The 82847-nt window shown below is 40.6% G+C and carries 76 protein-coding genes, 3 tRNA genes and 1 pseudogene; 43 read left to right on the plus strand and 37 right to left on the minus strand.

From position 1 onward, the window contains the following. Position 1 precedes the first annotated feature (1 nt). A tRNA-Cys gene (locus tag EHQ62_RS03920) sits at positions 2–72 on the minus strand. A 133-nt stretch (positions 73–205) separates the two neighbouring features. Between EHQ62_RS03920 and EHQ62_RS03925 the strand changes: the two genes are divergently transcribed. Continuing rightward, a complete protein-coding gene (locus EHQ62_RS03925) occupies positions 206–631 on the plus strand; it encodes an LIMLP_04285 family protein (RefSeq protein WP_135640926.1) in 426 nt (141 codons plus the stop codon). A 56-nt stretch (positions 632–687) separates the two neighbouring features. On the opposite strand, the gene guaA is transcribed toward EHQ62_RS03925, so the two are convergent. Continuing rightward, the gene (guaA, locus tag EHQ62_RS03930) at positions 688–2487 is read right to left on the minus strand and encodes a glutamine-hydrolyzing GMP synthase (protein WP_135640927.1); all 1800 of its coding nucleotides are present in this window, start codon (positions 2485–2487) and stop codon (positions 688–690) included. A 42-nt stretch (positions 2488–2529) separates the two neighbouring features. Between guaA and queF the strand changes: the two genes are divergently transcribed. Genes queF through EHQ62_RS03945 form a run of 3 tightly spaced genes read left to right on the plus strand, consistent with a single transcriptional unit; the run spans position 2530 to position 3404 of the window. Next, positions 2530–2931 carry a preQ(1) synthase gene (queF, locus tag EHQ62_RS03935; protein ID WP_015676005.1) on the plus strand — a complete coding sequence of 134 codons (402 nt, stop codon included), beginning with the start codon at positions 2530–2532 and terminating at the stop codon, positions 2929–2931. Continuing rightward, positions 2932–3189: a SemiSWEET transporter gene (locus EHQ62_RS03940; protein ID WP_135640928.1), complete on the plus strand. Its 258-nt coding sequence runs from the start codon at positions 2932–2934 to the stop codon at positions 3187–3189. Beyond that, positions 3186–3404 (plus strand): ferredoxin, encoded by a 219-nt coding sequence (locus EHQ62_RS03945; RefSeq protein WP_135640929.1) that lies wholly within the window; start codon positions 3186–3188, stop codon positions 3402–3404. The genes EHQ62_RS03940 and EHQ62_RS03945 overlap by 4 nt, the downstream gene beginning before the upstream one ends. A gap of 2 nt (positions 3405–3406) precedes the next feature. On the opposite strand, the gene EHQ62_RS03950 is transcribed toward EHQ62_RS03945, so the two are convergent. Beyond that, a complete protein-coding gene (locus tag EHQ62_RS03950) occupies positions 3407–4297 on the minus strand; it encodes a LysR family transcriptional regulator (RefSeq protein WP_135640930.1) in 891 nt (296 codons plus the stop codon). A 136-nt stretch (positions 4298–4433) separates the two neighbouring features. On the opposite strand from EHQ62_RS03950, the gene EHQ62_RS03955 reads away from it, so the two are divergent. Next, complete coding sequence (locus EHQ62_RS03955) at positions 4434–5102, plus strand: type 1 glutamine amidotransferase domain-containing protein (protein ID WP_015676011.1); 669 nt, start codon at positions 4434–4436, stop codon at positions 5100–5102. 37 nt (positions 5103–5139) lie between these two features. Here the strand turns inward: EHQ62_RS03955 and EHQ62_RS03960 are convergent, their stop codons facing one another. From EHQ62_RS03960 to EHQ62_RS03990, 7 genes are all read right to left on the minus strand, one after another. Next, positions 5140–6408, minus strand: coding sequence for an alkaline phosphatase family protein (locus tag EHQ62_RS03960; RefSeq protein WP_244241621.1), 1269 nt, complete (start codon positions 6406–6408; stop codon positions 5140–5142). 109 nt (positions 6409–6517) lie between these two features. Continuing rightward, positions 6518–7543: a flagellar motor switch protein FliM gene (gene fliM, locus EHQ62_RS03965; RefSeq protein ID WP_002974265.1), complete on the minus strand. Its 1026-nt coding sequence runs from the start codon at positions 7541–7543 to the stop codon at positions 6518–6520. Continuing rightward, positions 7540–8526, minus strand: a complete 987-nt coding sequence (locus EHQ62_RS03970) for a hypothetical protein (RefSeq protein WP_135640931.1) — start codon at positions 8524–8526, stop codon at positions 7540–7542. The genes fliM and EHQ62_RS03970 overlap by 4 nt, the downstream gene beginning before the upstream one ends. A gap of 77 nt (positions 8527–8603) precedes the next feature. Beyond that, complete coding sequence (locus EHQ62_RS03975) at positions 8604–9203, minus strand: hypothetical protein (protein ID WP_135640932.1); 600 nt, start codon at positions 9201–9203, stop codon at positions 8604–8606. Further along, a complete protein-coding gene (locus EHQ62_RS03980; RefSeq protein WP_135640933.1) occupies positions 9203–10081 on the minus strand; it encodes a peptidylprolyl isomerase in 879 nt (292 codons plus the stop codon). Before EHQ62_RS03980 ends, EHQ62_RS03975 begins: the two co-directional genes overlap by 1 nt. A gap of 2 nt (positions 10082–10083) precedes the next feature. After that, a complete protein-coding gene (gene argH, locus EHQ62_RS03985) occupies positions 10084–11514 on the minus strand; it encodes an argininosuccinate lyase (protein ID WP_135640934.1) in 1431 nt (476 codons plus the stop codon). Then, positions 11511–11939, minus strand: coding sequence for a heme-binding domain-containing protein (locus EHQ62_RS03990; RefSeq protein WP_135640935.1), 429 nt, complete (start codon positions 11937–11939; stop codon positions 11511–11513). The genes argH and EHQ62_RS03990 overlap by 4 nt, the downstream gene beginning before the upstream one ends. A gap of 93 nt (positions 11940–12032) precedes the next feature. Here EHQ62_RS03990 and EHQ62_RS03995 point away from each other — a divergent pair, with 93 nt between their 5' ends. The 3 genes from EHQ62_RS03995 (at position 12033) to EHQ62_RS04005 (ending at position 14423) form a co-directional block, all read left to right on the plus strand. Continuing rightward, positions 12033–12488, plus strand: coding sequence for an NfeD family protein (locus EHQ62_RS03995; protein WP_135640936.1), 456 nt, complete (start codon positions 12033–12035; stop codon positions 12486–12488). 92 nt (positions 12489–12580) lie between these two features. After that, on the plus strand, positions 12581–13501 hold the full coding sequence (locus EHQ62_RS04000; protein WP_039927886.1) for an SPFH domain-containing protein: 921 nt from the start codon (positions 12581–12583) through the stop codon (positions 13499–13501). A gap of 1 nt (position 13502) precedes the next feature. Continuing rightward, a complete protein-coding gene (locus EHQ62_RS04005) occupies positions 13503–14423 on the plus strand; it encodes an SPFH domain-containing protein (protein ID WP_015675774.1) in 921 nt (306 codons plus the stop codon). A 17-nt stretch (positions 14424–14440) separates the two neighbouring features. On the opposite strand, the gene EHQ62_RS04010 is transcribed toward EHQ62_RS04005, so the two are convergent. The 3 genes from EHQ62_RS04010 to fliN all read right to left on the minus strand — a co-directional run bounded on the left by EHQ62_RS04010 (position 14441) and on the right by fliN (position 16108). Next, positions 14441–14908, minus strand: coding sequence for an RNHCP domain-containing protein (locus EHQ62_RS04010; RefSeq protein ID WP_208720615.1), 468 nt, complete (start codon positions 14906–14908; stop codon positions 14441–14443). Between the two features lie 190 nt (positions 14909–15098). Further along, complete coding sequence (locus EHQ62_RS04015) at positions 15099–15554, minus strand: GNAT family N-acetyltransferase (RefSeq protein ID WP_135640995.1); 456 nt, start codon at positions 15552–15554, stop codon at positions 15099–15101. A gap of 35 nt (positions 15555–15589) precedes the next feature. Continuing rightward, a complete protein-coding gene (fliN, locus tag EHQ62_RS04020; protein ID WP_135640938.1) occupies positions 15590–16108 on the minus strand; it encodes a flagellar motor switch protein FliN in 519 nt (172 codons plus the stop codon). 50 nt (positions 16109–16158) lie between these two features. On the opposite strand from fliN, the gene EHQ62_RS04025 reads away from it, so the two are divergent. The 4 genes from EHQ62_RS04025 (at position 16159) to EHQ62_RS04040 (ending at position 19646) form a co-directional block, all read left to right on the plus strand. Then, the gene (locus tag EHQ62_RS04025; protein WP_135640939.1) at positions 16159–17445 is read left to right on the plus strand and encodes an AAA family ATPase; all 1287 of its coding nucleotides are present in this window, start codon (positions 16159–16161) and stop codon (positions 17443–17445) included. Positions 17446–17567: 122 nt separating this feature from the next. Continuing rightward, the gene (fcpB, locus tag EHQ62_RS04030) at positions 17568–18401 is read left to right on the plus strand and encodes a flagellar-coiling protein FcpB (RefSeq protein WP_135636408.1); all 834 of its coding nucleotides are present in this window, start codon (positions 17568–17570) and stop codon (positions 18399–18401) included. An 87-nt stretch (positions 18402–18488) separates the two neighbouring features. Continuing rightward, positions 18489–18926 carry a hypothetical protein gene (locus EHQ62_RS04035; protein ID WP_244241623.1) on the plus strand — a complete coding sequence of 146 codons (438 nt, stop codon included), beginning with the start codon at positions 18489–18491 and terminating at the stop codon, positions 18924–18926. Positions 18927–18929: 3 nt separating this feature from the next. After that, entirely contained in the window at positions 18930–19646 is a 717-nt protein-coding gene (locus EHQ62_RS04040) for an RsmE family RNA methyltransferase (protein WP_135640940.1), read from the plus strand. Here EHQ62_RS04040 and EHQ62_RS04045 read toward each other — a convergent pair. After that, positions 19636–21183 (minus strand): hypothetical protein, encoded by a 1548-nt coding sequence (locus EHQ62_RS04045; protein WP_425269522.1) that lies wholly within the window; start codon positions 21181–21183, stop codon positions 19636–19638. The genes EHQ62_RS04040 and EHQ62_RS04045 overlap by 11 nt on opposite strands. A 205-nt stretch (positions 21184–21388) precedes the next feature. Between EHQ62_RS04045 and EHQ62_RS04050 the strand changes: the two genes are divergently transcribed. Genes EHQ62_RS04050 through metW form a run of 3 tightly spaced genes read left to right on the plus strand, consistent with a single transcriptional unit; the run spans position 21389 to position 24452 of the window. Then, a complete protein-coding gene (locus EHQ62_RS04050; protein WP_135640941.1) occupies positions 21389–22693 on the plus strand; it encodes an O-acetylhomoserine aminocarboxypropyltransferase/cysteine synthase family protein in 1305 nt (434 codons plus the stop codon). A gap of 8 nt (positions 22694–22701) precedes the next feature. After that, positions 22702–23838, plus strand: a complete 1137-nt coding sequence (gene metX, locus EHQ62_RS04055) for a homoserine O-acetyltransferase MetX (protein WP_135640942.1) — start codon at positions 22702–22704, stop codon at positions 23836–23838. Further along, the gene (gene metW / locus EHQ62_RS04060) at positions 23835–24452 is read left to right on the plus strand and encodes a methionine biosynthesis protein MetW (protein WP_135640943.1); all 618 of its coding nucleotides are present in this window, start codon (positions 23835–23837) and stop codon (positions 24450–24452) included. Before metX ends, metW begins: the two co-directional genes overlap by 4 nt. Before the next feature lie 81 nt (positions 24453–24533). Here the strand turns inward: metW and EHQ62_RS04065 are convergent, their stop codons facing one another. The 3 genes from EHQ62_RS04065 to EHQ62_RS04075 form a co-directional block, all read right to left on the minus strand. After that, a complete protein-coding gene (locus EHQ62_RS04065) occupies positions 24534–25499 on the minus strand; it encodes an Lcl domain-containing protein (RefSeq protein WP_244241625.1) in 966 nt (321 codons plus the stop codon). Positions 25500–25937: 438 nt separating this feature from the next. Further along, positions 25938–27170, minus strand: coding sequence for a threonine ammonia-lyase (gene ilvA / locus EHQ62_RS04070; protein ID WP_135640945.1), 1233 nt, complete (start codon positions 27168–27170; stop codon positions 25938–25940). 231 nt (positions 27171–27401) lie between these two features. Further along, positions 27402–28250: a flagellin N-terminal helical domain-containing protein gene (locus EHQ62_RS04075; RefSeq protein ID WP_002974229.1), complete on the minus strand. Its 849-nt coding sequence runs from the start codon at positions 28248–28250 to the stop codon at positions 27402–27404. A gap of 240 nt (positions 28251–28490) precedes the next feature. Here EHQ62_RS04075 and ispH point away from each other — a divergent pair, with 240 nt between their 5' ends. From ispH to EHQ62_RS04125, 11 genes and pseudogenes are all read left to right on the plus strand, one after another. After that, a complete protein-coding gene (gene ispH / locus EHQ62_RS04080; RefSeq protein ID WP_135640946.1) occupies positions 28491–29438 on the plus strand; it encodes a 4-hydroxy-3-methylbut-2-enyl diphosphate reductase in 948 nt (315 codons plus the stop codon). A gap of 1 nt (position 29439) precedes the next feature. Beyond that, positions 29440–31062, plus strand: a complete 1623-nt coding sequence (locus EHQ62_RS04085) for a sensor histidine kinase (RefSeq protein ID WP_135640947.1) — start codon at positions 29440–29442, stop codon at positions 31060–31062. 48 nt (positions 31063–31110) lie between these two features. After that, positions 31111–32391 (plus strand): ATP-binding response regulator, encoded by a 1281-nt coding sequence (locus EHQ62_RS04090; RefSeq protein ID WP_135640948.1) that lies wholly within the window; start codon positions 31111–31113, stop codon positions 32389–32391. Between the two features lie 12 nt (positions 32392–32403). Beyond that, positions 32404–32769 carry a response regulator gene (locus tag EHQ62_RS04095; protein WP_135640949.1) on the plus strand — a complete coding sequence of 122 codons (366 nt, stop codon included), beginning with the start codon at positions 32404–32406 and terminating at the stop codon, positions 32767–32769. Positions 32770–32772: 3 nt separating this feature from the next. Next, positions 32773–33144 (plus strand): STAS domain-containing protein, encoded by a 372-nt coding sequence (locus EHQ62_RS04100; protein WP_135640950.1) that lies wholly within the window; start codon positions 32773–32775, stop codon positions 33142–33144. Further along, positions 33144–35336, plus strand: coding sequence for a chemotaxis protein CheA (locus EHQ62_RS04105; RefSeq protein ID WP_135640951.1), 2193 nt, complete (start codon positions 33144–33146; stop codon positions 35334–35336). Before EHQ62_RS04100 ends, EHQ62_RS04105 begins: the two co-directional genes overlap by 1 nt. Positions 35337–36144: 808 nt before the next feature. Then, positions 36145–36681, plus strand: a pseudogene (locus tag EHQ62_RS18835) (PAS domain-containing protein); the annotation flags it as partial. A gap of 39 nt (positions 36682–36720) precedes the next feature. Next, positions 36721–38064 carry a methyl-accepting chemotaxis protein gene (locus EHQ62_RS18840; RefSeq protein WP_476737798.1) on the plus strand — a complete coding sequence of 448 codons (1344 nt, stop codon included), beginning with the start codon at positions 36721–36723 and terminating at the stop codon, positions 38062–38064. An 11-nt stretch (positions 38065–38075) separates the two neighbouring features. Beyond that, the gene (locus EHQ62_RS04115) at positions 38076–38555 is read left to right on the plus strand and encodes a chemotaxis protein CheW (RefSeq protein ID WP_135640953.1); all 480 of its coding nucleotides are present in this window, start codon (positions 38076–38078) and stop codon (positions 38553–38555) included. A 1-nt stretch (position 38556) separates the two neighbouring features. Then, positions 38557–39045 carry a chemotaxis protein CheD gene (locus EHQ62_RS04120; protein ID WP_135640954.1) on the plus strand — a complete coding sequence of 163 codons (489 nt, stop codon included), beginning with the start codon at positions 38557–38559 and terminating at the stop codon, positions 39043–39045. Positions 39046–39048: 3 nt separating this feature from the next. Further along, the gene (locus tag EHQ62_RS04125; RefSeq protein ID WP_135640955.1) at positions 39049–40101 is read left to right on the plus strand and encodes a protein-glutamate methylesterase/protein-glutamine glutaminase; all 1053 of its coding nucleotides are present in this window, start codon (positions 39049–39051) and stop codon (positions 40099–40101) included. 1 nt (position 40102) lies between these two features. Here the strand turns inward: EHQ62_RS04125 and EHQ62_RS04130 are convergent, their stop codons facing one another. From EHQ62_RS04130 to EHQ62_RS04150, 5 genes are read right to left on the minus strand one after another with little or no spacing between them, the layout of a single operon-like run. Then, the gene (locus EHQ62_RS04130; protein WP_135640956.1) at positions 40103–42856 is read right to left on the minus strand and encodes an ATP-binding protein; all 2754 of its coding nucleotides are present in this window, start codon (positions 42854–42856) and stop codon (positions 40103–40105) included. Between the two features lie 5 nt (positions 42857–42861). Then, on the minus strand, positions 42862–44508 hold the full coding sequence (locus EHQ62_RS04135; RefSeq protein WP_135640957.1) for an acyl-CoA carboxylase subunit beta: 1647 nt from the start codon (positions 44506–44508) through the stop codon (positions 42862–42864). A 47-nt stretch (positions 44509–44555) separates the two neighbouring features. Further along, positions 44556–44897, minus strand: coding sequence for an STAS domain-containing protein (locus tag EHQ62_RS04140; RefSeq protein WP_135640958.1), 342 nt, complete (start codon positions 44895–44897; stop codon positions 44556–44558). Continuing rightward, complete coding sequence (locus EHQ62_RS04145) at positions 44894–47641, minus strand: SpoIIE family protein phosphatase (protein WP_135640959.1); 2748 nt, start codon at positions 47639–47641, stop codon at positions 44894–44896. Before EHQ62_RS04145 ends, EHQ62_RS04140 begins: the two co-directional genes overlap by 4 nt. A 4-nt stretch (positions 47642–47645) precedes the next feature. Then, positions 47646–47957 (minus strand): hypothetical protein, encoded by a 312-nt coding sequence (locus EHQ62_RS04150; protein WP_015675835.1) that lies wholly within the window; start codon positions 47955–47957, stop codon positions 47646–47648. Positions 47958–48032: 75 nt separating this feature from the next. Here EHQ62_RS04150 and EHQ62_RS04155 point away from each other — a divergent pair. The 3 genes from EHQ62_RS04155 to EHQ62_RS04165 all read left to right on the plus strand — a co-directional run bounded on the left by EHQ62_RS04155 (position 48033) and on the right by EHQ62_RS04165 (position 52061). After that, positions 48033–48105: transfer RNA gene (locus EHQ62_RS04155), tRNA-Ala, on the plus strand. A 114-nt stretch (positions 48106–48219) separates the two neighbouring features. Next, positions 48220–48759, plus strand: a complete 540-nt coding sequence (def, locus tag EHQ62_RS04160; protein ID WP_135640960.1) for a peptide deformylase — start codon at positions 48220–48222, stop codon at positions 48757–48759. 47 nt (positions 48760–48806) lie between these two features. Beyond that, the gene (locus tag EHQ62_RS04165) at positions 48807–52061 is read left to right on the plus strand and encodes an efflux RND transporter permease subunit (RefSeq protein WP_135640961.1); all 3255 of its coding nucleotides are present in this window, start codon (positions 48807–48809) and stop codon (positions 52059–52061) included. A gap of 64 nt (positions 52062–52125) precedes the next feature. Here EHQ62_RS04165 and EHQ62_RS04170 read toward each other — a convergent pair whose 3' ends face one another. Further along, positions 52126–53316: a polysaccharide deacetylase family protein gene (locus EHQ62_RS04170; RefSeq protein ID WP_135640962.1), complete on the minus strand. Its 1191-nt coding sequence runs from the start codon at positions 53314–53316 to the stop codon at positions 52126–52128. Between the two features lie 71 nt (positions 53317–53387). Further along, positions 53388–54614, minus strand: coding sequence for a tyrosine--tRNA ligase (tyrS, locus tag EHQ62_RS04175; protein ID WP_135640963.1), 1227 nt, complete (start codon positions 54612–54614; stop codon positions 53388–53390). 97 nt (positions 54615–54711) lie between these two features. Between tyrS and EHQ62_RS04180 the strand changes: the two genes are divergently transcribed. Both EHQ62_RS04180 and EHQ62_RS04185 read left to right on the plus strand, forming a co-directional pair. Beyond that, positions 54712–56319, plus strand: coding sequence for a glycerol-3-phosphate dehydrogenase/oxidase (locus tag EHQ62_RS04180; RefSeq protein WP_135640964.1), 1608 nt, complete (start codon positions 54712–54714; stop codon positions 56317–56319). 166 nt (positions 56320–56485) lie between these two features. Beyond that, on the plus strand, positions 56486–56941 hold the full coding sequence (locus tag EHQ62_RS04185) for a hypothetical protein (protein WP_135640965.1): 456 nt from the start codon (positions 56486–56488) through the stop codon (positions 56939–56941). Between the two features lie 73 nt (positions 56942–57014). On the opposite strand, the gene EHQ62_RS04190 is transcribed toward EHQ62_RS04185, so the two are convergent. The 6 genes from EHQ62_RS04190 to EHQ62_RS04215 form a co-directional block, all read right to left on the minus strand. Next, positions 57015–57992: an NADase-type glycan-binding domain-containing protein gene (locus tag EHQ62_RS04190; protein WP_425269520.1), complete on the minus strand. Its 978-nt coding sequence runs from the start codon at positions 57990–57992 to the stop codon at positions 57015–57017. Positions 57993–58220: 228 nt separating this feature from the next. After that, positions 58221–59993, minus strand: coding sequence for an RNA polymerase sigma factor RpoD (rpoD, locus tag EHQ62_RS04195; RefSeq protein ID WP_012388553.1), 1773 nt, complete (start codon positions 59991–59993; stop codon positions 58221–58223). Between the two features lie 16 nt (positions 59994–60009). Beyond that, positions 60010–61821, minus strand: a complete 1812-nt coding sequence (dnaG, locus tag EHQ62_RS04200) for a DNA primase (RefSeq protein ID WP_135640967.1) — start codon at positions 61819–61821, stop codon at positions 60010–60012. Between the two features lie 12 nt (positions 61822–61833). Beyond that, on the minus strand, positions 61834–62289 hold the full coding sequence (locus EHQ62_RS04205) for a GatB/YqeY domain-containing protein (RefSeq protein ID WP_135640968.1): 456 nt from the start codon (positions 62287–62289) through the stop codon (positions 61834–61836). Between the two features lie 19 nt (positions 62290–62308). Next, positions 62309–62527: a 30S ribosomal protein S21 gene (gene rpsU / locus EHQ62_RS04210; protein ID WP_012388550.1), complete on the minus strand. Its 219-nt coding sequence runs from the start codon at positions 62525–62527 to the stop codon at positions 62309–62311. 88 nt (positions 62528–62615) lie between these two features. Continuing rightward, positions 62616–63440 (minus strand): hypothetical protein, encoded by an 825-nt coding sequence (locus EHQ62_RS04215; protein WP_167482834.1) that lies wholly within the window; start codon positions 63438–63440, stop codon positions 62616–62618. Positions 63441–63549: 109 nt separating this feature from the next. Here EHQ62_RS04215 and fbp point away from each other — a divergent pair, with 109 nt between their 5' ends. Together fbp and EHQ62_RS04225 are read left to right on the plus strand one after the other, a co-directional pair. Then, a complete protein-coding gene (fbp, locus tag EHQ62_RS04220; RefSeq protein WP_135640969.1) occupies positions 63550–64581 on the plus strand; it encodes a class 1 fructose-bisphosphatase in 1032 nt (343 codons plus the stop codon). 103 nt (positions 64582–64684) lie between these two features. Continuing rightward, positions 64685–64933, plus strand: a complete 249-nt coding sequence (locus EHQ62_RS04225; protein ID WP_135636466.1) for a hypothetical protein — start codon at positions 64685–64687, stop codon at positions 64931–64933. A 61-nt stretch (positions 64934–64994) separates the two neighbouring features. Here the strand turns inward: EHQ62_RS04225 and EHQ62_RS04230 are convergent, their stop codons facing one another. Beyond that, the gene (locus tag EHQ62_RS04230) at positions 64995–66278 is read right to left on the minus strand and encodes a hypothetical protein (protein WP_135640970.1); all 1284 of its coding nucleotides are present in this window, start codon (positions 66276–66278) and stop codon (positions 64995–64997) included. Positions 66279–66382: 104 nt separating this feature from the next. On the opposite strand from EHQ62_RS04230, the gene pdhA reads away from it, so the two are divergent. Genes pdhA through EHQ62_RS04245 form a run of 3 tightly spaced genes read left to right on the plus strand, consistent with a single transcriptional unit; the run spans position 66383 to position 69755 of the window. Next, positions 66383–67369 carry a pyruvate dehydrogenase (acetyl-transferring) E1 component subunit alpha gene (pdhA, locus tag EHQ62_RS04235; protein ID WP_135640971.1) on the plus strand — a complete coding sequence of 329 codons (987 nt, stop codon included), beginning with the start codon at positions 66383–66385 and terminating at the stop codon, positions 67367–67369. Beyond that, positions 67370–68344, plus strand: coding sequence for a pyruvate dehydrogenase complex E1 component subunit beta (locus EHQ62_RS04240; protein ID WP_135640972.1), 975 nt, complete (start codon positions 67370–67372; stop codon positions 68342–68344). A 10-nt stretch (positions 68345–68354) separates the two neighbouring features. Further along, entirely contained in the window at positions 68355–69755 is a 1401-nt protein-coding gene (locus EHQ62_RS04245; protein WP_135640973.1) for a pyruvate dehydrogenase complex dihydrolipoamide acetyltransferase, read from the plus strand. Positions 69756–69767: 12 nt separating this feature from the next. Here the strand turns inward: EHQ62_RS04245 and EHQ62_RS04250 are convergent, their stop codons facing one another. Further along, on the minus strand, positions 69768–69977 hold the full coding sequence (locus EHQ62_RS04250; RefSeq protein ID WP_015675889.1) for a hypothetical protein: 210 nt from the start codon (positions 69975–69977) through the stop codon (positions 69768–69770). 130 nt (positions 69978–70107) lie between these two features. On the opposite strand from EHQ62_RS04250, the gene fliG reads away from it, so the two are divergent. After that, a complete protein-coding gene (gene fliG, locus EHQ62_RS04255; protein WP_135640974.1) occupies positions 70108–71127 on the plus strand; it encodes a flagellar motor switch protein FliG in 1020 nt (339 codons plus the stop codon). A gap of 33 nt (positions 71128–71160) precedes the next feature. On the opposite strand, the gene EHQ62_RS04260 is transcribed toward fliG, so the two are convergent. Continuing rightward, positions 71161–71237, minus strand: a tRNA-Asp gene (locus EHQ62_RS04260). Between the two features lie 103 nt (positions 71238–71340). Here EHQ62_RS04260 and EHQ62_RS04265 point away from each other — a divergent pair. Continuing rightward, positions 71341–72015, plus strand: coding sequence for a CDP-alcohol phosphatidyltransferase family protein (locus EHQ62_RS04265; protein ID WP_135640975.1), 675 nt, complete (start codon positions 71341–71343; stop codon positions 72013–72015). A gap of 122 nt (positions 72016–72137) precedes the next feature. On the opposite strand, the gene EHQ62_RS04270 is transcribed toward EHQ62_RS04265, so the two are convergent. Both EHQ62_RS04270 and EHQ62_RS18530 read right to left on the minus strand, forming a co-directional pair. Then, a complete protein-coding gene (locus EHQ62_RS04270; protein ID WP_135640976.1) occupies positions 72138–72428 on the minus strand; it encodes a hypothetical protein in 291 nt (96 codons plus the stop codon). Between the two features lie 379 nt (positions 72429–72807). Beyond that, positions 72808–72984: a hypothetical protein gene (locus EHQ62_RS18530; RefSeq protein ID WP_167482835.1), complete on the minus strand. Its 177-nt coding sequence runs from the start codon at positions 72982–72984 to the stop codon at positions 72808–72810. A gap of 75 nt (positions 72985–73059) precedes the next feature. On the opposite strand from EHQ62_RS18530, the gene EHQ62_RS04275 reads away from it, so the two are divergent. Beyond that, positions 73060–73716 (plus strand): class II aldolase/adducin family protein, encoded by a 657-nt coding sequence (locus tag EHQ62_RS04275; RefSeq protein ID WP_135640977.1) that lies wholly within the window; start codon positions 73060–73062, stop codon positions 73714–73716. Positions 73717–73753: 37 nt separating this feature from the next. After that, a complete protein-coding gene (locus EHQ62_RS04280; RefSeq protein ID WP_135640978.1) occupies positions 73754–74497 on the plus strand; it encodes an aldose epimerase in 744 nt (247 codons plus the stop codon). An 80-nt stretch (positions 74498–74577) separates the two neighbouring features. On the opposite strand, the gene EHQ62_RS04285 is transcribed toward EHQ62_RS04280, so the two are convergent. Continuing rightward, a complete protein-coding gene (locus EHQ62_RS04285) occupies positions 74578–75579 on the minus strand; it encodes a response regulator (protein ID WP_135640979.1) in 1002 nt (333 codons plus the stop codon). Further along, on the minus strand, positions 75576–79028 hold the full coding sequence (locus EHQ62_RS04290) for a PAS domain S-box protein (protein WP_135640980.1): 3453 nt from the start codon (positions 79026–79028) through the stop codon (positions 75576–75578). Before EHQ62_RS04290 ends, EHQ62_RS04285 begins: the two co-directional genes overlap by 4 nt. A gap of 429 nt (positions 79029–79457) precedes the next feature. Between EHQ62_RS04290 and EHQ62_RS04295 the strand changes: the two genes are divergently transcribed. The 3 genes from EHQ62_RS04295 to EHQ62_RS04305 form a co-directional block, all read left to right on the plus strand. Further along, positions 79458–80210, plus strand: a complete 753-nt coding sequence (locus tag EHQ62_RS04295; RefSeq protein WP_135640999.1) for an SDR family NAD(P)-dependent oxidoreductase — start codon at positions 79458–79460, stop codon at positions 80208–80210. Between the two features lie 251 nt (positions 80211–80461). Further along, positions 80462–81256, plus strand: a complete 795-nt coding sequence (locus EHQ62_RS04300; protein WP_167482836.1) for an ankyrin repeat domain-containing protein — start codon at positions 80462–80464, stop codon at positions 81254–81256. A 510-nt stretch (positions 81257–81766) separates the two neighbouring features. Next, positions 81767–82847: transposase (locus tag EHQ62_RS04305; RefSeq protein WP_167482837.1), on the plus strand; the 1081-nt coding region annotated here is incomplete at its 3' end.

The raw sequence follows: 82847 nt of genomic DNA on the forward strand, positions 1-82847 counted from the left end.
TAGGCGTCGGCCGGATTCGAACCGGCGGTCAAGCTTTTGCAGAGCCATGCCTTACCACTTGGCCACGACGCCAATCGTGACTTTGGATAGGCTAAAATAGGAAGGCTTGGTGTCAAATGGAAACTGAATTCACTTTTCATCGGAATGTAACATTTCTTCCAAAAATGAAATTGCTTGCTTCATTTTTCCAAAGTGCAGTGCAAATATGAAGCTCCAAAGATTTGTTTTTGTAACCATTTTTTCATTTTCCCTCCATTCTTTATCTGCTGATACCGTAAAAGTCAAAGCCACAAAGGAAGTATTGGAAAACGTAAAAACTTCCTCTCCAACCGCCAATTACGTTTTGGTTGAATCAAGTGATGGCACAAAACAAGCGTTTAAGAAGAATGCTGTAGAAGTAACCCCATTACCTGTCCAATGGGAAACTCCAAAAGAAGAAGAAAAACCAGGTTTCTTTTCTGGATTGTTTACTTCGAAAGAGAAAACGGAAGGAACAAACACTGCTGATGCGAGTGCCCAAACAGAAAAAGAACCAACAAAATCAGAAGAAGAAAACAAAAGTTTTTTTGCGAAACGCCTTCCTGAAATCACAATGGGTGGAATGGCATTGTTGTGGATCCTACTCCCTTAATTGGAAGTAGGATTTTATTCTTTCCAATGATCGCCTTTGCAATAGGAAACCTTTTCCTATTCCCATTCAATGGTGCCAGGGGGTTTGTGGGTAAGGTCATACATCACAAGAGAAATTTGAGGGAGTTCCAAGAGTTCGTTTGTAATCCTTGCTAAAATTCTTCGGTCCATCTGGTAGAAGTTAGCGGTCATCGCTTCGGTGGATTCCACGGGTCTTAAGACAACTCCATACGTATTTTCTCGTAATCCCACTGGCACAAGCACCACCGGCATTTGCCAAATCTCGTTATGGATCGATTCATCATAGAGGATTTGGTTCACAATCGAATCCGCTTCTCGTAAGATGTCTGCATGGGCTTTGTCTAACGTGAGTTTTGTGTAAAAGAATTCCTTTTCAAAATGAGTGATGCCAGGTGCGAGTACGACCCGGTTGATTTCTTTACGAGTATTGGTAATCTCAACCGACAGACCATCTAATTCCTTCCAATCAGAAGTAAAATCACTTAGGACAGCACAATGTGCATAACTCCTTTGGTCCCCTTGTACCCCGACTGACAAGATGGGTAAAATTTGGATTTCTGCTTTTGGTAATTTTTCCTTCCACAGACTAAAATCAATTTTTGGAGGGGTGGTTTTTGGACTTGCGATCATACGCACAACAAGCCCAGGCCCAGGGAAAGGATGGCGTTCAATCCACCTTTCGGGTAAACCCAGTTTCCTACCTAAGTCACGGACTTCATCCTTGTATAAATCAGCAATCGGTTCTACAATTTTTCCTTCACGGATGAGAGCCTCAATTTGAGGCACTCTGTTGTGATGGGTTTTGATTTTGTGGGAATGTTTTGTTCCACCCGACTCAATGGTATCAGGGTAAATGGTCCCTTGTCCAAGTAACCAGTGTTCGGCGTCAAGGCCAAGAGATGTGGTAGCTTTCCCTTGTGCTTCCAAAAACAAATCCCCGACTATCCTTCTTTTTTTCTCTGGCTCAAATTCATTTTGTAGGTGTTTGTAAAAAACTTCACTTTCATCCCAAATGGTAAGATCAAATCCAACATGGTGTAAATTGTCCATCAGGTCTTTTACTTCATTTTTACGCATAAACCCAGTATCAACGAGTAAACCCTTCACTCGGTCTTTCCCAAGGGCCTTCGCAAGGAGTAAGTAAGCAACCGATGAGTCCACGCCACCTGATACAAGTAAAAATACATTTTTCCCTTCCGGGACTTTTTTTTGTAAGGTTTGGATTTGTTCCTCTAGGAATTGGGAGATACTCCAAGAACTAGATGCCCCACATAACTCCACAAAGTTTCGGAGTAATATTTCGCCTTCTTCGGAATGTGTTACCTCAGGATGGAATTGGATTCCAAAAAGTTTTTTGGAAGGATGGGATACGAACGCATAACGACAGTGATCCGACTGTGCAACCACTTGGAAGTCATTTGGCAAACGAACCACTTCATCTCCATGGCTCATCCATACCTTAGTTTTCAGGGAAAGTGATTTTGAAAGTGGTGACTTGGGATTTTGGATTTCCAGGATGGCAGGCCCATATTCTTTTGTATTAGCAGATACCACTTCCCCACCCAAAGTTTTCATCATGAGTTGGTGCCCGTAACAAATCCCAAGGATCGGAACAGAGATTTCAAAAAATCCATTTGGTAAAAGCGGGGCTCCCGATTCATAGACGCTACTTGGTCCACCCGATAGGATGATTCCTGCATAGGATTCATAAAGAGAGAGTGGTTCTTCGTTGGAAAGGATTTCTGTATAGGCTCCTAACCGACGAATCCGGGAAGCAATGAGGTGAGCGTATTGGCCGCCGAAATCAATGACTGCGATTTTTTTATCACTTTTCATGGGATGGTTCCAAAATATTTTTGTTAATGTCGGGGTAAACAAATGTCGGAAAAAAAATCAGAATCTTCTTACGAGGACAAACAAGACCATATCCCGTCCTGGTCGACACCTCCCATTGAATGGTTTGCGAATGTCTATTCTGGCAAAGAGTACAATATCGAGTTCACTATCCCTGAATTCACAGCCGTTTGCCCAAAAACGGGCCTACCAGACTTTGGAACCATTTACATTGAATACATCCCGAGAGACAAATGTGTCGAATTGAAGTCCCTCAAGGAATACATGATGGCTTACCGCAACGTTGGGATTTTCCACGAAAACGTAGTCAATAAGATCCTAGAGGATTTTGTAAAAGCAGTGGATCCCATCTATGCCAAAGTGATTGGTGATTACAATGTGCGTGGTGGTGTAAAAACTGTTGTGAAACGAGAGTACAAAGCCTAAATGGAAAACTTAATTGGGTATGTGGCAGCTTTTTTAACCACTGTTTCTTTTTTACCCCAAGTCCTGCGTGTTGTGCTAACAAAACAGACAAGAGACATCAGCCGGAATATGTACCTTCTGTTCTTTCTGGGTGTGGTCTTGTGGTTCGTTTATGGGATCTTAAAATCAGATTTTCCGATCATCCTCGCCAATGTAGTCACTTTATTTTTTGTCACCATCATCTTATATTATAAACTCACAGAAGGAAAACAGACATGAGAAAGGCTTATGTAGATAAAGACAATTGTACTTCTTGCAACCAATGCGCTGATAATTTACCAAAATACTTTATGATGGATGAAGATGATTTGTCCCAAACCCATCTTGATGGCTCCTCCATCAATGACGCAATGATCCCAGAAGAAGATACAAAAAAGGTACAAAAGGAAATGGATGAATGCCCTGGCGAATGCATCCATTGGAAAAAACACTGATCCTAGGATGAACTGTTCATCCATTTGCTAAATGTTTGCAATTTTTCTTCTAAAAAATCGACATCTTCTATTCGGCTAACAAGGTAGATTTGGTTCTCAAAACCATGGCAGTGTTTTTCATTCGCATTCCATATTGATTTTTTTCCAAGCAAATACGTTGGTAATACAGAAACACCTCTGCCAAATTCCAAGGCGGTTCTGATATCGTGAAGGTTCGGTAAAACAGAATATTCTTTTAACTTTGGTCGAGAATCAAAGTTCACTTTCCATAACCTGCGAACAATAGCAAAATCCTCACTGTAGACAAACCAATGTTGGTTTTCCATCCATGTTTGGATCACTTCGATTTTGGGTTTTGTTTGCCCGCGAAATGGAAAATCTCCCTGCAAACTTACGGATTTCGATGTAACAAAAACAAATTTTTCCTTATATAATTCTTCCAATAGAATACCAGGAACATTTAACTTTTGGTTACTGATCACAATATCAATTTCCTTTTTTTCCAATGCATCCAAAAGATCAGGAGGATGACCATACTGAACTTGAAATCCTTCTCCGGATTTGGAGAGATTAGGCAAAATAGTTTCTAAAAAGAACTCCCTTGCAGAACCTACTTTGAGCTTTCGGATCAACTCTTTTGGTTTTAATTGCCCTTCTATTTTTTGTAATTCTTCCATCGGTCCAGCCAATTGGACATACAATCGTTTGGCGGCTTCGGTTGGGACCAAATCTCGTGAAGTTCGACGAAACAATACCTCCTTTCTATGCCTCTCCAAAGACTGTAGGTGCAAACTGAGCGCCGGTTGGGACAAACCAAGGATTTTTCCTGCCTTGGTTAAATTCCTCTCCCGATAGATACAATAAAAACTTTGGTACAACTCAATCGGATTCATTTTGGTATTAATATTTTAATGTCTTTGTATTAACACCATCATTATTCTAATGGCGTGGAATCCTTGTCTAAAAAACCGATGGGAAAACAATTTTCCTATCGCAAGATGATGAATCTGCAGTCAAAACGAGGATCGAATGAAAAAAGTATTAATTGTATTAACAAGCCATGGAGAAAAAGGGAATGCTGGTTCCACTGGTTACCATTTGGGTGAAGTAGCCCACCCATGGAAGGTCTTACATGATGCAGGTGTGGAAATGGACTTGGTCAGTCCCAAAGGTGGAGAACCCCCTGTTGATGGATTTGATTTGGAAGACAGTGCCAATAAAGAATTTTGGAACCACCCTGTGTACAAGGAAAAACGAATCCACACCAAGACTCCAAAACAAATCCAAGCGAGTGAATACTCTGCGATTTACTTTGCCGGTGGACATGGTACGATGTGGGACTTTCCCAACAATGAAGAACTCCAAAACCTTACCCGAACCATTTATGAATCTGGTGGGATTGTGGGAGCCGTTTGCCATGGACCTTCGGCACTCATCAACGTCACTTTGTCCAATGGTGCCAAACTCATTGCCGGAAAACGAGTGAATGGATTTTCGAATGAAGAAGAAAAGATTGTCAAACTAGAAGGTGTGGTTCCTTTTCTTTTGGAAGACAAATTGATTGCGGCTGGTGGAAAGTATTTCAAATCAGCACCTTGGAACTCTCACGTGGAAGTAGACGAACGGATTGTAACAGGACAAAATCCGCAGTCAGCAAAGGCTGTGGGCGAAGCAATTCTTAGTCTTTTAAAAAAATAAGAGACTCTCGGATAAGCCGAATTCTATCCAAGGCAAATCAGGGTTTCGTAGGTAAACGAGACCCTGTTTCTTTTTTCCCTTTTAGACTTAAGATTGAGTTTACGATACCAAATACATCTTTTACCGATTCAAACTTATGTTTGTTTCCCGTCGGGTCATACACAAATCCAATTGTTTTCATCTCAGAGTTTTCATTCCAATACCCATGGCCATGGATTTTCGTTGGAGATTTGGAAAACACCTCTCCTTTTCTGGTCCCACTAAAAAACATTGGTTGTTTTGTTCGAAAAAGACCTAGGGTAGTAGGATGGATTTGAGACGAAAGCGCATTGTCATTGTTTGCTGGTAGCCACTCTGCTCCAGGACATTGGGTTTCAATTTCCGATACAATGGATTGGATGCTTTCATTGCCAATGCGAACATTGGCAGCTGGTAAAAGAATCGTTGTACCACCTGCAGATTTAAATGTCAACTGGTAGGTTCCTGTCACCTCATTGATGAATCCTTTGTTTTTTAATACCACATTGGGGGAACAAACAACTTCTGCGGAAGCAAATCCGTGATCCGAAACAATGAGGATAGCGGGACCATTCGGGGAAAATGCCCCAACGGAAGTTAGAAACTGAGAAATGGCAAGGTCTAGTTCTAAAAGTCGACTGAGGGCTTTTTCCGATCCAGGTCCATACCCGTGGTGATTGGAATCCAAATCGGTTGTGTAAACAAACATAAGATCCGGTTTTTTCTTTTGGAATAACCAAGTGGCAGTTTTTAATTTCACTTCGTCCTTTGTCACATCGTTTAACGGAGTTCCCACCGCTAGTTCCGCTTCTTTGTGTAATCCTTTCGAAGATAACACTCGGAGCAGTTTGTCGTCTTCTGGGATTTTTTTTCGCCAGTATTGGGGAAGGTTCCAATCGATATCTGCCCCCACAGTGACAGGCCAAAATACGTTAGCAGTGGTTTTGTGATTTTTTTTTGCCAAATCCCAAAGTGTAGGCACACTGATATCTTCTGCATACCACATCCATCCCCCATCATTTTTTTCAAATGGGTCAGATAAAGTATTGTTATAAATTCCATGTTCTGCCGGATCCAATCCAGTTACCATCGAAGTATGTGCGGGATACGTGACAGATGGATTCACTGTTTTGATCTCAGACACTCCATACGTTTGAAAGAGATTGGCTAATTTTGGAAAGTAAACATGGTATTTCGGATCAGATATGTAATGAGCAGGGAACCCATCTACTGACAAAACAATCATCTGCCGAACTTTGGACTTCTGGCTGTGAGATTTTTTTTTCACAGGGATTTTCGATTTACCTTCAATCGAATGAAACGCAAATACCAGTAAAAAAAAACTTAAAACGAAAACTGGAAGTTTCCATTCGCATAAACCTTGTTTAGCGAAAAAATTAATATTCTTGTTCTGATCGAGTGGAGCCAAGGAGTTCATCCGGAATGTCCTCAATGCTATCTCCAATTTGGATGGCAAGGCGGTTACCCACACGACCTGGTGTGGCCTTAAACTTACTACGATCCCCTACTTTTACCATTAGATCGGTTTTAATCGGAGTGTTCTCCAATTTGATCACATCCCCAACATGTAAATTCATAAGATCATTTAACGAGATGTCCACACTTCCCACTTCCGAGATAAGAGGGATTTTCACTTGGTCGAGACGTTCTTGGATGACTGCTCTGTTTTCATCCACTTCACCTTTTCGAATCGAGGAATACCAATACTGGGCAGAAAGTTTATTGATGATAGGTTCAATGGTGATGTAAGGGATACAAAGGTTTGTCATCCCTTCTACTTCCCCTACTTTTGTCTCGAGGGTGATGAGTACCACCATGTCATTGGGAGGCACTACTTGCGCAAACTGAGGGTTTGTTTCGATGTTACCAAGCCTAGGGCGTAAGTCAATGACTGTGGACCAAGACTCTCGTAAGTTTCCTAGGATCCTAACAATGATCCCTTCCATTACCGACAACTCGATATCGGAAAGTTCCCTGTTCACCTTGGAAGATTCACCCTTACCACCAAACAAACGATCGATGATGGTAAAAGAAATAGACGGGTCAATTTCTAAAATCGCAGAACCACGGAGAGGGTCCATATTGATCACTGCAAGTGTCGTGGGATTCGGAATGGAGCGAATGAATTCTTCATAGGTCAACTGGTCAACCGAAGCCACATGCACCACAACGAGGGCTCGGAGCTGTGCCGAAAGTCCTGTGGTCGCCAAACGAGCAAATGTCTCGTGCATCATTTGGAGTGTACGAATTTGGTCTTTTGAAAATTTATCAGGGCGTTTGAAATCGTAAATTTTGACTTTCTTTTGTTCCCCAACGGACGAGTATTCATCCTCCGAGACTTCTCCAGAAGAGATGGCATTTAACAGGGCATCAATTTCGTCTTGGGAAAGGATTTCCGTCATTTTTTTACCTTTACGAGTAAGTTTTTAATTTGCCAAAATCCAACACGGCTTCCTTCTTCTTGTCGCAAGGTGTATATATATTCGTACCTTGTTTTGAACCGACCCATCATCCTTTCTACATAAACTTGGACCCTGGCATCCCTTTTGGATGGGTAGTCCACACTCATCACCTTAAAGTATTTTAATGCACCAGATGGCGACTCCGTCAAATACTCTTTAAAATCCTCGATGATGGTTTCTCTCTCACCTACATTCGCCTCGGCATAGGCACTGCTATAACGATCATAAGCTAAGATATATTCTGAAAAATCGATCCATTTAAAATGGTATTCCCATCTTTTTTTCATCTCCGCGCCAAGGAATAAAAAGATGATCTCTTCTGGCGAGAGACCTCCATTTTCCGTAATTTGACGCGAAACAGAATCCTTTCGGATTTGTTTGGAATTTTGATATAAAAACCCAACTGTATTTTGGGATCTTAAAAAAGCCGATTTGTCTTCCGTATAATTGGGATAAAAGTAACCAGTGATGTAAAATTTTTGGTCTGGCAAAAACTGGTAGTATTCATCTAAATAAATCGTTTTTGAAAATGATTCGTTCCGGTGTAAGCTTATTTCCTTATTTTCATCACCGACTAAATTCACAACGGTGGTGCGGCGTTTTAAAATGGGATCGGGAAAATCAGGGTCTTCCATCGGTGTGAGGATCCGATCATTTTCGTCTTTGACTATGATTTGAAAGGAATAACGAAAGTCAAAGGAAGGGAAAATCCGAACTACCTCTTTTCCCGTATTGGTCACAGTAAAGGTAAGAGGGATCCTTTCCCCAGCTTCGTAACTGCGTTTGGTCAAATTCAGGATAATTTTGGATTGGAGGGCAACAAAATTATCAACCCGTTCCCCCCTAGCATCTCTGTCGGGAAAAGCAAAAAGGGTCTCAGATACTAAGATTCCCAGTAGAATGAAGGTTTGGAGGGGGCGCATTCACTATTCAATTTCGGCAAAGAGACAAATTTCCGAAAGAAAATTTAGCCGAATTTGGGACTGAGTTTTTTTACCAATTATCCCGCGCCTAGTTTCGCCTCGGCAAGGATGTAGTCTGCGATTCGGATGAGGCGTGTCATCACGGAACTAAGTTTTTTGTATTGGTAATAATTTTCCCTTTGTTTGTCCAGGTGGGGTTCCACAAGGGCTACCGTTTTGGATGCTAATTTTAAGTTTTTGATTTCGTTCTCAGTGACCCCGTAGAGGTTTGCTTCCGAAACAAATCGGTTGAGCTCCTTCACCAAACTTTCATCTGTCAGGTCTTGGATTTCAAAAACCTTTTCGATTTTCAAAATGAAATCAGTGAGAGTCCTTTTGATTTTTGCCTCTTCTTCCGTTGGTCTTTTTTTGGACGTGATTTGGTTCAGAGTTTCATACCGATCGAGGGCAGTCTCATACAAATGGTTCATTTTGGACTTTTGTCCTAAAATGAAACTGATAAAACTCAAAAGCCCTACAAAGGTGTCAGGGTAACGATTGATCCCACCGATTTCATCCAAGGCATTGGCAAAGGCTTCTTCATTATGCGGAACTGTCTCAATAAACTTTAACACAGGTTCTACGGAAGAACCTGATGTATATTTTTGAATGACCTCTATGCCTTCTAAGTAATTCATTATCGTTTATCGATGACAAGAACCTTACGGATCGTTGTCTGCAAATTACCCTTTTCAATGATTCGGTCAAGTACATCATAACCTGTGATCAAAAAACCAAACACCGTGTGAAGTCCGTCGAGGTGTGGGGTATCCACTTGGTTGATGAAAAATTGGGAACCATTTGTATTGGGTCCAGCATTTGCCATAGCGAGTGCACCACGTGTCGCCTTTTTACTCGGTAAAACTTCGTTGAAACGGTAACCAACTCTGTAGAGCACTTCGAGGACAGGAAGTTCCATCGCTTCTTGGTAGGCTTTCTCTACTTCCGTTCTTTTTTCTTCAAATTCTTGTCGGGATTTGATATTAAACTCAGATAACACCGCCCTCTGCAATTGCGCTTGGTATTCAGGAGCATCTTTTATTTTCCGTTTGTCCAAACCAAGTGCCTTCCCATTAATTTCGTCTTCAAATTGAAATCCTGGTCCACCCGTTCCGTCCCCTCTAGGGCAACCTCCTTGGGCCATAAAATTTTCGATCACCCTATGGAATTTTAATCCATCGTAAAACGGCCGTCTTTCGGACCCTTTTTCCGATCGGAAATCCTTTTCGCCTTGGGCAAGATCGATAAAGTTTTGAACTGTTTTGGGTGCGGCTTGGTCATACAGTTCGATCACAAGGTCCCCTTGTGTGGTTTGGATGATTGCATAAATTGCTGGTTTTTCTGGGAGTTTAACAGACGTTTGGTCTGCTCGTTTTACCAATACTTTGGATGGAGCATAGGTCGTTGGTTCGTAGGTGATTTTTTTAAAGGTTTGGTCACTACAAAAAGCAGTTTGACTAAAGAGAATCAGACTGATGGCAAAGTGTTTGATTGGTTGGTAGATGACTCGTTTCATATTTATTTTTTACCTTTGGATTCTAGAGATTTTAATTTTTTGGTCAATTCGTTTAACTTGGCTTTCGCTTTTTTGATTTGTTCTTTTTGGCGGGAATGTGCGGTTCCCCCATACACATCTTTTTTATCACAAGAAGTTTCGAGTGAAATCGCAGCTTCATACCCTGGATCAGTCAAAACAGCATGGATTTGCCCACGTTCCCCACTGGGGATGGTAAATAAATCATAACCTTTCAGGGTACAATGTTTCACAAGTTCACCCACAATTTCATGGGCGGATCGGAATGGAATTCCTTTGGCACTCACAAGCCAATCGGCAAGGTCTGTGGCAGTGGAAAACCCATTTCGCAAACTCCTCGTTGCATTTTCTGGAAAAATTTGAATTCCTTCCACCATATCTCTGATCCCTTCTGTACAAATTTTAATTTGTTTCACGGTATCAAAGAGAGGGATTTTATCTTCTTGGAAGTCTCTGTTATAAGAAAGTGGAGTGCCTTTCAACATCACAAGCAGGTGGGTGAGATTTCCCATCACACGCCCTGCTTTACCCCGTATGAGTTCTGCCACATCTGGATTTTTTTTCTGAGGCATGATCGACGAACCAGTTGTTAGGTGGTCAGGCAATTTAAAATAACTAAATTCTTGTGACGTATACAAAATGATTTCTTCACAAAACCTGGAAACATGTACCATAAACTGTGAAGAAGCAAATAAAAACTTAAAGATATGATCCCTTTGGCTTACCGCATCCATGGAATTTTCAGAAAGCCGGCCTAAACCTAAATCCTTTCTTAAAAATTCACGATCAGTTTGGTAATTGACACCGGCCAGGGCACCAGAACCTAATACAAGTTCATCGGCCCTTTCGTAAGCCGAATAAAAATCTTCAAAATCTCGGACATTGGCCCAAAAATGAGATAAAAAATAATGGGAAGCGCGAATGGGTTGGGCAATCTGTAAATGAGTGTAACCTGGGATGATGGTTTTTGTATGGGATTCCGCTTTTTTTAACCAAACTGTTAATAAATCAAATACTAAGACCAATATGGATTGGATTTCTGCTTTGATGTAAAGCCTTACGTCTTGCGACACTTGGTCGTTACGACTTCTACCTGTATGGAGTTTTTTTCCTAAATCTCCGAGAAGCTCCGTTAGGCGAGACTCAATCGACATATGGATGTCTTCGTTTTCGATTTTAAATTCAAATTTCCCAGAATCGATTTCCTTTTTGATTTGAATGAGTCCTGTTTCAATTTTTCGTTGTTCCGATTCCGTGAGAATACCGATGCGTTTTAACATGCGGGAGTGCGAAATTGATCCTTCGATATCATGCGCATACAATTCCTTATCAAAACTGATTGATTCCCCGATCCGAATCATAAGAGAAGATGGTGCCGCATCAAAACGCCCACCCCATAATTTTTTTTCCTTCATTCTGATTCCTCACTGAACTGATTTGCCCAGTTTTGTAAAATTTCTTTGTCTGCATCAGACAATTGGGAGTTGGGATGCAAAAGTTGGTAATCTTTGGGGGGCATCTCGCCCTCATCCACTTGTTCCCATATTTCATAAATTTTTTTCTTTTGTTTCCTTTCTGCCAAATTTCCAAACTCGGAAAAATTCAACTCCTCTCTCCCTTCGGTTACATGTTTTGTGACCAAATAAGAAACGGGAAAGATATAGGAATAAAAAGGCCATACCGTCTCATTGGAATGGCAATCATAACAACTGCGCTTTAAGATGATTTTGACTTCATTGGGGAGAGTGATCTCCGCCGTGACAGGTGGGTTTTCGCGTGGTACTGGGAATAATTGGAAGAATAGAAAAACGGAGAAAAGAAGGTAAAAAATTCGTTTCACACAAGACAGGTTCTTTTTCCTATGCCTTGATTCAAAGTATTATTTTTCTTGCCTTTCCATGGTTGGAACGGTCTACTTTCCTAGAGGTTCCCATTGGATATCATTTTCGCTAACACACCTTACCTTTGGATTTTGATTGGAATTGTCCTATTATTTTCAGAATTTTTATTGCCTGGGACCTTTGTGATGTTTTTGGGGATTGGTGCCATCTTTACGGGCATCCTTTCAAGACTGGTTCCTATGGAATTTTATACGGAAGTCATTGTTTGGGTGGTCGCAAGTTTTGTTTCGATTCTCCTCGGTGGGTCTCTCATCAAAAAATTTTTTAAATCAGAATCGAGTGTGGATCCATTCATCAAAGATGATTTTTTAAATCAAATCGTACCCGTGGAAATTGATGTTTTGGTTGGTCGCCATGGTGGAAAAATAAAATTCCAAGGCACTTTATGGGATGCCATTTCAAAGGATTCCAAAATTCCCAAAGGGGAATACGTTCGGATTTTATCTCGTGAAAATTTGACTTTCACAGTTGAAAAAGTAGAATCGTAAGCCTTTCATTCATTTTTTTTCAGACAAAATAAAAAAACCCTTTTCTCTTTTGAAAGTCCATGTACGGTCTTTAAGTCACAAAGGAGGAAACAATGGGCGCAACCGTCATCGTTGTTTTTTTGGTCGTCGTATATATCATCAAAAAGACAATCATCATCGTACCAGAGCAAAGTGTTTATATCAAAGAAAGATTAGGTGTTTTGAATGGAGTTTTGAAATCGGGGTTTTATTTTATGATCCCGTTTGTGGACCAAATCCGTTATAGACAAAACCTAAAAGAGCAAACGATCGATATTGATCCACAGGTTTGCATCACAAAAGACAACGTTTCCGTGGAAGTGGATGGTGTTTTGTATTTAAAGGTCATCGATGGTGAAAAAGCATCTTACGGGATTGATAACTTTATGTTAGCCACAACCCAACTTGCCCAAACCACACTCCGTTCTGAGATTGGAAAACTTATTTTTGATAACTTATTATCAGAACGTGATGAGATCAATGGCAGAGTGGTTTCCAATATTGATCGCGCGACTGACCCTTGGGGAATTAAAGTCACTCGTTATGAAATTCGTAACATCACCCCACCAAAACAAATTTTAATTGAAATGGAAAACCAAATGAAATCAGAACGGGAGCGCCGTGCTGAAATTACCATTTCCCAAGGGGAAAAGGAATCACGCGTGAACCATTCGGTAGGAGAAAGACAAGAATCCATCAATATCTCCGAAGGGGAAAAAATCCGATTGGTGAATGAAGCCGACGGTCGAGCCCAAGAAATCACACTGATCTCCAATGCGACTGCCAAAGGCCTCCAACTCATCTCGGAAGCCATCAGCAAAAAAGGTGGAAAAGAAGCAGTGAGCCTACAAATCACCCAAGAGTATTTGGATGCACTGGGTCAAATTTTAAAAACATCCAAAACAACTGTTGTTCCCGAAACCTTAGCCAATATCGGTGGGGTCTTTGAAGGGCTTTCTAAAATCACAACGAAAATCCCTCAGGTAGGAGAATAATATGGAATTTGTATACTTAGGTTTTTGGTCCCTTGTCGCCATCTATTTGATTTATAAAATCTTCAGGTGCATTCGAATCATTCCCGCACAAGATGTACTCATTGTGGAAAGGCTTGGAAAGTATTCTCGGTCACTGCGTGCCGGTTTTCACATCCTAATCCCGTTCATAGACCGAGATGCGTACTACCACACCCTAAAGGAACAATCCATCGATGTCCAACCTCAAATCTGTATCACACATGATAACGTACAGGTGAAGGTGGATGGGGTGATTTATTTAAAAATCATCGATCCAGTTCGTGCATCTTATGGAATTGAAGACTTTCAATTTGCAGCCATCCAACTAGCCCAAACGACGATGCGATCCGTGATTGGAACGATGGAACTAGACAAAACCATTGGAGAAAAGGATTTAATCAACTCAACGATCGTTGCGGCCATTGACCAAGCATCCGAACCTTGGGGCATCAAAGTGAATCGATATGAAATATTAAATATCGTTCCACCTAAATCCGTGTTAGACGCCATGGAAAAAGAAAAAAAGGCTCAAATTGCCAAAAGGTCCCAAGTCCTTTTATCAGAAGGGGAAAGGGATGCAAGGATCAACCGTTCCCTTGGTTTCAAAGAAGAAGCTGTCAACAAATCGGAAGGGGAAAAACAAAGGAGGATCAACTCGGCAGAAGGAAAAGCAACTGAGATCGAAGCACTCGCTGTTGCGACTGCTAAAGGGATTGAAGCCATTGCTGGTGCAATCTCCGACCAAGGTGGAGCTTCTGCAATCAAACTGCAAATCACAAAAGCCTTTATCCAAAACTTCTTACATGTTGCAAAAGAAAGTACGGAGATTCTCATCCCAGCTGATGTGATGAACCTTCCGACTCTCATTGCCAACCTAACAGAAGCCAAAAAGCCAAAAGCATAAACGTTCCTATCACTTCCTTAATCCGGTGGATCTCCCACCGGATTTTCTGCAAACAATCGAAAACTTGGTTTTGCCATCGCTTGGGCAGCCAAAGAAAGCAGTAATGCTTCATTATCATCGGGTCCAATCCGATTGGCATGGATGACCCCACACCCTTTACAACGATGCAAAATCACCCATTCCCCTTTTCGTACCCATATCGAAATCGCTTCCATTTTACTCCCACATGTTGCGGCCCTGTCACCTGGAGTATTGTCCAAATGAAGGCTTGTGAGGCAATTGGGACAATGGTTCCTTTGGTCAGTTCCAAAACCTGGAGGGTAAACCATTTGTTTGCATTCCACACAACGGAACTCATCCGTATCGGAACGGTAACGGTGTGACTTACGTTTGAAAGAAGGTACATGGGATTCTTCGTCTTCGTCATCAAAACGTTGTTTTTTAGAGATTTTTTGAAAATTCGTTTGGTCATTGTTACGTGACATACCTAGTTTTTGCGGCAAAACAAAAAAAGGAACCAAAACAGTGGATGAATGGGAGATAGACCGCCTGTGCGAAGATAGCCGCCTCCTAATTAAATTTAGGCGGGGTATCCAAAACAAGTTCACCGTTTTGGCGGTCTACACAATGGCTAGAGTTAACATAATGACAATGGGAAAACGTAAGAATGTTTGGTCAAGGAGAATTGTTAGTTAATTTTTTACAAAGGAAATAACAGTTTTGACCCTCTGGGTAGTTTGGGATTTTTCCAACCTCTTCATACCCGAGTTTGGTGTAGAACTTTGGGGCTTGGAAACCAAAGGAATACCCAAAAACAAGTGTTGCCCCTAATCCTAGTGCTTCCGATTCGATTTGTTTGAGTAATTTTGTCCCCAGGTCTTGGCCTCGTTTTCCTTCCGCAACCCAAAGGAGTTGCAGGTTCAAACCTTTAAAAAACAAATAACAAAGGGAGGCCGCAACAAGTGTGTCCCCTTCTTTCACAAGAATGGCAAAAAATTCTTTGGATTCTAGATTTTTGTCGCCTAATTTAGAAATACTGTATTCATGCAATCGGTGCCAAAGGTCTTCCTGTAAGGACAAAGAAGGATTTGTGATCCTTTCGATTGTGTATTCGTTTCCAATGCTTTCCAAACAGTATTGCCTTATCAAAAAATAAAATGGATTCCTTACAAAAAGGCTGGTCCACCAAGTCTTTCCATTGGATCCACAATTTGGGTGATTTGGACTCCATAATAATCATCTAACACAATGAGTTTGCCACGGCCAACGAGTTTGCCATTTGCTAAAATATCTAACTCTTCCCCAATGTTTTTATCAAGTTCTACAACAGTCCCCTCTGTGAGTTGCAAAACATCTTTGATGAACATGGTGGTCCTTCCGAGTTCAATGGTGAGTTGTAAGGTAACATCGAGTAAAAGATTGAGATTTGCTGTATTATTCCCGGAGCTTGACTGGGATTTGGCCTGGGCTCTTGTAGGTGTTGGTGTGGCACTTGGTCCGAGTGCTGCCGCAATGTCAGCAAAGGATGGGCCATTGTCGTCACCACCTCCCCCTCCCACGAGTGCGTCGAGGTCATCAAGACCGCCACCACCTCCGCCAGAACCACCACCCGCAGGAGTGCTTCCGCCGCTAAAACCACCGAGTAGCGCGTCTATATCTTCTTGTGATAGTGAACCTTCACCCATATTCCTACATCCTCTACAATGTATTCGTCGGAGGAAATCAAAATCCTTCCTTGAAAAAAAAGACAATCTTCCCTATTTTGTTCTTTATGTCCAATTCCCCTTCCCAACTGGATTTTTTTAAGGCCAAGGAGCTCTTTGCCACAGAACTCAAACAAGCAAACTACCAATTTGTCCAAGAAAAGGAGGAAACCATCTTTCGGTTCCGGCAAAATGCAGTCGGAAAAGAGAAAATCTTAGATTGCCTCGGCATTGTTCGGAATTACATCGAAAATTTTCGGATTTATAATTTTGAAGAAGGATACCTCAGCTTACAATCTTTAGGTGAAAATCTATTCGAACCACAAAAAAATTTATCCTCACGGTTTCGGATTCGATTTTCCTTTAAATCAGACTTAAAAGTAGAATGTTCGAAATTAGGCGATTTTTCCACTAAAGAAGTTCAAACCACACTCCATTTATTCCAGTTTTTGACTTTAGAAGGTGGGACAACAAAAGACCCAAAGAGCATTTTGGAACCACTCGGTGTGGAGGTGTATGATCCCATTTTAGAAAAAGCGAAAGGGAATGAACTTGGGTTTGATTCCGTTTTTGGTTACGATGCTGTCAAAGAACAAATCCTAGAAAGTTTGGTATTCCCACTGCGCCGCCCTGAACCATTTTTAGAAATTACCAAACTCACCCGCCAAAAACCAACAGGAAACCTTCCACGAGCGGTTCTTTTCGAAGGAGAACCCGGAGTTGGGAAAACAAGTATGGCTAAAATTGTTTCTCATCTCTGTGGGGTTCCGATGGTCTATGTTCCCATCGAGTCCATCTTGAGTAAGTATTACGGTGAATCTTCGCAAAACCTAGCTATGGTCTTTGATGCAGCAGCCCTCTTTCCCAAATGTATGTTATTTTTAGATGAAATCGACTCACTTGCCACTTCACGAGAAGATGGACTCTTTGAAGCAACAAGGAACCTCCTAAGCGTTCTACTGCGAAAACTTGATGGATTTGCGGAAAAAACAGGGACGATTACCATTGGAGCCACAAACCGAAAAGACGACCTGGATTCGGCCCTTCTCTCCCGTTTTGACCGAAAAATCCGATTCCCCCTGCCCAATCGGGAGGAAAGAGCCAAAATTTTGGAAGGGTATGCCAAACAACTACAGCAAAAGGATAGGGAAAGGCTTGCGGACCTACTTTCCAGTGCCTCTGGGCGGAATTTGAAGGACTATTGTGACTATGTGGAACGCCGGTGGATCACAAAACATTGGTCTCAATTGGAACAGTTGACGGCCCCCCCCATCGAATTTTATTTGGATTCCTTTCCAGATTTTGGATGGAAACACTAAAAAGAGAGAGATTCGGCTTCAATCTTCTTAAGGATTTTACCGATACTGAATACAGGATATTTGTTTACGCCCATGGGACGTTCCTTGGTATCCTCAAATTAACCTTTTAGGATGATTCGGACATGAAAATAAAATTAATTCTCCCCATTTTACTACTTAGCATTGGGGTTTTCGCTCAAACTGGTAGCTCAGAAACAGGTTCTACTTCTGCTGGAATTGATCCTTCGCAATCAGGTAAGTCGATGGCAGACACCGAAAAAGAACTTGATGACAATATTTCTGAAGTGAACAAACGCCTTCGCCTTCACACAGTTTTATTCAAAATGAAAGTTCGTACACTTCCGCATAAAACGGTTCTCTACAAAGGAAAACCAAGTGCTGATGGTGAACGTTGTGAAGCCGCAGACAAACAAGAAGCACAAGATAACACTTGTTTGCATCTTGAGGTGTTTGATTTCGTTGGAAGCGAAGATGGAAAGTCTTCCAGAAACTTGGGTGCAAAATTCAAGAAAATGGAACTTTTCTATGAAGGTGCAAATAATGCAGACCCAGATCCAAGAAAAGAACAACCACGTAACTTAACAAAAGTAAGAACTTACATTTACCAAAACAACTTTCTTTTAGAAGATAAAATCATCTCTGTCATTGCGGATGTGGCTCCGAACGGTGACCCTGCACACAATGATAAAATTGAACTCTTCTACCAACATGATGACTACCCAGTTTGGGGAACTCCAGAAACTCCTTCTGAAAAAGGTGTTGGAAAATACATTTTAGCAAATGTTGAAAACACAAAGTCGAACCCAATTCGAAACAATTTCAAAAAACAATTCTACTTCAAAAACTTAGATTATTTTGATAAATTATTCACAAAAATCTTTGATTATAATGATCGTGATTCAAACAAACATTATAAGAAAAACGTAGAAGCATTGAAAGGTTCTTTGAAATACTAAGAACATACAGGTTCTTAATTGAATCACGTAAAACAATGTCCGAATTGTTCCACGATGTTACGGTTCCCTGATACCCAGGGAACCATTTTGGTACAATGTCCCGTTTGCTCTCACCGTTTTACCTTTGATCCGGAAATAGAAACCGAAATCGGTTTTGGAAAAAACAATCCAGAGATCCCCTCTTTTCAATTCAAACCAACATTTCAAAATTATAAAGATCTAATGGTAGATCTTCTGTATGCTCCCATTGACTATCTAAAATCCAAACAAGGGAATCGTAAAAAACAAGTCCCTTGGATCCCAATCCTACTTTTTTCGATTTTTTTTCTCTACCTCTGGAAGTGGTCAATGGTAAAAGATCCAATACCCACACCTTCCCATTCCGCACCCGAAATCGAAGGAGAACCAAATTTTGGCAACACTCCATTTGATTTTGTACCGCCAGAGGAAAGAATGCCAGTTTCCCCAAACGACGGAGAAAACCAATCACCTGAAGAACCAAAATCACCTGGTTTTGAGATTTAAAGTTTGAACTGGATTGTCGTCGAAGCCTCGGAAATCTCTTCCGAAAGAACCGCGCAAGTAGCGGGTTTACGCCACGATCACATTGTTTCGATCTTAAAAAAGAAAACCAATGATTCCGTGTTAGTTGTGGTGCCTGGGCTTGGGAATTTTCGGTACCAAATCACAATGATCTCAAACAACAAAACCGTTTTGGAAGAAGTGGAAACCCTACCAAGGGTATTGGAACCACTTACCATCCATTGTATGTTTTCCCTCCCAAGACCACAAACTGCCAAAAAGATCCTCCACCTAGCAGGTGCTTATGGGCTCACTTCCCTCCATTTCTTTGCCACGGAAACCAAAAACAAGGAATACTGGACCTCACCTGTATACACAAAAGATTGGAAGGATTTGCTGTTTACGGGGCTTAGCCAAACGGGAAATGACCACTTGCCCTCAGTCCACATGCGACAAAAAGAAAACTGGAAACAATTTTTAACATCTTGGATGGGATCTGTCCACATTTTGGACCGTGAAGGAAGTTGTGAAATGCAAAAGTTTCCCCAAAGTCCTTCTGCAAACAAAGACACACTCTTTGTGTTTGGACCAGAATCCGGTTGGAAGGAATCTGACCATTTATTTTTTAAGGGTCAGAGTTTTACGAAAATCAGTTTAGGAAATATCAACCTAAGGACTGAGTTTGCATTTTCCTCACTGCTATATTTTTTGTTTAGAAACTAATTCCACCAGAAACTAGGAATCGAATTTCATCGATACTAAGGAACGACTTTTCACTTGCATCTAAGTAATACTTTCGGTAGTTTTGAAGTCTTAACACAATCGGACCAAACGCCTTTGAAATTTCAGCAGCGGCTTGCGTATTGTTATCGAGCTCAAAGGCTTTCCCTTGTGAATCAAAACCTTTTTTTGTATAATAGAAGGACATGAGAAAAGAGGAACCAAGTGGAATATAAGCAGCAGCAAACACCCGTTTATTCCCTTTGATTCCATAATCTTCTAATGCAAATTCAAATCCCAAATGGTAAAAGTTGATATAAATGGTATGGTAATACCCAGTAACCTTTGCATTGGATTGGTTATCTAAATAATCATATTTTGGGCGGATTGGTGCTGATACAGGAAATTTTTGGAACCGTTCCACTTCATAAAAACTATCAAAGTACATGGGAGCATAATTTGCTGTCATTTGCCTAAATTCAGGTTTCAAAATCACGTTTAGGTCTTTTGTTCCCAATCGGAAGATACTCCCATAGTGGGCACCTTGGGCGCCGTCCAAACCTTTGATTTTGTTAAAATCAACATAAGGAGTGAATTCAACAAATGGTAGGTTTAAGAGTCGGTATTCGATGTCCATCCCTTCAATGGATGCTCGTGTGACTTCGGTTGTTTTGGGGTTGTCTAATTTTTTTTCCGTAACGGGAGAACCATTTGTGTTGTATGCCATTTGTACGGGAGCCTGTCTATCCCAGGCTTGCGTATAACCAATCGTCAAACGATTGTACCATGGGTCATTGTCAACAAGTTCCATCCTGGAATCTTTGCTCACTGGTCGAATTTCTTTTTTACGAAGTTCTTCTGCTTTTTTCTTTTGGATCTCTTCGGCTCCAGCTTCTTCTTCCACACTTAGACGACCTGATTCATCTAAAACATTGCCCCGAAGGTTCATCAAGTAGACCAAATCAGAAGATTTATCAAACAAAGCATAAAGGGATCGACCAATGGCAAGAGGTTTGAGATACACCCTTGCGGCATTCACTTCGAAATTGACAACAGAGTTGGCAAAGTATTGGACCCCACCATAATCTGTGTTTAAGTCAGCCATCACCCCTGGGTTATATGCATCAAAACGGGAAGAACTTTGGTATTTGTTTACGATTGTTCCATGGCCAATGTAACCATCGACCATCTTACCTGTGTAAGCTGAATATGTAACCTTTCCTGGAACTTGTTGGTTATAGGTTCCATAGGAAATATAATTGAGGACACGGGCATAGTCGTTACGACTATTATAATCCATTTCACGGATTTTACCGGCCTTACTTTCCAATTGGATGGGTTCTTTGTCAACGGCAAGCACATTGATGGGAAGAGAGAAAGAATACCCAAACTGAGTTCCATGGTTGTACGTAAAATTGGGGGAAATGTACCCGTAATAGTCTTTTTGGAAACTGGAACCACCAGCATCAAACTGTAACGCAGAAGATCGTCTCGATTCAGTACCTGTTGGAACCCAAACTTGTGCCTCGATTTGAGTCACAAGGCAGAAAAAAATGAATGTAAGGCAGAATTGCTGACGAGATGAGCCCACGATACGTTCATTATCGTAAGGTTTTCCCTTGAAAATAAGAAATAATCTTCGAAACAAGTCATCCAATAAAACAGAAATTAATTCTATTTTATTGGAGATTTTATTGACAAATGAGAAAGCCATCGGATATTAGGCGATACCATCGGGGGAATCTATGCCACGCCAATACAAACCAGAAACCATCGCACTCCACGGAGGCCAAGAGCCAGATCCAACTACCACATCTCGTGCCGTGCCTCTTTACCAAACGACATCCTATGTTTTCAAAGATACCGACCATGCGGCAAGGTTATTTGGGCTGCAAGAGTTTGGAAATATCTATACAAGGCTAATGAATCCAACCACTGATGTTTTAGAAAAACGTGTGGCAGCACTTGAGGGAGGAGTTGCAGCACTTGCAACTGCATCCGGACAAAGTGCGGAAACGTTAGCCCTTCTCAATATTGTAGAAGCAGGACAAGAAATTGTCGCATCCTCTTCGTTATATGGCGGAACTTACAACCTACTCCATTATACTTTTCCAAAATTAGGGATCAAAGTTCATTTTGTGGATCCTTCCAACCCTGAAAATTTTAAAAAAGCATCCAATGACAAAACCCGTGCTTTTTATGCAGAGACTCTCGGAAATCCAAAACTTGACACTTTGGATATTGCGGCGGTGAGTAAGGTTGCCAAAGAAGTAGGAGTTCCACTTGTGATTGATAACACAATGCCATCTCCTTACTTAGTGAATCCTTTGAAACACGGTGCAGACATTGTTGTGCATTCCTTAACCAAATTTTTGGGCGGCCATGGAACATCGATTGGTGGAATCATCATTGATGGTGGAAGTTTCAATTGGGGGAATGGAAAATTTAAAAATTTTACAGAACCAGATCCATCATACCATGGACTTAAGTTCTGGGAAGTGTTTGGAAAGTTTGAGCCATTTGGTGGAGTGAATATTGCCTTTATCCTAAAAGCTAGGGTGCAAGGCTTACGTGACTTAGGCCCTGCGATTTCTCCGTTCAACGCATGGCAAATTTTACAAGGAGTGGAAACACTCCCTCTTCGAATGGAAAGGCATTCCCATAACGCATTGAAGGTAGCTGAATTTTTGCAAAAACATCCAAAGGTAGAATGGGTCAATTACCCTGGGCTTCCTACTGATAAAAACTATGCGACTGCGAAAAAATACCATGAGCGAGGTCTCTTTGGTGCCATAGTCGGTTTTGAAATCAAAGGTGGAGTGGAGAAAGCAAAGAAGTTCATTGATGGACTCGAACTCTTTAGTTTGCTTGCTAACATCGGTGATGCGAAATCACTTGCGATCCATCCGGCTTCCACAACCCACCAACAATTAACGAGTGAGGAACAAATTTCAGCTGGGGTGACTCCTGGATTTGTCCGTCTCAGTGTGGGATTGGAAAACTTGGATGACATTCTTGTAGACTTAGAAGAGGCTTTAAAAAATATCTGATAAAGACTATGCCTACCTCCGAAACAAATGAATTTTTTCACGGATCCGTAGGTGTCGTACAGACAAAGATAATTACATTTGACTCTTTGACGCTTGAGGGGGGTGAAACCATCACTCCTCTTGAGATTGCCTACGAAACTTACGGCACTCTCAACGAAAAAAAAGACAATGCCATTTTGGTTTGCCATGCTCTTTCTGGAGATGCCCATGCGGCAGGTTTCCACGAAGGGGACAAACGCCCTGGTTGGTGGGATTATTACATTGGCCCAGGAAAAGCGTTTGATACCAATCGATACTTTATCATTTCTTCGAATGTCATAGGTGGTTGCAAAGGTTCAAGTGGCCCTTTGAGTACCAATGGCAAAACCGGGAAAGCATTCCAATCAACATTCCCTTTTGTTTCGATTGGAGACATGGTGAATGCACAAGAAAAACTAATCCGTCATTTTGGAATCCATAAACTATTTGCCGTAGCGGGTGGTTCGATGGGTGGGATGCAAGCCTTACAGTGGTCAGTTGCTTATCCCGATCGATTGAAAAATTGTATTGTGATGGCTTCTTCTTCCGAACACTCTGCGCAACAGATTGCTTTCAACGAAGTGGGAAGGCAAGCCATCCTTTCCGATCCCAATTGGAACCAAGGTTTGTATACCCAAGACAAACGACCGGCCAAAGGTTTGGCACTTGCCCGTATGATGGGGCACATCACATACCTAAGTGATGAAATGATGCGAGAGAAATTTGGTCGTAAACCACCCAAAGGTAATATCCAGTCCACAGACTTTGCTGTTGGCAGTTATTTGATTTACCAAGGGGAATCCTTTGTGGATCGATTTGATGCTAACTCATATATATATGTAACAAAAGCCCTCGATCATTTTAGTTTGGGTACAGGGAAAGAGCTTACCAAAGTTTTAGCTAAAGTTAGGTGCCGTTTTCTAGTGATTGCCTACACTTCGGACTGGTTGTATCCCCCTTACCAATCGGAAGAAATTGTAAAATCTTTGGAAGTGAATGCAGTGCCCGTGAGTTTTATTGAATTGAATAACCCTGCCGGCCATGATAGTTTTTTATTACCAAGCGAAGAACAAGATTCAATTTTGAGAGATTTTTTAAGTGCAACAGAAGATGGAGGTTTCTTTTGAACATCCATACAAACGAAACACTTGGTTTGGATTTAAAAAATAGACCCGATATCTCCTATATTGCCAACCTCATCAAACCTGGCGAACGAGTTTTGGATTTGGGTTGCGGGTATGGCGAACTCATGTTGATTTTAAAAAACAAAGGAGTTCGAGTACAAGGAATTGAAAAAGATGATAAATGTATCATCCAATGTGTTAAAAAAAGTTTATATGTCCACCATGGTGATATTGATGATGGATTGAAACACCATTTAGATCATAGTTTTGATTTCGTGATTTTAAACCAAACCATCCAACAAACCTTAAACCCAGGGGATATCATAAAGGAATGTTTGCGAATTGGCAAACAGGTGATCATCGTATTTCCCAATTTTTCTCATTGGCAAATCAGGACCTCCATCTTACTCAGTGGCAAAACGCCAGTGACTGACCTTATGCCATTCCATTGGTATGACACTCCTAACTTACATTATTTGTCTGGAAAAGATTTTGAAGACTTCTGTGAATTTGAACGAATTAAAATTTTACACAAAGCATTTTTCAATCGGACAAGACAAATCAAATTATTTCCAAATGTATTTGCGACTCTTGCCTTGTTTGTCATCAGAGCATAACCTGTTCCGATAGACCATCTGAAATACGGAAACTCTAAATCTTAGGATTTTGTTTTTAACCTTTGTAGGCATCTGCGATTGTTATAAATCGGAAACACAACGTACGTATCCTGGGATGTCTTTGTCGATATAGGCTTCATTGCCTGGACCAAAATTGACGGTAGTCACCTGCACATCCCCATTCGCAGGAAACGTATGAGGGCCCCAGTAATGGTCTGCTACTGCATTCGGAAATAAAATTGGATCCGCAGTGGCACCTGGATATTTGGTTGCATCTCCAACGGCAGAACAACCGTCTTCTCCGGTGATGACTCCCGTATTTGTGTCGCTACACCGAATGACAGAGAACATTTCATTAAACAAGGGGATCCGCCAGTTTTCTCTTTGGTAGACCTTCGATTGGTTGTGGCTGACACAGGATTCGTATACTGCTCCTTTTGCAACCGGTAGAGCATTACTGCCAGTGTTACATGCGTTTGGATTTGTCGAAGCATCATACCCATCCTCTGCTGAACAAAATCGAAGGGACAAAGCAGCACCGATGGAACAGTCTCCAAAACCATCACCATTTTTGTTACCAAAAGGGTTCCATGTGGACCCGAACGTACACCTGTCCCATAAAATGGTTTTGCTACTCACAACCGTTTTTGCAAATGGACATGTGATCTGTAGATCAAATATTTTGAATCCGTCCCAAGCCCCACGGCTTGTCACTTGGCAATGGACTTCTGTAGGTTGGCCTGGAAACTCGATCTGAAAGTACTTGGGTGAACCGTAGAGGAACATAGAAAAACTGCCATTCTCTGGAAGTGTAACAGTTGTTCCATCCGTTGAAGAACGGATTGTCAAAGGGCTTTGGTAGAGGCCTGTCACCCTTCCTTCTACGAGAAAATACCTTGGGTAAGCAACGATGTCATTTTCCAAGAGTCGATTTTCCCAATACTCCTTCGTAAAAGGATCTCCAGAATTTCGTTTCCAATCTGGCTCACATTGGAATAAAAAGAAAGGCAAACAAATTGCAAAGAATGAATGCAGAGAAAACTTCATTGGTCGCATAAATTCTTTATAATAAGTTACCCTTCTCACCTTCAATAATTTATTAAACGTGTGATGAGAAAGGATTTTGGTGCTTTAGGGAAAACTTGTAGGGAAATATTGGATGAGTGGGAGGACAAGTAAGGTATACTTTCCCCGCCCTATTCGAACTGGGTGGGGTAATCCACCCGCCTCCCAATGCTACCGATCTATCACATAACACCGATTTGATCAACTAAAACTGGAAAACCAAAAGGAATTTTGAAAATAAGTTCATGTTTGCACAAAAAACCCGGCAATCACTCCGGGTTTCTTAGCTGTACGGCGATCAATGGGATCATTACAAGTATCGTTTGATTTCCAATTTCCTTTAGGAAATTCGCAATAATTCTGATCTAAGCATCGAAAAAAGAATCAATGGTCCAACTTTAATTTCATTTCCAAATTACTTTAAATTAAATATTCAAATAAATTTTCATCTTGGTTGATTACGGTAAAGTTCAAATGAAATTCTTTCATACGAGCAAGTAATGACTGAAAATCATGTTTTGATTTGAGTTCTATCCCTATCAGAGCAGGCCCTGATTCTTTGTTATGTTTTTGGATGAATTCAAATCGGACGATATCATCATTTGGTCCTAAGATTTCATTGACAAATTGTTTTAATGCCCCAGGTTTTTGAGCAAATCGCACAATAAAATATTGTTTAAGACCTTCATAGAGTAAGGATCGTTCTTTGATCTCTTGCATTCGATCAATGTCGTTATTGCCTCCACTGAGAATACAAACTACTGTTTGGTCCCGAATTAATTCCCTATAACCATCTAAAGCTGCGATACTAAGTGCCCCTGCTGGTTCACTCACAATGGCATCCAGATTGTACAAATCTAAAATCGTTGTACATACTTTTCCTTCTGGAACGAGTGTTAGATCATTTAATACTGATTGGCAAATGGGAAAGGTTAAATCCCCTACTTTTTTAACAGCGGCCCCATCCACAAACTTATCAATTTTCTCAAGAACCACGGATTTACCTAACGACATTGCTTCCTTCAGTGAGGGAGCACCTAGCGGTTCCGCTCCAATGATTTTTGTTTTTGGAGAATGATTTTTGAAGTAGGTTCCCACTCCAGCCCCTAAACCACCACCTCCAATGGGTAAAAATAAAAAGTCGATACCTTTCAATTCACTTAAAATTTCTTTTCCAACCGTTCCCTGGCCTTCCATAATTTTAGGATGGTCGAATGGAGGAATGAAGGACATGGATTTCTCTTTTGCATAAGAAATGGCTTCTTTTTGGCATTCGTCAAAGGTATCACCCAAAAGTTTAATCTCTATGTACTCACCGCCAAACATGCGGACTTGGTTGATTTTTTGTTTGGGAGTGACTTCGGGCATATAAATCACTCCAAAAATTTTAAGTAAGTGGCAAGAGTATGCCACTCCTTGTGCGTGATTACCTGCACTCGCACAAACCACTCCTTTTTTTCGATCCTCTATTGGTAAACTTTGGATCATATTGTAAGCTCCTCTTATTTTATAGGAGCGAACAACTTGTAAGTCTTCCCTTTTGAGGTAAATTTTTGCCTGATACAAATCAGACAATCGGGAATGGAACTGTAAGGGAGTTTGATTGATGATGGGTTTTAAAATTTCGTAAGCGGAATCGATTTCTAATTTCATATGGGAAACTTGTAACCATAATTGGGATAGGATTGGATTTCAGACAAAACATTTATCTGGGAACGAATCAATTCTAAAACCCAATTGTATTGTTTCATTTTGCTTTTAGAAATGGTGTGAAACCGAGATGGAAAGGGTGAAGGGAAGGTAGTTATAATCGAAAGAAGAAAATCGAGAAACCAGAGGAAGGGCCCCAACCACCCTGCCCTACCAATGGTTTCTCTTATCCTATTACTGGAGCAATCTCATCACTGACTGAGACTTCATGTTTGCTTGCGCAAGCATTGATGTAGCAGCCTGAGTTAAGATTTGGTATCTCGTGAAGCTGGTCATTTGTTCAGCCATGTCAGTATCACGGATACGAGACTCAGAAGCTTGTGTGTTTTCATAAGCATTCATAAGTCCTTTCGCAGCATGCTCCATACGGTTGTAATAAGCACCAAGGTCAGCTCTTTGTTTAGAGATCACTCTTAGGGCATCATCACAAAGTCCGATCACGGAGTTTGCTTTCCCTGCAGTCGAAAGAGAGATGAAAGTAAGAACCGTAGGGTTTCTTAATCCCAATGCCGCAGTGTTCATTGTTTCAATGTACACGCGCTCTCTTTGGTGCATGTTAGCTCCAATATGGAACCACATACTAGCAGTTGGGTTGAGACGAGCAAACGCTCCTGTAAGCAGTTTCATTTTGTTGAATTCTGCTTGAGAAGCAATACGATCGATCTCGTCCACTAGCTGTGAAACCTCGACTTGGATTTGTTGTCTATCTTCTTCCGAGTAGATACCGTTCGCAGCTTGCACCGCGAGTACACGAACGCGTTGAACGATTTCGTGTGTTTCTTGAAGATATCCTTCCGCCGTTTGAATGAGGGACATACCATCTTCAGTATTCTGTTCTGCACGTCGAAGACCAGCAATCTGAGTTCTCATTTTCTCAGACACTGCAAGTCCAGATGCGTCATCTCCGGCTTTGTTAATACGCATACCAGAAGACAACTTTTCGATATCTTTGCTCAGGTTCGCGTCGTTAGACTTCAAAGTTCTGTGTGCAAAGATCGCACTTACGTTGTGGTTGATAATCATCCGGGTTCCTCCTTGAATCCGTTCTCTCACCGCTCAAAGTTTTCACCTTGAACCCAAGAAATTGATGAATTTTCGAAGAGGCCATCCTTGGCCCTTTCAAGATAAGGATCGGTCATTCTGGTAGGGAGGATAATAGGGAAATTGAAATAAAATTTGAATAAAAAGAGAACTTCCCCTTTTCTAAAATATGTCCTAGGAATTCTATGGAATTGGACGAATGGAAAAGGCAGGCATTTTCACGTGTTAGAGACAATTTATTTAGCGAACCCCCGAGGATTTTGTGCTGGAGTGAAATACGCGATCTCCTATGTGGAGACGGCATTCCAAGAAAACCCAGAGACTCCTCTTTATGTTCGAAAAGAAATCGTTCATAACCAAAGAGTGGTTGAGGAAATGAAAAAAAAGGGAATCCGTTTCATCAGTGAACTGAATGAAGTTCCAGATGGTGCCACGGTAGTTTTCTCGGCACATGGTGTTTCCCCAGAAGTGGTAAAAGAAGCCACAGAACGCAAAATGAAAATTGGTGATGCCACCTGCCCTCTCGTCACACGAGTCCATAAAAAAGCGCGTAATATCAAAGACACCCACCAAATCATCTACATTGGTCACAAAGGCCATGACGAAGCCATTGGAACCATGGGGGAAGCAAATATGCATTTGGTGGAATCACCGGAAGATGTAGAAGCCTTACAAAATAAAATCACAAACGAAAAACCCCTAACTTACCTAATGCAAACCACACTCTCTGTGGAAGATACAAAAAATATTGTTAAAAAAATCGAAGAGGTATTTCCCTATGTGGAACACCCTCAAAAAGATGATATTTGTTATGCGACTACAGAAAGACAAGATGCCGTACAAAAGATGTTAGAATCTGTGGATGCGATGCTTGTGATCGGAGCAGAAAATTCTTCTAATTCCGTTCGTCTTTGCCAATTGGCTAAAAAAACAAGACCTGCCAGTTTCCAAATCTCAAAAAAAGAAGATGTAGATCCAAAACACATTACTGATTCCGGAATTAAAATCTTAGGAATCACAGCTGGTGCGTCGAGCCCTCAAGTTCTCGTCGATGAAATTGTGGAAGAAATTCTCAAACATTTTCCAAATGCAAAAGTGTCCTTATTTCCAGAAAGCCGTGAAGACAACATGAGTTTCAAACTTCCGAAAGAACTTTTAAAACAGTATTAGTATGATACACGACCCGTTGTCCCTCTTCCAAGCTTCGTTAGAAGGAAATGATTCAGGGACAGCGATTTTATGTATCGATTCGCAAACAAAGACCTATGAGATTTTATTTCAAAACTCTATTTTCACCAAATTAGCCACTGAGTTTGAAATTCGTTTTTTTCTAAAAAATAAAATTCAATCAAACAACTTTGAAACAGAAATCATCTATAAAGTTGATGGAAAGATATTAAAAACTTCCTTTGGAACTTTTGAAAATACAAAGGGTGATCCAAAAAAACAATACACAAAGTTTTTTGTTCGAGACATCACAATCAAACAAAAACAAGAAGAAGAAATTGCGTGGAGGCTTCGATTTGAATTGGGAGTTGCCTCTTCCATTCAAATCCTCATCCAAAAACCATCCATCCGAGAAAGTTTACCCCAAGCCCTTTACCAACTCCTCTACTTTACTGAAATGGATTCCATTTTTTTCTTAAAACACATTGGCTCGGATGTTACGGAATCATTTGATATTTGGGTCAACGAACGTAAATCAACGGAGTTTCCCCTTTTGTCTTCCAAATTCCAAAATTTGAATTGGAAACAGGAAGGGATTAGTCGTTGGCTTCACAAATTAAAAAACGGAAAACTCATTTATTTACAGAAGGAAAAAGCATTACCCAGAGAAAAATGGTACTTTGAAGAATCAAAAGTGGAAACAATGCTTTGGATTCCTGTTCACTTTGAGAATCAATTTTTAGGAATCATGGGATTCCAAAAACACACACCCAATTTTGTCATCCACCATGACAACCTACTCATCTTCCAAACTGTCAGTCGTTGGATGGGATTGTTTGTGCAAAGGGATAAAGACTTAACCGAACTCAATCGTTACAAATCCAGTTTAGAATCTCTAATCTTAGAACGAACGTTAGATCTAAGCCGAACCAAAGAAGAATTGGAACGCGCGTATAAAGCAAAAACGGAATTTTTAGCTCATGTGAGCCATGAATTGCGCACTCCATTGAATTCGATCATTGGTTTTTCGAAACTCATCCAACTTCCTGAGGAAGACCTGACGGGAAAGGAATATCTAAATTACATCTATTCTGGTGGAACAAGACTACTAAAAATGATCAATGAGATCTTACAGTTGATGAGGATCGAATCCGGACAAATTGAACTTAAAATCACAGAGTTCAAACCAGAAGATGTTTGCAGGCAAACTCTAGAACTAATCCAACCCCAAGCAGATGCCAAACGAATGGAAATTCGATTTTATCCACCCATACAGTCAAACTCCATCTCTTCAGACAGTGGTAAAATCCAACAAATCCTTTTGAACTTACTTTCAAATGCCATCAAGTATTCCGTTCACAACTTGATTGAATTCCACTGCGAATGGAATGATTCTAATCTTTTATTCAAGGTAAAAGATTTTGGCCCAGGAATCCCTGATGGGGACCAAAACCGCATTTTTCATAGTTTTACGAGACTTAATGATGATGGAAAAATTGAAGGAACAGGGCTTGGACTCTCCATCTCGCAAGGATTGGCAGAGAAACTTGGGGGAACGATTGAACTATCCTCCAAATCTGGAGAAGGTTCCACATTTACGCTCATATTACCTGAAATTCGAAAATAAAGGTATTGAACCATATAGAAATAGGGATTATGATTTCCGATATTCTATATGGTGGAACCAACAAATCCCAATCAAACACTTTCCCCTAAGGTAGACCTGAGCCGTAGGCCTAAAGAACCAATTCTTATCATTGAGGATAAACGGGAAAACCAAGTTCTATTAGAAGGAATTTGCAAACGAATTGGGGTTCCGTCGGAAGTTGCGGAGAATGGAGACATCGCCTTAAAAATGGCGAAACAAAAACAGTACAGTCTTTATTTGGTAGACCTAATGATGCCAGTCATAGACGGCAAAACCTTCATCGCCGAACAGAGTCAGGTGGAACCGAATGCAGTGTTTATTGTCCAAACTGCCATCGACCAAACAGAAGAAATCATTGAGATCATGAAATTGGGAGTGTATGATTATTTAATCAAACCTCTGCACGTAGAAATTGTGGCCGATCGTTTGGAAAAGGCTTTAGAATACGTCTACTTAAAAAGAATGGAAGCCCTTCTCATCGACGAAGAAGCAAAGGAACTCAAAAGCCAGTTGGAATGGCTGAATTACAAAGAGTCACATAGAAAAACCACTGAAGTCAATGCAGAACTCAACTCGATATTAAACTTAAAAACGACAATGATGCAAGGATCTGGCCTTGGTGCAATGACAACTCTGATTGATACAATCGATAAAATCAAAAAAGAAGAAAATGGAAATTATCTCATCCAAAAAGAGTATTGGGAATTACTCACCGAAAACCAAGACCACAACAAAACCATGTTAAAAGGTCTTGATTTAGCGGTCGATGTCATTCAATCCAAATTTGTTTTACAAAAAGTATCAAGTAACCAATTATTATCCCTCTTACCAGAAATTGCAAAAGACTTTCAAACTGAAATGGAAGCAAAACAAATCAAAGTGAACCTACCAGTTGTAAAACAAACCGTTAGTTTAGAGCTTGAATTAGAATCGATAAAAACTGTGGTTCATGAAATTTTTACAAATGGTTTGAAATATTCAAAAACAAATTCTAATTTTGATATCTTTGTAACCTTTGTAGATGGTTACTTTTGTTTGTCCGCTAAAAATAATTTGATTGAAGATGAGTATGCAAAACAACTTTTGCATTCAGAAAAAAAATTAGTAGAACCATTTTACCGCATCCACCCTCCTGTTGAGAGTTTCCACCATAAAGAAAAATTTAGCTTAGGTCTTGGACTCACCATGGTAGACTTTATCTTACAAAAACACAATGGAATGTTTTTTATCAGAAATGCAATTGATCACACCACGGAAACAAAAGCAAACTGTGTGATTGCAGAAATTTTTCTCCCAATTCAAACATAAAAAGGAAACAAAATGAATAGAAAAATCTTAATAATCGATGATTCAGCTGTATTTCGAAAGATTATCTCTGTCCATCTTAAGAATGCCAACTTTGATCTGATTGAAGCTGGCGATGGTTTAGAAGGATTAAAACAATTAGAAGTAAGTCCAGTGGATCTCATCGTTTCGGATATGAACATGCCGAATATGGATGGAATTAGTTTTATCAAAAAAGTAAAAGAGAATGCCAAATTCAAATTCACTCCCATCATCATGTTGACTACGGAATCACAACCTGAGAAAAAACAACAAGGAATGGATGCTGGTGCCAAGGCATGGCTCACCAAACCATTTTCTCCAGAAGAACTACTGGATACCATCACGAAGTTATTACCATAAACAATGGAACCAAACCAATCCATTCAAAACACAAATGCGGAAGTAATCATTGTTTGGTCAGGTTATCTTACCGTTCCATTTATCAAAGAATGGTATGAACAATCGAAACATTGGGAAAACGTAAATGGCAAAAAAATAAAACTCAATTTGAATGGAATTGAAAGGATCGACTCTGCAGGGATCCAACTTCTCATTTACTTAAAAACACAAACTTTAAAAAAACACCAAAGTTTGGAACTAACCAATCATTCCTTGGCAGTGCTCAAAAGTTTTGACTTACTTGGGCTTGTCTCATTTTTCGGAGACCGTATCAAAGTAAAAAAAGAACACTCTCATGAAGTTGAGTTTCGGTATGGAACAAGGAAAGTTTCGTAATGGATTTAACGGAAGTCATAGATGCCTACCTCGTTGAATCTGAGGAACTTTTACGAGACATGGAAACGATCCTACTCCGGACAGAGTCTTCTCTTCCTTCGGACGAAGATCTAAATGCCATCTTTCGAGCCGTACATACCATCAAAGGAACAGCCGGTATGTTTGGCTTCGAATCGACTGTATCTTTTACCCATGTTGTGGAAAATCTATTAGACGAATTACGTTCCCATGCCATCGATTTCCAGCCTATCTTCACCGAACTTTTGTTAAAAGCAAAAGACCATTTGAATTTTTTAGTTTCCGAAGAAACAAAAGGAAAAATCCCTTCGGACAAAATTGTTTTTGGACAAACAATCCTCGATGCAATGAAACCTTTTTTGCAACCAAGTGGAGATGAAAAAAAGGAAACCCTCATTGGCAAAGGGGATATACAAAACCAAGGGTTCACAGGTTCAAGCCAAATGGAAACACGGGAAAACAAAATTGGTTTTCCCAATTACTTAATCTCCTTTCGGCCCAATCTCAATGTTTTTTCCCACGGACTTGATCCTATTTCCTTCATTGGATACTTAAAAAAAATAGGAACCATCATTTCCTTAAAGACCATCGATCAATTTTTGCCCGACGGACATGAATTTAATCCGGAAAATTGTTATTTAGGATTTGAAATCCAATTCCAATCAGATAAGGATTTGGAAACTGTTAGTAAGGTATTTAATTTTATTGAGAATGATAGTTTTTTGCATATCTACCCACCTGGTTTTCTAACAACAGACCTTGTTGATTTGGCAAACCAACTTCCGGAAGAAGAAATTTATTTAGGAAATGTGTGGAAGGAAATCCAAGTATTAGATGAAAAAGGATTTTTAGATTATTTAGAAGAAATCAAATCCAGAAAAACGGGTTTCCAAGTACAATCGACAAGTTCAATCACTTCCACAACTGCCACAGAAAGGTTCACTGAAACAACAGGCAGTGAACAGAACAGTTTTGATGCAAACAAAGAAAATACAAAATCTATTACCATCAAAGTGGATTCCAAACGCATTGACAACCTCATCAATCGTGTTGGGGAATTAGTTGTCTCATGTGCAAATATGAACCAACTCATCGGTGAAACGGAAGATTCGAATTTACAAGAATCATCCTTACTCGTGATGAGGCTTCTCAATGAAGTAAGAGAAATATCTTTAAAATTGCGAATGGTTCCAATTGGAGATAGCTTCCAAAAGTATACGAGGATTGTCCGTGACCTAAGCAAAGAATTGGAAAAGGACATTCGCCTCGTTACCGAAGGAAATGAAACTGAACTGGATCGAAACATTGTAGAAAAATTAAGTGATCCCCTCACCCATTTGGTTAGGAATGCATGTGACCATGGATTGGAAACAGCGGAAGTTCGTATGCAAAATGGCAAACCCAAACAAGGTACCATCAAACTGAATGCCTATCACGAGGCTGGTAGCGTTGTGATCGAAGTTTCAGATGATGGGAATGGAATTTCCAAAGAGAAGGTTTGGCAAAAAGGAATTGAAAAAGGTTTAGTGTCAGGACCAATACCAGACTCAGACGAAGAGGTCTACAAACTCCTTTTCCAACCAGGATTTTCTACGGCTCAAAAAATCACAAATGTTTCGGGCAGAGGTGTTGGGTTAGATGTGGTCTACAAAAACATTGAAGCCTTACGTGGAACGATCACGGTTAAATCAAATCCAAACCACGGGAGTCGATTTATTTTGAGATTACCTTTGACTCTCGCGATCATTGAAGGATTCCTCGTAGCTGTTGGAAAAAGCCATTTCATCATCCCTATGGAAATGGTCCTGGAATGTTTGCATTTCTCTGAGGAAGAAAAAGAAAACCAAAACCAATTTTTTGCACTCCGAGGGAATTTGATTCCATTCCTTCGGTTAAAGGACTATTATCCTTGTGAAACGAATTCGGAAGGAATAAGAGAAAATATTGTGATCGTACGCAATGGAGAAAAAAAAGCAGGAATCGTTGTGGAAAGGTTGTTAGGTGAGTACCAAACCGTGATCAAACCCATGGGTTCTGTCTTCCGACATGTAAAAGGTGTCAGTGGATCGAGTATCCTCGGTGACGGGAATGTTGCCCTCATCATAGATGTTCCCTCATTGTTTGAGAGAACCATCAGTATTGAAAATCAGAAATTAGTAAGTCGTAGAGGTTGATATGAAGTCAGTGAATACAAACACAAAACTAGTCGGGTATTTTTTCATCGGATTTTTGTTCACGGTCTGGGTAAGTGTTTACAGTGCAGGGCTGTTCTCCACAAAGGAGACACTACCTTTAAACGTTGAAGAAAGGACAAAGAAACTCGATTCCCTTTCTCACCTGTTAAAATCGAGTATGTCCATCCAAGAATCGATAACAACCATCACCCATTCCAATGGAGCCGATGATACCTTAATCGCGAAAACAAAGTATGATATTGATAAACTGAACCAATCCTTTGAGCAGGTTTCCAAAATATTTACAAAAGAAACCGAAATCTCAAAATTCCATGTTGTTGCAAAAGAGAAGGATGGTTATCTAAATTCCGTTTCCAACCAAATCAATTCAATTGAATCCCTAAAAAACAAAAAACAACAAGTATCCCTGAATCCGGAAATTTCGACACAATGGAAAAATTATTCCAGTCATTTGGAGGACTTCCAAAAATTAGTTTTTATCAACAGTTTGCAGGAGATCGAAACCAAACTCGGCGAAAAACCAGAGGATTCTACCACCATCTATATTGGAAGTGGAATATTTTTACTGGTTTCGTTTGCATTCCTGCTGTTTCTCATCAAACAAATCAGCAAACCCTTAAAAGAAGCGATCCAAATCCGAACTGCCCTTGATAGTGTTTCTACAAATGTTATGATTTCAGATTTAAATTTAGATGTTGTTTATATGAATAAATCCATTCATAAGATGTTTTCGAATTCTGAATCAGACATCCAAAAACAAATCAGGAACTTTTCTTTAAAAAATTTAATGGGTAGTAATATCGATTCCTACCACAAAGATCCAAGCCACCAAAGGAAATTACTTGGAACCTTTACCTCTGAACACAAAACAAGTATCATCATCGGGAATCGAGAATTCAACTTGATCGCCAATCCAATTTTAACTGATAAAGGGGAACGATTGGGAAGTGTTGTTGAATGGGCTGATGTAACAGAAAGTAATGCGCAAGCAAGAGCTGTTGACAGATCGCAAGCCATGATTGAATTTAAGATGGATGGAACCATTCTCACTGCAAACGAAAACTTTTTAACTCTTATGGGTTATAGTTTGGCAGAGATCAAGGGACAACACCACCGTATGTTTGTGGAATCAAAAGAAGCAAATTCGGAAGAGTATCGCCAATTTTGGGTAAGTTTAAATCGAGGAGAATTCCAAACGGCCGAATACAAACGAATTGGAAAAAATGGAAAGGAAGTTTGGTTACAAGCAACCTACACACCAATCCTTGATGCCAATGGTGTTCCGATAAAGGTGATGAAATTTGCAACGGATATTACTGAAAATAAAAAACAAATTAGAGAGTTTGTTGGCCAAATCGAAGCCATCAACAAAGCCCAGGCAACCATTGAGTTCCATTTAGATGGAACCATCATTTCCGCAAATGATATCTTTTTATCTACTATGGGTTATTCCCTATCTGAAATCGAAGGGAAACACCATCGTATGTTTGTGGAACCAAATTATGTGAATTCAGAAGAATACAAACAATTCTGGACATCGCTTGGTCGTGGCGAATTCCAAACGGCCGAATACAAACGAATTGGAAAAGGTGGAAAGGAGGTTTGGTTACAAGCCACGTATAACCCAATCCTTGATTTGAACGGAAAACCGTACAAAGTGATTAAGTTTGCATCCGACATCACTGAACAAAAAAAATTAGCCATTGAAACTTCTCGTATCGTGGATGATTTAGTGATAGGACTTGCAGCTCTTGAAAAAGGAGATTTGACCCAACTCATTACAAACCATTATGAGGGAGGGTTTGCTAGGCTTCGTGATTCCTTCAATAATACTTCTAAAAAATTAATAGAAATCATCAATGAAGTGAGAACCAATACAGATGCGCTTGTAAATGCTTCCGACGAAGTTGCATCCACTGCCAGTACACTTTCCCAAGGGGCAAGTGAACAAGCTGCTTCTGTAGAAGAAACATCGGCATCCCTAGAAGAAATGGGTGCATCCATTGACCAAAATGCTGAAAATGCAAAACAAACCGATACCATTGCGACAAAATCGGCTAAAGATGCAAAACAAGGTGGTGAGGCTGTGAAAAACACAGTCAAAGCAATGAAAGAAATTGCAGATAAAATTTCTATCATTGAAGACATTGCCTACCAGACAAACTTACTCGCGTTAAATGCCGCAATTGAAGCAGCACGAGCAGGTGAACATGGAAAAGGTTTTGCAGTAGTGGCATCAGAAGTGCGTAAACTTGCGGAACGGTCGCAAAAATCTGCAAACGAAATTGGAACCCTCGCTGGAAGTTCCGTTCAGATTGCAGAATCTGCCGGCAAACTCATTGAAGAAATTGTCCCTGCGATCAATAAAACTGCGGACCTTGTGCAAGAAATCACAGCCGCAAGCCAAGAACAATCTTCTGGAGTGAATGAGGTGAATAAGGCCATGGGACAACTTGACCAAGTATCCCAACAATCAGCAAGTGCCTCTGAAGAACTAGCAGCCATTGCGGAAGAATTACAGGCACAAGCAGAACGATTGCTCTCATCCATCAGTTTTTTCAAACTTGGAAAAATGGCGAGTGTGACACAAAATGCAGACCCAAAGGCTTTAAAACACCCAACACAGAAAAGCCCATCTCCGAAAAAGGAAATGGTGAACAAAAAAGCTGATGACTTGGATGATCATGGTAAGTTCCAAAAATATTGAGGGGATAAGTGATGCAAGAGATCCAATACTTAACCTTCCTACTCTCCAATGAATTGTTTGGACTAGGGATTTTGTACATCAAAGAAATCATTGAGTTTGAATCAGTTACTCATGTTCCCATGATGCCAGAGTACATCCCTGGGGTCATCAATTTGCGTGGCAATGTAGTACCCGTGATTGACTTAAACACTAGGTTTTACAAAAAGAAAACAGAAACGAATCGAAAAACTTGCATCATCATTACAGAAATCAAGTTAGAGAAGGAGAACATTGATGTAGGTTTACTTGTTGATGCCGTTAACGAAGTTGTTGATATTCCTGAAACCCAAATTGAGGAAGCACCAAGTTTTGGTTCAAAAATTCGTTTGGACTTTATCCAAGGCATTGGTAAGTTAGAAAACCAATTTGTAATCATTTTAAAAATCAATCAAATTTTGGATTTAAGCGAAATTCAAAACATTCATGAAACTTCATCTCAGATAAGTGAGTGATATGGAACCTCCCTATGAAGTGATTGATACCTACCTCAAACCAGGTGAGATCTTTTTTGGAGACCACCACCACCGAGTGAGAACACTTCTTGGATCCTGTGTATCCATCGTTTTATGGCATCCGAAATACCATCTTGGAGGAATGTGCCACTACCTACTCCCACATCCTTCTGATATTAAATTAGAAAAAACGTATAAATATGGGGAAGATGCCTTCGAATACTTCCTCAAAGAAATCAAAAAAGCGCATACCAAAGCAGAGGATTACCTCGCAAAAATATTTGGAGGGTCCAACATGTTTCTAAACGAGGAAAGAGAAATTCTTAGAAATAATGCAACAAGTCTTATTGGCACACGGAATGCGGAATTTGCAAAAAAGATATTATCATCGAATAAAATCAAAATCATTTCAGAAGACTTGGGTGGTAACCAATCAAGAAAAATTTATTTTTCCGTTTGGGACGGAGAAGTTTGGGTAGAGAAAAAGTAATCCATGAATAGAATTAAAGTCTTTGTAATTGATGACTCAGCTGTCGTAAGACAAGTGTTAACTGAAATTTTTAAACAAGATTCTCGGTTCCAATTCTTAGGAAGTGCCTCTGACCCCATCTTTGCGATGGACAAAATGAATAATCTTTGGCCCGATGTAATCGTTCTTGACATTGAAATGCCAAGAATGGATGGTCTTTCGTTCTTAAAAAAAATCATGTCAGAAAGGCCAACACCTGTTGTGATTTGTTCGACCCTCACAACAGAAGGATCCGAAACTGCCATCCTTGCCATGAACTTAGGCGCCTGTGACATCATCACAAAACCAAAAATTGGTTTAAAAGATTTTTTAAATGAAAGTACAATTGCTCTCACGGATGCTGTTTTTGCTGCTGCTTCTGCGTCCACCAAACACCTACCAAATCCTTCCAAAACCACAGAATTGAAAGTCCAACTCGATAAAAAACAAGAGTTATCTTCTTTACAGGCAACTGAAAAAATCATTGCGATTGGAACCTCCACTGGTGGCACAATCGCCCTAGAACATGTGTTAACGAAACTTCCAAAAGAAAACACCCCAGGCATTGTGATCGTTCAACATATGCCAGAAAAATTTACAGAAGCTTTCGCCAAACGTTTGGATTCCATTTGTGAAATCCGTGTCAAAGAAGCAAACGATGGCGACCGTGTGGTGCGAGGACTTGCCCTCATAGCGCCTGGGAACAAACACATGACTCTCAAACGTTCTGGGGCGCAGTATTATGTAGAAGTAATGGATGGACCACTTGTCAACCGCCACAAACCATCGGTGGATGTTCTATTTCGATCGGTTGCCAAACAAGCCGGAAAAAATGCACGGGGCATCATCATGACAGGTATGGGAGATGATGGAGCTCTTGGCTTACAAGAAATGAAAGAGGCAGGGGCTGAAACCATTGCCCAAAATGAGGAAACGTCTGTTGTCTTTGGAATGCCGAAAGAGGCAATCAAAAGAGGATGTGTTGACCACATCCTCCCACTTGGTGAAATCTATAAAAAGATCATTGGCTACGGTTGAATCAACCGAGCCCTAATTCTTTTGTTACCTTTACCTTTCTTTGGCGAATTTCTTCCGGAGATTCTTCTTTTAGAATTTCGTCTGGTTTGATTTTGAAGATGGCTTGCGCCTTTGTCACAATCTTTCCATCGGAATCCACCATCAAATTTTTCACCACGGTTCCACTCACTGGCGCAAGGATTTTGTTAAACATCTTCATCACTTCAATGATAAAGAGTGGTTGTCCTGCTTGGAAGTGGTCCCCTTCATTCACAAGTGGTGGAAGGTTTGGAGCTTCTTTTGAGTAGAACATACCACCCATTGGAGCCACAATTTCATCACCTGACATCTTTGGTGGAGGGTTTAGAGTTTTAATGAAAGCATCTCTTGTATCTTTATTTTTAAACTCATCAGGGACAACACCATCCAAATCCGCATTCACATCCAAACCAAAAAAGTTGGATTTGATTCCGATTTTTGGAAGTAATAGTAAGGTTTCAAGTCCTGCTTGGAATCCGTTATGGCTTGCTTTTACTTTTTCCCAAAGATCATCTGAAATTTCTTTGGAAGGATTTTTTCCTTTGGCAAATGCTTCGGAAATCTCTTTCCAGTTTTTGAATCCAGTACGTTTGGAAAACTCTGCATAAAATTCTTTTGCTTCAATCAGTAATTTTTCATCGTGGTCCCAAATCTTTTCCGAACTTGCTTTTTGTTCCGTTGTATCTAAATTTAAATAATAGTACAAGGAATCTAAAAATTGGATTGGATTTTCATTGAAACTTACATTGTTTCCACTGCGAGTCCAAAGTTTTCCATCAAAGAATCCAAGAAAACCACCGAGTAGGTGCGGGTTTGCAAGTAATCTTTCCATTGGTCTCACAACCAATGTCATTTTTTTACCGAGGATTTTTTTTAGGTCGGCATCAGCTGCTTTTGTTTTTTCTGACCAAAGGTATTCCAAATCCAAATCATTGATAATGGATTGCAAGGCACCAATCCCTGCCAAATAGGAAATCATAAATGCAGTGGATGGTTTGAACATTGCATCCTTACCCAAAATCCATTGGATGAGACCGTAGTGGACAAGTAAGTTTGTTTCTAGGTTTTGACCCCTAAGCTCTGTTTTGCGAAGGATGTTGCCTAAAATTTCAAGGTTTTCAGTTCGGCTATTTCCATAGGAAACAATGAGTGCTACGTTTGAATCATAAGCACCTGCCAAATTGTAGTGCACAAAGGCACCTGTATCAGGGTTACGCGTACAGATCCCTTGGTCATCACGAATCTCTTCCGGGAGAGGGTTTGACCAGTTTTGGATGATCCCACCAGCATGTGGTTGGAGGGCACGGTTTGTTGCATTGATCCGTACTTCCGCACCCGATACATTTCGGACAATCCGTTCTGGTTTTGGAACTCTTGGTCCGTGGATGGACAAAACTGCCATTGCTTCCACGAGGGAATCAATGTAGAAGAAGTCGTTTGGATCATTTGGATTTGTGAACTTCATCTTGTATACCATCTCGGTCACACGGTGTTCCACCTGGATCCGAGTGTTCACTTCCATAAAAAAGAAACTATTCCCTTCTACGATACACTCAAAAGTTGAAACGGAGTTAAGACGAATCGCCTTTCCAAACACTTCTGCTTGGTGTTCCATATCCTTTAAGGTTTGGACATCCTTTTCAAGGATGGCAGCTTTTTTAGGATTGGAAGAACGAACAAGGTCTGCTTCTTTTTCTAAGAGTTCTACAGTTTGTGAAATCTCTAACAATTTTTGTTCGTGCATCTGTAAGGAACAATCACGACCACCAAGTGATAAAGACCACTCCCCGTTTCCAATCATTTGGATTTCATTATGGCGAGTGTTTTCGATATTGAGTTCGATGAGAAAGTTTCTGTTGGAACCAACTGCAGTGACTTTGGATTCAGCTAAAATTTCCATTACCGCCGATTCAATTTCTCCTTTGGAAGAAATCACACGTTGGCCTTTTCCACCACCACCGCCAATGTATTTGAATCGAATTCGTTTTCCTGGGTATTTTTTCCAGATATCTTCACATAAAATTTCTGATTCTTTTTGCAGATCAGGGATCGATGTGATGTCGATGGTTTTTTCATAAGAAAGTTGCAATAAGATTTCTGCATTGTCTTCCAATGACTTTTTCTCATCAAATTGGAAGTTTAAGTTATTTTCTTTTGCTACTTTAAGGAGACCGTCTTTGGAATTACCAGTTTTACGAAGTAAGGCAAGGGCTGTGATATTGTCCACACCCGGTGTTACGGATACATTCAAACTACGTGCCAGTTTTTTTGCTTCGTCTTTTGCACCAGCTCCCTTTGCTACATGGGAACTTGGTCCCATAAAGATGATCCCCGCTTTTTCGATGGCTTCAATGAACTCAGCATCTTCTGCCATAAATCCGTAACCAGCAAAGATATGAGAGTATCCATTGTCTTTTGCGATCCCTATGATTTGGTGGATGCGCTCTTCTTTTTCTTCCTTCCCTGCTCCCATATAATCAGGAACGCGGTGGATGTTTTCTGGAAAACGGAAGTTACGAAGTTCTGGTGCGAGTGCCTTTGGGTACACAATGGAATCTTTTTCCGAAAGTAAAATTCCATATTCTTTCACGCCAATGGCATCAAAGACATCCATGGTTTCCTTACGAACAGGGCCACGGCAAACAATGAGGCATTTGATGGATTCCACAGTAAAGGAACGAATCCATGCGGACTCTGATTCTTGGAACTGAATGCGTTTTAAATTCTTATCTAACATGGAAATTATTCAAACTCCCTTTGAGGTCCGGACATTTCCGCCGGTTTGTATTTGGACATGAGAAAACTCAAGTTTTTGGATAGAACATTACGAGTGTAACCTGGTAAAATGATAGAAGAAACAGATCCAAGCGAAAGGGCTTCTTTTGGATTCATCAGTTCTTTTTCATACCGTTGGCCGATTTCAAAAAGTTTTGCATCGCGAGTTGCGGCTGCTTCTTTTTCGCTCATACCTTTTTTGATATTTGCCAAAAATTCTTTTTGAACATTTGTGATCTCATCTTTGTAGACATACTCTTTTCCTGCAGGGCCCATAACGGCAATCCTTGCAGTGGGAAGAGCAAATACCATGGATGCTCCCGTAAAATAGGAGTTAAATGTTGCATAAGCTCCACCAAACGCATTTCGGATGATGAGTGTGAGCCTAGGGGTACGAAGGTCAATGATGGAATCGAGGAGTTTTCGTCCTTCGAGAACAATTCCATTGTGTTCTTGGTCACGACCTGGTAAAAATCCAGTGGTGTCTTCTACAAACACCATTGGGATATTGTAGAGGTTACAGAAACGAACAAATCGAGTCCCTTTGCGTGAGGCTCCAATGTCAATTTGGCCTGAAGACACAGCCGAGTTATTGGCAAGAAATCCAACGACATGGCCACCAATCCTTCCAAAGGCAGTCACGATGTTACGCGCCCTTTGCGGTTGGAGTTCAAAGAACTCACCATGGTCACAGATTTGTTGTAAGTAAAGAGTGATGTCGAAAGGAGTGTTCATCCCAGTAGGAGAATTAAACGTTTTACGGAAAAGGATATCTTCTTCGTAAATGAATCGGTCCACTGGGTCGGAGGTTGGGTAAAAAGGCGCAAAACTATGGTTATTGTCCGGAAGGTAAGATAACAATCGAATCGCTGTACGCAGTGATCCTAACTCGTCCCCTGTCACAAGGTCCACCACTCCTGATTGGCCGTGGACTTTTGGTCCACCTAAGTCTTCTGCAGAGATATCTTCCCCAAGGACTGACTTTACAACACCAGGTCCAGTGAGACCAAAAAAGGTTCCATCACATTGGATCATAAAAGACCCTTGGCGAGGCAGGTATGCCCCACCACCAGCGTTAAACCCAAACATAAGCATCACAGATGGAACAACCCCACTGATTTTACGGAGTGCTGTGAACGCTTCCGAGTATCCGTCAAGCCCACCCACACCTGCTGGCACATAGGCACCTGCGGAGTCGTTCATCCCGATAAGTGGGATGCCGTGAGTTCCTGCCATTTGGATGAGGCGAGCCAATTTACTACCGTTTGTCGCATCCATGGAACCTGCGCGGAGTGTAAAATCATGCCCATAAACCGCCACATCGCGGCCTTTGATATTTAAAATTCCTGTGACAATGGAAGCACCATCTAAATTGGGACCCCAGTTTTGGTAGGTGATGTTTGGTTCTTCGTCTGTGAGGACTTTGATCCTTTCCCAAACAGTCATCCTGTTTTTGGAATGTTGGACACGAATTCTGTCCTCACCACCGCCAAGAAACGGTTTCTCGATTAATTCCTTACCGAGTTTGAGAGCATCATCATAAATGCCGGTTTTGGTCTCCGGAGCCTTGGATTCTTTGAACGGGTTGTTTAGGGAATACTGCATGGTTTCCATAAGTTTTTTTCCAATGTTTTGTTTAGGATCACTTAGAAAAGTGATTTTTACTTTAAAGCTGCGTCTAAATCCGGATAAATTGTGAATAACTGCTGCATCCCGATGATATCGAAAACTTTTTCGACTGCAGGTTGTAATCCACAAATGGAAATGCTGATTTTCTGCTCTTGGCAATGCCTAAGGGTTGTGACAAGGAGGCGAAGTCCTGCGGAGGAAATGAAAGGCACTTCACTCAAATTAAAAATCACGGATTTACCAGAGGAACTCACTAGGTTTAGCAAATCCTTTTCAATTTTATGTGTGTTGTGAACGTCCAAATTGCCTTGGACATGCACAACCATCTTATTTTCCAGCTCTTCCGACCGAATTCCAATTTTATCTTCGTTCATACGATTGTTTTCTCCAAATAGGTTATGTTTTGTTTCCCATTGTACTCATATGAAACTTTGTCCATAAGGGTTTCCATGAGATAAACGCCAAATCCTCCCTTTCGTTCGCCTTTCAAATTGGCTTCCACGGAAGGTTTCGGAACTTTTTTTCTGTCGAAGGGTTTCCCTTCATCTACGAGAACAATTTTTAACTTATCACCGATCAGCTCAAATTTACATTCAAACTTTGGGTTTTGAAGTTCTGTATCTTTATAACTATGCATCACGATGTTTGTCGCTGCTTCATCCAAAGATATTAAGATGTCATCAAAGGCAAAAGGTTTTGTGATTTTGGATTCTAAATGTTCTGAAATAAAATCACGGAGTTTGGGAATTTCATTTGGATGTGCATCAAAGGTTTTTACCATTTCAAAACTCGTCACCTCTGCAAATTTTAATACCATTACCGTAAAATCATCATATTGTTCTTCCGAACGGGAAAAGGAACGAATGTCGTCATATACCGATTCTACGATTTTTTGAGACGGCTCATACCTTCTTTGGATGATAAAATCAATAAACCTATCGAGTCCATACTCTTCCCCATCGGGACTTTTTTCCTCAATGGCTCCATCTGTATAAAAAACCAAAATATCCCCAGGCTCTAATTGGATCTCACCACCCTGGTAGTTCGTATGAGGGACCACACCAAGGGGTGCCCCTTTTCCTTTTAGGAGTTCAAAACTTCCATCACTTCGGATCCAAATTTGGTCATTGTGGCCAGCTGAGGCAAATTTTAAAGTGCGGGTTTTCCTTTGGTAATTGACAAGGAACAGTGTCACAAACATCCCTGATTGGCTATCTTCATAAATCAATTGGTTTGCGCGAAAAAGGAGTTCGGAAGGGGGCAGGTCCGTTGTTCTAGAAAGTGTCCGTATGATGGAACTAGACATCGCCATAAAAATTGCCGCAGGTAAACTTTTCCCAGACACGTCGGCAACAAGGAATGAAAACTGTTCATCTCCAAAAGCATGGAAATCGTAAAAATCACCTGACACTTCTTTGGCGGCAACTGACATCACACCCAAATCAAAGAGAGGTGATTGTATCAATGCATTCGGCAAAATATTGTTTTGGATTTTTCTTGTGATCTCGATTTCTTTTTCTATCGATTTTTTTGTAATGATTTCTTGGTTGAGTTTTAAGTTTTCGTATGCTTTGGCCAGTGGTGATGATAATGTTTTTAACATCCGCAGGTCAGTTTCATTGAACGAATGAGCCGAATGTTTCCCACTGACGTAAAGGGCAGCTCGTAAATTCCCTCCCCGCGGTGCAATGGGTAAAATGAGAAAATTTTTCTTTAAAGTATAAAATTCTAACTCTAAAAACGATTCCTCGAGTTGCGGTGTGACAACAGCCATCCGAGGATTTCCCGATTCCATAAGGCTTAAAAACAAACGGCTTTCAAACATCGGAAAAAATGATTCTCTCACAATCCCAAGTTGCCTTGCATACACTTGGATTCTGTTTTTGTTTTTTTCCTCGATGATGACCATCCCCGCATCTTCGCATGACAACTCTTTGGTGAGAATGCTAAGGGTTTTTGACATAAGACCCAACTCGTCATGGGACTCAAGAACGGCCTGCCCTAAATCAAAAATGGATTCAAGGGTGCTTAATTTTTGTTTGAGTTCGAGGTTCGTGATGTTTAGGTTTTCAAGTAACCTCGTTTTTTGGATAGCAACCGCACAAGCACTGGAAAAAGAAAGGAAGGTATCGATATCGTCCTGGCTAAAATTATTACGATCGATGGTATTGATGGCTTCAATCACACCAATCACTTCGTCACCCACAATAAGGGGACTTGCCAAAATATTTCTTGTGACAAAGTTCGATGCTTTATCTACGTCTCGGAACACCCTATCATCATTTTGTGCATCATTGATGATCATCGGTTGTTTTGTAACAGCCACAGTCCCCGCAATCCCTTGGCCCACAGGTACTTTGATTTTGGAAACCTCTTCTCTTTTTTCACCAGTAACAGTATGAAAAACTAAAAATTCTTTTTTTTCATCTAAGAGAAGCAGTGAACTTGCTTCTGTCCGAAATACAGACTTTGCCGATTCCATCACCATCACAAGAACGTGTTCCAAATCCACACTCGTATTGATGAGGACTGCAACGCGGATGATTTCTTCTAAGAAGTATTGCAACCTATTATTATTATTGTGGATATTGGCATTATCAATGAGAAGTAAAACTGAAGTTGTTAAGGAATTAAAAAACTGTGGTTCCTCTTCTGAAAACACAGTGTCTTTAAATAGTGCATTTAAATTCGCACTAAAATAGTTGATTAAATCTAAATCTTGTTCAGAAAAATTTTGAAAATGTTTGATGCCTTCGAGAACGAGTACACCGAGTGCCATGTCCCCGATTTCATCTCCCAAATAACAGGCAATATATGACTCCGAAACAGGAGCTTCGTTTGGATCCAAAGTTGTTCCTTTTTTAACAAGGATACTTTTTTTGGATTTAAACACATGTTTGGCGATCTTACCTGCATTGATTTTGTCTTGGATGAGTCCAATCCGGCTTAAATTCCCTCTTTCGTTGCGAACATAAATGGCGGCTGATTTTGCTGATACAAATCGTTTTGCCTGCCCTAGGATAAAATGGTATACATCGTCAAGTTCGGATGAGGAGGAAAGATAAAATCCGCCATCTTTGTTTTTTAAGATAATTGGCGGAAGGGAATTTGGTTTCAATGGTTTAATCTTTGCTAAACTTTAAAGATTCTTCTCTCAGTTTACGATTGGCATCTTCGAGGGATTTGATTTTGTCAAAGGCTGACATTAATTCGTCACGGCTTAAATTGGAAACCATTGTGCTTGCTTCTACCGTTTCTTTCGCTTCTCTTAGTTCTACTCGTGAATAATCGATGATTTGTTCATACATACGAATGATTTCGTCTGCGTTTGCTAATTCTTGTTCATTGAGCCTAAGAACTTTTTCATACCCTTTGATGATATCCGATTGGATTTTCAATTTTTTAGTGAGTTCTTCTACCGTATCTTGTCCCATAAAGTTCGTGGTTCCTTAGCCATTTTGGGATTCTGTTGACAGACAAACGCATTCTCACACCTTGGATTAGCACAAGGGGACGTAGCTCAGTTGGGAGAGCGTTTGAATGGCATTCAAAAGGTCGGGGGTTCGATTCCCCTCGTCTCCAAAATCCCTCCCGAGATTCCAACGTTTTAAGCCCATACTGTCAAATTCTTTTTCAATTGGATAGGAGTTCACTTGATCATTCAGTGACCTTTTTCAATCTATTCCATATTAGATTATGGCAGTACGTAAAATTCTGAAAATTGGGAACCCACTCCTTCGTCAAACGAGTGAAGATGTCACCGAATCCGAAATCCAAACCAAAGATTTCAAAAAACTGATCCGAGATATGTTCGAAACGATGCGCCATGCCGACGGTGTGGGTCTTGCCGCCCCACAAATTGGTGTTTTGAAAAAATTAGTGGTCGTGGGTCAAGAGGATGACAACGAACGTTATCCAGGAACCCCCGAAGTTCCAAACCAAATCATCATCAATCCAGAGATCACTCCATTAAGTCCACCTGGCGATGGGTTCTGGGAAGGTTGTTTGTCTGTCCCTGGTATGCGTGGGTATGTGGAAAGACCAAACAAAATTCGTATGAAATGGCGGGATGAAAACTTCACTGAACATGACGAAATCATTGAAGGTTACAGAGCCATCGTATTACAACATGAATGTGACCATTTGTTTGGTGTCTTGTATGTTGATCGTCTGAAGAGCACAAAGTTGTTTGGTTTCAATGATGACATTGATACCGCAGGCAAATTGTTGGATTAAGTTTATCTCGATTGAATTTGTAAGTTTAGTCACTTGCAGGAGTTTGTATGGGTTCATCCATCGTTCAGTATTTTCTCTCCAAAAGTTTATTTGTAAATCTTTTGACATTTCTCATTTTACTCGTTGGTGGGTTTACTGCCGCTACCATGAACAGGGAAGCATTCCCCAATATCAATTTTGATATCGTTAGTGTAACCACCATTTATCCAGGCGCAGCACCTGCCGATGTGGAAAAACTTGTCACAAAACCACTCGAAGACGCCATCAAAGAAGTGGATGGGATCAAAGAATTTCGTTCGGCTTCGCTTGAGAACCGATCAGGTATCATCATCACTATCGATCCGAATACCAAAAATACCCAGAAAGTGGTGGATGATTTGAAGTCTGCCATTGACCGCATCCAGGACCTTCCCACAGATGCGGAAGACCCAATCGTAACAGAGATCACAACGGCAAGACAACCTGTGATTGAGATCCACCTAACATCCGACATGAAAGACGGAAAACCTGTGTTAACGGCAAAGGAACTCAGAGACCAAGCCAAAATTTTAGAAGAAAAATTAAAAGACTTACCAACTGTCGCAAGGATTACGAAACGTGGTTGGCGCGAACGTGAGATGAAGGTGGACTTAGATCCAGACAAATTGCGAAGTATGTCCCTTTCCTCAACTCAAGTGATCAATGCATTACGCCTACGGAATATCAATTTCCCGGGGGGGAACATCAATGAAAAAACTAGAGAAATCATTGTTCGCACTGTTGGTGAGTTTGATACAGCAGAAGAGATTGAAAACGTGTTCATTCGTACAAATGATGCAGGTCGTTCTGTACGCATACGAGATGTCGCTCGTGTGACAGAAGGATTTGAAGATTCCGATTATTTAGACAAATCCAATGGAAACATCGCCATAGCCCTGACAGTCATCAAACGGGAAAAAGCCGATGCGATCTCAGTTGTAGATGAATCCAAAAAAGTAGTAGAAAGTTTTATCAAATCCACAAAAGGATCCGTCAAACACGCGTTTGTTAACGATCTATCAAAGTACATTAGAAGAAGGCTTGGTGTGCTTACATCCAACGCAGTTTCTGGTCTCATTCTTGTCACGGCATCCCTCTTTGTATTCCTAGGATGGCGAATGGCACTTATGACAGCACTTGGGATCCCAATCTCAATTGCCATGACCTTTGTGGCCATGAATTATATGGGCCTTACATTAAACCTAATTTCGATGATGGGCCTTATCATCGTTGTGGGGATTTTAGTGGATGATGCCATCATCATTTGTGAAAACGTATACCGCCACTTAGAAATGGGGGAAGAACCATTTGAAGCGGCGATGCGAGGGACAAGCGAAGTCCTCGCACCAGTGACAGCCACCGTGACAACTACCATTGCTGCCTTTGGGCCCATGTTGTTTATGACTGGGATCTTTGGGAAGTTCATCCACTCCATTCCCCTTGTTGTGATTTTATCGCTTCTGAGTTCTTTGTTTGAGGCTTTTTTTATGTTACCTTCTCACTTATATGATGTGAGTAAGGCCACTGATATGAAAGGAGAAGTGAAAGGAGAGTCACATTGGTTTTTGAAATTTAAGGAAAAAACCTATCTGCCCCTTCTCCGATTCGCACTGACGAACCGTTGGAAAATGGTGGGACTCCTCTTAGGTCTCTTTGTATTTTCTATCGCCATCCAAGCAAAATTTGGAAAATTTAAACTTTTTCCCGGTGCCATCGAAACCTTCCAAATCCGTGTCACAGCCGAAACTGGATTAAAATTAGAAGAAACAGACCGGTTCATCCGCGCCATTGAACACACGATCGCAAAACTCCCTGAAGGTGAAGTGGAAAACTACATTTCCCGAGTGGGGATCATCCAAAAAGATCCGAATGACCCTTTCACCAAAAGAGGGAAAAACTATGCACAAGTCATGGTTTACCTCACTCCCGATGATAACCGAGAACGTTCTACGGAAAAAATCATCGAAGTGGTACGAGAAAATTCCAAGTATTTGCTCAATGAAAAAGCCCTGGCTTTACTCGAAGAAAAATTAGCAAAGGAAAACTTGGAGAAAAAACAAGACGATAAAATCCAAATTGATGCCATTCCTTCCGAGTTTTTACCCCTCAAAGGAAAATTGGTCAACTTAGAGTTTGAAAAATTGGCAGGAGGACCTCCTGTTGGAAAACCTGTTGCAATTGAAATCAAAGGAGACGATTTTGCCACCTTACTCAAAATAGGTGCTGAGTACAAAGCAGCCCTCGCTAAAATCAAAGGTGTCACAGACATTGGTGATGATTTTAACGAAGGAAAGGATGAAATCAGAGTGTCTGTTGACGAATCCCTTGCTTCCTTTGCGGGCGTAAGTGTCCAATCAGTTTCACTTGCCATCAACACTGCTTTACAAGGAACCGTTTCAACGAAAATCAAAAGGGCAGATGAGGAAGTGGATGTAAGAGTTCGTTTTCCCGAAGAATACAGGTCCTCCCTCGCACACTTAAATAAAGTATATGTCAATAACCTAACAGGAAATCTAATCCCTGTATCAAGACTCACAAGCTATGACCGAAATCCAGGTCGTGCATCCATCAACCACTTAGATGGCAAACGACTCCTGACAGTAACATCCAATATCGATGAAACCGTTTCCACATCAAGGCAGGTCAATTTAGAGGCAAAACAACTGACAGAAGGCATCATAGCCAAATACCCTGGGTATTCCGTTCGTTTCTCTGGGGAAAATAAAGACACGGAAGAGTCGATGGCCTCACTTGGCCGAGCCTTCCTTGTGGGACTGCTTATCATTTATATGATCCTTGCATCCCTCTTCCGATCCTTGGCCCAACCACTGATCGTGATGAGTGCCATTCCGTTTGCAGTGATTGGAGTGATCTTTGCCTTTTTGTTGCACGGACAACCCTTCTCCTTTTTGGCTTTCCTTGGAATCATTGGACTTGCGGGGGTAGTCGTCAACGACTCCATTGTCCTTGTGGATTGTGCAAACCAACTTAGAATTGAAGATCCTTCCAAATCCACTTTTGAATTATTAGTGGAAGCAGGAAGTATCCGTCTACGTGCTGTTATGCTCACAACAGTCACAACGGTCCTTGGATTGTTACCAACAGCATATGGGATTGGAGGAAAGGATCCATTCCTTGTACCGATGGCACTTGCTTTTGGATGGGGGCTTGCCTTTGCCACCTTCATCACACTCATCATGGTACCAGTATTTTATCTAAATTTGTATATGTTTCGGGACCGAATTTCCCAGCATTTGCAAAAGAGAAAAAAACAATTTGTCTAAAGGCAAAATGGAATTGGAAACGAGTATCCTTTACGAAAAAGGATACTGCCAGTTTTTTTTGTTGTTAGTCTTTTTCGTTGTTTAGTACTTCAGAAAGGGTAACGAAATGATACCCTTTCTCCTTCATCCGTTCGATGAAAGTTGGTAAGATATAAATTAGTTTATCAAATTTACGTGGGCCACCAAGGTGCATGAGGATGATGGCTCCATTCATTCCATGGGGGTCTGCTTTTTCCCAATTGTCGAGAAAGGTTAAGGTTTCCTCACCTGTTTTGTAGTGTGGGTTTTTCACCACTTCCTTTTTGCCTTTGGATGTTTTTTTATAAAGGAATTGTTTGCTAATGTAATCAGGAAGGTCGAGGGAACCTTTCGCATTATTAGACCACATGATATGATCCGTATACCCTAAACTTGCATGGGCATCTAAAATCAATTGGCTGAGAGCTCCATAAGGCAATCTATAATATTTCTTTAATTCTTGTTTGGTGAGGGTATAAAAAGTATCTTCGACTCGTTTTAATTCTTCTGCCATTCGTGGGAGGTCGAGTACTGATTTTGATAAATAATCCAGTACCATCCTTTTTTTTAAGGATGTTTCCGTAACAGATCGTTGGTAGTTAAAATGAGACCAGGTATGGTTCCCAAATTCCACTGCGCCGGTTTTTGCCATCCGTTTGATATAATCTAAATTTTGCCTAACAAAAAAGGAACCATTGGTATCGGAAGGCCTTTCATTGGATAAAAACAAAGTCACTTTGATTTTGTGTTCTTTGATATAATTGTACAATACGGGAAGTTCTTCCCCAGTCGCCAAATCAAAGGTCAAAGCAATTTCTTTGTGAGCTTCATTCCCTCTTAAAATATTACGGCCTTTTGTGTTGGCACTGACTTCTTTTAGGAATTCAATATTTTCATCCACTTGTTTGGCAAGTTCAGTGTCGGGTTCTGCATCACCGGCAAGTGCATTTTCTTCTCGGAGTTGCTCTTGGTACATCAAAGAAAAGAGAGATTGTTCGAGCTCTCGTAAACTTCGTTCCTTTTCTTTGACTTCTGTTTCGAGTTTAGTCACACTGAGGCTTAAATAAAGTAGATACCCACAAAGTACAAGCACAGTGAGTCCCACAAAGGAAAGCGCCGAAATAAAGGCAAAACGACGGAGTTTTTTGGCAAACAACCGATCCTTTTCAATGTCCTTCGAAAGTTCATGGACAATGTCCTGAATTTCTTTCTCTTCGTTTGTCGGATCGAGTGACATTTAGGTATGGCTTTCCTTAGTATCGATTATCGGAAAGGGACCTAGGGTTCTATACTAGTCCCACCTCTCCTTTATGTTTTGAGCTTTAAAAATTTTCCTTTCTTGCCTTGTCGGATGAGGTATTCCTTCCCTTTTTCCAAAACAAGGCTAGGATCTGAAATTTTTTCCTCATCCAAATACAATCCCCCCGCTTGGATGAGCCTACGACCCTCGGAAACACTGGGGATGAATTTGAGTTGGGACAGAACATAAACTAGGAGCGGTGGTTTTTCCGAAAACCATGCTCCGTCCAAAACCTCTGTTGGGATATCGTCAGGCAAAGCTCTGTTTTTGGTATTGTGGATGGCTGTCCACTCTTCCACAGCCTTACGGTTCTCTTCCTTTGGATGGAGTTGGTCCATAATGAGAAGGGCCAATTCTGTTTTCACTTCCTTGGGGTGGAGTGTTTTGGAACGAATCCCCTCTTTTCGTTTTTCCACATCGACGAGTGGAATGTCTGTGAGCAGTTCAAAATAATTCCACATCAATTCATCGGAGATGGACATGATTTTTCCATACATATCAATGGGTTTTTCAATAATGCCAACATAGTTCCCAAGAGACTTTGACATTTTTTTTACACCATCAAGGCCAACGAGGAGTGGCAAGGTGATGACGACTTGTGGTTTTTGACCGTATTCTCTTTGTAAGTCGCGACCAACTAACATGTTAAATTTTTGGTCAGTTCCTCCAAGTTCCACATCGGACTTCATGGCGACTGAATCATACCCTTGCACAAGTGGGTATAAAAACTCAATCATAGAAATAGGAGTTCCTGCTTTATGGCGTTTGGTGAAATCATCACGTTCTAACATCCGCGAGACTGTGTATTTGGATGTTAACACAAGGACATCTTCAAATTTCATTTCCGAACACCAATGGGAGTTATAAAGGATTTTCGTTTTCTTTGGATCTAAGATCTTAAACACTTGCGTTTGGTATGTTTTGGAATTTTCTAAAACTTCTTCTTTGCTTAACCTTTTTCTTGTTTCCGATTTTCCCGTTGGGTCACCAATCATGGCGGTGAAGTCACCAAGCATAAAACAAACTTCATGCCCTAGGTCTTGGAAATGTTTTAATTTTCTAAGTAATACGAAATGACCTAAGTGTAAATCGGGTGCCGTGGGATCAAATCCAGTTTTGATTGTCAGGGAAGGTTTGGCTTTGATTTTATCTAGAAGTTCCACTTCACTGATGATCTCAACAGTGCCCCGGCGGATGGTAACTAATTCTTGGTTCAATTCTGTTTCAGTTTTCATAACAATTTCAAAAATTTTCGATGGTAGAAAAGGTGACTTTTGACAACACTAACCTTAGAATCTCTATAGGCAACCACCAAAGTACGTAAAAACCCTTATGAACCATTTAGATGAAAGAAAACAAACGCTGAAACAGTTAGAATCCACCCAGTATGATATTTTAATTTTAGGTGGTGGTGCCACTGGTTCCGGCACTGCCCTGGATGCCAGCCTTCGAGGGTACAAAGTAGCCCTATTAGAAAAGGGGGATTTTTCCCAAGGGACAAGTTCGCGTTCTACCAAACTCATCCATGGCGGTGTCCGTTATCTGGCTCAGTTCCATTTTAAGTTAATTTACGAAGCACTTTCCGAAAGAAAACGCCTGCTCACCAATGCACCACACTTAGTGAAACCATTACAATTTGTTTTACCAACCTATGTTTGGTGGGAAAAACCATTTTACTCCATTGGCCTTACCATGTATGACCTACTCGCAGGAAAGTCCATTGTCCCTGGCCACGAAAGGATCTCAAAAGCAACTGCTCTGGATTATTTTGCATCGTTAAAAAAACAAAACCTAAAGGGTGGGATTTCCTATTATGATGCCCAGTTCAATGATGCTCGGCTTAATGTCACCACAGTTCGGGCTGCAAAGGAAAATGGAGCCGATGTTGTCTCAAGGATCGAAGTGACAAACTTTTTAAAAGATGCCAATGGAAGGATCATTGGTGTGACTGCGAAGGATTCGATAACGAAAAAGGTTGTTTCCATACGAGCAAAAGTAGTCGCAAACACAACGGGAGTTTGGATTGATTCCCTACGCAAATTGGATGACCCGAACACAGAAAATGTACTTGCCCCAAGCCAAGGCATCCACCTTGTTTTTGATAAAGAAAAATTGCCTTGCCGCACCGCCATGATCATCCCAAAAACTGCGGATGGCAGAGTGGTCTTTGTCATCCCTTGGGAAGGAAAAGTGTTACTCGGAACCACAGACACTCCAATCCAAAAAATTGAAAATGAACCTCTCCCCTTACAATCGGAAGTCGAATTTTTACTCAAAACAGGGAATGATTATTTAGATACAAAGTTAACCAAAGAAGACATCGAATCCGTGTTTAGTGGCCTGAGACCTCTTATCTCCACAGGTGACAAAAAAGATACAAAATCCATTTCCAGAGAAGAAGCCATCCTGGTCTCTGATTCAGGACTTGTGACCATGTCTGGTGGCAAATGGTCTACCTTCCGGAAAATGGCAGAGGACCTAACAGACAAACTCATCGCCGTAGGGAAATTGCCATCCAAAATGAAATGTTTCACTGCAAGTTTTGCCTTCCCAGGTGCTGATGGGTACAGCAAACACCTCGTCGCAAAAATCCAAACGATGTATGACTTACCCTATGAAACAGCAGTTCGGTTGGCAGATGCCTATGGTGGAGAGGTCCCTCTCATCCTTGGGAAAAAACCAAAAGAAATCAAAAAAGGAACAGGTTACTTTGTGGAAGAGATCAAACACTTTGTGAAAAAAGAATTTGCCTTATCTGTATCCGATGTTTTGTCGAGAAGGTGGAGGCTTATCTTTTTGGATTTAAAATTAGCAGAGTCGCTCGCCATTCCTACAAACAACATCCTTGCCAAAGAACTTGGATGGAAAGAAACAGAGAAAAAATCTTCTCTTAACGAACTCCTCAAACACATTAAGGATTTAAAGAAAACGATCGCCTAACTCAAAGAAAATGATAAAGACTGGTGTTGCCTGAAGAGGCATGCACCGGCAACACTTTTGTTCAAAAATAGACCAAACGACAAAATCAATGGATTTAGAAAATATTTTTCATATAAAAAAGGAAACTTTGGTTTCAAAATCCAAAATTTTAGTAAACTATTTATTTATGAGAGAAAGCTACGTTCTTTATACACATCTTTCAGAAAAAAAAATTTTGGATCGGATCTCATCGATTTTACAAGAAAAATACTTCCATAGAATCATTAAAAATCAGTTCCAAATGTATCGAAAGGGTTCTTATAGAGGTGAGGCTATGGGTTCTTCTAGCATAGCAATCCCTTATTTACAAGGCACAATTTTTCCTGAAGCAAAGATTTCCTTTATCTCAATCATAACAAAACCCCACCCAATGTTTACCTTCATAACCTCATTATTTTACCTAATTGTGATCACACTGATCATTTCTGATACATTCGGTATCCTGAATGCAACTTCTAAAATTTCACCTATGATCCTATTCCTACCAATCGTTTGGCATTTGAATCATTTGATTTATTTAAAAAATGAGTCTCGCATCATCAAAACTTTTTTGATGCAAGTGTTGGAAGCAAAAGATTCCTAAAATTCCTTTCGTGGGAAGTAGCAAAGGAATTCCATGCTCGCTTCGTTTTTTATTTCAATCTTACGTTAGAAAACTATTTTGGAATTGGTAGTTCGTAATGATAAAACGTGCGCCCTGTTTCTTTTTCCTTCAAAACAAAAAGGAAATGGGTTTTGGGTTGGTACACTTCTGAAAATTTTGTCCCTAATTTGGTTTTAAAGTTTTCATAATCTTCATCCCCAACCTCAGCCCGTTTGAAGATCCAAGAAATGTTACGTTCAATCCCACCGTTATCAAAATAGCTAAGGTTTAATTCCAAACCCTCTTCTGAAGATTGTAATAATGTATAAGTACCTACAATGGATGGTAAAAAACCAGTGGGGTCCCCTTCTCCATACATCTCTGAAAAACTAAAGGTTTGGTCTGGTTTAAAAAATACAGGTAACACGGTTCCTTGGTCATAAAACAAAATGGTCCCTTTTGCATTGGCTAATACCAATTGTTTGAAACCATAAGCATGCCTCTCGGCCTTTCCAAACTGTGTGATGGTTCGTTTGATTTTATCAAAAGAAACCCATGGATAAGGAAAAAATCCCTCTTTTTTTACCTCACCCATTTTGATTTCCGACAAACAAACACGGCCTGTGTTCCCTTGGCCAACCGTTTCCAAAATTTCAAATCGGATCACATTGCCTTCAAACGTGGAATCCAAATCCACAACTTGTAAACCTTGTTTTCCAAACTTCGCTTTCGTGAGTTCAATGTCTTTTGTGCGGTCTTCCTTCAATTTATTTTTGGAATCGTTTTTTTCCATCCAAAAGGAAGATACCCTAAGTTTTTTAACCATGTCATGATTTTTTAGATCATTAGCACTGCGATGAAACCCATTTAACAACTGCAATGCTGAAAACTGAGTTTTATTGGATAAAAAAATTGTGAATCCAGATCCAACTTCTTTGGCACTCGCACAAAATGCGGTTCCATACTTTTCATCCAAAGCGAATTCAGGACTAAACCTCCAAGGTTCTTCCGGACTTACTTGCCCCACACTTTGGGTTTTATCATAGTCCAATTGTGTTTCTGATTTTTGGCAATGGAGGCTGAGAGAGAGTAAGAGTATGGGGAGAAGATTGAAATGCCGATGGAAAAAAGAGAAACGGGATGGCCCGAACGGCTTGCGGTGAGTGTGAGAAAGGAATTGCATACGGGATAAGAACGACTTTAGAAACAAAAAGAGATCCATGGATAAAAAAAACCATGAATCTCTTCGAAAGACCAATCAAGTAAAAAACAGTTTTCTTTAATCGATATAGTCTTTCAGTTTTTTCGAGCGGCTTGGGTGGCGGAGCCTTCTGAGAGCCTTGGCTTCAATTTGACGAATCCTCTCACGAGTCACTTTGAATTGGTAACCGACTTCTTCTAGAGTCTGTGCATAGCCATCATCCAAACCAAAACGCATACGAATGACTTTTTGTTCACGGGCAGGGAGTGTTTGTAAGACTTGCCTGATTTGTTCTGATAGGATCGATGACGCAGCCGAGTTCAAAGGTGAGATCACTTCTTTGTCCTCAATGAAATCTCCGAGTTCCGAATCTTCTTCTGAACCCACTGGGATCTCGAGAGAAATTGGTTCACGGGCAACGTTTTTCACAGCTTTTACTTTCTGCACGGGCCAACCGAGTCGTTCTGCTATCTCATCATTGGATGGATCACGGCCAAACTCTTGGACAAAGAGACGAGTTTCTCGGATCACTTTGTTCACCTGTTCGATCATGTGAACTGGAACACGGATGGTTCGAGCCTGATCAGAAATCGCACGGGTAATGGCTTGTCTGATCCACCAAGTGGCGTAAGTGGAAAACTTATACCCTTTTTTGTATTCAAATTTATCGACTGCACGAATGAGACCGATATTTCCTTCTTGGATCAAATCAAAAAAATGCATCCCGCGGTTTGCATAACGTTTTGCAATGGAGACCACCAAACGAAGGTTTGCTCGCACAAGTTCTCGTTTTGCTTGAGCGATTTCCCTTTCCCCTTTGATGATTTTTTCACCCCAGTCTTTGATTTCGCCAACAGGAGAACCTGCTTCTTGTTCCATACGACGGAGTTTTCTTTCATTATTACGAATGTCTTTGATGACTTCTCTGACTTCATCAATGTCGCACCCCATCATCTTTTCGATTTCATCTAGGTTTTCATTTTTTTCGATGAAACGGTTGAGGGCTTTGATTTCACGAACATCATGTCCGTATTTGGCTTTGATTTTAAGGAAGTGTTTTTCAATTTCCTTTACACGGAAAACCATTGATTTGATCTTTTGAGAGATCTTTTGGATTTCTTTTTGAGAAACACCAATTTTACGAATGGCTTCATCAATTTTGCCTGTGGACAAATCGATTTTTTCTTTCAGTTCTTTGAACTTCTTAGAATTCTCTGAATACTTACGAATGCGGTTTGTGGATTCGTTGAGTACTTTTTCATCCTGTTGGATGAGTTCCATATTTTCGAAAAATACTTTTTCGAGTTTGTCCGCTTGCTCTTGGTTGAGTGCGTACATTTTGTCCACTTTCACCAAGTCATACACTTTGATTTTTTTGGACTTAATTTTTGGAATTAACTTTGCAAAGTTTTGTCTAAGGATCGAAGAACTTAAAATCGTTTCTTCAATGATCTTTTCACCCTTCTCAATCCGTTTGGCAAGGAAAACCTCTGTTTCACCAGAGATAAGTGATACCTTTCCAATTTCTTTTAAGTAAAGACGAATCGGATCTTCAGAACTGGAAGAAACACTGGACTCTCTTTTTTTACGTGCAGGTTTCTCTTTTGTTTCCTTAGTCGTTTCTTCTTTGGTTGTTGTGAGGCTACTTGATTCTTCTAACGATTTTTTAGAATACTCTTCAACAATCTCAATCCCCATCTCGTGTAACAAGGTGAAGACATCATCAATCTTTTCGGAATTTAGAATTTTATCCGGTAGTATTTCATTGATCTCATCATACGATACTTCTCGATTTGCTTTACCAATCGAGATGATCTTTTGTACTTCTGGTAGGCTTGCTAGATTTTCCATTCTACCTATATCCTCTTTAGACTTCTAACGTTTGGATCGTTCGGAGATACACGGATCTCTTATTTTTTTCACTCTTAAGGAGTGAAAGTTCTGACAGAAGATTGTTTTTTTCTTCAATCGTTAAGTCAGGTTTGGCCATCTCTTTCACAAGTTCTTCCATCCGTGCGTCATCCAACAAATCCGCATGGTAAAGGAACATCGCTTTAAATGTAGCTGGGGTGACTGTCACATCGGCCGAAAAATGTTCAGCAATCATTCCCAGGTATTCCGAAGGAATCTCTTCCCTCGAAAGGATTTCTGCAGCGGTGAGGTTCTCATTCTGCAAATACTTCGTATATAAATAGTCCCAGAAAAAAGCAGACACCTCATCCCGAAACTCAAGTGAAAGTAAGTCATCAGCAAAACTAAAAAGTTCTAAGTTTTGGATGAGCATCGCGATCATCTTCCGCTCACAGATAAGTACAGGAGACGGTTTCCCCGGTTTCTGTGGAGTGCGGTCCTTCTTAGTATCGACAACGGAGGGGGTCGAACTTACACCAGGTTTGCCACGAAAGTCCTGAAAAAGAGAAGAAAACGAAAGTCCGAGTTGGCGAGCACCCTCTTCTAAATAGACCTGTTTGTCCGTTTCTTTCTCCATCGGTTTTAAGAATTCGAATAGTTTTTTGACTCCCGCTTGTTTTTCTTCCGCGAGTGATGTGGGACCCGTTCCCCCAAGGATTTCTCGGATCATAAATTGGGAGGCAGGTAGCGCCCCTTCCATTAAATCTCGGATTTCTTGTTTGTTGTGATGGAGAGAATAATCAAACGGGTCTTTCCCTTCCGGGATGTGGCATACTTTTACAACCACTCCTTCTTTGGAGAGCAGGTTTACGGCACGAAAGGCACCTTTGGTACCCGCTTTATCGGAATCCATCATAAGATACACTTTGTCCGCCATGTTTTTTAAGATCCGCACATGCCCTTCTGTAAATCCAGTACCAAGAGGTGCTACCACAAACTCGATCCCTTTGCGAAAGAGTCCAATGGCGTCAAACACACCTTCTACGATAACAGCTTCTCTTGTTTTTCGAATGCTATCTTGGCTTAAATTGAGATTATAAAACGTACGACTTTTGTCGTAGATGAGTGAGTTTGGGCTATTGATGTATTTTGCTTCTTCGGATTCACCAAGGATTCGGCCAGAAAACGCGACCACTCTCCCCCTTGTATCGATGACGGGGAACATGATCCTACTTCGAAAAAAATCATAAGGGTCTTTGTTTTGGTCCTGTCGTTTGAGGAGTCCCAATTGTTCCCCTAACTTCACTTCGGCTTCTGTTTTAAAGAGATCCGCACGTAAATTACCAAAACCAGGAAGCCCAAATCCTATCTTAAATACTTTGATATCTTCCGCATACAACCCTCGTGACTCTAGATACTTTAACGCCAGTTCACCGGCAGCCGTATTTAGATTTTTTTGAAAATACTCGAGGGCTTTTTGTGAAATTTGGTAAAGAGCTTCTTTCTTACGTTCCGACTCTTCTTCTTCTTTGGTTCGTTCAACGAGAGGGATGCCAGAATATTCTGATAAAATTTCGAGTGATTTTAAAAAATCTACTTTTTGGTAATCCATCACAAAGCGGAATAAATCACCAGAGGCCTTACATCCAAAACAGTGGTAAAAACCACCTTCCGCATTTACATTAAACGATGGGGTTTTTTCATTATGAAACGGACAAATGCCAACAAGATTACGACCCATACGGCGTAAGGGAACAAATCTGTTGATATAGGAGTCAATGGAGACTTCTCTGCGAACTCTTTCTTTAAAACTTTGGTAAGGATTCACAGTGTGTTATTTTTAACGGGCGCTAAGTGCTTGTTTAACGAGGGAGGATACCTTGGAGCCGTCTATATTTTGTCCTTTAAATTTTGCCATAACTTTACCCATCACCTTTCCCATATCCTGTGGACCAGTTGCACTCAGTTCTAGGATGGCTTCTTCCGTTGCTTTCCCTATTTCTTCTTCGGAGACTTCCTTCGGTATGTAACGGGAGATGATTTCTGCTTCTTCGATTTCCTTACTCGAGAGATCAGGACGATTCGCTTTGTCGTATTCTAAAGCGGTATCCTTACGTCTTTTGTAATTGGTTTTGAGGATCTGCATGACAGCAGTATCCGATAACTCAGAAGCACCGGTTTTGGTTAATTCATATTGAATTTCTGCTTTGATGAGACGTAGGGTGCCGAGGACTATTTCATCCTTGGCTTTTAACGCCGTTTTTAGATCTGTACTGATCGTCTCTTGCAGGGTCATAGGAAAACCGGCTTAAAGATTAAAGTTTATCTTTTTTAGCGAATAATCTTTTCTTTTTGTCGCGTTTGCGTTTTGCAGCTTCCACTGCTTTTTTCTTAATCACGCTTGGTTTTTCAAAGTATTCACGGCGTTTGATCTCGCTCATGATACCAGCATTTGCACAATCTCTTTTGAATCTACGAAGCGCCGCCTCAATAGATTCCCCTTCTTTTAAATAAATCCCTACTTGTGGGGTCATAGACAAACAACTGTCCTTTTGTAAAAATGGTCTAGTTTTGACGGTATCGGAAAGCACCCTATCCTGTCAATTCCGCCAAAAAAAGCTTTTAGAAATTTTCAAGAAAAATGGAAGAGAATTTGGCATCGTCTTGCAGGATGTCTCGGTCAATTGGAAAGATCTTCAATTTGTAATCCAAAATCAAGTGTTTGGAGGGAAAATAAAGGGATCCAAACCGGTGGTTTGCCCCATCCAAGGTTTCTCCCGGGCAAAATAAAAAATAGGACCTAGGGTTCAGTTGGAAATTGAATTCGTTTTCCCGGGTTTCTTTGTGAAGGGTTGCCGTTACCTCACGGAGGATTTCTTGGCTTTTGATGACTCCCATGGGTTTGAAAAATGGACTTAGGTCTTGCAAGTGGAAAAAGGCAATCACACCTGACTTTGTTTCGCCAAAAAAGGCCTTTTCCATTCGTTTGCGGATGGGGCCTGTGATGGTTTCAAAATCGAGGATGTTCTTTTCACGGAGGGAAATACCTGTTGCACAAAACGTTAGTACTTGGTTAGAAAGGTCTTCCCAATTCCTCGTTTCTAACTCCAAACCTTTTTCGAGAACCACCAATACAAAAACAGGGACTTCGCCTTCTGGCAAACGGATCATAAAGAGTTCGAATTCTTTTCCCTGTTCCGAAAAGGTAAGGATGGATTTTGGATCCAAATAGGATACATTGCGGATCCAAATCCCAATCGAATCAGATACCTTCTCGCGGATTTTCTCTTCGTGTTCCGTTTGTCCAAATTCAAAAACCAGTTCCTGGCCTAAGTACACCCAACCTAAATGGGCTCCCACACTGGCAAAACTGAGTCCCAACCGGCGCGAATGGTAGTCTGTCATTTGGATGGAAGGAGAAGGACTTAAATGCATTGGTTCTGTCATGGAGTTTCTAAGGTTTAGTATCGGAGCCTCCACCCGCATTCAAAAGGAGAAAGGATTTGCTCCCTACCCACAACCACAAAAATGGAGTAAAAACAACCTCGGGGAAACTGTGAACGCTACACCGAAACAAAAAAAACTCATCTCTTTATCGCAATTCATTCTAGAAGAGCAACTCAAAATCCCACATGCATCGGGAGAATTCACGGCACTTCTTAGCCATTTGGTGTATGCCGCAAAAATTGTAGGCCGAGAAGTGCGAAAGGCAGGCCTTCTCGATGACATCTTAGGTGCCACAGAAGATACAAATGTCCAAGGTGAAACCCAAATGAAACTGGACCAGTATGCAGACAATGCCTTCAACCAATCCTTAAAAATCTGCGGTCACCTCTGTGTCCTTGCCAGTGAAGAACACGAAGCCATCATCCCGATCCCAAATGGCTATACGATTGGAAAGTACACCATGGCCATTGACCCACTCGATGGTTCTTCCAATATCGATACCAATGTTTCCATTGGGACCATCTTTTCAATCCACCAAAGATTAGAACCAAACTCAAAGGAACCAGGCACAGAAAAAGACCTCTTACAAAAAGGGCATTTGCAACGCTGTGCCGGCTACATCATCTACGGTTCCTCTACCATGCTCGTTTTATCCACTGGAAAAGGTGTGTCTGGGTTTACCCTAGACCCAAGTGTGGGTGAATTTTTACTTTCCCATCCGGATATGAAAATGCCAGAATCTGGGGATATTTATTCCGCAAACGAAGGGAATGCCTCCTACTGGTCACCGGAAGTGCAAGCGTACCTTCAAAAAATCAAATCCATCGAAGGTGGGAAAAAACCAAAAACGGCCCGATACATCGGATCTCTTGTGGCAGACTTCCATCGAAACCTCTTAAAGGGTGGGATCTTCCTCTATCCAAATGATACAAAATCGAGTAAGTATCCCAATGGAAAACTTAGGTTGCTCTATGAAGCAGCCCCGATGGCGTACATTGCCGAACAAGCGGGTGGAATGGCTGTGACAGTGAAAGGAGAACGGATCCTTGACTTAACTCCGAAGGAACTTCATGAACGAACAACGCTCATCATTGGAAGCAAAAAAGAAGTAGAAGAATTCCTTACATTTGTCCCCAAATGATTGGTTAAGATTTTTTGAGATTCCATCCAGAAATTTCTTTCAATGGAAACTGAGATCGTATAGTTTTGGCAGAATTAAAAGATTTTTTAGGAGAAAACTTTCGATGAACAAAAAACTACTCGTTTTGATTCTCGGTGTTACTATGGCTTCTGGACTTGCTTTCTGCAAAAAAGAAGAACCAGTTGTAGAAGAAAAAATGGAAACTGTTGAAGATGCAGCGAAAAAAGTAACTACAGAAGTAGAGAAAAAAGTAGATGCAGCGGTTAAAACTGCTGAAACAGAAGCTAAGAAAGCAGCTACTGGTGCGATCAACGACGCAACAAAAGACATTAAAAAACCTGCTGGTTTCTAATTCTTTTTTTTGTTTTGAAAGCAAAAAAAACCAACCGATTGCCGGTTGGTTTTTTTTTGCCTTACGAATCAGTGTATTTGATTTTCGCGTGTAGTTCTTCTTCTAAGGCACATTTGGGATAAGTTCCCACATCAAGTGCTGTCCCAATATAACCAAACGGATCTTGTGGAGAAATGATTCGTAAGTCCCACCCATTCACGATCCAAGGGCATTCATAATTTCGATCCTTACAAACAATTTGAGAGGACTTTGGTTTGGGATAGGCCCAAGCAGATGTTTGGAACTTACATTTGTTTTCAATTTCTGCAATGATTCGAATCCTTTTGATTGCATGGTCAAACTCTTTGAAGCGGTCAATCATTGGGTCCGCCAAATCCTTTCGGAATAGTCCTTTTTCTGCATTATAAGTAAACATCACGAGGAGTTTTTCAGAAACATGTTCTTTGTCCGATGATGTTTTTAAGTTCTCCATAATGTAACGAGCAATCTTCAATGCATCTAACGTGACTTCGGCGGTATTATCTGCATACTCACCTGCCTCTTCTTCATCATCGCTTGCGTCGTCATCCATCCCACTCCCCGAGAGTAGGTCTTGGTTCAATTGGTGTTTCCGTAAGTCTTCCACGTTGATACTAGCAGGATTCACTCCGGGAATCTCAAAATTAGAACTTCCATGGTTACTGATGGCACTGATCACTTCTTCGGGAAGGTTGAGTTTCCTCGCAATTTCAATGCTTAGTCCTACGGCAGAGGAAAGGGAAGATCCAAAAAAACTTTGCCTGTACAATCCTTCTTTTGAAACAGCTATGTCGGCACAGAGACCTGCTAAAAAACTGAATCGGTTTACCATTTTAAAACCGTATTGTTTTTGGATGACAGAACCCAAACTCAAAAGTCCAAAGTCAGCTAAATGGTTAAAAAATTCTTTGTGAGAGAGTAAAATGCGAAAAAAAGATAAAGCCAATGATTTGGAATAAAAAGAATTTTGGATGATCCCTTTGAGGCTAGCCATCCGTTCTGCATTTTGTTCATAGAGATGGAAGATAAACTCATTGGAACGATCGTCGATGCGACTGAGAATTGCTTTTGACAAAACTTGTCGTAACATCTTCATCAAATCTTTTGACATTGCAAGTTTAAAGGAAGGGATATAGTTCCCTTCTAAACCTTCCAATTTTTTGATCACATTTTCTTTGATGGCTACTTTTTCTTTGATAAGGATGGTTCCATTTTTATCCACAACAGGTTCACTTAGAGAAACAGAACCTAACAGATCATAATCTACAGCAAAATTTTTAAATTCATTGAATTCTAGAAATTCGATACCAGCACTCGTAATTTTCATAAAGGTCCTAGGGAAACAGTCTTTTATCTTCTTTTAAGAGCAAGATTTTTGCTTTCTTTCTTTGTCTAAATAGTGTAGTTTTTTACTCGTTTCGGAGGTTCTATTTGGTTTCTTCAATCCCCAAAGACTCACAATCTGTGAGCGAATTAAAAGAGTTCTACAGGCAGATGGTACTAATCCGAAAGTTTGAAGAAGCTGCAGCAAAAGCCTATAGTGTGGGAAAAATCGGTGGATTCCTCCATTTGTACATTGGCCAAGAGGCAGTCGGCGTGGGATCGATTGCTGCCCTTACTCCACATGACTACATTGTTTCCACTTACCGTGACCATGGGCATGCACTGGCTCGTGGCCTCCACCCAAACCCCCTTATGGCAGAACTCTTCGGAAAGGCCACAGGGATTTCCAAAGGGAATGGTGGTTCCATGCATTTTTTTGATAAAAATGCACACTTTATGGGAGGCCATGGAATCGTTGGTGGTCATATCTCTCTTGCAGCTGGCATTGCCTTTGCTTCGAAATACAAAAAAGAAGATTCAGTGACCATTTGTTTTTTTGGGGAAGGTGCCGCCAATATTGGATCCTTCCATGAAGGTTTAAACCTCGCAGCGATTTGGAAACTACCAGTTGTTTTTATCTGTGAGAACAACCATTATGCGATGGGGACACCTGAATACCGTGCCCTAGCTGTTAAGGATGTTTCCGTGAGAGCCTATGCGTATGATATGGCAAGGGATCATATCGAAGGGGATGAAGTGCGAAAGGTGAGAGACCATGTAAAAGTGGCAGTGGAAAGAGCACGCCGAGGGGAAGGACCTACCCTAATTGAAGTATCCACCTACCGGTTTCGTGGGCATTCTATGTCAGACCCGGCAAAGTACAGAACAAAAGAAGAATTAGAAGCTTACAAAAAAAAAGACCCACTCATGCGTGCAAGGCACGAACTCGAGTTAGGTGGGATCAAACCAGAAGATTTGGACAAACTCGAAACAGAAATCCAATCACAGATTGACGAAGCCTACCAATTTGCAGAATCCTCTCCCGAACCTCCCCTCTCCCAACTTTACAAGTATGTGTATGCGGAGGATAAATAAATGGCCATCTTAACCTATAGAGAAGCATTGAACCGTGCCATGGTAGAAGAGATGGAAAAGGACCCACTCATTTACCTGATGGGAGAAGAAGTGGGGCATTACCAAGGTGCCTATAAGGTTTCCCAAGGGATGCTCGATAAATTTGGTGAGGAAAGAGTGATTGATACACCCATTTCAGAGAATGGATTTGCAGGGATTGGTGTTGGTTCGGCAATGGTTGGCCTAAGACCCATCATCGAATTTATGACTTGGAATTTTTCCCTTGTTGCCATCGACCAAATCATCAACTCTGCGGCTAAGATGAATTATATGAGTGGTGGACAATTCCCCATGCCCATTGTCTTTCGAGGTGCAGGTGGTGCAGGTGGGAGGCTTGCGGCCCAACACTCCCAAGCGTTTGAATCCTGGTATGCCCACTGCCCTGGTCTCAAAGTGGTTTGCCCTGCCACACCGAAAGATGCGTATGGACTATTGAAGTCCTCCATCCGAGACAATAACCCTACCATTTTCATTGAATCAGAAGTACTTTATGGTTCCAAAGGAGAAGTCCCAGAACAGGAATATACCATCCCCCTTGGCCTTGGAGAAATCAAACGAAAAGGAACAGACATTACGCTTGTGACTTGGTCGAGAGCCTTAAGTTTTGCGGAAGAAGCAGCAATTATCTTAGAAAATGAAGGGATTTCTGTGGAAATTGTGGACCTCCGCAGTTTACGCCCGTTAGATGAAAATCTCATCTATGAATCCGTAAAAAAAACAAACCGTGCAGTGGTTGTGGAAGAAGGATGGCCTGTGGCCGGTTTTGGGGCACAGGTTTCTCATCTTATCCAAAAGAATGTTTTTTCCTACCTTGACCATCCCGTGGAACGTGTCACCCAAATGGACGTTCCGATGTCGTATGCTGCAAACCTAGAACGAATGAGTTTGCCAAGTGCCAACCGAGTGGCAGACACCATCCGAGAGATGTTACGTTAAGGAGACCCCCATGGCAAAAATCCAAGAAATGACGCAACTTTCCCCAACCATGGAAGAAGGAACCATTGTGAAGTGGTTAAAAAAAGAAGGCGATTCCATAAGTCCAGGCGATATCCTAGCGGAAGTTGAAACCGATAAAGCCGTGATGGAAATGGAAGCCTATGATGCTGGTGTGATACTCAAAATCATCCAAGGAGAAGGCACCAAACTGAAAGTAGGTGAAGCGTTGGCTGTAATCGGGAAACCAGGTGAGGATATATCGAATTTACTTGCCAACCTTCCGAAACCAAAACCTTCGGAAACATCGGGGCAATCACCTGCAAACCCTACTCCCTCCCCATCCCTTGGGAACACGAATGCCAAGATGGATGCGGATTCATTAAAGGAAAAAAGGGAACCAAATCCTTTCGAAAGTACAGTTTCCACTCCCAATGAAAATTTGACGCCAACTTCTAGCTCAGGAAACAGAAGTCCTTCAGTCCCTTCCTTCCAAACCCAAGAAAGGCCAAATGGTAGCCCTTCTCCCAGGGGAGGCACACTCCGTGTTTTTGCATCCCCACTTGCCAAATCGATCGCCATTGAACATGGCATTGATTTACACCGTGTGATTGGAACGGGTCCCGAAGGTAGGATCACCAAAAAGGATGTTTTAGATTCCTTAAACAAAGGTACAGGCATCACACGTGGTGGATCGGATGTTCTCACTTCCGATGAAATTGTAAATTTGAATGGGATGCGAAAAACCATTGCCAAACGACTCACGGAATCCAAACAAAACCTCCCTCATTTTTATTTGAATGTGGATGTGAATGCAAAAGCCCTTGAATCGTTTCGTAAGGAAATCAATGAATTCCAGGCAACCCAAAATCCTGACTCACCCGCTAAAGTGAGTTTGAATGACATCATTGTGAAAGCAACAGCGGCGGCGTTAAAACTCCACCCCAAGGTAAATGCAAGTTTCCAAGGGGATACAATTTTACAGTTTGGGCGAGTGGATGTAGGGATTGCTGTTTCCATTGATGGAGGACTTCTAACTCCCGTTATCCGAGATGCAAATCGAAAGTCCATCCTTCAAATTTCTTCGGAAGTAAAGGAACTCGCCAAAAAAGCAAGAGACCGTAAATTAAAACCAGAAGAGTTCACAAATGGAACCTTTACGATTTCGAATTTGGGGATGTATGGGATCAGTCGGTTCACAGCGATCATCAACGAACCAGAAAGTGCCATCCTTGCAGTGGGATCTGTTGAAGATAAACCTATTGTGGAAAATGGAATGGTAGTGGCTGGACGAATCCTCTCTCTCACACTCTCCTGCGATCACAGGGTGATCGATGGAGCCGTGGGAGCAGAGTTTTTAAAGACCTTAAGGAGTTTTTTGGAAAGACCAAACCTTCTCCTTGCGGTGGGATGATCGATAGGCCAATTAAGCGGCAAAAAAATCAGCACTTTGGATGTCGGCAATGGGAATCCGAACCACACCCGTTGCCAAATTTCCGATGACCACATCGTCCATCATTTGGCGGTTTTTATCTAGTTCGATGCTCTTTCCATCTTTGAGGTGTAAAACGATATCGATTCCTCGGTAGTGGATGTAACGTTCGAGAGTGTTTTTGAATTTGTGAGCTTTGTCCATCTGGTATTGGTTCCTTTATCTTTGTAACTTACAAAGGGTATCGTACGAACTTAATGAGACCTTTAGAAAATTTTGTCTCATTGCAGAAGTTTTTTTTGACATCCATAGGAAACTAAGAGAATTATGTCACATGAAGTCTGAGAACCCAACCACCGCCGCACCAGGTGTACGAAAAGCTGCCCTCCTCCTCCTCTCCCTTGGCAAAGAAAGAGCCGCCGATGTACTCAGACACCTAGACGATGCCATGCTCGAGGCAGTGATTCTGGAGATGTCGAAAATTCGTTCGGTATCGAAAGAAGAAAAGGAATCCATTTTAAAAGAATTCCACCATACCATTGAAGGCCTTTCGGATTCCACTTCCGGGGGATTGTCCACAGCAAAGTCCCTCCTCGAACACACGGTTGGCTCCGAAAAAGCAAATGTGATCTTAAAAAAAATCCACAAAGAAGAAACAAAAAACGATTTTGAATTTTTGAACCAAGTGGAACCAAGTGTGTTGCAGACCATGCTCGGGACAGAATCTCCGCAAATCATTGCGGTGACCCTTTCCCATCTCGACCCCAAAAAAGCCGCAGACGTTCTCAAACTCTTTCCCAAACCAGAACAGGCAAAAATAGCAGTCCGACTTGCCACAACTTCCAAAACACACCCTGATGTGATCCAAAACATTGCTCGTATCCTAAAGAAACGTTACGAAGAAAGGGACAAACAAGAATACTCAGAAGCAGGTGGTGCCCATGTACTTGCGAACATTCTGAACTTTATGGAAAAAGGGGCAGAAGAAACCATTTTATCAGAATTGGAAGAATCTTCACCCGAAGTTGCCGACCAAGTACGGGAAAAATTATATACCTTTGAAGATATACTTTCTCTTGATAACAAAGAAATGCGAATCCTCATCAATCGATTGGCAGATGATACTTGCATATCACTTGCGATTCGTGGTGCCGGTGATGAAATTCGAAAAAAATTCTTAAACAATATGAGCCAAAACCGCGCAGAAGACATTTTGGATCTTTTGGATATGAAGCCACGTGTCACCTTACGAGAGATAAACGAAGCAAGAAGTAAAATTGTGCAAGTCGCAAGGGTTTTAGAGGAAGAAAATCAAATCCTATTCAAAAAGGAAAAAGAAGAATACATCGAATGATGGAATAGAAAAGGAATGGGGGGAAATTCCCGATGGCGGAGTTGACGGGGCTCGAACCCGCGACATCCTGCGTGACAGGCAGGCACTCTAACCAACTGAGCTACAACTCCATCGGAATAAAAACCAAACTATAGATTCGACTCCAAACGTCAACCTTGTTTTCATTTGTTTTCTTGCCTTCGGTTAGAATTTTTAAAACCTGGCATTGGTTCTATGCAAATCGAAGAAAAAAAAGCCAAAGACCTTTTCCAGGATCGGATATTTACATTATCCAATTTTTTATCTGTCCTACGTGTATTGTTATTACCTTTTTTTTTCTATAGTACATATGATTATGCAAAAGACCCAGCGAACTTAAACGCGTTACTTGCCTCTATCAGTTATGCTTTGGCTGCTGTCTTCACTGATTATTTGGATGGGCTATTTGCAAGGCTCTTACACCAAGAAACAACACTTGGTCGGTACCTCGATCCTGTTTGTGATAAACTGGTGACACTCGGTGGGCTCTTTGTTGTGACACTCCACTTCGATTTTCCAAAATGGATCCTCATCGTATACTTTATCCGAGAGGTCCTCGGTGTTTGGCTCGGTGGATTTTTGTACTTAAAACGAGGCTTACAAGGAAGGCCCAATTGGTGGGGCAAGTTTGGTGTGGGAATTGTTGCTGTTTCCGTGATTTGGTACATGTCACTGCCGTACTTCCTCCAATTTGGAGCTCCCTATTCCTTCCTGTTGTATCCGGAAATTTCCGCTTATGTTTTATTGGTTGTGCTTACGTTTGGCGTGATTGCCTATGTGGTGAGGTATTGGAATATCGTTTTCCATCCAGAAGCCATTGAATTGGATCCAGAAAACAAGAAACAAGCGAAGAAATACCAAAAAATCTAGAACCCTTCTGCTTAGTAAAAGTACAGACTAACTTGTAGATGGAGGGTTGATTGGGATAATAGAATCAACCCGCAAGTGGAATCAAACTTCCAAAAGGAACCAATCTATTACCCCAAACGAATTTAACGTCTTTTTTTCTTAGCTGCTCTTTTTTTACCGGCTTTTTTCTTCGCCGTTTTCTTTTTCGCAGGTCTTTTTTTAGAAACTACTTTCTTTGTTTTTTTCTTTGCTGCTTTTTTCTTTTTGGCAGCCTTTTTCTTCTTAGGAGCTGCTTTTTTAGCTCTTTTTTTCTTTGCTGCTTTCTTTTTCGCAGCTTTCTTCTTTTTAGGAGCCGCTTTTTTGGCAACAACTGTTACCTCAGGAGCAGGTTCTTCCACTACAACTGGCATTTCTATTGTTTCGTTTTCTTCCATACATGTAACCTTATGAAGATTGTATCCATCTTCCGTATGGAAACGATGACAAAGCTAGCATTCATAAAAGTAAATTCATTTTTGTTTTCGAATCGAGTGGATTGCTAATTTCTTTACAATCGATGCATCCATCATGAGTTCTCATGGCATATACCAACGATCATATGAAGATTGACTTCTTTGGTATCCATTGAGAGCTAAAGTTCCGCTTCACAAATTAGAAATGCAATCTCTGTGAGGTGATTTCACAATTGGAATGGAAACAAATCAGATCTCAGAGTCGAACGAAAAAATACCTCTCTTCATTTAGACTTGTGAATAGGCTTTGTATCTCTGCCATTGCAATGATGAAATAAATCGTTCGATCGTGGGAGTGGTGTTAGTTTAGAATTTTGTCTGGTTTACAAGGTTTACATACATACCAATCCAAAAGGATTCGTTTCCTCCCATTCATGATCCATTCTAAGTTATAAATCCTTAGACCAAGGTATGGTGAACACTTCCCCTTTACGGAGAGTTTTCGATTCCGTTTTGAAATTTCTGACAGTTTTTCCATTCGGTTTCCTTTTGGAGTATTTTTTTAGTCGACACTTGTCGACTATTTTTTAAAATAGAAAGTCAGGACCATACGATGAAACAGAAGAACCAAACAATCATAACCATCCAAAAGGAAATGATCACCGCCTGTATCCGGTTAGCTGATCTTGGGTTTTTAGCTGGCATTGGTGGGAATTTGGCAGTGCGGGTGGATGATAAGCTCATGGTTGTGACACCTTCCGCAAGTGATTATTACACGATGAAACCAGAAGACCTCTGTGTTTTGAAAATGGATACCTTAGAAATGGTTGAAGGAACAAAACAACCCACCACGGAAAGTGGCATCCATGCGAATTTCTTTTTGAAACGTCCAGATCTCAATGTGAGTTTGCATACCCACCAACCACTTGCCAGTGCCATCACCCTACTCGGAAAAGATATATTCTTGGTAACCAAAGAAGCGAAAGAAAAAATTGGATCGAAACTCATAATGGTTTCTTATGCTCCATCCGGAACTTCCTTTCTTGTGAGTGCCTTTCGAAAAAAAATTACAACAGAAGAAAATGGTTACCTCTTAAAAAATCATGGGATTGTTTGTGGGGCCAAAGACTTAAAGTCGGCCATTCGCTCAGTCATTTTGATTGAAGAGGAAGCAACTGCATTTTTAAAACAATCAATTCAAAAAAATATAGACCGTTTCCAATTTCCAAAACCACTTGTGGAACAAATTGAAACCGTGTTTACCTCGTAAAACTTTAGTGGAACCAAAAAGAAATAAGGACTAATCAATGATCCAAATATCCAAACTTCCTAAGGCAAAACCAAAATCGAAGTCCACCAAACAAACACCTGACGAAATGGAAATACACGACTTATGGAATCGTCTGGAATCCAAAGGTTTGTTCCAATCAAATGCAGTTAGCCTTTCCTTTCTTTTACCAGGGACGGATTCCTTTTTACTTATGGCAAAAACGGAAGGGAAAAAAGCAAAACCTAGTTTGGGGATTTATTCTGTCAATTTTCCGAATACAAGGTCCAATGAAAGTTTGGGTCATGAATTTTTACCGGCTGTGATTCGGTTTCATGCTGAACTTCATTCAAATCGATCTGACGTTGGGGCCATTGTGAAATTTGTCCCTCCTTGGAGTTCCAAACTTAGATATTTAGACCACCCACTCCCCCTTGTGTTTGATGAGCAGTGCCGCCAATTGGGAGCACCTGTCCACCAGTTACCTGTTGGACCGAATGGGAATCTCCTTACAAGTGAGATCCTACGTTCTGGTGCAAATGGGTTTTTATTAGGGGAAGAGGTCATTATCACCAGTGTGACTAGAGAAAAAGCCATTTATAATTGTGAATTAATCGAAAAATGTGCGAAAGCCTATCTCCTTGCGATTGCAACCGGTGGGACAGTTCGAAACATTCCTTGGTTTGTACGATTTATCGCCAAACAAAGGTTACTTAAGGATGAAAAAAAGGCAACCGCATTTTACAAACGTGGTGAAAGGCCTACCGGATTTAAGGCGTATTAACATTTTCCATTCTCATGCAGTCGATTTAGAATCTATCATGCAAAGGGTGGACAGGATAAGTCCAATGATGGTGCGTTGGCTCAAGTTTTTTCCATTTCTTCTGGCCATTCTTTTTTGATTTCTATTACTTTAGGTAGTACATTTAAAAATTCTGTGACAAGTTTCGGATCAAAATGAGTGCCTGATTCTTTTTTTAGAAAAGCAAGTGCATCATCGACTTCCCAAGCTTTTTTATAGGGTCTGACAGTCGTTAATGCATCAAACACATCTGCGATGGCAATGATCCTTCCTTCTAAAGGGATGTTTTCTCCTTTTAAGTTTTTCGGATAACCTGTTCCATCATATTTTTCGTGGTGGGTGAGAGCAATGGACTTTGCCAATCGTAATAAACTGGAGTGGTGGTCCCCAATGATTTCAGCACCAATTTCAGGATGGCGTTTCATGATTTGCCATTCTTCTTCTGTGAGTTTGCCAGGTTTTTGGATGATGGAATCAGGGATTCCAATTTTACCCACGTCATGCATTGGTGCTGCATTTAGTATTTCTTCTGCCCCTTCTTCACTATAACCAATCGCTCGGGCAAGGGTTTTTGAATAATGACTCATCCGAATTACGTGCATACCTGTTTCATTGTCTTTGTATTCCGATGCCATACCCAATCGTTGGATGATTTGTAATCTTGTGATTTTTACTTCCTCGCTATCGACTAAGGACAAATGTGTTTTGACTCTGGCTTTGACAATGGCGGGGCTCACTGGTTTTGTGATATAATCCACAGCACCAAGTGAAAATCCTTTTTCTTCATCACCCACGTCTGTAAGAGCAGTGACAAAGATAACAGGTATGAACTTTGTGATTTCATTTGATTTGAATTTTTGGCATAGGTCATAACCTGTGATCTCTGGCATCATCACATCTAATAAAATCAAATTGGGTCTTTCTTTTTGTGCAAGTTCCCAACCTTTATTGGCATCTTTTGCGAAGGATAAAGTGTAATCATTTTTTAGGATTTCATTTAGGATTTGTAGGTTCGTGGGTTCATCATCGATGATCAGTATTTTTGTTTTTTCGTTTGGAATCACGTTTGTTTGGCTCCTATCTGTGTTTTAAGATCTTCTAAAATCTGAATGGCACGATCAAAATCAAATTCGTCTACGACCTTTTGCAATTGGTTCCATTCCTTCGCCGATTCACTACGACTGATCCAAGTTTCTAATTCCTTCCACAGAACTTGGTTTAGACTTCCCTTCTGGAAAGAGAGAATTAAGTCTTCGATATTTGTGATCTGGTTCGCATAAGTAGTGATAGGAGGAATCGATTCCAATTGTTCTTTGGATTCTTTACCGGACAAAGATCGAAGACCTTCGTTTCCTGATTCCATTTTCCTTCCATCATTTGCAACCATTCCAGGAATCCGTTCTTCGATTTCTGTCGAAAGTCTGTTTAGCGTGTCTAACATTTCATTCCAATCTGCTTTCGTAAAACGAAGGTTCCCATCCCGATTTTCCCATTGTTGCAATAATTGGTCTAAAACAAAAATCCCTAAATTGGTAGTTGCCCCCTTCCATTTGTGGAGGAGTTGTTTGGAAGATTCTATGGAAATGCCTTCTGGATTCGTTTGGGAAAACCACATCGTTTGCGCTTCAATGTATTCTTTCACTGCCCGAAGGTATGCGGTTTCGGATCCATAAATTTGAACCCCACGTTTCCAATGGAAAGAAGGTTCGTTTGCCTCTTTCCCATTGGATTCCGAAAAGGCAAGCCCTTGGTTTCTATGAGGAATGTGCGAATGATCCTTCCGATCCAAACCATTTGGATGGGAACTGGAAAACCAACTTGCAATTTCATGGAATAGTTCATCCACATCAATTGGTTTGGAAACAAATCCGTCCATTCCCGCTTGTTTTGCTTGTAATTTGTCTTCTTCGAAAACACTTGCTGACAAAGCGATGATTGGGGTGTGGTTTCTTTTTTGTTTTGTTTCTTCAATGCGAATCTGTTTTGTTGCTTCGAGACCATCCATTTCTGGCATTTGGATGTCCATTAAAACCAAATCAAAATTTTGTTCCCGAAACCTATCAACCGCTTCACGTCCGTTATTTGCAATTGTGACTTGGTGCCCGTTTGTTTCCATTAAGATTTGAATGAGTTCAACATTTTGTTTCACATCATCAACAATTAAGACCTTTAGATTTGGTAATGGCAAACTTGGGATTTCGGATATAACATTGGTGGCATTTCCTTTCGGAAGTGGTAAGGCAAAATAAAAATCACTACCCTTACCTATTTTGCTTGTCACCCAAATCTTTCCACCCATCAGTTCGACCAATTGTTTGGAAATCGTAGTCCCAAGACCCGTACCACCAAACCGTCTACTCATCGAAACATCTGCTTGTGTAAAGGGTTCAAAAATTTTATCCAATCGGTCTTCTGAGATTCCAATCCCTGTATCTTGAATGTGAAACTCCACCAAATTTCCGCTAGGTTTTACAAACAAACGGATTGTCCCTTCTTTTGTAAATTTTATAGCGTTTCCTACTAAATTGGTGAGGATTTGGCGGATTCGTAAGCTGTCCCCTTTGTAATAATCCCCTAAGTCTTCTGAATACTCGGTTTTGAATGTAAGTCCTTTTCTTTTTGCTTCCATTCCTAATGTTGAGGAAACTTGGTCGATCAGTGAAACAAGTGAAAAATCAACAATCTCAAGTTCAACCGCACCTCGGTCCAATTTGGCTGAATTTAAAATGTCATTAAGCAATCTTAACAATGATTTGGCGGAGTTCCGAATAGTTTCTAAATGTTTACGCTGAGTCGCAGAAAGTGTATCGGAAAGTAAAACTTCAGTAAAACCAATGATCGCATTCATTGGTGTTCTAATTTCGTGACTCATATTTGCTAAAAATGTTGTTTTTGTAAGAGAAGCCATCTCTGCTTTCTCTTTTGATTCGATTAAGGCTTCCTCAATCCTACGCCTGTCCGTATTATCTAAAATGACTCCATCTAAAAACTTAACTTCTTTGTTTTCATCATACACTATCCCACCATATTCTAAAACCCAACGAATGTCGCCATTTCGGTGTTGAATTCTATAATTGAGAACAAACGTATCGTCAAGATCGATTGCATTTTGAATGGTATTGGTAACATGTTCTCGATCATCCGGATAAATGATGTCGGAAAAGTTTCGTTTTCGGTTTGGCTCAAGGAAATCGCGGGCGGGAAAACCAGACAATTGTTCTATGGCATCACTTAAAAAAATCGATGACCAAAACTCATCAGGCAAACATCGGTAAACCACACCAGGAATGTTTTGGATAAACGATCGTAACTGCTCCTCATTGTCTTTTAATGCCTGTTCTATCATGATTCTTTCGGAAATATCACTGATGAGCCCAACAAAAATGTCATCTTGGGGGAGTTTTGTGTGGCCAATGGCCAGTCGTATAGGAAAGGTTGTTCCATCTTTCCTAACAGCGATCGTTTCTCTACCGATCCCAATGATTTTCGCTTCTCCCGTATTTAGATAGTTTGATAAATACCCATCGTGTTCTTCTCTGAATGGGCTTGGCATAAGGATTTTAACATTCTGGCCAATGATTTCTTTGGCACTCCATCCAAACATTTTTTCAGCAGTCACATTGAATTCTTGTACGATTCCTTTTGTATCAATCATCACAATGGCATCAGCAGCTGTTTCAATGATCGCTCTTAACCTAGATTCACTTTTTAATAAATTATGGAATAAATCTTTATAACTAATGAAAGCAATTGTGACGATGGCAGAGCCAATCACAAATAAACTACCAAACCCCACAAGGAAGGCTAAAAATATTTGGTCAGTTGTGGAATTGTCTAACTCCGTTCCAATCGGAACGACAAACCGAGCCGCCGCCATCCCTGTGTAATGCATTCCTGAAATCGCCGATCCCATGACAATCCCACTAAACAATGTTAGGTAGATAGGACGAATCTTCCAAATATTACTCTTCAATCGAAATTGGATCACAATGGAAAGGATCGCAAGTGAAATGGCTACGACAAGGGATACTAAAAATAAAAACGGATCATACATTAACTTGGGAGTCATCTGCATTGCAGACATACCCATATAGTGCATAAATCCAATCCCTGCCCCGACAACCACCCCTACCGACACTAATTCCAATTTGGTAATTTGTTTTTTACTGAGAGTTTTTAGAGCAAAGTAGGAAGCAAAAAAACTAGGCAGGATGGATAAACTCGTGATGAGTTTGTGATACGTAACAGTCGTACACAACTCAAACGACATCATTCCGATGAAGTGCATAGACCAAACTGCACCACCTAATGAAAGACTTGCGGTAAACAGTATTGCAAAACGAGAAAGATCACTCCCAACGTCTGAAAATCGGTTCAATAAATACAAAGAAATCCAAGAAGCAAAAATCGATATGAATATGGATAAAAAAACCAACCAACCATTGTATGTACCAGTCACAAAATAAACCTGGCTTGGATTGGTGATAAAAACGTTTTGTAATAATTCCATCATTGCATTTAAAACTCTGTTCTCAAAACAAAGTAAGAAAACCCACTCCAACATTGGACAGTGATTGGGAAAAGAAAAGGAAGTAATTCCTGGCTACCAAAAATGAGGTAAGGATTTTTTCCGTACTTTTCCCTATTTATCAGATGGCACTCAATGGATTCCCAATCAAAAGTAATGGGATTCGCTATGGATTTTCTTTTTTTTCCATTTCGATTCATACCCGCTACTAGCCTCTCCTACTGTTGCGATTTGGATCAATACTCTAAGCGACTGGATAAACAAACGAGGAAAAGATACCTCCTCCTAACGGGTGGACTCATTTCCACTGTTCTAAATACTTTTTTAACCCAAGTATACCGTTCGGTCCACTTTGCAACTAACAAAGAAATTAATTCGATTGTCTTTCACTTGCAACTCTCAGAATTTGCTTATATGGAATTGAGTTTAAAAGGTAAAAATGTAATTGTTACGGGTGGCGCACTTGGCATTGGAAAGGAAACCTGTGTGTTACTGGCAAAACAAGGTGCAAACGTGATTGTTTCTGACATCAAAGAAATTGAAGGAAACTTTGTTGTCGAAGAAATCCAAAATTTTGGTGGGGAAGCATCATTTGTTAAATGTGATGTGACAAAGGAAGAGGAAATCATCCAACTCACCAATACCTTTCAAAACCAAAACAAACGTTTGGATATAATGGTAAACAATGCAGGGATAGCAAACAAACCCAGCTTTATGCATAAGGTAACAACGGAGGTTTGGAACAAACTCATTTTAATGGACTTAACAAGTGTCTTCTGGTGCCAAAAATATGCCACAAAACTTATGCTTGGTGATCGTTTAGGAGGTTCTATCATCAATGTTGCCTCCATTGCTGGCCTTGGTGCCTCCCCATCCCTTGGGCCTTATTGTGTGGCGAAAGCTGGCGTGATCGAACTTACTACCACAGCTGCTTTAGAAGTGGCGAAGTATGGGGTGCGGATCAATGCCGTATGCCCAGGCTGGACAGAAACAGCAATCCTCGATGTGGCAGGGGAAAGGGGTAAATCTACCATGGAAAAAAATATCCCAATGGGAAGGCTTGGTAAGCCGAAGGAAGTCGCAAACCTCATCACATTTTTAGCATCGGATGCCTCGAGTTTTATTACTGGATCGGTGTATCGGATTGATGGCGGAACAAGGAGTTAGGTCGGTTTCATACGTATGTTTCTGTTTCGGATTCCAGAAATCGTATCTTTTTTAAAATACAATCTTGGAACAGTATCGAAAAGATTCATTTACTGATTTGAAATGATTTTCAAAAATAAAAAAAGATGAAAGGATTCATACAATATTGTCAATATATGAGATACACAATCCAAATCATACTAATCCTATTAAATTTTGAAATTCTAAGCCAACCGATTCTGACTTTTAAAAATAACTCTAGGTTTGCTTATTTGGGAAACCATACCATTGATGATGCAAAAAATGAATGCAAACTCATCGGCATGCATTTACCAAATATTTTTGAATTGGAAAAAGCTTATCAATCAGGCAAACACAGAAATTGGCTAGAAGTATCTAAATACTATTGGTCCTCTTCTCAAATTGACGAAAATCGCAACTCGTATTTGTATATCAATTTCGATAACGGTGGCTCAGGATCAGGCAAAAAAACTGATTCGCTTGCAGTTATATGCATTAAGGGAACTAACGATCCAACTCCGAAACTTCCAATACCAAAGTATTCTACTTTAGAACAAAGAAACACAGCAATGTTAACTGAGGCAGCACTCAATGGAGATTTAGAAACAATTCAATCGTTGGTAAAATCAAATGTGAATGTAAATGAGAAGGATGGCTTTGGATTTACTGCCTTGATGTCAATTGCAAACCATCCAAATGAGACAGAGATTGCCCGGACCTTGATCGAAGCGAAAGCTGACATTCATGTAAAATATATCGAAGGTTCAACCGCATTAATTTTTTCAGTTCAAAGAGAGCAAGTTGAAATTGTTAAACTCCTAATCAATGCAAAAGCTGACGTAAATGTTAAAACGACCAATGGTATCACCGCAATCATGTATGCTTCAAGTCAAGGCAATATAGAGATTGTGAAACTTCTTTTAGATGCAAATGCGAAAATTGACCTTATCGATAATGCTGGCAATACAGCTTTAGATTACGCGAGAAAGAAAGGTCACATCGAGATTGTCAAGTTGCTTGAAAATGCTGCAGACAAAAAAGATTAGAAGTTTTATCGATTCAGCAATCAGCCTTACAGTTTCTAAATTTAAAATTCAAAAACAACGCAAAGGCAGAAGGAATGAAATTTTACTTTCTAAAAATAGAAGTTCAATGGAATGAGATTCTGATGTTATCGTTCAACCATAGAATCTCTTTTCCTACTCTAATCTGTCCATTCCAATCCGCACAAATCCACCTTTTTCTCCTCAGAATCTAACACCTCCGACCAGAAATTAGGCTCTCCCAACGTATCCCCTTCACCTAGCTTATCCCACCGTAGTCAAGCCCCTACAAATGGTTCCTCGAAGCAATTACACCCTAACAAACCTACTCTAAGGACTAAAAAAGTATCACCCAAATTATCCTCAAAAGGTAATGTTACACCTGCTACCTCCAAGCCTACAAGCGAAGGAGGCTACTCTCCTCTAACCACTTCCTCAGAGCTACACTTCGAAGGAGAAAAGAATCGCCATTCTAAGGAGCACCTCTACGAGAACCTTACAGATGATATTTTTGTGGAAGTAGAGACTTTTAAGGAGTATAAATATAAATCCACTTCGGGAATCCATACCGAGAAGTTCCAAAAGCTCACATATAAAATTCTGTATGATCTCTACCCAAAATACTGCCCCAAATGTAATGTATTACTTTCAAAGGGTGTAAAAAATAGACCTGACCTTGTACGTTGCGGAAATAAAAACTGTCACCACCAAGTATCTAGATTATCATATACTCCATTACACCATTTTAAGCTACCAATATGGATGTTTGGGTATATTTTAGAAGAATCTATCCTTCAATTCCCCAAAGTAATTACTTCAGTAGAAATAAGTAAGAGGTTAAGCATATCCTACAAGTCTGCCAGGCTTTTGAAGCAACGTTTACAGGTGTTTTCTTCACATCAGGTAGAAGTTTTAAGGAAATTATATTACAATGATCTCAAAGATACTTTCAAAAATGTTACTCTTCCAAAGGTAGAAGATGGTAAGGACGTAAAGAAGCACTTAGGAAAGAAACTTTATAGAAAGATACCACATACAGATACAGCAGTCCTCTATTCAGCCTCTCAGAGAAGTAATCAACATCGGAAAAGGTTTCGTCATGGTGGTCTCACTGCTAGTATATATCAAAGTGATTCCGTTGGTGGTAGGCAGGTAGGAATACTTGTAAGCACTATAGCTACTCAGAATGGTTGTGTATTTTTTGATTCAGTCCCAGATCAGAAAGCCAATACATTAGGAACTTTACTTCGCAAAACTGTTCCCTATGAGTCTCCTCTATTTTCAGATGAAGGGTATCCTTGGTTATGGGGTATTTACAAAAAACATAGGACTGTAAATCATCAGGCTCATAGTAAAGATAAAAGGTATAAATTTGCAAAGAATCGTTGGAGTAAATTTTCTATTCACAATCAAGTAGCTGAAGGTAATCAGAGATTATTAAAAAGTGCGTTCAGTGCTTACTGTTATATAAAACCAACTTACTCACAACTCTATTTGAACGAGCTGTCATTCTATAAATCCATAAAGGCAGTTGGGATGGATAGATTAGTGACAGCTCAGAGGGAAGGAGTTGTGCCGAATGTATCTAGGATAT

This window comes from Leptospira jelokensis (genome assembly GCF_004769635.1).
GTDB classification, from domain to species: Bacteria; Spirochaetota; Leptospiria; order Leptospirales; family Leptospiraceae; genus Leptospira_A; species Leptospira_A jelokensis.

Bases quoted from the DNA above. Each gene is read 5' to 3' on its own strand.
- metX (WP_135640942.1), top strand. From the start codon at position 22,702: ATGCCTACCTCCGAAACAAATGAATTTTTTCACGGATCCGTAGGTGTC.
- EHQ62_RS04105 (WP_135640951.1), top strand. From the start codon at position 33,144: ATGGATTTAACGGAAGTCATAGATGCCTACCTCGTTGAATCTGAGGAA.
- fliM (WP_002974265.1), bottom strand. From the start codon at position 7,543: ATGACGGAAATCCTTTCCCAAGACGAAATTGATGCCCTGTTAAATGCC.
- EHQ62_RS03945 (WP_135640929.1), top strand. From the start codon at position 3,186: ATGAGAAAGGCTTATGTAGATAAAGACAATTGTACTTCTTGCAACCAA.
- EHQ62_RS18530 (WP_167482835.1), bottom strand. From the start codon at position 72,984: ATGGAAAAACTGTCAGAAATTTCAAAACGGAATCGAAAACTCTCCGTA.
- EHQ62_RS04225 (WP_135636466.1), top strand. From the start codon at position 64,685: ATGAACAAAAAACTACTCGTTTTGATTCTCGGTGTTACTATGGCTTCT.
- EHQ62_RS04250 (WP_015675889.1), bottom strand. From the start codon at position 69,977: ATGGACAAAGCTCACAAATTCAAAAACACTCTCGAACGTTACATCCAC.
- rpsU (WP_012388550.1), bottom strand. From the start codon at position 62,527: ATGACCCCACAAGTAGGGATTTATTTAAAAGAAGGGGAATCTATTGAG.
- EHQ62_RS03925 (WP_135640926.1), top strand. From the start codon at position 206: ATGAAGCTCCAAAGATTTGTTTTTGTAACCATTTTTTCATTTTCCCTC.
- EHQ62_RS03955 (WP_015676011.1), top strand. From the start codon at position 4,434: ATGAAAAAAGTATTAATTGTATTAACAAGCCATGGAGAAAAAGGGAAT.
- EHQ62_RS04245 (WP_135640973.1), top strand. From the start codon at position 68,355: ATGGCAAAAATCCAAGAAATGACGCAACTTTCCCCAACCATGGAAGAA.
- EHQ62_RS04230 (WP_135640970.1), bottom strand. From the start codon at position 66,278: ATGAAAATTACGAGTGCTGGTATCGAATTTCTAGAATTCAATGAATTT.
- EHQ62_RS04135 (WP_135640957.1), bottom strand. From the start codon at position 44,508: ATGGAAACCATGCAGTATTCCCTAAACAACCCGTTCAAAGAATCCAAG.
- EHQ62_RS04115 (WP_135640953.1), top strand. From the start codon at position 38,076: ATGCAAGAGATCCAATACTTAACCTTCCTACTCTCCAATGAATTGTTT.
- EHQ62_RS03975 (WP_135640932.1), bottom strand. From the start codon at position 9,203: ATGAATTACTTAGAAGGCATAGAGGTCATTCAAAAATATACATCAGGT.
- EHQ62_RS03970 (WP_135640931.1), bottom strand. From the start codon at position 8,526: ATGCGCCCCCTCCAAACCTTCATTCTACTGGGAATCTTAGTATCTGAG.
- fcpB (WP_135636408.1), top strand. From the start codon at position 17,568: ATGAAAATAAAATTAATTCTCCCCATTTTACTACTTAGCATTGGGGTT.
- EHQ62_RS04180 (WP_135640964.1), top strand. From the start codon at position 54,712: ATGAACCATTTAGATGAAAGAAAACAAACGCTGAAACAGTTAGAATCC.
- EHQ62_RS04005 (WP_015675774.1), top strand. From the start codon at position 13,503: ATGGAATTTGTATACTTAGGTTTTTGGTCCCTTGTCGCCATCTATTTG.
- EHQ62_RS04295 (WP_135640999.1), top strand. From the start codon at position 79,458: ATGGAATTGAGTTTAAAAGGTAAAAATGTAATTGTTACGGGTGGCGCA.
- queF (WP_015676005.1), top strand. From the start codon at position 2,530: ATGTCGGAAAAAAAATCAGAATCTTCTTACGAGGACAAACAAGACCAT.
- EHQ62_RS04120 (WP_135640954.1), top strand. From the start codon at position 38,557: ATGGAACCTCCCTATGAAGTGATTGATACCTACCTCAAACCAGGTGAG.
- EHQ62_RS04240 (WP_135640972.1), top strand. From the start codon at position 67,370: ATGGCCATCTTAACCTATAGAGAAGCATTGAACCGTGCCATGGTAGAA.
- EHQ62_RS04290 (WP_135640980.1), bottom strand. From the start codon at position 79,028: ATGATGGAATTATTACAAAACGTTTTTATCACCAATCCAAGCCAGGTT.
- EHQ62_RS03950 (WP_135640930.1), bottom strand. From the start codon at position 4,297: ATGAATCCGATTGAGTTGTACCAAAGTTTTTATTGTATCTATCGGGAG.
- EHQ62_RS04150 (WP_015675835.1), bottom strand. From the start codon at position 47,957: ATGGGACAAGATACGGTAGAAGAACTCACTAAAAAATTGAAAATCCAA.
- EHQ62_RS04205 (WP_135640968.1), bottom strand. From the start codon at position 62,289: ATGACCCTGCAAGAGACGATCAGTACAGATCTAAAAACGGCGTTAAAA.
- EHQ62_RS04170 (WP_135640962.1), bottom strand. From the start codon at position 53,316: ATGTCACTCGATCCGACAAACGAAGAGAAAGAAATTCAGGACATTGTC.
- EHQ62_RS04000 (WP_039927886.1), top strand. From the start codon at position 12,581: ATGGGCGCAACCGTCATCGTTGTTTTTTTGGTCGTCGTATATATCATC.
- EHQ62_RS03940 (WP_135640928.1), top strand. From the start codon at position 2,932: ATGGAAAACTTAATTGGGTATGTGGCAGCTTTTTTAACCACTGTTTCT.
- EHQ62_RS04140 (WP_135640958.1), bottom strand. From the start codon at position 44,897: ATGAACGAAGATAAAATTGGAATTCGGTCGGAAGAGCTGGAAAATAAG.
- EHQ62_RS04095 (WP_135640949.1), top strand. From the start codon at position 32,404: ATGAATAGAAAAATCTTAATAATCGATGATTCAGCTGTATTTCGAAAG.
- EHQ62_RS04185 (WP_135640965.1), top strand. From the start codon at position 56,486: ATGAGAGAAAGCTACGTTCTTTATACACATCTTTCAGAAAAAAAAATT.
- ilvA (WP_135640945.1), bottom strand. From the start codon at position 27,170: ATGAAATTAGAAATCGATTCCGCTTACGAAATTTTAAAACCCATCATC.
- argH (WP_135640934.1), bottom strand. From the start codon at position 11,514: ATGAAGGAAAAAAAATTATGGGGTGGGCGTTTTGATGCGGCACCATCT.
- fliN (WP_135640938.1), bottom strand. From the start codon at position 16,108: ATGGGTGAAGGTTCACTATCACAAGAAGATATAGACGCGCTACTCGGT.
- EHQ62_RS04065 (WP_244241625.1), bottom strand. From the start codon at position 25,499: ATGAAGTTTTCTCTGCATTCATTCTTTGCAATTTGTTTGCCTTTCTTT.
- EHQ62_RS04280 (WP_135640978.1), top strand. From the start codon at position 73,754: ATGATCCAAATATCCAAACTTCCTAAGGCAAAACCAAAATCGAAGTCC.
- EHQ62_RS04125 (WP_135640955.1), top strand. From the start codon at position 39,049: ATGAATAGAATTAAAGTCTTTGTAATTGATGACTCAGCTGTCGTAAGA.
- EHQ62_RS03980 (WP_135640933.1), bottom strand. From the start codon at position 10,081: ATGAAACGAGTCATCTACCAACCAATCAAACACTTTGCCATCAGTCTG.
- EHQ62_RS04270 (WP_135640976.1), bottom strand. From the start codon at position 72,428: ATGGAAGAAAACGAAACAATAGAAATGCCAGTTGTAGTGGAAGAACCT.
- EHQ62_RS04215 (WP_167482834.1), bottom strand. From the start codon at position 63,440: ATGACAGAACCAATGCATTTAAGTCCTTCTCCTTCCATCCAAATGACA.
- EHQ62_RS04050 (WP_135640941.1), top strand. From the start codon at position 21,389: ATGCCACGCCAATACAAACCAGAAACCATCGCACTCCACGGAGGCCAA.
- EHQ62_RS04090 (WP_135640948.1), top strand. From the start codon at position 31,111: ATGGTGGAACCAACAAATCCCAATCAAACACTTTCCCCTAAGGTAGAC.
- EHQ62_RS04275 (WP_135640977.1), top strand. From the start codon at position 73,060: ATGAAACAGAAGAACCAAACAATCATAACCATCCAAAAGGAAATGATC.
- guaA (WP_135640927.1), bottom strand. From the start codon at position 2,487: ATGAAAAGTGATAAAAAAATCGCAGTCATTGATTTCGGCGGCCAATAC.
- EHQ62_RS04075 (WP_002974229.1), bottom strand. From the start codon at position 28,250: ATGATTATCAACCACAACGTAAGTGCGATCTTTGCACACAGAACTTTG.
- EHQ62_RS04085 (WP_135640947.1), top strand. From the start codon at position 29,440: ATGATACACGACCCGTTGTCCCTCTTCCAAGCTTCGTTAGAAGGAAAT.
- EHQ62_RS04265 (WP_135640975.1), top strand. From the start codon at position 71,341: ATGCAAATCGAAGAAAAAAAAGCCAAAGACCTTTTCCAGGATCGGATA.
- fliG (WP_135640974.1), top strand. From the start codon at position 70,108: ATGAAGTCTGAGAACCCAACCACCGCCGCACCAGGTGTACGAAAAGCT.
- EHQ62_RS04130 (WP_135640956.1), bottom strand. From the start codon at position 42,856: ATGTTAGATAAGAATTTAAAACGCATTCAGTTCCAAGAATCAGAGTCC.
- EHQ62_RS04165 (WP_135640961.1), top strand. From the start codon at position 48,807: ATGGGTTCATCCATCGTTCAGTATTTTCTCTCCAAAAGTTTATTTGTA.
- tyrS (WP_135640963.1), bottom strand. From the start codon at position 54,614: ATGAAAACTGAAACAGAATTGAACCAAGAATTAGTTACCATCCGCCGG.
- EHQ62_RS04010 (WP_208720615.1), bottom strand. From the start codon at position 14,908: ATGTCACGTAACAATGACCAAACGAATTTTCAAAAAATCTCTAAAAAA.
- def (WP_135640960.1), top strand. From the start codon at position 48,220: ATGGCAGTACGTAAAATTCTGAAAATTGGGAACCCACTCCTTCGTCAA.
- EHQ62_RS04100 (WP_135640950.1), top strand. From the start codon at position 32,773: ATGGAACCAAACCAATCCATTCAAAACACAAATGCGGAAGTAATCATT.
- rpoD (WP_012388553.1), bottom strand. From the start codon at position 59,993: ATGGAAAATCTAGCAAGCCTACCAGAAGTACAAAAGATCATCTCGATT.